Source organism: Cellulomonas sp. NTE-D12 (genome assembly GCF_027923705.1).
Lineage (GTDB): Bacteria > Actinomycetota > Actinomycetes > Actinomycetales > Cellulomonadaceae > Cellulomonas.
On sequence record NZ_AP026442.1, the window covers coordinates 1250877 to 1361154 of the forward strand.

The 110278-nt window shown below is 73.9% G+C and carries 116 protein-coding genes, 4 tRNA genes and 1 pseudogene (2 of these 121 only partly in view); 70 read left to right on the forward strand and 51 right to left on the reverse strand.

Features of this window, described 5'->3' with window-relative positions; all coding sequences use genetic code 11:
- On the forward strand, positions 1–800 hold the 3' portion of the coding sequence (locus QMF98_RS05740) for a DMT family transporter (protein WP_337975068.1). It extends 169 nt beyond the left edge of the window; the window shows 800 of its 969 coding nt (coding positions 170–969); its start codon lies beyond the left edge, outside the window; the stop codon is at positions 798–800.
- Between the two features lie 7 nt (positions 801–807).
- Here QMF98_RS05740 and QMF98_RS05745 read toward each other — a convergent pair whose 3' ends face one another.
- Both QMF98_RS05745 and QMF98_RS05750 read right to left on the reverse strand, forming a co-directional pair.
- Entirely contained in the window at positions 808–2703 is a 1896-nt protein-coding gene (locus tag QMF98_RS05745; RefSeq protein ID WP_337975069.1) for an acyl-CoA dehydrogenase family protein, read from the reverse strand.
- Positions 2704–2821: 118 nt separating this feature from the next.
- Positions 2822–3706, reverse strand: coding sequence for an alpha/beta fold hydrolase (locus tag QMF98_RS05750; RefSeq protein ID WP_337975070.1), 885 nt, complete (start codon positions 3704–3706; stop codon positions 2822–2824).
- 193 nt (positions 3707–3899) lie between these two features.
- Between QMF98_RS05750 and QMF98_RS05755 the strand changes: the two genes are divergently transcribed.
- Genes QMF98_RS05755 through QMF98_RS05775 form a run of 5 tightly spaced genes read left to right on the forward strand, consistent with a single transcriptional unit; the run spans position 3900 to position 7285 of the window.
- Positions 3900–4247, forward strand: coding sequence for a PadR family transcriptional regulator (locus QMF98_RS05755; protein ID WP_337975071.1), 348 nt, complete (start codon positions 3900–3902; stop codon positions 4245–4247).
- Entirely contained in the window at positions 4244–5179 is a 936-nt protein-coding gene (locus QMF98_RS05760) for a DUF1648 domain-containing protein (protein ID WP_337975072.1), read from the forward strand. The genes QMF98_RS05755 and QMF98_RS05760 overlap by 4 nt, the downstream gene beginning before the upstream one ends.
- On the forward strand, positions 5176–5583 hold the full coding sequence (locus QMF98_RS05765; RefSeq protein WP_337975073.1) for a PLD nuclease N-terminal domain-containing protein: 408 nt from the start codon (positions 5176–5178) through the stop codon (positions 5581–5583). The genes QMF98_RS05760 and QMF98_RS05765 overlap by 4 nt, the downstream gene beginning before the upstream one ends.
- Positions 5580–6527 carry an ABC transporter ATP-binding protein gene (locus tag QMF98_RS05770; protein WP_337975074.1) on the forward strand — a complete coding sequence of 316 codons (948 nt, stop codon included), beginning with the start codon at positions 5580–5582 and terminating at the stop codon, positions 6525–6527. The genes QMF98_RS05765 and QMF98_RS05770 overlap by 4 nt, the downstream gene beginning before the upstream one ends.
- On the forward strand, positions 6524–7285 hold the full coding sequence (locus QMF98_RS05775; protein ID WP_337975075.1) for an ABC transporter permease: 762 nt from the start codon (positions 6524–6526) through the stop codon (positions 7283–7285). Before QMF98_RS05770 ends, QMF98_RS05775 begins: the two co-directional genes overlap by 4 nt.
- A gap of 31 nt (positions 7286–7316) precedes the next feature.
- Here QMF98_RS05775 and QMF98_RS05780 read toward each other — a convergent pair whose 3' ends face one another.
- Positions 7317–8231: a hypothetical protein gene (locus QMF98_RS05780; RefSeq protein ID WP_337975076.1), complete on the reverse strand. Its 915-nt coding sequence runs from the start codon at positions 8229–8231 to the stop codon at positions 7317–7319.
- Positions 8232–8374: 143 nt separating this feature from the next.
- On the opposite strand from QMF98_RS05780, the gene QMF98_RS05785 reads away from it, so the two are divergent.
- The 3 genes from QMF98_RS05785 (at position 8375) to QMF98_RS05795 (ending at position 12219) form a co-directional block, all read left to right on the forward strand.
- Positions 8375–8851: an SRPBCC family protein gene (locus QMF98_RS05785; protein ID WP_337975077.1), complete on the forward strand. Its 477-nt coding sequence runs from the start codon at positions 8375–8377 to the stop codon at positions 8849–8851.
- Positions 8848–9165 carry an ArsR/SmtB family transcription factor gene (locus QMF98_RS05790; RefSeq protein WP_337975078.1) on the forward strand — a complete coding sequence of 106 codons (318 nt, stop codon included), beginning with the start codon at positions 8848–8850 and terminating at the stop codon, positions 9163–9165. The genes QMF98_RS05785 and QMF98_RS05790 overlap by 4 nt, the downstream gene beginning before the upstream one ends.
- Positions 9166–9435: 270 nt before the next feature.
- Positions 9436–12219, forward strand: coding sequence for an alkaline phosphatase family protein (locus QMF98_RS05795; RefSeq protein ID WP_337975079.1), 2784 nt, complete (start codon positions 9436–9438; stop codon positions 12217–12219).
- Positions 12220–12289: 70 nt separating this feature from the next.
- Here QMF98_RS05795 and QMF98_RS05800 read toward each other — a convergent pair whose 3' ends face one another.
- The gene (locus QMF98_RS05800) at positions 12290–13165 is read right to left on the reverse strand and encodes a hypothetical protein (protein ID WP_337975080.1); all 876 of its coding nucleotides are present in this window, start codon (positions 13163–13165) and stop codon (positions 12290–12292) included.
- 156 nt (positions 13166–13321) lie between these two features.
- On the opposite strand from QMF98_RS05800, the gene QMF98_RS05805 reads away from it, so the two are divergent.
- Positions 13322–13753 carry a DoxX family protein gene (locus tag QMF98_RS05805; protein ID WP_337975081.1) on the forward strand — a complete coding sequence of 144 codons (432 nt, stop codon included), beginning with the start codon at positions 13322–13324 and terminating at the stop codon, positions 13751–13753.
- Between the two features lie 27 nt (positions 13754–13780).
- Here QMF98_RS05805 and yczE read toward each other — a convergent pair whose 3' ends face one another.
- Positions 13781–14422: a membrane protein YczE gene (gene yczE / locus QMF98_RS05810; protein WP_348773398.1), complete on the reverse strand. Its 642-nt coding sequence runs from the start codon at positions 14420–14422 to the stop codon at positions 13781–13783.
- Positions 14423–14484: 62 nt separating this feature from the next.
- On the opposite strand from yczE, the gene yczR reads away from it, so the two are divergent.
- The 3 genes from yczR to QMF98_RS05825 all read left to right on the forward strand — a co-directional run bounded on the left by yczR (position 14485) and on the right by QMF98_RS05825 (position 17610).
- The gene (gene yczR / locus QMF98_RS05815; RefSeq protein WP_337975082.1) at positions 14485–15912 is read left to right on the forward strand and encodes a MocR-like transcription factor YczR; all 1428 of its coding nucleotides are present in this window, start codon (positions 14485–14487) and stop codon (positions 15910–15912) included.
- A gap of 83 nt (positions 15913–15995) precedes the next feature.
- Positions 15996–16553 (forward strand): hypothetical protein, encoded by a 558-nt coding sequence (locus tag QMF98_RS05820; RefSeq protein WP_337975083.1) that lies wholly within the window; start codon positions 15996–15998, stop codon positions 16551–16553.
- 97 nt (positions 16554–16650) lie between these two features.
- A complete protein-coding gene (locus QMF98_RS05825; protein ID WP_337975084.1) occupies positions 16651–17610 on the forward strand; it encodes a sensor domain-containing diguanylate cyclase in 960 nt (319 codons plus the stop codon).
- Positions 17611–17631: 21 nt separating this feature from the next.
- Here the strand turns inward: QMF98_RS05825 and QMF98_RS05830 are convergent.
- Positions 17632–18655 (reverse strand): annotated as a pseudogene (locus tag QMF98_RS05830) (LLM class flavin-dependent oxidoreductase).
- A gap of 17 nt (positions 18656–18672) precedes the next feature.
- Entirely contained in the window at positions 18673–18972 is a 300-nt protein-coding gene (locus tag QMF98_RS05835; RefSeq protein ID WP_291761766.1) for a DUF5808 domain-containing protein, read from the reverse strand.
- A 182-nt stretch (positions 18973–19154) separates the two neighbouring features.
- On the opposite strand from QMF98_RS05835, the gene QMF98_RS05840 reads away from it, so the two are divergent.
- Genes QMF98_RS05840 through QMF98_RS05855 form a run of 4 tightly spaced genes read left to right on the forward strand, consistent with a single transcriptional unit; the run spans position 19155 to position 21020 of the window.
- On the forward strand, positions 19155–19436 hold the full coding sequence (locus tag QMF98_RS05840; RefSeq protein ID WP_337975085.1) for an isoamylase early set domain-containing protein: 282 nt from the start codon (positions 19155–19157) through the stop codon (positions 19434–19436).
- 53 nt (positions 19437–19489) lie between these two features.
- The gene (fdxA, locus tag QMF98_RS05845; RefSeq protein WP_337975086.1) at positions 19490–19840 is read left to right on the forward strand and encodes a ferredoxin; all 351 of its coding nucleotides are present in this window, start codon (positions 19490–19492) and stop codon (positions 19838–19840) included.
- A 4-nt stretch (positions 19841–19844) separates the two neighbouring features.
- Positions 19845–20633 (forward strand): helix-turn-helix transcriptional regulator, encoded by a 789-nt coding sequence (locus QMF98_RS05850; RefSeq protein WP_337975087.1) that lies wholly within the window; start codon positions 19845–19847, stop codon positions 20631–20633.
- Between the two features lie 54 nt (positions 20634–20687).
- Positions 20688–21020 (forward strand): cupin domain-containing protein, encoded by a 333-nt coding sequence (locus QMF98_RS05855; protein ID WP_291761773.1) that lies wholly within the window; start codon positions 20688–20690, stop codon positions 21018–21020.
- An 8-nt stretch (positions 21021–21028) separates the two neighbouring features.
- Here QMF98_RS05855 and QMF98_RS05860 read toward each other — a convergent pair whose 3' ends face one another.
- The gene (locus QMF98_RS05860) at positions 21029–21517 is read right to left on the reverse strand and encodes an SRPBCC family protein (protein ID WP_337975088.1); all 489 of its coding nucleotides are present in this window, start codon (positions 21515–21517) and stop codon (positions 21029–21031) included.
- Complete coding sequence (locus QMF98_RS05865) at positions 21514–21843, reverse strand: ArsR/SmtB family transcription factor (RefSeq protein WP_337975089.1); 330 nt, start codon at positions 21841–21843, stop codon at positions 21514–21516. The genes QMF98_RS05860 and QMF98_RS05865 overlap by 4 nt, the downstream gene beginning before the upstream one ends.
- A 134-nt stretch (positions 21844–21977) precedes the next feature.
- On the opposite strand from QMF98_RS05865, the gene QMF98_RS05870 reads away from it, so the two are divergent.
- From QMF98_RS05870 to QMF98_RS05880, 3 genes are read left to right on the forward strand one after another with little or no spacing between them, the layout of a single operon-like run.
- Positions 21978–22775: an ArsR/SmtB family transcription factor gene (locus QMF98_RS05870; RefSeq protein WP_337975090.1), complete on the forward strand. Its 798-nt coding sequence runs from the start codon at positions 21978–21980 to the stop codon at positions 22773–22775.
- Complete coding sequence (locus tag QMF98_RS05875; RefSeq protein WP_337975091.1) at positions 22772–23152, forward strand: VOC family protein; 381 nt, start codon at positions 22772–22774, stop codon at positions 23150–23152. The genes QMF98_RS05870 and QMF98_RS05875 overlap by 4 nt, the downstream gene beginning before the upstream one ends.
- Entirely contained in the window at positions 23149–23424 is a 276-nt protein-coding gene (locus QMF98_RS05880) for a DUF1905 domain-containing protein (protein ID WP_337975092.1), read from the forward strand. The genes QMF98_RS05875 and QMF98_RS05880 overlap by 4 nt, the downstream gene beginning before the upstream one ends.
- Here QMF98_RS05880 and QMF98_RS05885 read toward each other — a convergent pair.
- Positions 23408–25507, reverse strand: coding sequence for a beta-galactosidase (locus tag QMF98_RS05885; protein ID WP_337975093.1), 2100 nt, complete (start codon positions 25505–25507; stop codon positions 23408–23410). The genes QMF98_RS05880 and QMF98_RS05885 overlap by 17 nt on opposite strands.
- 197 nt (positions 25508–25704) lie before the next feature.
- On the opposite strand from QMF98_RS05885, the gene QMF98_RS05890 reads away from it, so the two are divergent.
- From QMF98_RS05890 to QMF98_RS05905, 4 genes are all read left to right on the forward strand, one after another.
- Entirely contained in the window at positions 25705–27048 is a 1344-nt protein-coding gene (locus QMF98_RS05890; protein ID WP_337975094.1) for an ABC transporter substrate-binding protein, read from the forward strand.
- A gap of 72 nt (positions 27049–27120) precedes the next feature.
- Positions 27121–28074, forward strand: a complete 954-nt coding sequence (locus tag QMF98_RS05895; RefSeq protein WP_490715650.1) for a carbohydrate ABC transporter permease — start codon at positions 27121–27123, stop codon at positions 28072–28074.
- A gap of 1 nt (position 28075) precedes the next feature.
- Complete coding sequence (locus QMF98_RS05900) at positions 28076–28981, forward strand: carbohydrate ABC transporter permease (RefSeq protein ID WP_337975095.1); 906 nt, start codon at positions 28076–28078, stop codon at positions 28979–28981.
- Between the two features lie 35 nt (positions 28982–29016).
- On the forward strand, positions 29017–30033 hold the full coding sequence (locus QMF98_RS05905; RefSeq protein WP_337975096.1) for a LacI family DNA-binding transcriptional regulator: 1017 nt from the start codon (positions 29017–29019) through the stop codon (positions 30031–30033).
- A gap of 22 nt (positions 30034–30055) precedes the next feature.
- Here the strand turns inward: QMF98_RS05905 and QMF98_RS05910 are convergent, their stop codons facing one another.
- Positions 30056–30688, reverse strand: a complete 633-nt coding sequence (locus QMF98_RS05910; protein ID WP_337975097.1) for a DUF1684 domain-containing protein — start codon at positions 30686–30688, stop codon at positions 30056–30058.
- A 186-nt stretch (positions 30689–30874) separates the two neighbouring features.
- On the opposite strand from QMF98_RS05910, the gene QMF98_RS05915 reads away from it, so the two are divergent.
- Positions 30875–31642 carry an HAD-IIB family hydrolase gene (locus tag QMF98_RS05915; RefSeq protein WP_337975098.1) on the forward strand — a complete coding sequence of 256 codons (768 nt, stop codon included), beginning with the start codon at positions 30875–30877 and terminating at the stop codon, positions 31640–31642.
- A gap of 11 nt (positions 31643–31653) precedes the next feature.
- Positions 31654–32781 (forward strand): 23S rRNA (uracil(747)-C(5))-methyltransferase RlmC, encoded by a 1128-nt coding sequence (gene rlmC / locus QMF98_RS05920; RefSeq protein ID WP_337975099.1) that lies wholly within the window; start codon positions 31654–31656, stop codon positions 32779–32781.
- Between the two features lie 45 nt (positions 32782–32826).
- Here rlmC and QMF98_RS05925 read toward each other — a convergent pair whose 3' ends face one another.
- Complete coding sequence (locus tag QMF98_RS05925) at positions 32827–33279, reverse strand: MmcQ/YjbR family DNA-binding protein (protein WP_337975100.1); 453 nt, start codon at positions 33277–33279, stop codon at positions 32827–32829.
- A gap of 135 nt (positions 33280–33414) precedes the next feature.
- On the opposite strand from QMF98_RS05925, the gene QMF98_RS05930 reads away from it, so the two are divergent.
- Positions 33415–34134: an alpha/beta fold hydrolase gene (locus QMF98_RS05930; RefSeq protein ID WP_337975101.1), complete on the forward strand. Its 720-nt coding sequence runs from the start codon at positions 33415–33417 to the stop codon at positions 34132–34134.
- A gap of 75 nt (positions 34135–34209) precedes the next feature.
- On the forward strand, positions 34210–34722 hold the full coding sequence (locus QMF98_RS05935) for a mycothiol transferase (protein WP_337975102.1): 513 nt from the start codon (positions 34210–34212) through the stop codon (positions 34720–34722).
- 98 nt (positions 34723–34820) lie between these two features.
- On the opposite strand, the gene QMF98_RS05940 is transcribed toward QMF98_RS05935, so the two are convergent.
- Both QMF98_RS05940 and QMF98_RS05945 read right to left on the reverse strand, forming a co-directional pair.
- Positions 34821–35216 (reverse strand): VOC family protein, encoded by a 396-nt coding sequence (locus tag QMF98_RS05940; protein WP_337975103.1) that lies wholly within the window; start codon positions 35214–35216, stop codon positions 34821–34823.
- Positions 35217–35331: 115 nt separating this feature from the next.
- The gene (locus QMF98_RS05945) at positions 35332–36720 is read right to left on the reverse strand and encodes an NYN domain-containing protein (protein ID WP_337975104.1); all 1389 of its coding nucleotides are present in this window, start codon (positions 36718–36720) and stop codon (positions 35332–35334) included.
- A 156-nt stretch (positions 36721–36876) separates the two neighbouring features.
- On the opposite strand from QMF98_RS05945, the gene QMF98_RS05950 reads away from it, so the two are divergent.
- Together QMF98_RS05950 and QMF98_RS05955 are read left to right on the forward strand one after the other, a co-directional pair.
- Positions 36877–37146, forward strand: coding sequence for an acylphosphatase (locus QMF98_RS05950; protein ID WP_337975105.1), 270 nt, complete (start codon positions 36877–36879; stop codon positions 37144–37146).
- Between the two features lie 62 nt (positions 37147–37208).
- A complete protein-coding gene (locus QMF98_RS05955; RefSeq protein ID WP_337975106.1) occupies positions 37209–37676 on the forward strand; it encodes an NUDIX hydrolase in 468 nt (155 codons plus the stop codon).
- A gap of 45 nt (positions 37677–37721) precedes the next feature.
- Here the strand turns inward: QMF98_RS05955 and QMF98_RS05960 are convergent, their stop codons facing one another.
- Genes QMF98_RS05960 through QMF98_RS05970 form a run of 3 tightly spaced genes read right to left on the reverse strand, consistent with a single transcriptional unit; the run spans position 37722 to position 41000 of the window.
- Positions 37722–38621 carry a DUF2705 family protein gene (locus QMF98_RS05960; RefSeq protein WP_337975107.1) on the reverse strand — a complete coding sequence of 300 codons (900 nt, stop codon included), beginning with the start codon at positions 38619–38621 and terminating at the stop codon, positions 37722–37724.
- Entirely contained in the window at positions 38608–39702 is a 1095-nt protein-coding gene (locus QMF98_RS05965) for an ABC transporter ATP-binding protein (protein WP_337975108.1), read from the reverse strand. The genes QMF98_RS05960 and QMF98_RS05965 overlap by 14 nt, the downstream gene beginning before the upstream one ends.
- Complete coding sequence (locus tag QMF98_RS05970) at positions 39699–41000, reverse strand: LolA family protein (RefSeq protein WP_337975109.1); 1302 nt, start codon at positions 40998–41000, stop codon at positions 39699–39701. Before QMF98_RS05970 ends, QMF98_RS05965 begins: the two co-directional genes overlap by 4 nt.
- Before the next feature lie 104 nt (positions 41001–41104).
- Here QMF98_RS05970 and QMF98_RS05975 point away from each other — a divergent pair, with 104 nt between their 5' ends.
- Genes QMF98_RS05975 through QMF98_RS05985 form a run of 3 tightly spaced genes read left to right on the forward strand, consistent with a single transcriptional unit; the run spans position 41105 to position 44485 of the window.
- Complete coding sequence (locus QMF98_RS05975) at positions 41105–41758, forward strand: response regulator transcription factor (protein ID WP_337975110.1); 654 nt, start codon at positions 41105–41107, stop codon at positions 41756–41758.
- Positions 41755–43158, forward strand: a complete 1404-nt coding sequence (locus tag QMF98_RS05980) for a sensor histidine kinase (protein ID WP_337975111.1) — start codon at positions 41755–41757, stop codon at positions 43156–43158. The genes QMF98_RS05975 and QMF98_RS05980 overlap by 4 nt, the downstream gene beginning before the upstream one ends.
- 55 nt (positions 43159–43213) lie before the next feature.
- Positions 43214–44485, forward strand: a complete 1272-nt coding sequence (locus tag QMF98_RS05985; RefSeq protein ID WP_337975112.1) for an MFS transporter — start codon at positions 43214–43216, stop codon at positions 44483–44485.
- Between the two features lie 21 nt (positions 44486–44506).
- On the opposite strand, the gene QMF98_RS05990 is transcribed toward QMF98_RS05985, so the two are convergent.
- The 8 genes from QMF98_RS05990 to QMF98_RS06020 all read right to left on the reverse strand — a co-directional run bounded on the left by QMF98_RS05990 (position 44507) and on the right by QMF98_RS06020 (position 52654).
- Complete coding sequence (locus QMF98_RS05990) at positions 44507–45958, reverse strand: DHA2 family efflux MFS transporter permease subunit (RefSeq protein ID WP_337975557.1); 1452 nt, start codon at positions 45956–45958, stop codon at positions 44507–44509.
- 284 nt (positions 45959–46242) lie between these two features.
- Complete coding sequence (locus QMF98_RS05995) at positions 46243–46866, reverse strand: hypothetical protein (RefSeq protein ID WP_337975113.1); 624 nt, start codon at positions 46864–46866, stop codon at positions 46243–46245.
- 88 nt (positions 46867–46954) lie between these two features.
- Positions 46955–49483: an FAD-dependent oxidoreductase gene (locus QMF98_RS06000; RefSeq protein ID WP_337975114.1), complete on the reverse strand. Its 2529-nt coding sequence runs from the start codon at positions 49481–49483 to the stop codon at positions 46955–46957.
- 123 nt (positions 49484–49606) lie between these two features.
- Complete coding sequence (locus QMF98_RS06005; protein WP_348773399.1) at positions 49607–49981, reverse strand: metal-sensitive transcriptional regulator; 375 nt, start codon at positions 49979–49981, stop codon at positions 49607–49609.
- Positions 49968–50345, reverse strand: a complete 378-nt coding sequence (trxA, locus tag QMF98_RS06010; protein WP_337975115.1) for a thioredoxin — start codon at positions 50343–50345, stop codon at positions 49968–49970. The genes QMF98_RS06005 and trxA (QMF98_RS06010) overlap by 14 nt, the downstream gene beginning before the upstream one ends.
- A gap of 45 nt (positions 50346–50390) precedes the next feature.
- A complete protein-coding gene (locus tag QMF98_RS17010) occupies positions 50391–50507 on the reverse strand; it encodes a DUF8730 family Cys-rich protein (protein WP_490715651.1) in 117 nt (38 codons plus the stop codon).
- Between the two features lie 30 nt (positions 50508–50537).
- Positions 50538–50897: a rhodanese-like domain-containing protein gene (locus tag QMF98_RS06015; protein ID WP_337975116.1), complete on the reverse strand. Its 360-nt coding sequence runs from the start codon at positions 50895–50897 to the stop codon at positions 50538–50540.
- Positions 50894–52654 carry an FAD-dependent oxidoreductase gene (locus tag QMF98_RS06020; RefSeq protein ID WP_337975117.1) on the reverse strand — a complete coding sequence of 587 codons (1761 nt, stop codon included), beginning with the start codon at positions 52652–52654 and terminating at the stop codon, positions 50894–50896. Before QMF98_RS06020 ends, QMF98_RS06015 begins: the two co-directional genes overlap by 4 nt.
- A gap of 124 nt (positions 52655–52778) precedes the next feature.
- Here QMF98_RS06020 and QMF98_RS06025 point away from each other — a divergent pair, with 124 nt between their 5' ends.
- Positions 52779–53222 carry a DnaJ family domain-containing protein gene (locus QMF98_RS06025; protein WP_337975118.1) on the forward strand — a complete coding sequence of 148 codons (444 nt, stop codon included), beginning with the start codon at positions 52779–52781 and terminating at the stop codon, positions 53220–53222.
- On the opposite strand, the gene mtnN is transcribed toward QMF98_RS06025, so the two are convergent.
- Positions 53219–53920, reverse strand: a complete 702-nt coding sequence (gene mtnN / locus QMF98_RS06030; protein ID WP_337975119.1) for a 5'-methylthioadenosine/S-adenosylhomocysteine nucleosidase — start codon at positions 53918–53920, stop codon at positions 53219–53221. The two genes, QMF98_RS06025 and mtnN, sit on opposite strands and share 4 nt — an antisense overlap.
- A complete protein-coding gene (locus tag QMF98_RS06035; RefSeq protein WP_337975558.1) occupies positions 53917–54369 on the reverse strand; it encodes an S-ribosylhomocysteine lyase in 453 nt (150 codons plus the stop codon). The genes mtnN and QMF98_RS06035 overlap by 4 nt, the downstream gene beginning before the upstream one ends.
- A 210-nt stretch (positions 54370–54579) precedes the next feature.
- Here QMF98_RS06035 and QMF98_RS06040 point away from each other — a divergent pair, with 210 nt between their 5' ends.
- Positions 54580–56202 carry a phospholipase C gene (locus tag QMF98_RS06040; protein WP_337975559.1) on the forward strand — a complete coding sequence of 541 codons (1623 nt, stop codon included), beginning with the start codon at positions 54580–54582 and terminating at the stop codon, positions 56200–56202.
- Positions 56203–56336: 134 nt separating this feature from the next.
- On the opposite strand, the gene QMF98_RS06045 is transcribed toward QMF98_RS06040, so the two are convergent.
- The 4 genes from QMF98_RS06045 to QMF98_RS06060 all read right to left on the reverse strand — a co-directional run bounded on the left by QMF98_RS06045 (position 56337) and on the right by QMF98_RS06060 (position 59337).
- Positions 56337–57221, reverse strand: a complete 885-nt coding sequence (locus QMF98_RS06045; protein ID WP_337975120.1) for an NAD(P)H-hydrate dehydratase — start codon at positions 57219–57221, stop codon at positions 56337–56339.
- On the reverse strand, positions 57211–57951 hold the full coding sequence (locus QMF98_RS06050) for a histidine phosphatase family protein (protein WP_337975121.1): 741 nt from the start codon (positions 57949–57951) through the stop codon (positions 57211–57213). The genes QMF98_RS06045 and QMF98_RS06050 overlap by 11 nt, the downstream gene beginning before the upstream one ends.
- Positions 57948–58208, reverse strand: coding sequence for a hypothetical protein (locus QMF98_RS06055; RefSeq protein WP_337975122.1), 261 nt, complete (start codon positions 58206–58208; stop codon positions 57948–57950). The genes QMF98_RS06050 and QMF98_RS06055 overlap by 4 nt, the downstream gene beginning before the upstream one ends.
- A gap of 187 nt (positions 58209–58395) precedes the next feature.
- On the reverse strand, positions 58396–59337 hold the full coding sequence (locus tag QMF98_RS06060) for a DNA-3-methyladenine glycosylase family protein (RefSeq protein WP_337975123.1): 942 nt from the start codon (positions 59335–59337) through the stop codon (positions 58396–58398).
- A 9-nt stretch (positions 59338–59346) separates the two neighbouring features.
- On the opposite strand from QMF98_RS06060, the gene QMF98_RS06065 reads away from it, so the two are divergent.
- On the forward strand, positions 59347–60186 hold the full coding sequence (locus QMF98_RS06065; protein WP_337975124.1) for a DUF72 domain-containing protein: 840 nt from the start codon (positions 59347–59349) through the stop codon (positions 60184–60186).
- A 21-nt stretch (positions 60187–60207) separates the two neighbouring features.
- Here the strand turns inward: QMF98_RS06065 and QMF98_RS06070 are convergent, their stop codons facing one another.
- On the reverse strand, positions 60208–60582 hold the full coding sequence (locus QMF98_RS06070; protein ID WP_337975125.1) for an RNA-binding S4 domain-containing protein: 375 nt from the start codon (positions 60580–60582) through the stop codon (positions 60208–60210).
- Positions 60583–60654: 72 nt separating this feature from the next.
- Positions 60655–62337, reverse strand: coding sequence for a glucose-6-phosphate isomerase (gene pgi / locus QMF98_RS06075; protein WP_337975126.1), 1683 nt, complete (start codon positions 62335–62337; stop codon positions 60655–60657).
- A gap of 114 nt (positions 62338–62451) precedes the next feature.
- Between pgi and QMF98_RS06080 the strand changes: the two genes are divergently transcribed.
- The 10 genes from QMF98_RS06080 (at position 62452) to QMF98_RS06125 (ending at position 74075) form a co-directional block, all read left to right on the forward strand.
- Entirely contained in the window at positions 62452–63369 is a 918-nt protein-coding gene (locus QMF98_RS06080; RefSeq protein WP_337975127.1) for a PfkB family carbohydrate kinase, read from the forward strand.
- 155 nt (positions 63370–63524) lie between these two features.
- Positions 63525–64709, forward strand: a complete 1185-nt coding sequence (locus QMF98_RS06085) for an ROK family transcriptional regulator (RefSeq protein WP_337975560.1) — start codon at positions 63525–63527, stop codon at positions 64707–64709.
- Positions 64710–64794: 85 nt separating this feature from the next.
- Positions 64795–66156 carry an extracellular solute-binding protein gene (locus QMF98_RS06090; RefSeq protein WP_337975128.1) on the forward strand — a complete coding sequence of 454 codons (1362 nt, stop codon included), beginning with the start codon at positions 64795–64797 and terminating at the stop codon, positions 66154–66156.
- 82 nt (positions 66157–66238) lie between these two features.
- Positions 66239–67303, forward strand: coding sequence for a carbohydrate ABC transporter permease (locus QMF98_RS06095; protein WP_337975129.1), 1065 nt, complete (start codon positions 66239–66241; stop codon positions 67301–67303).
- Positions 67300–68151 carry a carbohydrate ABC transporter permease gene (locus QMF98_RS06100; protein WP_337975130.1) on the forward strand — a complete coding sequence of 284 codons (852 nt, stop codon included), beginning with the start codon at positions 67300–67302 and terminating at the stop codon, positions 68149–68151. Before QMF98_RS06095 ends, QMF98_RS06100 begins: the two co-directional genes overlap by 4 nt.
- A gap of 8 nt (positions 68152–68159) precedes the next feature.
- The gene (locus QMF98_RS06105; RefSeq protein WP_337975561.1) at positions 68160–69161 is read left to right on the forward strand and encodes an ROK family protein; all 1002 of its coding nucleotides are present in this window, start codon (positions 68160–68162) and stop codon (positions 69159–69161) included.
- Positions 69161–69943 (forward strand): glucosamine-6-phosphate deaminase, encoded by a 783-nt coding sequence (gene nagB / locus QMF98_RS06110; protein ID WP_337975131.1) that lies wholly within the window; start codon positions 69161–69163, stop codon positions 69941–69943. Before QMF98_RS06105 ends, nagB begins: the two co-directional genes overlap by 1 nt.
- 131 nt (positions 69944–70074) lie before the next feature.
- Positions 70075–70464, forward strand: a complete 390-nt coding sequence (locus QMF98_RS06115; protein ID WP_337975132.1) for a DUF3039 domain-containing protein — start codon at positions 70075–70077, stop codon at positions 70462–70464.
- Positions 70461–72254: a DEAD/DEAH box helicase gene (locus QMF98_RS06120; protein ID WP_337975133.1), complete on the forward strand. Its 1794-nt coding sequence runs from the start codon at positions 70461–70463 to the stop codon at positions 72252–72254. Before QMF98_RS06115 ends, QMF98_RS06120 begins: the two co-directional genes overlap by 4 nt.
- Before the next feature lie 429 nt (positions 72255–72683).
- Positions 72684–74075, forward strand: coding sequence for an HNH endonuclease signature motif containing protein (locus tag QMF98_RS06125; protein WP_337975134.1), 1392 nt, complete (start codon positions 72684–72686; stop codon positions 74073–74075).
- A gap of 45 nt (positions 74076–74120) precedes the next feature.
- Here the strand turns inward: QMF98_RS06125 and QMF98_RS06130 are convergent, their stop codons facing one another.
- Complete coding sequence (locus tag QMF98_RS06130; protein WP_337975135.1) at positions 74121–75467, reverse strand: nicotinate phosphoribosyltransferase; 1347 nt, start codon at positions 75465–75467, stop codon at positions 74121–74123.
- A 30-nt stretch (positions 75468–75497) separates the two neighbouring features.
- Here QMF98_RS06130 and clpS point away from each other — a divergent pair, with 30 nt between their 5' ends.
- From clpS to QMF98_RS06165, 7 genes are all read left to right on the forward strand, one after another.
- Positions 75498–75791 (forward strand): ATP-dependent Clp protease adapter ClpS, encoded by a 294-nt coding sequence (gene clpS, locus QMF98_RS06135; RefSeq protein WP_337975136.1) that lies wholly within the window; start codon positions 75498–75500, stop codon positions 75789–75791.
- A complete protein-coding gene (locus QMF98_RS06140; protein ID WP_337975137.1) occupies positions 75791–76435 on the forward strand; it encodes a DUF2017 family protein in 645 nt (214 codons plus the stop codon). Before clpS ends, QMF98_RS06140 begins: the two co-directional genes overlap by 1 nt.
- A gap of 9 nt (positions 76436–76444) precedes the next feature.
- Complete coding sequence (murI, locus tag QMF98_RS06145; protein WP_291761872.1) at positions 76445–77260, forward strand: glutamate racemase; 816 nt, start codon at positions 76445–76447, stop codon at positions 77258–77260.
- The gene (locus QMF98_RS06150) at positions 77257–78048 is read left to right on the forward strand and encodes an MBL fold metallo-hydrolase (RefSeq protein WP_337975138.1); all 792 of its coding nucleotides are present in this window, start codon (positions 77257–77259) and stop codon (positions 78046–78048) included. The genes murI and QMF98_RS06150 overlap by 4 nt, the downstream gene beginning before the upstream one ends.
- 78 nt (positions 78049–78126) lie before the next feature.
- Entirely contained in the window at positions 78127–78930 is an 804-nt protein-coding gene (rph, locus tag QMF98_RS06155; RefSeq protein ID WP_337975139.1) for a ribonuclease PH, read from the forward strand.
- Positions 78927–79565, forward strand: coding sequence for an RdgB/HAM1 family non-canonical purine NTP pyrophosphatase (gene rdgB, locus QMF98_RS06160; RefSeq protein WP_337975140.1), 639 nt, complete (start codon positions 78927–78929; stop codon positions 79563–79565). Before rph ends, rdgB begins: the two co-directional genes overlap by 4 nt.
- A gap of 20 nt (positions 79566–79585) precedes the next feature.
- Positions 79586–81247 carry an ABC-F family ATP-binding cassette domain-containing protein gene (locus QMF98_RS06165; RefSeq protein ID WP_348773404.1) on the forward strand — a complete coding sequence of 554 codons (1662 nt, stop codon included), beginning with the start codon at positions 79586–79588 and terminating at the stop codon, positions 81245–81247.
- A gap of 13 nt (positions 81248–81260) precedes the next feature.
- Here the strand turns inward: QMF98_RS06165 and QMF98_RS06170 are convergent, their stop codons facing one another.
- Positions 81261–81815, reverse strand: a complete 555-nt coding sequence (locus QMF98_RS06170; RefSeq protein ID WP_263730123.1) for an NUDIX hydrolase family protein — start codon at positions 81813–81815, stop codon at positions 81261–81263.
- Between the two features lie 152 nt (positions 81816–81967).
- Between QMF98_RS06170 and trxA (QMF98_RS06175) the strand changes: the two genes are divergently transcribed.
- Entirely contained in the window at positions 81968–82339 is a 372-nt protein-coding gene (gene trxA, locus QMF98_RS06175; protein ID WP_337975142.1) for a thioredoxin, read from the forward strand.
- Positions 82340–82491: 152 nt separating this feature from the next.
- On the opposite strand, the gene QMF98_RS06180 is transcribed toward trxA (QMF98_RS06175), so the two are convergent.
- Both QMF98_RS06180 and bcp read right to left on the reverse strand, forming a co-directional pair.
- Positions 82492–82574: transfer RNA gene (locus tag QMF98_RS06180), tRNA-Leu, on the reverse strand.
- Positions 82575–82676: 102 nt separating this feature from the next.
- Positions 82677–83144, reverse strand: coding sequence for a thioredoxin-dependent thiol peroxidase (gene bcp / locus QMF98_RS06185; protein ID WP_337975143.1), 468 nt, complete (start codon positions 83142–83144; stop codon positions 82677–82679).
- A 32-nt stretch (positions 83145–83176) separates the two neighbouring features.
- Between bcp and QMF98_RS06190 the strand changes: the two genes are divergently transcribed.
- A complete protein-coding gene (locus QMF98_RS06190) occupies positions 83177–83542 on the forward strand; it encodes a GroES family chaperonin (RefSeq protein ID WP_263730126.1) in 366 nt (121 codons plus the stop codon).
- Here the strand turns inward: QMF98_RS06190 and QMF98_RS06195 are convergent.
- The gene (locus tag QMF98_RS06195; RefSeq protein ID WP_337975562.1) at positions 83539–84531 is read right to left on the reverse strand and encodes an IS481 family transposase; all 993 of its coding nucleotides are present in this window, start codon (positions 84529–84531) and stop codon (positions 83539–83541) included. The genes QMF98_RS06190 and QMF98_RS06195 overlap by 4 nt on opposite strands.
- Positions 84532–84825: 294 nt before the next feature.
- On the opposite strand from QMF98_RS06195, the gene QMF98_RS06200 reads away from it, so the two are divergent.
- Together QMF98_RS06200 and QMF98_RS06205 are read left to right on the forward strand one after the other, a co-directional pair.
- Complete coding sequence (locus tag QMF98_RS06200; protein ID WP_337975144.1) at positions 84826–85062, forward strand: hypothetical protein; 237 nt, start codon at positions 84826–84828, stop codon at positions 85060–85062.
- A gap of 86 nt (positions 85063–85148) precedes the next feature.
- Positions 85149–85221, forward strand: a tRNA-Lys gene (locus QMF98_RS06205).
- A gap of 86 nt (positions 85222–85307) precedes the next feature.
- On the opposite strand, the gene QMF98_RS06210 is transcribed toward QMF98_RS06205, so the two are convergent.
- Positions 85308–86087: an SDR family oxidoreductase gene (locus QMF98_RS06210; protein ID WP_337975145.1), complete on the reverse strand. Its 780-nt coding sequence runs from the start codon at positions 86085–86087 to the stop codon at positions 85308–85310.
- Between the two features lie 141 nt (positions 86088–86228).
- Between QMF98_RS06210 and QMF98_RS06215 the strand changes: the two genes are divergently transcribed.
- Both QMF98_RS06215 and QMF98_RS06220 read left to right on the forward strand, forming a co-directional pair.
- A complete protein-coding gene (locus tag QMF98_RS06215; protein WP_337975146.1) occupies positions 86229–87407 on the forward strand; it encodes a pyridoxal phosphate-dependent aminotransferase in 1179 nt (392 codons plus the stop codon).
- Between the two features lie 120 nt (positions 87408–87527).
- The gene (locus QMF98_RS06220) at positions 87528–89057 is read left to right on the forward strand and encodes a dihydrolipoyl dehydrogenase family protein (protein ID WP_337975147.1); all 1530 of its coding nucleotides are present in this window, start codon (positions 87528–87530) and stop codon (positions 89055–89057) included.
- Between the two features lie 31 nt (positions 89058–89088).
- On the opposite strand, the gene QMF98_RS06225 is transcribed toward QMF98_RS06220, so the two are convergent.
- Genes QMF98_RS06225 through QMF98_RS06235 form a run of 3 tightly spaced genes read right to left on the reverse strand, consistent with a single transcriptional unit; the run spans position 89089 to position 91604 of the window.
- The gene (locus QMF98_RS06225) at positions 89089–90087 is read right to left on the reverse strand and encodes a glycine betaine ABC transporter substrate-binding protein (RefSeq protein WP_337975148.1); all 999 of its coding nucleotides are present in this window, start codon (positions 90085–90087) and stop codon (positions 89089–89091) included.
- Between the two features lie 33 nt (positions 90088–90120).
- Positions 90121–90888: an ABC transporter permease gene (locus QMF98_RS06230; protein ID WP_337975149.1), complete on the reverse strand. Its 768-nt coding sequence runs from the start codon at positions 90886–90888 to the stop codon at positions 90121–90123.
- Positions 90885–91604 (reverse strand): ABC transporter permease, encoded by a 720-nt coding sequence (locus QMF98_RS06235; RefSeq protein WP_337975150.1) that lies wholly within the window; start codon positions 91602–91604, stop codon positions 90885–90887. The genes QMF98_RS06230 and QMF98_RS06235 overlap by 4 nt, the downstream gene beginning before the upstream one ends.
- A 75-nt stretch (positions 91605–91679) precedes the next feature.
- Between QMF98_RS06235 and QMF98_RS06240 the strand changes: the two genes are divergently transcribed.
- From QMF98_RS06240 to QMF98_RS06250, 3 genes are all read left to right on the forward strand, one after another.
- Positions 91680–92762 carry an ABC transporter ATP-binding protein gene (locus QMF98_RS06240; RefSeq protein WP_337975151.1) on the forward strand — a complete coding sequence of 361 codons (1083 nt, stop codon included), beginning with the start codon at positions 91680–91682 and terminating at the stop codon, positions 92760–92762.
- Positions 92759–93700: an ATP-grasp domain-containing protein gene (locus QMF98_RS06245; protein WP_337975152.1), complete on the forward strand. Its 942-nt coding sequence runs from the start codon at positions 92759–92761 to the stop codon at positions 93698–93700. Before QMF98_RS06240 ends, QMF98_RS06245 begins: the two co-directional genes overlap by 4 nt.
- A 139-nt stretch (positions 93701–93839) precedes the next feature.
- Positions 93840–93915: transfer RNA gene (locus tag QMF98_RS06250), tRNA-His, on the forward strand.
- A gap of 79 nt (positions 93916–93994) precedes the next feature.
- Here the strand turns inward: QMF98_RS06250 and orn are convergent.
- The 4 genes from orn to QMF98_RS06270 all read right to left on the reverse strand — a co-directional run bounded on the left by orn (position 93995) and on the right by QMF98_RS06270 (position 95597).
- A complete protein-coding gene (gene orn, locus QMF98_RS06255) occupies positions 93995–94642 on the reverse strand; it encodes an oligoribonuclease (RefSeq protein ID WP_337975153.1) in 648 nt (215 codons plus the stop codon).
- Positions 94643–94728: 86 nt separating this feature from the next.
- A complete protein-coding gene (locus QMF98_RS06260) occupies positions 94729–95007 on the reverse strand; it encodes a hypothetical protein (protein ID WP_337975154.1) in 279 nt (92 codons plus the stop codon).
- Between the two features lie 202 nt (positions 95008–95209).
- Complete coding sequence (locus QMF98_RS06265) at positions 95210–95371, reverse strand: hypothetical protein (protein ID WP_337975155.1); 162 nt, start codon at positions 95369–95371, stop codon at positions 95210–95212.
- A 153-nt stretch (positions 95372–95524) separates the two neighbouring features.
- A tRNA-Arg gene (locus QMF98_RS06270) sits at positions 95525–95597 on the reverse strand.
- A gap of 128 nt (positions 95598–95725) precedes the next feature.
- On the opposite strand from QMF98_RS06270, the gene QMF98_RS06275 reads away from it, so the two are divergent.
- From QMF98_RS06275 to QMF98_RS06305, 7 genes are all read left to right on the forward strand, one after another.
- Positions 95726–97441: a GTPase domain-containing protein gene (locus QMF98_RS06275; RefSeq protein ID WP_337975156.1), complete on the forward strand. Its 1716-nt coding sequence runs from the start codon at positions 95726–95728 to the stop codon at positions 97439–97441.
- Complete coding sequence (locus tag QMF98_RS06280) at positions 97438–98991, forward strand: GTPase (protein WP_337975157.1); 1554 nt, start codon at positions 97438–97440, stop codon at positions 98989–98991. The genes QMF98_RS06275 and QMF98_RS06280 overlap by 4 nt, the downstream gene beginning before the upstream one ends.
- 131 nt (positions 98992–99122) lie before the next feature.
- Positions 99123–99707 carry a single-stranded DNA-binding protein gene (locus tag QMF98_RS06285; RefSeq protein WP_337975158.1) on the forward strand — a complete coding sequence of 195 codons (585 nt, stop codon included), beginning with the start codon at positions 99123–99125 and terminating at the stop codon, positions 99705–99707.
- Between the two features lie 175 nt (positions 99708–99882).
- Positions 99883–101565, forward strand: coding sequence for an energy-dependent translational throttle protein EttA (gene ettA, locus QMF98_RS06290; RefSeq protein WP_337975159.1), 1683 nt, complete (start codon positions 99883–99885; stop codon positions 101563–101565).
- A 110-nt stretch (positions 101566–101675) separates the two neighbouring features.
- Complete coding sequence (locus tag QMF98_RS06295; RefSeq protein ID WP_337975160.1) at positions 101676–103562, forward strand: dynamin family protein; 1887 nt, start codon at positions 101676–101678, stop codon at positions 103560–103562.
- Entirely contained in the window at positions 103559–105130 is a 1572-nt protein-coding gene (locus QMF98_RS06300; RefSeq protein ID WP_337975161.1) for a GTPase family protein, read from the forward strand. The genes QMF98_RS06295 and QMF98_RS06300 overlap by 4 nt, the downstream gene beginning before the upstream one ends.
- Before the next feature lie 126 nt (positions 105131–105256).
- Positions 105257–105748 (forward strand): acyl-CoA thioesterase, encoded by a 492-nt coding sequence (locus QMF98_RS06305; protein ID WP_337975162.1) that lies wholly within the window; start codon positions 105257–105259, stop codon positions 105746–105748.
- Between the two features lie 87 nt (positions 105749–105835).
- Here the strand turns inward: QMF98_RS06305 and QMF98_RS06310 are convergent, their stop codons facing one another.
- The 3 genes from QMF98_RS06310 to QMF98_RS06320 form a co-directional block, all read right to left on the reverse strand.
- Positions 105836–106822 (reverse strand): DNA topoisomerase IB, encoded by a 987-nt coding sequence (locus QMF98_RS06310; protein WP_337975163.1) that lies wholly within the window; start codon positions 106820–106822, stop codon positions 105836–105838.
- A 103-nt stretch (positions 106823–106925) separates the two neighbouring features.
- A complete protein-coding gene (locus QMF98_RS06315; protein ID WP_337975164.1) occupies positions 106926–107906 on the reverse strand; it encodes an acyl-CoA thioesterase in 981 nt (326 codons plus the stop codon).
- The gene (locus QMF98_RS06320; RefSeq protein WP_337975165.1) at positions 107903–108292 is read right to left on the reverse strand and encodes a globin; all 390 of its coding nucleotides are present in this window, start codon (positions 108290–108292) and stop codon (positions 107903–107905) included. The genes QMF98_RS06315 and QMF98_RS06320 overlap by 4 nt, the downstream gene beginning before the upstream one ends.
- A gap of 124 nt (positions 108293–108416) precedes the next feature.
- Here QMF98_RS06320 and QMF98_RS06325 point away from each other — a divergent pair, with 124 nt between their 5' ends.
- A complete protein-coding gene (locus QMF98_RS06325) occupies positions 108417–108647 on the forward strand; it encodes a PTS sugar transporter subunit IIB (RefSeq protein ID WP_263730150.1) in 231 nt (76 codons plus the stop codon).
- Between the two features lie 14 nt (positions 108648–108661).
- Here the strand turns inward: QMF98_RS06325 and QMF98_RS06330 are convergent, their stop codons facing one another.
- Together QMF98_RS06330 and QMF98_RS06335 are read right to left on the reverse strand one after the other, a co-directional pair.
- Positions 108662–109879 (reverse strand): mechanosensitive ion channel family protein, encoded by a 1218-nt coding sequence (locus QMF98_RS06330; protein ID WP_337975166.1) that lies wholly within the window; start codon positions 109877–109879, stop codon positions 108662–108664.
- Positions 109876–110278, reverse strand: the end of a protein-coding gene (locus QMF98_RS06335) for a prolyl oligopeptidase family serine peptidase (RefSeq protein ID WP_337975167.1). It continues 1763 nt past the right edge of the window; 403 of the gene's 2166 nt are visible here — the last part of the coding sequence; its start codon lies off the right edge, out of view; the stop codon is at positions 109876–109878. The genes QMF98_RS06330 and QMF98_RS06335 overlap by 4 nt, the downstream gene beginning before the upstream one ends.

Consider the following 110278-nt stretch of genomic DNA (forward strand, 5'->3'; position numbering starts at 1 on the left):
TCACCGTGGTCCTGGTGATCGTGGTCCAGGGACGGGCCGGGCCGACGGTGCGGATCCTGCGTCACCAGGCGCGCTGGTGGTGGTACGCCGTCGGGTTGTGCGGGGTGCCGATCGTCGTGATGTTCGCGGTGGGCATCCCGGTGGTCGGCGTGGCGATCGCGTCCGTGTGCTCGGTGGCCGGCCAGACCGTCGCCGGGCTGGTGCTGGACGCCCGCGGCGTCGGCATCCCCGCAGCCCTGCGCCTCACCGGACGGCGGCTGGTCGCCGCGGTGGTCGCGGTGGCGGGCCTCGTCGTCGCCGTCGGCTCGGCGCCGTCGTCGGACCTCGGCCGCGTGATGGTGCTCGGCGCGCTGATGTTCGTCTCCGGTGCGGTGCTCGCCGGTCAGCAGGCGGGCAACGGACGGGTGAACCTGCTGACGCGCGACGCCGTGCTGCCGGCGCTCACCTCGTCGGCGGGCGGCACGGTGGGTGTCAGCGTGCTGGTCGCCGTGGTCGCGGCAGCCGGTGGGCTGCACGGGGTCGCGGTGCCGAGCCGTCCGGGCCAGTGGTACCTGTACCTCGGTGGTCCGCTGGGCGCCGCCATCACGGTGCTGGCCGCATGGTCCATCCGGCACCTGGGCACGTTCGCCCTCACGCTGGGCGTGCTCGCCGGTCAGATGGTCGCGGCGGTGGGCGTCGACCTGATCTGGGGCGTGGGCGCTCGCGGGTGGACGTACCTGGCCGTTGCCATGATCACGGCGGCGACGGTGCTGGTGGTGCTCCCGCAGCGCGCCCTGCACCGCCGTCCGGCTGCCGGTTAGCCGCCCGTCAGCCGCGCGGGGCGATCCAGGGGCCGGTGCCCTCGGACGGGTCGAGGATGCCGTCCTCCGCCCAGGTCATCCGCCCGGCCATGACGGCGCGTGCGAGCCGGTTGTCCGTCGGGCCCGTCGAGCCGCCCAGACCTCGGAACAGCGCGTCGACCCGAGCTCGGGACTGCTCGCAGAACGCGTCGGCCAGGCGGACGGCGTCCGCCCCAGCCACCGGGTCCGAGCGGCGCATCGCGACGGCGCGGGTGCAGACCGCGGACATCGCGAACAGCTCGGCCCCGATGTCGACGATGTGGCCGAGCAGCACCTGCCGGCGGTCCAGCCGGGCCTGGTAGCGGGCCATCGCGTAGAACGTGCGCCGGGCCAGCGCGCGCGACGACCGCTCGACGAACCTCACGTGCCGGGCCAGCCGGCCGAACTCCGCGTACGTGCCGGGACGCGAGCCCTCACCGGCCAGCAACGAGGGGAACCAGCGCACGTAGAACTTGCTCGCGCCGACCGCCGAGCGCGCCTTGGCGCCCCACGAGGCGTCCCGCGACGCCAGCTCACCGGCCGCCGCCAGGTGCGCGTCCACCGCCTCGCGGGCGATCAGCAGCCGCATGATCTCCGACGACCCCTCGAAGATCCGGTTGATGCGCATGTCCCGCAGCAGCTGCTCGGCACCGACGGCCCGTTCACCACGGGCCGCGAGGGAGTCAGCGCTCTCGTACCCACGCCCCCCGCGGATCTGCACCAGCTCGTCGGCCACCCGGTACCCCATCTCGCTGGCCCACAGCTTGGCCAGCGCCGCCTCGATGCGGACGTCCTTCTGGCCGGCGTCGGCCAGCCGGGCGGACAGGTCGAACACCGACTCGAGCGCGAACGTCGTCGCGGCGATGAAGGCCAGCTTCGAGGCGATCGCCTCGTGCTCACCGACGGGCCGGCCCCACTGCACCCGCTCGGTGGACCACTGCCGCGCGATGGACAGGGCCCACTTGCTGCCGCCCGCGCAGATCGCCGGGATCGACAGCCGACCGGTGTTCAGCGTGGTCAGCGCGATCTTCAGGCCCTGTCCCTCGCGGCCCAGCCGGTTCTCCGCGGGGACGCGCACCTGCCGGAACCTGGTGACCCCGTTCTCCATGCCGCGCAGCCCCATGAACCGGTTGCGGTGCTCGACGGTGATGCCCGGGGTGTCCGCCTCGACGACGAAGGCGCTGATGCCGCCGCGCTCGCCGTCGTGCGGGGGCACGACGGCCATGACGACCAGCAGCTCGGCGATCGGGCCGTTGGTGGTCCACAGCTTGGTGCCGTCCAGCAGGTACGCGGCACCGTCCTCCGTCGGGGTGGCGGTGGTGCCGAGCCGCGCAGGGTCCGAGCCGACGTCGGGCTCGGTGAGCAGGAAGGCCGAGATGGCGCCCGCGGCGCAGCGAGGGAGGTACTCCTGCTTCTGCGCGGGGCTGCCGAACTGGTGGACGGGCTCCGGCACACCGATCGACTGGTGCGCGGACAGCAGCGCGCCCAGGCTCGGGTGCACGGTGCTGACCAGCATCAGCGCCCTGCCGTAGTCCACCAGCGAGAGGCCGAGGCCGCCGTACCGCTGCGGGATCTTCATGCCGAAGGCGCCGATCCGTCGCAGGGCCTCGACGACGTGCTCGGGGATGTGGTCCTCGCGCTCGATCGCCCGGCCGTCGATGGTGCGGCACACCTCGAGCAGCTCCGCGCGGAACGTGGCCCCGCGTGCCTCGGCGTCCGGGTCGGACGTGGGGTACGGGTGGATCAGGCCGACGTCGAAGGAGCCGAGGTACAGCCCCTTGGCGAAGCTCGGCCGGGTCCACTGCGTCTCACGGGCCGCCTCTGCGACCTCACGAGCCTTGCGCTCACCCGGGGTGGGAGCCTGGTTCACGGCGACGTTGCTCACGGCGAGCCTCCCGCAGCGGGACCCGCACCGAACGGGCCGGCCGCTCGTCCCGATGTTACCGAGCGGTCACCCTGTCGGGCTCGTCCGTCAGGGTGACGTCTCCCAGTCGGTCGCCCCCTCAGTGGCCGGCCGCGTCGCCGAGCACCTCGCGGAGACGGGCGGCGAAGGCCTCCGGCTGGCCGGGCTGGCCGAAGCCGGGACCGACGAAGCCGGCGTGGTGGCTGGGGAACACGGTCAGCTCGGTGCCGAGCGCCGCGGCGAGGGCCGCGGAGGCACGCCAGGTGACCAGGTCCTGGCTCTCGATGCCGGCGGCGACGACCACCCGGGTCGGTGCCGCCCGCAGCGCGGCGACGTCCGGGCGGTAGGCCGTCACGTCGTCGGACACGCCGGACAGCAAGGGGTCCTCGCGCGACCCGTCGTCCTGCGTCGGCAGCCCGAACACGGCGGGGTCCGGCGGCTGCGCGCCGAAGTCGTCACCGAGCTCGCCGCGCACCGAGGTGAACGCGATGAACATGGCCATGCCGGCGCCCCAGCCGTGCGCGGCGTACTGCTGCTGCACCCGGCGCTCGGCGGCGAACGCCCGCTCGGCGTCCGGCAGCACCGACAGCAGCGGCGGCTCGTGCGCGACGAGCGTGCGGACGTCCTCGGGGTGCTCGCTGACCAGGGCGAGCGCCGTGACGGCCCCGCCGCTGCTCGCGAACAGGTCCACCGGCCCGGCACCGAGCCGCGCCACCAGGTGGTGCAGGTCGTCCGCCTGCTGGGTGGGGCTGTTGCGGGTGGAGCCGTCCCGGCGGGTGCTGCGGGCGAGGCCTCGCGGGTCGTACGTCACCACGGTCCGCTCGGGGAACAGGGAGGCGAGCGTCGCGAACCCGCGGGCGTCCATCGGCTGACCGATCATCAGCAGGGGCGGCCGGCCGTCGGTGGTCGGGAGGGGACCGTGCACGTCGTAGGCGAGCGTGGCGGTCGGCAGCTCCAGGTGCTGCGTCGAGATCGTGTCCGTCATGGCGGCGCTCCTTCGTCGGGCCGTGATCGTCGGGCGGTGACCAGCGTCGGCTGCCGCCCCGTCGTCGTGCAGACCGCTGTGGCGGCACGGACTCATCGTGGACCTCGGTCCCTTGCCCGAGCCGCTGGCTGGCACTACCGTCTACCTTGCATTGCATAGAACTAGGCGCGACACGGTAGACGGGAGGTCCCGCGTGGCAGACGGACGCGAGGGCATCCCGTCGCAGTTCCGCAAGGGCGTGGTCGAGCTGGCCATCCTGGCGCTGCTGCACCAGGAGGAGGCCTACGGCGGCGAGATCGTCGAACGGCTGGCGGCGTTCCCGGGGCTGGCGATCAGCGCGGGCACGGCGTACCCGCTGCTGTCGCGGCTCAAGCGGTCGGGGCTGATCGCGTCGGTGTGGCGGGAGTCGCCGGTGGGCCCGCCGCGCAAGTACTACCGGCTGACGGCCGCCGGCGAGGAGTCGTTCGCCGACCTGGCGAGGGCATGGAACGGGATGAAGAACGACATGGACCAGCTGCTCGGCACGGACGTGGCGCCATGAACGGGCGGCCGCCCGCCGCGCAGGCCGTGGTGGACGAGTACTTCGCGGCGCTCGTGACGGCAGCGGCGAGGAGCGGCGCGCCGATCGGCCCGGACGAGGTCGCGGAGCTGCGGGCGCACGTCGCGGAGCGGCTGGCCTCGACGGCCGGCACGGCGCAGGACGCCGAGCGGGTGCTCGCCGAGCTGGGCGACCCGGCACGGCTGGCCAGCGAGTTCGCCGCCACTCGTGAGGACGACGGCGAGGGGCCGGCCGGGGGCGGTTCCCTCGTCGGACGAGTGCTCGGCATGCCCTACGACCTGCGGAACCCGAGCTCGGACCGGTACGCCACGCGGATGTGGGACCCGTCGAACCCGCACGTCCTGGTGCCCAAGGCGCTCGGCGTGGGCTGGACGGTCAACTTCGGCGCGCTCGCGGTGGCGCTGCACCTGGTGCGCCCCGACGACGAGGACGCACCGTTCGCCTCCGCACCGCCCGGCGTGGTCACCGGCACGCTCGCCGCGCCGATCGCCGTGGTCGTCGTCCTCGGCGCGCTCGTCGCGACCCGCTGGCGCACGCTGCCGGCCACCGTCCCCACGCACTGGGACGCGGCGGGCCACGCCAACGGCTACTCGAGCCGCGGCGCCGCGCTCGTCCTGGTCGGGCTGATCGCCGTCGTGCCGCTGCTCTTCGCGGTCGGGGTGCACCTGCGCCGCCGGAGCGCGGTCAACCGGGTGGTCGCCTCGGCGCTGAGCCTCGGCCTCGGCACCGTGGCGCTGGCCATCGCCGTGCAGACCCTCGTCAGCGCCGGTGGCGGCACGCGGCCCTGGATCACCTGGCTCGGGATCGTCGGCTTCGTGGTGCTGCCGTTGGCCCTGCTCGTCGGCGTCTCGCGTCTCGGCCGTGCCGCGGAGCAGCGGCGCGACCTCTCCTCCTCGAAAGGACAGTCGTGGTGAACACGCAGCTGACCAGCCTTCCCGGCCCCCTGCTGGTCGTGGTGATCGTGCTCGGGGTGGTCCAGCTGACCCTGGACGTCATCGCCCTCGTCGACCTGGTCCGCCGGCCGGTGGACCGCGTCGCGCTGGGCAACAAGTGGGTGTGGGTGGCGATCATCCTGCTGGTCAACATGCTCGGGGCGATCCTCTACCTCCTCGTGGGCCGCCGGCCGGCTCCCGCGGCCGAGGTGGCCGCGCCCGCGCAGCTCGGCCCTCGTGCCGGCAGTGTCGCGGACTCGCTCTACGGACCGCGACCGCCGGTGCCGGGCGGCTCGGGTGCCGGTGCCGCTCCGGGCCCGGTCGGCCCGCCTCCCGTCGACGAGCAGGCCACGGACCCCGGCCGCGACGAGGCCGACCCGCGATGACCGCGACCACCCCCGACACCGCGGCGATCCGCACGACCGCGCTCACCAAGGCCTACGGCGCCAAGTGCGCGCTGGACGCCGTGGACCTCACGGTCGAGGAGGGCTCGATCTTCGGCTTCCTCGGCCCCAACGGCGCGGGCAAGACGACGATGCTTCGCCTGATCACCGGTCTGGCGCGACCCACCAGCGGTCGCGTGGAGGTGCTCGGCCACGACGTCGCGACGGCGGGCAACGCCGTCCGTGCGCAGATCGGCTTCCTGCCGGACGTGCCGGGGTTCTACGACTGGATGACGGCCGAGGACTTCCTCCGCTTCGCCGGGCGGCTGTTCGGCCTGCACGGCGACGCGCTGGACGAGCGCGTCGTCATGCTGCTGGACCTCGCCGGCCTCACCGGCGTCGGCACGCGGATCGGCGGCTACTCGCGCGGCATGAAGCAGCGGCTGGGCGTCGCGCAGGCGCTGGTGAACGCGCCCCGTCTGCTGCTGCTCGACGAGCCGACCAGCGCCCTGGACCCGATGGGCCGCAAGGACCTGCTGGAGATGATCGCGTCGTTGCGCGGGCGCACCACGGTGTTCTTCTCGACGCACATCCTCGGTGACGTCGAACGGGTCTGCGACGCCGTGGCGATCCTCGACCTCGGGCGCGTCGTCGCGCAGGCGCCCATCGCCGAGCTCACGGCGACGTACGGCGCACGCAAGGTGGTGCTCGACGTCACGGACGACGCCGACGGGCTGGCCGCCGAGCTGGCCGGGCGCCCATGGGCGTCGGCCGTCCAGCGGGGCACCAACGGGTCGATCGAGGTGACGGTGGTCGACCTGGCCGCGGCGCAGCACGAGATCCCGGCGATGGTGGCGGCGCGCGGCAGCGGGCTGTCCCGGTTGGACGCGGGGGAGCTGGGGCTGGAGGACGTGTTCGTGGAGCTGGTCGGAGGGGAGCGGCGGTGACCGGGTTCTCGGTGTTCGCACGCAAGGAGGCGTCCGAGATCCTGCGCACGTGGCGGCTGTGGGTGCTGCCGGGGATCCTCGCGTTCTTCGCGCTGACCGGTCCACCGCTGGCCCGCTACACGCCGCAGATCGTCCAGGCGGTCGCCGGCAACCAGCTGGCCGGGTTCACCGTGCCGGAGCCGACCTACCTCGACTCGTACGCGCAGTGGGCGAAGAACCTCACGCAGATCGCCCTGCTCGCCCTGGTGATCATCTACGGCGGCCTGGTCTCGGCGGAGAGCCGCAGCGGCACGGCGGTGCTGGTGCTGACCAAGCCGGTGTCCCGCAGCGCGTTCGTGCTGGGCAAGGCGCTGGTGAACGCCGGGTTCGTCGCCGTGCTGCTGGTGGGCGGGACGCTGATGACGTGGGGCCTGACGGCGGCGTTCTTCGGCACGGCCCCGGGGTCGGGGCTGTGGGGGTCGGCGCTGGTGTGGCTGGTGCTCGCCGTGCAGTTCATCGCCCTGATGACGCTGCTGTCGGTGCTGATCGGCTCGGCAGCCGGTGCCGCGGGCGCGGGCCTCGGCGTCTACGTGCTGCTGTCGATCGCCTCGATCTGGAAGCCGCTCGCCCGGTACTCACCCGCCGGCCTGCCGACCCAGGCGACCGCCCTGGCCGCGGGGACGGAGGCGTCGGCGCTGTGGCCCGTGGTGACGTCGCTGGTGCTGTCGGTGCTGCTCGTCGCAGCGGCCGCGCTGGTGTTCCGGCGCAAGGAGCTCTGAGCTCCGGCCGGCGGGGGCGGCGGCGCGTCGCTCAGGCGTGCGGCAGCGGCGCCCGGCGCAGCACGGACGCCGCGTCGGACGTCTCGGGCACGGGCAGCTCCAGCACCGTCCGGCCCAGCCGGAGCGCCGCGACGACGACGCCTGCGTAGGTCTGGTGCGGACGCACCGTGAGCTGGTCGACGCGGTCCAGGGGGATCGTCGTCCGGCACACGGAGTGCACCGGGACGTGCCCGCGCACCCACCACGCGCGTCGGTGGATCACCGTCAGCTCGCGCGGCTCGGCGCACAGGATCGCCGCCTGCAGCGTCATCGGCCACGCGAAGTGGACCAGCCGGGAGACGGCCCCCACGAGCCCGCGGGAGTCTCGGGGCGTGACCACGCGTCGCTGGTGGGCGGCGAGGAACGTCACGGCCGGCTCGCTGCGGAGCACGGCGCCGTACTCGCTGACCAGGGCGAGGTCGGCGGCGAAGTGCTCGAACTCGACGTCGCCGTCCCGGGCCTCGCCGGGCAGCCGCACGTCCGCCGTCGAGCCGGCGAGGTACCGCGTGCGCACGACGCCGACCAGGCGGTCGACCATCGCCTGCGACGACCCGTTGTACCGGACCGTCAGTGCCGGCTCGCCCGTGGTGAGGTGGAAGGTGAGCTGCCCGTCCAGCAGGTCGGTGCCGGACTCGATCGCCGCGATGCCCGCGTAGGGGACGGTGGCGGTGGTGTAGCCGCCCGGCTGCCGGCTCAGCACGGTCAGCTGGTCGGGACCGGCGGCGAGCAGGTGGTCGTACAGGTCCATCTGCGGGGTCGCGTCCCGGCGGGCGATGTTGCGCGGCACCTTGAGGACCAGCTCGCTGCTGTCGAGGTCGAGCGGCCCGTCCCGGAACAGCCGCGGGACCTCCTCGGGCGTGCGGACCTGGTAGACCCACGGCCCGAACGCGTCGTACTCGGCGGTCATGGGCAGACGGTACGCCGGATGGCGGCCGTCGCCGCCGGGGACCGGAGCCTGATTCACAACTGCAATCTTTCTATTGCACTTCAGCCGGACGAGTGCAACTCTGTGGTTGCACCAAATCGACCTGAGAGGACAGACTCATGACCATGACCACCAACCCGCCCGCCGTCAGCGACCTGGAGGGCTTGACCGTCACGCGCGCGGTGACCATCGACGCCCCCGTGGAGAAGGTCTGGGCCGCGATCACCGAGCCGGAGCACATCTCTCGGTGGTTCGGGCAGCGCACGGTGCTCGACGAGCTGGCGCTCGGCGCCCGCGGCGTCTTCTCCTTCGACGGCTACGGCGACTTCCCGGTGCTGATCGAGGAGCTCGAGCCGCTGCGGGTGATCGCCTACCGGTGGAGCAACGACAACGCCCGGGCGCTGAGCGGCACCGACGTGGACCCGGAGCACTCGACCGTGTTCCGGTTCACCCTCGAGCCCGCCGGGGCCGGCACCGTCCTGACGGTGGTCGAGCGGGGCTTCGGCACGCTGACGGATCCGCACGCGGCCCTGGAGAGCAACCGCGGCGGGTGGACGGCCGAGCTCGACGAGCTGGTCGCCTACGTCGAGAGCATCGCGTGAGCACCAGCACCCTGGTCCCGGTGCTGGCCGCGCTCGGCGACGACACGCGGTGGAGCATCCTGGCCGCGCTCGGCGAGGGCGACGCGTCGGCGTCCGCCCTCGCCGGGCGTCTGCCGGTCAGCCGCCAGGCGATCGCCAAGCACCTCCAGCTGCTCGAGCAGGTCGGGCTGGTGGAGCCGGTGCGGGTGGGCCGGGAGGTCCGCTACCGGGTGCTCGGTGCCCGGCTCGGCGAGACCGCCCGGACGCTCGAGCAGGTCGGGGTGCAGTGGGAGCGGCGGCTGGCGACGATCAAGGAGATCGCCGAGGGCCTGTAGGGGGCGTGGCTCGGGACCGGGGACGCGGCCGGGGCGCAGCTCTGGGGCCGGTCACCGGGAGTTCACCCGTAGTTTCACCCGCTCACAGGGTTGTGCCAGGGCCTGACCAGCGAGTTGACGGCTCGCAGTGCACATCGGTGCAGGTCAGGCGGGTTCACCAGGTGGCCACGTGCCGTCAGTGGTGGGGACCTTGGTCCCATTCCTAGCGTCGCCGTGTCGCCGGCCTCGATGCCGCGGCGAGCACCCACAGCCCTGACGACGGGAGCACCCATGTTCGAGCGCAAGCTCATCCGACCGGCGACGGTGGTGACCGCGGCACTCCTGGCCGCCGCGGTCGGCACCGGCGCCGCCTATGCGGACGGAGCGTTCGGCAACTCGCCGCTCACGCACCGCACGGTCGGCAAGCAGGCCGACGGGTCGTACCTGACCCAGACCAAACAGTTCGTCACCCCGGTGGGCGACGTGATCAAGGAGAACGGCCGGCCCTTCGGCCTCGCACTGCGCCCGGACGGCAAGACGGCGGCCGCCCTCAACACGGGTGGTGCCACCACCGGCATCGTCACGGTGTTCGACCTGGTCAGCGGCAAGGTGCTGCAGCAGACGGGCGGCGGGAAGATCTCCGACGGCGGGATCGTGTACTCGCCCGACGGCAAGTACCTCTGGGCGGCTCGCCCTGCTGATCTGCAGCGGTTCCCGGTCAACGCCGACGGCACGCTCGGTACGCCCGTCACGGTCGCGCTGCCCGGCACCGGCGGCCGCAAGGCGGTGCCGGCCGGCCTCGCCTGGGCGCCCGACGGCACGCTGCTCGTGACGTTGAGCGCCAACGGCACCCTCGGTGTGGTCGACCCGGTCAGCAGCACGCTCGTGAAGCAGATCCCGGTCGGCAACGTGCCGAACGGTGTGGTCGTCGTCGGCGGCAAGGCCTACGTGAGCAACCAGGGCGGCCGGCCCGCCCAGCCGGGCGACCAGACCGACACGTCGTACGGCACGGCGATCGTCACCGACCACAACGCGGCGCCGACCACCGGCACGGTCTCGGAGGTCGACCTCGGCTCGGGCGCCCAGGTCAAGACCTTCGCCGTGGGGCTGGAGCCGAGCGCCCTGCTCGCCGTCGGTCCCACCGTGCTCGTCGCGAACACCGACGACGACTCGGTGACCAGCATCGACACCGTGAAGCAGCAGGTCGCCCGGACCTTCAGCGCCAACCCGGCACCCGGGGCGCCGTTCGGTGCGCAGCCGAACGGCCTGACCATGCTCGACGCGACGCACCTCGCGGTCAGCCTGGGCCGGGACAACGCGGTGGCCGTGTACGGCTACCAGGACGCGTACTCGCAGCCCACCTTCGAGGGCCTGATCCCCACCGGGTCGTTCCCCACCGGCATCGCGCAGGACGCCGCGCTCGGCAAGCTCGTGGTGGCGAGCGAGCAGGGCGTCGGCTCGGTCGGGCCGGACGGGACGGTCGCCGAGGGGGTCGGCACCACGCCGGCCACGTCGCACCTGGGCTACAACTTCGTCGGCACGGTGCAGACGATCGCGACGCCGACCCCCGCGCAGATGGCCACCGACACCGAGCAGGTGTTCCGCAACAACCAGTGGAACGACCTCGACAAGCGCAACCAGACGGCGGACAAGAAGAAGGCGTCACCCGTCGCGGTGCCCGTGCGGATCGGCGATCCGTCGACCATCCAGCACGTGTTCCTCATCGTGAAGGAGAACCGCACCTACGACCAGGTGCTTGGCGACGTGGCCAAGGGCAACGGCGACGCGAGCCTGGCCCAGTTCGGGCAGCGGATCACCCCGAACATCCACTCGCTGGCGACCACGTTCCCGCTGATCGACAACCTCTACTCGGACGGCACCAACTCGGCCGAGGGGCACCACTGGCTCGACCAGGCGTTCGTCAACAGCTACATGCAGCAGATGTACGGCAACTACACCCGCTCCTACCAGACCGGTGACCCGCTCTCCGACGTGAAGACGGGCTGGATCTGGGACGACGCCGTCTCGCACGGGAAGTCGGTGACCAACTGGGGCGAGCAGATCGACAGCTACACCGACGCGAGCGGGAAGGGCACCACCTCCGACAGCTGGACCAGGTGGCTGGCCGACTCCCACGTGCTCGACGGTTCGGCGACCGGCTCGCTCAACTACCCGCTCGGCACCTACACCGCCAAGACCGACATCCCGTCGCTGGCCGCGGTCACCAAGCCGGACTTCCCCAACTTCGACCTGAACATCCCCGACCAGTACCGCGCCGCGATGTTCGGCAACGACTTCGCCGGGTACGTGAAGAACGGCAACCTGCCGGCGCTGAACATGCTGTGGGTGATGAACGACCACACGGCCGGCACCACCCCGGGCGGCATCACGCCCGAGGCCCACGTGGCCGACAACGACCTGGCGGTCGGCCGCATCGTCGACACCATCTCGCACAGCCCGTACTGGAAGAACAGTGCGATCTTCGTCGTCGAGGACGACTCCCAGAACGGGGTCGACCACGTCGACGGCCACCGCAACCCGACGCTGGTGGTGAGCCCGTACGCCAAGCGGGGCGCCGTGGTGCACACGTACTACAGCCAGCTGAACGTGATGCGCACCATCGAGCAGATCCTCGGCCTGCCGCCGATGAACCAGGAGGACCTGACGGCGGAGCCGATGTTCGACGCCTTCACCGACAAGCCGGACCTGACGCCGTACACCGCGCTGTCGAGCAACGTCCCCCTGACCGAGACGAACCCGCAGCCCGGGGCGGCGCCGACGGCGACCACCACCGCGGCGAAGGGGTCCACCACGTCTGCGCTGCAGACGGCCTGGGCCCAGTGGTCCGCCAAGCAGGACTGGAAGTCGGAGGACATGGTCAACATGGCCCAGGGCAACCGCGACGTCTGGTACTCCGGCAACGGCTTCACCACGCCGTACCCGGGTGACGCCAAGGTGCTGATGCCGGACGAGGTGCCCGGCGCCGACGCAGGCCCGGACACCGACGCCGGCGCAGGCACGGGTGCGGCGCCGGCGTCTCCGGCAGCCGCGCCCGCGGCGGGGGGCGACGGCTGATCTCGTTCGCTCGGCCCTGACGCGACCGGCCCGGTGGGAGCACCTCACCGGGCCGGTCGACGCCCCACGATCACGGAGCCGTCGGCGGGCAGTGCTCGACGGCCTCGTCGTCCCAGTTCTCGGCGGTCTGCAGCACCCAGAACACGACGAAGAGCACCAGCAGGACCGACTCGACCACGAACACCGTGCCGAACCAGGGCCGGAGGCCGATCAGCCGGGCGCCGCCCACCACGCCGGCGCCGACGACGAGCGTCGCGAGGATCAGGGTGGCGATGGTGCGGTAGGCCCGGCCGTACCGGTCCGGCGACATCAGCCGCAGGTCCGTCCGCTCGCCGGCTCGTCGACCGGCGAGCCACGCGACGGCAGCCGTGAGCAGGAAGAACACGAGCGCGGCGCCGTAGTGGCCCATCCGCAGGAACAGGTCCGGTGAGACGACGAACCAGACCGTGACCACCAGCCAGGCGGCGCTCGCGGCGATCAGGCCGACGCTCGCCGGACGGCCGCGTCGTCGGGCGCCCCACCACGTGACTGCGAGCACCAGGGCCCCCACCACCAGCAGGGCCGTCACGTTGTTGCGCACGGCCGGCACGTACTCCGGCGGCACGCAGCTCGCCGTGCCGGGGCCGCAGACCTCGGGGCCCAGCTCGCGCGGCGTCGGGACGAACGCGACCAGCGGCACCGCCATGCCGGCGAGGTCGAGCAGCGTGTCCTCCCAGCCGGGGCGGCCCTTGATCGCGATCAGTGCCGGGCCGATCGCCATCAGGGTGCCCACCAGCACGCTGCGGACGGGGGAGTAGTAGTACCCGCTGATCGAGCCGAACCGCTCCCCACCGCGGGCGACCTCGAGGGTCAGCGAGACGGCCAGCAGCAGGGTGAGCGCCACCACGGAGACGCGGAGGTACCGGTAGGTGGTGCGCGCCGCGTCGTCGAGCGCGGCGTCGTCCATCTCGCCAGTGTGCCCCGCAGGTCCCACGTCGACCCGTCGGGTCGCCTCCGCGTCGGGCACGGCCCGGAAGCGTCCGCCCATCGCGCGCGGACGCCGACGGCGGGGAGACGATGGTCTCGGGCCGCCGAGCGGCGTGCCGGAGCGGAGGTCGGCCAGATGTCGAGTGCTCGCGGAGATCGGTCGGTGCTGGGGACGGCGGGACGCGCGGTGCTGCGGACCGCCGCCCGCGGACTGACCGGCTGGCTGTTCGTCGAGGCCGGGTACGCGGTGGTGAAGGAGCCGGGCGGCCGCGTGGACGTGGCGGCCGGCACCCTGGGCACCCTGCGCAAGGTGGTCCCGCTGCCCGCGGACGACGAAGCCCTGGTGAAGGCCAACGGTGCGGCCCAGCTGGTGGCGGGCGCGACGCTCGCCCTCGGCATCCTGCCCCGCACCTCGGCCGCCGTGCTCGCGGCCTCGTTGCTGCCGACGTCCGTCGCCGGCCACCCCTACTGGCGGATCGACGACCCGGACAAGCGTGCCGCCCAGAAGCTCCAGTTCCAGAAGAACATGGCGATGCTGGGCGGGCTGCTGTTCGCCGTCATCGAGTAGCGCGCGGCCGTCAGCCGCGGCGGGCGGTCAACCGCGCTGACGCACCGTCAGCCGCGCCAGCAATGGGTGCACCAGGGGCCCGACGCCGACCGCGTACACCAGCGTGCCGACGCCCAGGGCACCTCCCAGCAGCCAGCCGACCAGCACCACGCCGACCTCGATCGACGTCCGGACCACTCGCACGGACCAGCCCGTGCGGGCCACCAGCCCGGTCATCAGGCCGTCGCGCGGCCCCGGACCCAGGCGCGCCCCGATGTACAGCGCCGTCGCCAGGGCGTTCAGGGCCACCCCGGCCACGAGCATCGCTGCGCGCCACGCCAGGGACAGGTGGGGCAGCAGGTCCAGGAGCCTCAGCACCGGGTCGACGAGCACGCCGATCACCACGACGTTCGCGACGGTGCCGATGCCGGGCCGCTGCCGCAGCGGCCACCACGCGGCGAGCACGAGCACGGAGACCACGAGGGTGATCTGCCCGAACGAGAGCGGCGTGTGGCGGCGGATGCCGAGCGTCAGCACGTCCCACGGCATCGCGCCGAGGCGGGCATGCACCAGCAGGGCCATCGACACGGGGTAGAGCGCGAGGCCGACGGCGAGCTGGGCGCCACGGCGCAGGTGGAGCCGGCCGGTCTCGGTGCGGCGGCCGTCGGCGGGGCTGGTCGCGGTGGTCACGACGGCGATCCTGCGACACAAGTGGCCTTGTGCTCCAGGGCCACTTGCCCGACAGTGGCCTGGTGCGCGTGAGCAGCGACCGTCGCGTCGGTCCGGAGCGGGTGGCGGCGCTGATGGACGGCTGTGCCGGCTCGGGCTCGGCGTACGCGGCGCTCGCCGACGGGCTGCGCTCCGCCGTGCTCGCCGGAGCGTTGCCGCCGCGCACCCGCCTGCCGGGAGAGCGCGAGCTCGCGGCCGCGCTCGGGATCTCCCGGACCACGGTGTCCACCGCCTACGACGTGCTGCGGGGCGAGGGCTACCTGGTCAGCCGGCAGGGCTCCGGCACCGTCACCGCGCTGCCCGGCGGGGTGCGACCCTCGCCCCGGTTCTCCGACCTGCCGGATGCAAACCTGCTGGACCTGACCAAGGCGGCACCCGGTCAGCCGCCCGAGCTCGCCGCCGCGTGCGAGGCCGCCGTCGACGACCTGCGCCACGTGGCCGGTCGCGGGTACAGCTCGTTCGGCCTGCCGAGCCTGCGCGCGGCGCTCGCGGACTGGTACGACGAGCGGGGCGTGCCGACGACCAGCGAGCAGATCCTGGTCACCACCGGCGCCCAGCACGCGATCCACCTGATCGTGGGCCTGCTCGCCGGCCGTGGGGACCGCGTGGTGGTGGAGCACCCGACCTACCCGCTGGCCATCGAGGCGGTCCGCTCCGCCGGTGCCCGGCCCGTGCCGGTGCCCGTCGGCGGAGCCGGGGTCGACGTCGAGCTGCTGCGGGCCACCGTCGCCCGGACCGACCCCCGCCTGGCCTACCTGATCCCCGACTTCCAGAACCCCACCGGGACCGTGCTGGACCCGGGCAGCCGGTCCGCGGTCCGGAGCGTGCTGGCCCGGGCCGGCGTGCCGCTCGTGGTCGACGAGGCGTTCAGCGAGCTCGCGTTCGGCGAGCCGGCGCCGTCGCTGGTGGCCGGCGACGGTCGCGCCGTGGTCGGCATCGGCTCCAGCTCCAAGGCGTACTGGGGCGGCCTCCGCGTCGGCTGGGTGCGTGCCCACCCCGAGCTCGTCGCCCGGCTCGCCGCCCGCCGGGCGAGCATGGACGTCGGCACGTCGGTGCTCGACCAGCTGGTGCTGGTTCGCCTGCTCGCCGAGCGGCACACGATCCTCGCCCGTCGTCGTGCGGACCTGCGGCGCCAGCGCGACGTGCTGCTGGGGCTGCTCGGCACCCATCTGCCGGGCTGGAGCGCCCGGCCCCCGGCGGGCGGTCTGAGCCTGTGGGTGGACCTCGGTGCACCGGCGTCCACGGCGCTCGCGCTGCGGGGCCCGGCGTGCGGCGTCCATCTCGTGCCGGGCACGGCCTTCGGGACCGACGGCACCTTCGACGACCGGCTGCGGCTGACCTTCGGTGAGCCGGAACCCGTGCTGGTCACCGCGGTCCAGCGGATCGCGGAGGCGTGGGCGACGCTCGACCGACCGGCGCCGGCGCGGCGGCCCTGGGCGCCGGCCGTCTGACGGGGCTGCCGCGCCGGACGGAGGTGCCGCACCCGAGGGCGGAGGGCGGCACGATGGGCGGGACGACGATCGGAGGTGGTCTCGTGGCTGCGCACCGGCGGGGTTCGCACGGATCCGTCTGGGTCCGGTGGACGGCGCTGCTGCTGTTCGGCACCGGCTTCGGGTACGTCGAGGCGGCCGTGGTGCACTACCTCCGCCGGGTGATCGGCTACCACGCCGGCTACGAGGTGGCCGCGCAGCACGTCTACCTCGACCTGCGGGTGATCGCCTTCGTGCAGCCGGAGCGCACCGTGCTGGTCGACCCGGTGCTCACCCAGGTAGAGGTCGCACGGGAGGCGGCCACGCTGCTGATGCTGCTCGCAGTCGCGGTGCTCGCCGCGGACACGCTGCGGCGGCGCGTTGCCGCCTTCTTCATCGCCTTCGCGGTGTGGGACCTGACGTACTACCTGTTCCTGCGCGTGCTCGACGGCTGGCCGGCCGCGCTCACCGACCTCGACGTCTTCTTCCTCATCCCCGTGACGTGGGTCGGTCCGGTGCTGACCGCCGTGGTCGCGTCGACCGTGGTGCTGGTCGTGGCGTCGTGGGCCTACGTCGCCCACGGGGCGGGTGAGAAATCGTCAGAGCCCCTGTCCGGGACCTAGGTCCGGCGCAGCGGGCGCGCAGATGCCGATGTAGTGACGCTAAAGCCGGCACGGTTCCTCCGTCCTGGTCCGCTGCGGGCGTCAGAGGTGGTGCGGGTTGCCGGAGGGTACGGGCGGTGCGTCGCCGAGGGCGTCCGGCGTCCCCGCCGGGCTCCCCACCGGGTTGCACACCCAGGTGCTCCGGCAGCTGTCCGAGGCGGTCTACGTCGTGGACCGCGAGCGGCGCATCCAGTACTGGAACGATGCGGCGGAGGTACTGACCGGCCGCACGGCCGCCGAGGCCGTCGGCCGCTGGTGCGGCGACGGCCTGCTCAACCACGTCGACGACGCGGGTGTCTCGATGTGCGGGCCCGGGCGGTGCCCGCTCGCGCTCACCATGCTGGACGGCGAGCCGCGCGCGTGCCGGGTGCAGCTGCACCACCGCGACGGTCATCTGGTGCCGGTGCGGGTGCGCGCGACCGCGCTGCGCGACCTCGACGGCGAGGTGATCGGCGCCGTGGAGGTGTTCAGCGACGACTCCGAGCACCGCGCCGACCGGCAGCGCATCGACGAGCTGGACCAGACGGCGAGCCACGATGCGCTCACCGGTCTCGGCAACCGCCGGTACCTGGACCGTCAGTTGGAGCTCCGCCTGTCGGCGTGGCGCCAGGACCCGACGGCCGCCTTCGGCGTGCTGCTGCTGGACCTGGACCGGTTCAAGCAGGTGAACGACGCGCTCGGGCACCTGGCCGGCGACGAGGTGCTGCGCGCCGTCGCCGACAGCCTGCGGCTGGCCGCACCCGACGGGTGCGACCTGGCGCGCTTCGGCGGCGAGGAGTTCGTCGCCGTGGTGCCGTGCGGCGACGTCACCGGCCTCGAGGCGGTCGGGGAGCAGATGCGCGCCATGGTCGCCAGCATCCGGATGGAGCGGTTCGGCCGTGACGAGCCCGTGACGGTCTCGGGCGGTGGCGCGCTGGTGCGCTCCGACGACGTGCCGCTGTCCCTGCTGGCACGCGCCGACAGCATGTTGCTGCAGGCCAAGTGGCGGGGACGGGACCGCGTCGTCGTCCAGGCCTGACGAGCGCCCGGCGGCGCGCTGTCAGCGCCAGCCGAGCGCCGGTGCGACGTGCGTGAGGATCGACTCGATGACGTGGGCGTTGTAGTCGACACCGAGCTGGTTGGGCACCGTCAGCAGCAGGGTGTCGGCGTCGGCGATCGCCTCGTCGCCCCGCAGCTGCTCGATCAGCACGTCCGGCTCGGCGGCGTAGCTGCGGCCGAAGATCGCGCGCGTGGTGGCGTCGATGTTGCCGATCTGGTCCTCGTCCTCCGACCCGTGCCCGAAGTACATCCGGTCCCGGTCGTCCACCAGGGCGAAGATGCTGCGGCTGACCGACACCCGAGGTTCCCGCTCGTGGCCCGCCGCCGTCCACGCCTCGCGGAACAGCCGGATCTGGTCGGGCCTGCTGCACGTGGAACGGCTGGCCGCTCTCGTCGTTCTTCAGCGTCGAGCTCATCAGGTTCATCCCGGCCTGCGCCGCCCACTGCGCGGTGGCGTTGGACCCGGCGCCCCACCAGATCCGGTCCCGCAGGCCGGGGGAGTACGGCTCGACGCGCAGCAGGCCCGGCGGGTTGGGGAACATCGGGCTCGGGTTGGGCTGCGCGAACGCCGCGCCCTCGACGACGCGCAGGAACGTCTCGGAACGGGCGCGCGCCATGTCGGCGTCCGTGCTGCCTTCCGGGGGCTCGTAGCCGAAGTACCGGAACCCGTCGAGCACCTGCTCGGGCGACCCCCGGCTGATGCCGAGCTGCAGCCGGCCGCCGGCGATCAGGTCGGCAGCCCCCGCGTCCTCGGCCATGTACATCGGGTTCTCGTACCGCATGTCGATCACGGCGGTGCCGATCTCGATGCGGCTGGTGCGGGCGCCGACCGCGGCGAGCAGCGGGAACGGCGAGCCGAGCTGCCGGGCGAAGTGGTGCACCCGGAAGTAGGCGCCGTCGGCGCCCAGCTCCTCGGCGGCGACGGCCAGATCGATCGACTGCAGGAGCGCGTCGGAGGCGGACCGGGTCTGGGAGGCGGGCGACGGGGTCCAGTGCCCGAAGGACAGGAAGCCGATGGTCTTCATGTCCGCCTCAACGCGTCTCAGGCCTCGATCTTCCGCCGGACCAGCTCGACGACGCGTCCGACGTTGACCGTCCACCCGACACCGAACACCTGCGGGCTGAGCAGGTGGTCGCCCTTCGGGTCCCAGACCCGCTCCTTGAACCGAGCGACGGTCGGCGGCCGGAAGTCGTAGGGCACGAACCCGACGACCTCGCCGTGCCAGGTGCGCTGGTCCTCCGGGGTGCGCAGCTCCTTGACGACGGCTGCGGCGGCCAGGCCGAGGACGACGAGCCGTCCGATCGAGGGGCCGCGGCGGCCGTGCTCCCGGTTGCTTCCCATGGTTGCTCCCTTGCGACGTCGGTGCTCCGATCCTCCACCCGTCCGCACCGGCACGGGTGTGATCCGTGTCGCATCCTCACCGGCGGCGGCGTGTCCGGTTCCCCGACCAGCCGCCGGCACGCCACCCTCGGGCCGCGACCGTCGCCCCGCGGTCGCACGGCCTGACGAGGGATCGATCACCCATGCTGAAGAAGTCACGCTCCGCCAAGTCCGCCACCTGCACGCTCACCTTCGCGCTGCCCGTCGCGCAGCTCGACGGGTCGGTCAGCGTCGTCGGGACCTTCAACGACTGGACGCCGGGTGTGCACGTGCTGCGCCGGCGCTCCAACGGCACCGCCAGCGCCTCGATCACCGTGCCGGCCGGGACCGACGTGCGGTTCCGCTACCTCGGAGAGCACGGCCGCTGGTTCGACGACGCGGACGCCGACGTGGTGACCACCGACGGCGGTCTGGTTCGCGTCTGAGGAGGCGCGTCGACAGGGGTTTATACAAGATCAACTTGTGTAAACTCCGTCGCATGACCTACGTGATCGGATCGCCTTGCGTGGACGTCAAGGACCGCGCCTGCGTGGACGAGTGCCCCGTCGACTGCATCTACGAGGGCGCTCGCACGCTGTACATCCACCCGGACGAGTGCGTGGACTGCGGCGCCTGCGAACCGGTGTGCCCCACCGAGGCGATCTACTACGAGGACGACCTGCCGGACGCGGAGCGGGCGTACCTGGCGGACAACGCGGCGTTCTTCGCCGACACGCTGCCGGGGCGGCCCGCACCGCTCGGTTCGCCGGGCGGGGCGGGAAAGCTCGGCGCCCTCGGCGTGGACACGCCGCTCGTCGCCGGGCTGCCGACCACCGAGCTCGGCGCCTGAGGCCGTGCGGGGGGACCAGCCCGGGACCGGTGCCGACCCGGTGCGTCCGGGTGCCGGTGCACGGACGGGTGTCTCCGGCCGCCGCCTGGAGGTGCTGGCCCGGTTGCGCGCGGCGGCGCGACCGCTGGGGATCGCCGAGCTGGCTACCGCCCTGGACGTGCACCCCAACACGGTGCGGTTCCACCTCGAGGCTCTGCTGGGGGCCGGGCTGGTGCGGCGTGCGGACAGCGTTCGGCGCGCACCTGGTCGCCCGGCGCAGCTGTTCGCCCCGGTCGCGGCCATGGACGGCACCGGTCCGCGGCGGTACGGGCAGCTGGCCCGGGTGCTGGCCGCCGCGTTGGACGGCGTGCCGGACGGCCCCGCGCGGGCGCTCGAGCAGGGCCGGGTCTGGGGTCGGGAGGTGGCTGCGGGCGTCGACACCCCCGCGGTGTCGTCAAGCAGCCGCGGTGGGCGAGCGGAGGTCCCCGGGCGAGCCGCCGAGGTGGACCGGCTGATCGCACTGCTGGACGACCTGGACTTCGACCCCGTGGTGGTCCGCGCCTCGGACCCTGCCGGCGACCGCGTGCGGCAGCCGGGCGACGCGCCTGCCGGCGACGCGGTCCGCATCGGACTGCGGCGGTGCCCCTTCCTCGAGGTGGCCGGCGCGAGCTCCGCGGTGGTGTGCCCGGTGCACCTCGGGCTGATGCAGGGCGCCATGGAGGTCTGGTCCGCACCGGTGACGGTGGACCGGCTGGACCCGTTCGCTCAGCCCGACCTGTGCGTGGCGCACCTGGCGGCGGTGCGGTCCGGCTGATGCCGGGCCGGACGGGCGCACGATGGGTCGCACCCGGACGACGAAGGAGACCTGATGGACTCGACGAACCTCGAGACGCTGGCGGACGAGCTGATCGCCGCGGCGCACGCCGCCGACTCCGGCCGCGCGTCCCGCACCGTGCACGGCGGCACGGGTCACCCCCTGCGGCAGACGGTCCTCGCGCTGGTCGCCGGCCGTGCGCTGGCCGAGCACGACAGTCCCGGTGACGCGACGTTGCAGGTGGTGCGCGGCCGGATGCGGCTCACGGCGGGGGAGCTGTCCTGGGAGGGCCGTGCCGGGGAGCTCGTCACCATCCCGCCGTCCCGGCACGGGCTGACGGCGCTGGAGGACGCCGTCGCGGTGCTGACGGTGGTCGCCGCGCTCTAGCGGACGCGTCAGCTCGCGGCGAGCAGGTCGTCGATCTGCCCGAGCGCCTGCTTCATGCCCGGCTCCATGCCCATGCCGAGCACCTTCTGCAGGTCCTCCGCGGAGTCGAACCGCGACACGATCGTCAGCAGCGTCCCCGCGTCCACCGGCTCGAGCGCCACGTTCGCGTGCGCGGTCGGCATCTCGAGGTTCGGCGTGCCTGAGTCGTCGGCGAACCCGTCGTCGAACGTCAGCGTCCGCGGCTCCTCCAGGCCGACGAACCGCCACCAGCCCCACGCCTTCTCGCCGTCGGGTCCGGTCATGTAGTAGGTGGCCCGACCACCGGGGCGGAAGTCGTGGTCGACGAAGGTGGCCGGCCACGTCGGCGGTCCCCACCACCGCTCGAGCCGGCGCGGGTCGGAGAAGACGGTCCACACCCGGGCCGGCGGCGCGGCGTACTGCGCGGTGACGGTGAGGGTGAGGGCCGTCGGGTCGGTGACGGACGTGAGCACGGTCATGTGGGTCCTCCTTGGGCTGGTGGCCGGTCGGGGGTCGGCTCGGCCAGCAGGGCGTCGATGCGGTCGAGGCGCCCGTGCCAGATCTCCTGGTACTGCTCGAGGAGCCGGGCCGCGGCGCGGACCGTCTCGACGTTGCCGCGCACCAGTCGCTCGCGCCCGTGCACCTGCTTGGTGACCAGGCCCGCGCGTTCCAGCACCGCGACGTGCTTCTGGACCGCGGCGAAGCTCATCTCGTAGCGCTGCGCCAGGTTGGAGACGGACTCCTCGTGGTGCAGCACGCGCGTGACGATGTCCCGCCGGGTCCGGTCCGCCAGTGCGGCGAACATGCGGTCGACGGTGTCCGGGTCCAGAAGTTCTACAACCATCGGGTTGTACGTTAGCGGGCTCGCTTCCGGAAGGGAAGAGCGCGGGGCGTGCGGAGGGATTGACGGGAAACCATTTGGTTTCCTAACCTGGCCACGTGGAGCTGGTGTTCAAGGCGTTGGCGGACTCCACCCGGCGCGCGCTGCTGGACGCCCTGATGCAGGACGACGGGCAGACGCTGGGGTCGCTGGCCGAGCGGTGCCCGATGACGCGCCCCGGCGTGGCCAAGCACCTGCGGATCCTGGAGGAGGCCGGGCTCGTCGTCGCTCGCCGGAGCGGCCGGGAGAAGCGGCACTACCTGAACGTCGTCCCGATCAGGGAGATCCACGACCGGTGGATCACCCGGTACACCGAGAGCTGGGCAGCTGGGGTCTCGCAGCTCAAGAGGGATCTGGAGCACGGCATGGAGAAGGTCTTCGAGATCTACGTCGCGACCACGCCCGAGCGGCTGTGGCAGGCCATCACCGACCCGGAGATCCGGGCGCGGTACCACTTCGGCGCGGCGGTGCACTCGGACTGGTCGACGGGCTCGACGTTCACCCTCGACCACCCCGGCGCCGCAGGTCCGCTCGCGGAGGGCGAGAACCTGGTGGTGGACCCCCCGCACCGACTGGTGCAGTCCATGCGGACGCTGTGGTCGCCGGACGCCGCTCAGCAGGGCACCACGCGGGTCACCTGGGAGATCGAGCAGGTCGGTGACTCCTGCCGGCTGACGATCACCCACGACCAGCTCGCGGGCGATGCCCCGCCCGAGCTGTACGGCGGCTGGCCGATGATCCTCTCCGGCCTCAAGACCTGGCTCGAGACGGGACGGGTCCTCACCACCCCGGGGTCGCTGAGGTACCGGGAGCCCGCGCCGACCGAGGGCTCGGTCACGACGGAGGACCTCTCATGAGCACCATCACGGGCATCCGGACCGTTGCCGTGCCCGTCGCCGACCAGGACCGGGCCCTCGCGTTCTACCGCGACGTCCTCGGCTTCGAGGTCCGGCTCGACGGCCTCGCCGCGGGCGGGCGCTGGGTCGAGGTGGGCCCGGCCGGGGGGAGCGTGACGCTGGCGCTCACCCGCGCGGACGGCAGCCCGTCCGCCCGGGGCACGGGGATCAGGTTCACGGCGCCCGACGCCGCCGCGGAGCGCGCCTCCCTCGCGCGCGCCGGGCTCCGCGTCGGCGACCTGCTGCGCTGGCCGGGGGTGCCGCCCATGTTCACCTTCGACGACCCCGACGGGAACCAGTTCGTCGTCGTCGAGCAGACCGCGGGCGACCCCCGGTGACCGCCCCGCTGGACCGCGAGTTCACCGCGGTCCTCGAGCGCAGCGCCGCCACGGGGGGCTGGACCTTCGTGCGGACGGACTGGACCGCCGCCTACTTCGGCACCCGAGGCCTCGTCCGGGTGTCCGGGACCATCGACGGTCACCCCTTCGACGGCTCCTTCATGGCCCTGGGCGACGGCACCCACAAGCTCGCGATCACCGCCCGGGTCCGCGGCCTGATCGGCAAGGACGCGGGCGACGAGGTGACGATCCGGCTCACCCGACGTCGATGACCCGCGCGTCCGCCGCCCCGGTGCGCACCACGACCACGCCGCCGGCCGGGACCTTGACCGTGCCCGCCACGCGCTCCCCGGACAGCAGGTCCGTGCCGTCGGCGGGCACGGCCACGGCCGCCTCCGTGTGGTTGACGGCCACCACGTAGTCGCGCTCGGCACCGCGGCGGCGGACCACCTCGACGTCGTCCGGCAGCTCGGACCGCGTGAGGCCGGCGTCGGCGTAGGCGCGGTGCAGCACGGCAGCGAGCGCGTCGCCCGTCAGCCTGGTGGACACGTACCAGCCGGCGCCGTCGCCCCGGGAGTTGCGGGTGACGGCGGGCCCGCCGGCGGCCGGCCCGTCCACGTAGCGCGCCACGACGTCGGCGCCGTGGAGCACCACGGCGTCCGCCCACACGTCGGACGCCGGCTCGTCGTCCTCCCCGTCCGTCCACGCCAGCCGGACGTGCTCGCCCGCCCGCAAGGGGAGGAACTCCTCGACCGTCACGCCCAGCGCGTCGGCCAGCGGCGCCAGGTAGCCGCCGGGGTGCACGGCGTCGTGCTCGTCGACGACCCCGGAGAAGCAGAGCACGACGAGCGTCCCGCCGGCCTCGACGTAGGCGGTGAGGTTGCGCGCCGCCGCGGCGCTGATCAGGTACGACGCGGGCGCGACGACCAGCGGGTACGCGGACAGGTCGGCCTCGGGGTGGGCGAAGTCGACGGTCAGGCCGTCGCGCCAGAGCCGGTCGTAGACGGCCGCGACGCGCTCCCGGTGGTCCAGGTCCACGCTGGGCCGCCACTCGAGGTCCTGCGCCCAGAACGACTCCCAGTCCCACAGGACCGCCGCGTCGGCCACCACCCGCGAGCCGCGCACCTCGCCGAGCTGGGACACGGCAGCACCGAGCTCGCACACCTCCCGCCACACCCGTGACGAGGTCCCGGCGTGCGGCAGCATCGCGGAGTGGAACTTCTCGGCGCCGGAGCGGGAGGCGCGCCACTGGAAGAACAGGACGGCGTCGGCGCCGCGCCCGAGGTGCGTGAGGGCGTTGCGGGCCATCTCGCCGGGGCGCTTGGCCACGTTGCGCGGCTGCCAGTTCACCGCGGAGGTGGAGTGCTCCATGAGGATCCACGGCCGGCCGCCCGCCACCGACCGGGTGAGGTCCGCGGCCATCGCCAGCCCCACGTACCCGCGGGGGTCGGCGGCGTCGAGGTAGTGGTCGTCGGACACCACGTCCACCTCGCGCGCCCACGCCCACAGGTCGGTGGAGGGGCAGGCGGTGGCCATGAAGTTGGTGGTCACCGGCCGGTCGGAGTGGGCGCGGATCGCGTCCCGCTCGGCGCGGAAGCACTCGCGCAGGGCGTGGTCGCTGAACCGGGCGAAGTCCAGCCGCTGCGCCGGGTTGACGACGCTCGGTGCGACGGAGGGGACGCCCACGTGGTCCCACTCGCCGTAGTGCTGCCCCCAGAAGGCGGTGCCCCACGCGGCGTTCAGGGCGTCGAGAGTGCCGTAGCGGACCCGGAGCCACTCCCGGAACGCCGCCGCGGAGGACGGTGAGTAGTCCTCCGACACCGGTGCGCCGTACTCGTTGTGCACGTGCCAGAGCACCACCGCCGGGTGCGTGCCGTAGCGCTCGGCGAGCGCCGTGGTGATCCGCACCGCGGCCCTCCGGTACTCGGGGGAGCTGGGGCCGGCCATGCCGCGGGAGCCGAAGCCGAGCACCGTCCCGTCCCGGCCGACCACGTGCGCCTGCGGGTAGGTGGCGAAGAACCACGCCGGCGGCGAGGCCGTCGGCGTCCCGAGGTCCACCGCGATCCCGTGGGCGTGCAGCAGCTCGAGCAGCCGGTCCAGCCAACCGAGGTCGAGCTCGCCCTCCCGTGGCTCCAGCAGCGCCCACGAGAAGATCCCGACGCTGACGAGGTTCACGCCCGCCTGCACCATCAGCTCGACGTCCTCGAGCCACACCTCTTCCGGCCACTGCTCGGGGTTGTAGTCCCCGCCGTAGGCGATCCCGTGCGGCCCCAGCGGCCAGCGCGGCGTCGTCGGGCCGACGGGCAGGAAGCCGTCGGGACGCGGGGCGAGGCGCCCCGTGAGGTGGGAAGACATGACTCTCCGTCGAGTTCGTGGGATCAATCTGTGTGCACGCTCACAGCCGCCAGCGGCGGGTCGTGCCCCAGGAAACACCACGCGAGGAGCGGTTGACAAGCACCGTGGGCGTGCCCTTACTGTGAGCGTGCACAGGCACCAGCGCCGCACCGGCGCATCCCGTCGCGATGCCGCGACGGCCTTGACGAGGAGGTCACATGCGCCTGCACTCAGGCATCCGGATCGGCGCGGTCCTGGCCGCGTCCGCCCTGCTGGTCACCGCCTGCTCCGGCGGCGGCGGCTCGACGGGCAGCGCCACCGGGGGCGCGACGGGCGGTTCCACGGCGGCCGGGGGGAAGGTCGACCTGACGTTCTGGACGTGGGCGCCCGGGATGGACGCCATCGTCGCCAAGTGGAACGCCGAGAACCCGGACATCCAGGTCACCGTCAACAAGCAGGACGGCGGCGACCCCGCCGTCACCAAGCTGCTCACCGCGATCAAGGCCGGCTCCGGCGCGCCGGACATCATGCAGACCGAGTACCAGAAGATCCCCACGCTGGTCTCGTCGGACGCGCTCGCGGACATCTCGGGCGACCTGCCCAAGGACATCAAGAGCCACTACTCGGACGGCACGTGGCAGGCGGTGACGCTCGGCGGCGACCAGATCTACGGCGTGCCGCAGGACTCGGGCCCGATGGAGTTCTACTACCGGACCGACATCTTCCAGAAGTACGGCCTCACCGTGCCGAAGACGTGGGACGAGTACGCCCAGGTCGCGGCGAAGCTGCACGCGGCGGACCCGACCACGTACCTGGGCACGTTCTCCGCGACGGACGCCGGCTGGTTCACCGGGCTCGCCCAGCAGGCCGGTGCGTCCTGGTGGGGCGTGGACGGCACCGCGTGGTCGGTGAACATCGACTCCGCGGCCACGGAAAAGGTCGCCACGTACTGGGGTGACCTGGTGCAGAAGGGCGTCATCGACAACAAGCCGATGTACACCCCCGAGTGGAACGCCGCGCTGAACGACGGCACGCAGGCCGGCTGGGTCTCGGCGATCTGGGCACCGGGCGTGCTCCAGGGGAACGCGGCCGACACCAAGGGCAAGTGGGCCATGGCTCCGCTGCCGCAGTGGAACGCCGGTGACAACGCCACGGGCAACTGGGGCGGCTCGGCCTCCTCCGTCACCTCGCAGTCCAAGCACAAGGCGGAGGCCGCGAAGTTCATCGCGTGGATGAACTCGAGCCAGGAGGGCGTCGACATCCTCGCCAAGTCCGGCGGCCTGTACCCGGCCGACCTGCCCGGCCAGGCTGAGGCGCTGTCCGCCCCGCCGGCCTTCTTCCCGCAGCAGACGGACTTCTACACGACCGCGGCGGACATCGCGAAGTCCGTCAAGCCCTTCACGTACGGCCCGAACGTGAACGTCGCGTTCTCCTCGTACAACGACGCCTTCGGCAAGGCCACGCAGGCCAAGTCGTCGGCCGCCTTCCTCGACGCCGTCAAGACGATGCAGCAGGCGACGGTCGCCGACCTGAAGAACGGTGGCTTCACCGTCAAGCAGTGACGTCCCGCGTGGCCGCCCGGCATCCTTCGCCGGGCGGCCACGCGCCGTCAGGTCCGTCGTCGTCCCCCTGGAGTGACCTTCGTGAACCCTGCACCCGTCGCCGCGCCCAACCGGGGCGTGCGCCGCTACACCGGGCTGAGGGCCTACGGGTACCTCGCACCCGCGGCGGTGCTCTTCACCCTCTTCCTCGCGCTGCCGATCGTGTACGCGCTCTACCTGAGCTTCCGCACCGTCAAGGTCAAGGGTCTGGGCCTCGGTCGCGGCGCCCGCACGGAGGTGTGGGCGGGGCTGAGCAACTACCAGCACGCCCTCGTCGGGGACCCGGACTTCATGGCGTCGGTGGTCCGGGTGACGCTGTACGGCCTGGTGCTGGTGCCGACGATGCTCGGGCTCGCCCTGCTGTTCGCGCTGCTGCTCGACGCGCGCGGCACGCGCGCCCGCGGCTTCTCCCGCGTGTCGATCTTCCTGCCGTACGCGGTCCCGGCCGTCATCGCCTCGCTCCTGTGGGGCTTCCTCTACCTGCCGCGCGTCAGCCCGTTCCTGTACGTGGCCGCGCGGCTCGGTTGGCCGCAGCCCGACGTGCTCTCGCAGCAGTGGGTGACGTTCGCGATCGCCAACATCGGCCTGTGGGGCGGCGTCGGCTTCAACATGATCGTCATCTACACGGCGCTGAAGGCGATCCCCAGCGAGCTGTACGAGGCGGCGCGGCTCGACGGCGCGTCGGAGGCGGCGATCGCCTGGCGGATCAAGGTCCCGGTGGTGCTGCCGTCCCTGATCCTCACCTTCCTGTTCTCGATGATCGCGACGCTCCAGGTGTTCGCCGAGCCCATGACGCTGCGGCCGCTGACCAACACGATCTCCTCCACGTGGAGCCCGCTGATGAAGGTGTACCGGGACGCCTTCACCCGCAACGACATCTACTCCGCCGCCGCCACCTCCGTGGTGATCGCGCTGGCCACCTTCGTCCTCTCGTTCGGCTTCCTGCGCCTGGTGCAGCGCCGTGCCTTCAGCCAGGAGAACAGCTGACATGGCCACCGTCCTGAGCGACCCGACGGTCGCGCCCCCCCGGACCGGCACGGTCCGTCGCCGCCCGCGCGTGGCCACCGCGCGTCCCAACCGGCTCGGCACGGTGGTGCTGCTGATCGGCGCGCTGTACTGCCTGCTGCCCGTGGCGTGGGTGCTGACGGCGTCGACCAAGAGCGCGAACGAGCTGTTCTCCACCCTCACGTTCGCGCCGTCCACGCACCTGTGGGACAACATCCGGCAGCTGTCCGCCTACCGCGGAGGCCTGTACTGGCGGTGGATGGCCAACACGGCGCTGTACGCCGGCGTCGGCGCGCTGGCCTCGACGCTCGTGTCCGCGATGGCGGGGTACGGGCTGGCGAAGTTCGTCTTCCCCGGCAAGAAGGCCGTGTTCAACGTGATCCTGGCCGGTGTGCTGGTCCCGGGCGTGGTGCTGGCCATCCCGCAGTACCTGCTGCTGGCCAAGGTTGGCCTGACCAACACGTACTGGTCGGTCCTGCTGCCGAGCACGATCAGCCCTTACGGCATCTACCTGGCACGCATCTACGCCGCCGCGTCGGTGCCGGACGACGTGATCGAGGCGGCCCGCACCGACGGCGCACGCGAGTGGCGGGTGTTCAGCTCGATCTCGGTGCCGATGATGATGCCCGGGCTGGTGACGGTGTTCCTGTTCCAGTTCGTCGCCATCTGGAACAACTTCATGCTGCCCTACATCATGCTGGGCAACGACCGGCTGTTCCCGATCACCGTCGGGCTGTCCGGACTGCTCAACCAGGGCGCCTCGCAGCCCGCGATGTACACGTCCGTGATCACCGGCGCCCTGCTGTCGGTCGTCCCGCTCGGCGCCCTGTTTCTCACGCTGCAGCGGTACTGGCAGGTGGACCTGGCGGCCGGTGCGGTGAAGGCGTGAGCCCCCGCGCGCGGCGACCCCTAGAGTTCGGACCGATGGAGTCGACGGGGGGCGCGCGCAAGCGGCCGACGATCGTGGACGTCGCGGCCGCGGCCGGGGTGTCGCGCGGCACCGTGTCCCGCGTGCTCAACGGCGGTCACTGGGTGTCGCCGGAGGCGGCGGCCGCGGTGGAGCGGGCCATCAAGGAGACCGGCTTCCAGGCCAACCAGTACGCGCGCAGCCTGGTCACCGGCCGGGCGAACTCGGTGGCGTTCCTGCTCACGGAGCCGCAGCACCTGCTGTTCGAGGACCCGAACTTCTCGATCCTGCTGCGCGGGGCCGCGCAGGCGCTCGCGGCCCGTGGCATGCCGCTGCTGCTCATGGTGGCGGGCACGCGTGACGAGCAGCAGCAGGTGCTGCGCTACGTGGGCGCCGGTCACGTGGACGGCGTGCTGCTGATCTCGTCGCACGCCGGCAGCCTGGTGGTCGACGCCCTGGTCGCCCAGAAGGTGCCGACCATCGCCTGCGGCGTGCCGCTGGGCCACGAGGGCGCCGTGGGGTACGTCGCGGCCGACGACCTGGGCGGTGGGCGGCTGATGACGCGGCACCTGCGCGAGCGGGGTCGTCGGACCATCGCCATGATCACCGGCCCGCTCGACACCCCGGGCGGCCGGATGCGGCTGGACGGGTACCGAGCCGAGCTCGGGCACGACTACGACGAGAGGCTCGTCGAGAACGGCGACTACACGCGGGAGAGCGGCGTCGCCGCCATGCGGGCGCTGCTCGAGCGGCGGCCGGACCTCGACGCCGTCTTCGTCGGCTCCGACCTCATGGCGGCCGGCGCCCTGCAGGTGCTGCGCGAGGCGGGCCGCTCGGTGCCCGAGGACGTGGCGGTGGGCGGCTTCGACGACTCCGGCCTGGCCGAGACCCTCGACCCGCCGCTGACCACGATGCGCCAGCCGTTCTCCCGGATCAGCCAGGAGATGGTCCGCCTGCTGCTCGAGGTGGTGGACGGCGAGACGCCCGCGGCGATCACCCTGCCGACGTCCCTGGTGGTGCGCGCGAGCACCTGACGGGTGCGGGGGACCGTCGGACTCAGGCGCTGGGCGCAGGGGTCGGACCGGTGGCGGCGGACAGCTCGCCGACGGGCACCGCGCCGGTGAGGGTGTTGCCCGGTCCGGGCAGCGGGCACGCCCAGGCCTCGTCGTACGCGCACGACGGCGGGTACGCGAAGTTGAGGTCGACGACGAGCGCGTCCGGCGCGCCGCCGAGGTCCGCCCCCTTCACGGTGTCGAGGAGGTAGCGGCCGCCGCCGTACGTCTGCCGGCCGCTGGTCGCGTCCTTCAGGGGCAGGAAGACGCCACCGCCGTACATCGCCACCCACCAGACGTCCAGGCCGCCGAGACCGGGCAGCTCGACGCGCCCGACGCGCTCCAGCGGGACGACGCCGTCGGTGGCGGTCCGCACCTCCCGACGCTGGGCGGGCACGGACCGGTCGACCGGCACGACGAACCGGAAGGCCTCGTCGTACGGGGCCGTCGTCGGTCCGGCGTATGCCGAGCGCTCCGCGACCGGTACGGGCGACGCGGGATGGGTCCGCAGCAGACGTCCGCGCGCGGACACCCACTCCTCGTGGGCGGCGCGCGGGTCCGGCTCGGCCCGCACCGCCCGGTAGAGGTCGGCCACCTGCCGGCGCCAGTCGAGGACGTCCCACCACGAGCCGCTCACCGCGCGAGCGTATGTCGGTCGCGGTGCGGTGGCCTGCGTCCGGACGTGTGCCCGGCGCGGCACGGTACCGTGGGGGGTCGTTCCCGGCGCCGGTCCCCTCGTGCGGGCCCGCCGGTGACAGCTTCCCGGCGGCCCTGCGCGGCTCGTCGGCCGCCCGTCTTGCTCGCCGCACCGAAGGACGTCCCCGTGACCGCAGCACTGGCCCTGTTCGACCTGGACGACACGCTCGCGCCCTCCAAGAGCAAGGTCGGCGACGAGGTGATCGACATGATCGTCGCCCTCACCAAGGTCGTGCAGGTCGGTGTGATCTCCGGCGGCCGGTTCGAGCAGTTCGACGCCCAGCTGCTCTCGTCCATCCACGACGACGCGGCGCTCGGCCAGATCCACGTGCTGCCGACCTGCGGCACCCGCTACCTGGTGCACCAGGGCGGCGACTGGACCGAGGTGTACTCCGAGCCGCTGACCGCGGACGAGGCGGACCGCGCGACGGCCGCCCTCGAGGAGGGCGCCAAGGCGCTCGGCCTGTGGGAGGAGAGCACCTGGGGCGACCGCATCGAGCTGCGCGGCAGCCAGGTGACGTTCTCGGCGCTCGGCCAGGCGGCCCCGGTGGACGCCAAGGCGGCGTGGGACCCGGACGGGCGGAAGAAGGAGTCCCTGCGGGCCTACGTGGCGGAGAAGCTGCCGGACCTCGAGGTGCGCTCCGGTGGGTCCACCTCCGTGGACATCACCCGCAAGGGCATCGACAAGGCGTACGGCGTCAACCGGCTGCTCGACCGCCTCGGGCTGCGCCCCGACCAGGCGGTGTTCTTCGGTGACCGGCTCGACGAGGGCGGCAACGACTACCCGGTGATCGCCACGGGGGTGCCCTGCATCGCGGTGACCGGCTGGGAGGACACCCCGGCCAAGGTCCGCGTGGCCATCCCCGAGGCGTTCGCAGCCGATCTGGCTCGCTGACCGGTCCGCTCGTGCGGTGCGGCTACTTCGAGGCGGGGGTCTGCAGGTCCTGCACCCTGCTGGAGCAGCGGTACGACGAGCAGGTGCGGGCCAAGCAGGACGCGTGCGTCCGGGCGCTCGGCGACCCTGACGGGCTGGTGTGGCTGCCGCCGGTGACGGGGCCGCAGGAGCGGTTCCGCAACAAGGCGAAGCTCGTGGTGGGCGGCACCGTCGACGCCCCGACCCTCGGGATCCTCGACGGTGCGGGTCGCGGCGTCGACCTGCGTGAGTGCGGGCTGTACGAGCCGGCGATCAGCGACGTGCTGGAGCCGTTGGCCCGCTGGATCGCGGCCGCCCGCCTGGTGCCGTACGACGTGCCGTCGCGCGTCGGCGAGCTCAAGCACGTGCTGCTGACGGCGTCGCCGGACGGCGAGCTGATGCTGCGGCTGGTGCTGCGGTCCACGGAGGCCCTGGCCCGGATCCGCAAGCACCTGCCGGCGCTCCAGGAGGCGCTGCCGGCGCTCGCGGTCGCCTCGGTGAACGTGCAGCCGGCCCACGCGGCCGTGCTCGAGGGTGAGCGGGAGATCCCGCTCACCGAGCGGCAGACCCTGCGCATGCGGGTGAACGACGTAGACCTGCACCTGCGGCCGCGCAGCTTCTTCCAGACGAACACCGCCGTGGCGGCCATGCTCTACCGGCAGGCAGCCGCGTGGATCGACGAGGTGGCGCCGGCCACGGTGTGGGACCTGTACTGCGGGGTGGGCGGGTTCGCCCTGCACGCCGCGGCACCGGGACGCGAGGTGACCGGCGTGGAGGTGAGCGCGGAGGCGGTGGCCAGCGCCGAGGCGAGTGCTGCGGAGCTGGGTCTCGACGGCATGCGCTTCCTCGCCGGCGACGCCACGTCGTTCGCCCGGACCGCGGCACGGGCGCCCGACCTGGTGGTGGTGAACCCGCCTCGACGAGGGCTGGGTGCGGAGCTGGCCGGCTGGCTCGAGGCGTCGTCCGTCCGGTCGGTGCTGTACTCCAGCTGCAACTCGGACTCCCTGGCGCGGGACCTGGCCGCGATGGCGTCGTGGCGGCCCCGCCGTGCGCGGCTGCTGGACATGTTCCCCCAGACCACGCACGCCGAGGTGCTGGTGCTGCTCGGGCGCGAGGGCTGACCGGACCTCTGACCGGACCCCTGGCCGGACCCCGCGGCGGGCACCTCAGCGCCGCGTGGTGCCGCCGGGCTGCCGGGGCTCGCGCGGCCGTCGGACCGTCGCCGGCTCCGGCCGCCAGAGACCCGCCGCGAGCAGGCCCCGGGTCCGGCGGGACAGGTTGGCGTGCACCGTCCGGTACGAGTCCACCAGGAGCTCCTCGAGCAGCTGGTCCGGCACCTGGTCGTCGTCCAGCCGTGCCGTCAGCCAGTGCCGGTGGTCCATGTGCCAGCCGGGCAGCAGCGTCGGGAACTCACGGCGCAGCGCGGCGCCGTCCTCCGGGTCCACCTTGACGTTGAGCCGGTAGGGCGCCGACGCCCCGACCAGGGCGAACATCCGGCCTGCGACCTTGTACACCGCGGTGGTCGCGTCGAACGGGTGCGTGAGCTCGGCCCACTCCAGCCCCATGGCCACGGCGTGCAGGTGCGCACGACGAGCTGCGGGATCGACGTCCTCGGTCACGCCCACGACGCTATCGGGCACCCCCGACAGCGTCGTGGCGGCGCCGGCCACGCTGCCACAGGAGCCCGTTCGTCTCCCCGGGTGCTCGGCTCGGCTTCGACGCGCGTCGCGACCCGTCGGTGGTAGGACGGGGCCATGCGCAGACGGTCGGCAGGGTCCCTGGTCGGCGACCTGTGGGTGGTCCGGCGGGGAACGGGCCGCCCGTTGGTGCTCCTGCACGGCAACGGTGCGAGCCACCTCGAGTTCGACCGGCTGGTCCGGCGGCTCGCGCCGGACCGCAGCCTCATCGGCATCGACTCCCGGGCGCAGGGGCGTTCCCTGCGCGGCGACGGGCCGCTGACGATCGCACGCCTGGCGGACGACGTCGACGAGGTGCTCGGTTCGCTCGGGGTGCCGACGGCGGACGTGCTCGGCCACTCCGACGGCGGCAACATCGCGCTAGAGCTGGCCCTGCGCCACCCGAAGCGGGTCCGCCGCATCGTGATCAGCGGTGCCAACCTCGACCCGAGCGGTCTGCGGCCCAGCCTCCTGCGGACCTTCGCGGTGGTCCGTGCCGCCTGTGCGCCCGTCGCCGCGTGGTCAGGCTGGGCGAGGCGGCGGGTCGAGCTGATGGACCTCATGCTCCTGGACCCGCAGATCGCCCCGTCGGACCTCGGGGCCGTGACTGCGCCCGTGCTCGTCGTGGTGGGCGAGCGTGACGTCATCCTGCCCGCCCACACACGCCTGATCGTGTCGAGCCTGCCCGACTCGCGGCTGGTCGTGATGCCCGGCGTCGGCCACATGGTGCCTGTGCGCCGCCCCGCCGAGCTGGCGGCCCTCGTCGAGGACTTCCTGGGCGCTCCCGACTCGGACTGACCTGTCGACGACCGCTCTCCTCCTCGCGGGCGGGTGTCGGACGTCCGGCGTAACGTCCCTGGCAGGAGGTGGGTCATGGACGTGTCGACACTGCTCACGGAGCTGTTCAGCAGGATCCCCGAGGTGCTGCACCGCGCGGCCGGAGGACTGGACGCCGAGGGCCTCGCGTTCCGTCCGGACGCCGACGCGAACTCGATCGCCTGGTTGGTGTGGCATGCGGCGCGCGTGCAGGACGCCCAGCTCGCGGACGTCGCCGGCCTCGAGCAGGTGTGGACGTCCGAGGGGTGGGTCCAGACGTTCGGCCTGCCGCTCGACGCGGGCGACACCGGCTACGGGCACACCTCGGCACAGGTCGCCCAGGTGGTGGTCCCGGCCGAGGACCTGCTCGGCTACGTCGACGCCGTCGCGGCGTTCGCGGCCGAGTACGTCGGCGGCCTGAACCACACCGAGCTGGACCGGGTGGTGGACCGGCGCTGGCAGCCGCCCGTCACGCTCGGGGTGCGGCTGGTCAGCATCGTGGTGGACGCCACCGAGCACGCCGGGCAGGCCGCCTACCTGCGTGGGCTGGTGGACCGCTCCCGCGGCTGACCGTGCCGGCGCGCGCCGGCTCCGGCCGGGCCGGCGGCGAGGCAGGGAGCTGAGACAGGGAGAGGCAGGGAGCTGAGACAGGGAGCTGAGACAGGGGCTCAGGCAGGGACCGACGGGTCCTCGAGGACGGACAGCACGTTGCCCGCGGGGTCGGTGAACCACGCGATCGGCGGCCCGCCCGCGCCCCGGACCACCCCGGCCTCGTCGGTCGCCTCCGCCATCGACGGGTAGCGCTCGAACACCACGCCGCGCTCCGTCAGGGTCGCGACGGTGCTGTCGATGTCCCGCACCGGGAAGTTCAGCACCGTGAACGACGCCGGGGTGTGGTCGGCGCCCTTCGGGTAGACCAGCACGCTGGCGCCCGTCCCGAGCCGGAGCGTCAGCATGCCGTTGTCCACGCCGACCGTCAGGCCGAGCACGTCGCGGTAGAACGCGGCCGCCTTGTCGACGTCGTCGACGGAGAAGCCGCTGAACGCGGGTGACTGACCGAGCATGGTGACCTCCGGAGCTGGGACGGCGGGGCGGTGCCGCACCACGACCGGCGCGGACGTCCCCTCATCAACAGACCGGCCGGCGGTGTCGGGCTCATCGCACCGGCCGCCTCGATCTTCAGCCCTCGAGCAGCCCGCCGCCCACCCACGCGCGGATCGCGGCGACGTCGCCCTTGCTCAGGTCCATCCGGGCGCCCCGGCACAGGCCGATGACGTTGTCCGCCCACGCCTGCGCCAGCTTCTCGGCCGGGTGGGCGGTGGTCAGCTCGAGGCCGGTGTAGAGGATGCCCGAGATGACGGTGTTCACCGTCGCGCGACCCACCTGGGCCCCCGCCTTCTGGCAGGCGTCCCGGACGCGTCGGGACGTCTCGGCGCGCTCGAACGGGTGGGCCGCGATGTCCGTCGCGAGGCCCTCCAGCAGCTTCCGGTAGCCCGAGGCGGGCAGGCCCGGTGTGTCCGTCACGGCGATCACCTGGCGGGTCAGGGCGCTGGGGTCGGTGTCGGCGACCACGCCCGGCAGGTCCGCCTCGTCGAACCGCTGCGGGTCCCAGACGTACCCCGGCGGCCGGCTGGTCATGCCGAGCTCCGGCAGCACGCGGCCCAGCCACGCCGCGAAGCTGCCGGCGCCGCCCCAGCCGGAGCCTGGCAGCCCCGGGTCGGCCTGCTGCGCGGCCTGCGCCACGGCGCCCAGCGGCACCGGACGGTCGGCGCTGCGGACCCGGTGCAGCACGGCACGGCGGGCGGCCGGCGACGGGTGCGCCTGCGTGGCCGGCGCCGGGGCAGCCGACGCAGAGGCGGCGGCCGGCGTGCTGGTGCTGGGGGAGCCGGTCGTCGTGCGACCGGATGCCGCGCCCCGCCCCGTGGCCTTCTCCTCGGCACCCGGGCGCTGCTCGGCTGCGGCGGGCTCCGGCGCGACGGGCTCCGGCGTGGTGGCCGTGAGGGGCTCGTCCGAGAGGGACGTGGTGGTGGTGACGAGCTCGGCCAGGGCGTCGGCCGTGATCACGTTGTCGGCGACGGCTCGGTAGGCGCTCGCCGCGGGGCTCGCGGTGATGATGGTGACCATGCGGTCGGCGGCGCGGCACCGCAGGGCCAGCGGTGTGAAGTCCGCATCGGCCGAGACGATGACGAACTCCTCGTACCGGGTGGGCGCCGCGAGGGCGTCCACCGCGTCCAGCACCAGGTTGATGTCCGCGCTGGACTTGCCCTGCTGGGTCAGCGACGGGCAGTCGACCACCTGGAAGCCGGCGCGCGTGAAGTTGGGCCGGTACACGGAGAACACCGACGGGTTCAGGTAGCAGGCGCGGATCAGGAACCGCCGGCTGAACTCGCCCTGCGAGTCGCTGCCGGTCTCCAGCTCGGCCAGCCAGTGCCCGGGGTCGGTGGCGAAGGCCTCGGCCGCGGCGGGGTCGAGGCGGCGCAGCCCGATGTAGACGTTGTCGAAGTCCACGAACAGGGCGCACCGCACGCGGCGGCCACCGTCCGTGCGGGCCAGGGTGTCGGTGCTCACCGGGCCATCTTCCCCGGTGCCGGGCGCAGGACGCGCCGTTGCGGCCCGCGTCGCGGCCGTCCTGTCCTGAACGGCGGCTGCCCGCCATGCAAGACGGGACGGCGCCGACGCGTCGTCCGGGCGGCCGACCGGCGCCGTCTGGACCACTATGGAGACGTGATCGCACAGCACGTCGTGGTGCACGGACAGGTCCAGGGCGTGGGTTTCCGCTGGTGGGCGGCACGCGAGGCGGACCGGCTCGGGGTGACGGGCTGGGTGCGCAACCGCCCCGACGGGGCCGTGGAGGCGCTGGTGGAGGGGGAGCCCGAGCCGGTGCAGACGATGGTCGACGAGCTGGCCAGCGGCCCGCGGCACGCCGCGGTCAGCGGGGTGGAGGTCGAGGAGGCCACACCGACGGGGTCGACGCGCTTCGTCGTCGAGCCGTAGCGACCGCTTCGTCGTCGAGCCCCAGCCGCTGCGCCGTGGCGTCCGACGTAGCATGCCGACCCGTGGCCACCCCCGACTTCGTCCTCGCCCTGCGAGCCAAGGTGGACCACGACCTGCTGTGGCTCTCGGGGGTGACCGCCGTGGTGCTCGACGCCTCCGGGGACCGCGTGCTGCTGGTGCGGCGCTCCGACGACGGCCGCTGGACGCCCGTGACCGGCATCATCGACCCCGGGGAGCAGCCGGCCGCCGCTGCCGCCCGGGAGGTGCTCGAGGAGGCCGGCGTGGTGGCCGTGCCGGAGCGGCTCGCCCGGGTGCGGGCGCTGCCGCCCATGACCTACTCCAACGGCGACCGGTCCCAGTACCTCGACCTGACCTTCCGGTTCCGGCACGTCAGCGGCGACCCCTACCCGGCCGACGGCGAGAACACCGAGGCGGCCTGGTTCGAGCTCGGCGCGCTGCCGGCGCTGGACCCGGAGATGCACGGCCGGCTGGCCGTCGCGCTCGGGGACGGTCCGACGCTGTTCGACTGACGCGGTCGTCGGGCCGGCCGCCTCGACCGACGCGGGCCGCCGACGTCAGGACGAGACGTCGGCCGTGGTGAAGCGGCTCCACGCGAGCGCGCCGAACACCGCCACCCAGGCGGCCTGCACGCCGACGCCGGTCCAGAGCACGTGGGAGTCGGGCGCGATCCGCAGGAACTCGGCGAAGTCGAGCCAGTGGTGGGTCAGCAGGTACGGGTGGATGCGCGACAGGGCCGGCAGCGTGTCCAGCACGGCGCTGACCACCGCGGTCACCACGGTGGCCGCCATCGCGCCGATCGGCACCTCGGTCAGCGTGGAGAAGAACAGCCCGACGGCGACCAGCCCCGTCATGGACACCCCGACGTAGAGCACGATGCCCGTCACGCGGAGCACCGAGTTGCCGATGGGCACGGACCCGCCGGAGATCAGCGCGATGTCGTGCACGCCGAACAGTGCGGCGCCGACGATCAGTCCCACGACGGCGATCGCCAGCACCGCCGCGGCCACGAACGCCAGGGCGCCGAGCGCCTTGACGGCCAGCAGCCGGGCTCGTGCGACCGGCACCACGAGCAGGTAGCGCAGCGTGCCGGCGTTGGCCTCACCGGCGAGCGAGTCGCCCGAGGCGATGCCGACGGTCAGCGGCAGCAGGAAGGGCAGGCAGAGGAACAGAGCGGCGACGACGAGGAACAGGCCGTTCTGGGCCACCCGGCCGATGAACCCGGGGCCCTCGCCGGCCGTCGACGTGTCCTGCGTGAACCAGATCATCAGGCCGATCAGGAGCGGCACCATCGCCAGCCCGGCCAGGAGCACCTGGTTGCGGCGACGGCCGAACACGAGCCGCAGCTCGCTGCGGACCAGCCGGCCCGTGGCGCCCCGCTGCGGCGACGGTCGGTCGAAGGGTTCGCCGGTGGGTGCGGGCTCGGGCGCGACCACCACGGGCTCAGCGGGCGACATCGAAACCCTCCCCGGTCAGCTCGACGAACACCTGCTCCAGGCTCGGTCTGCGCACGTCCAGCCCCAGCAGGGGGACGTCGGCACCGACCAGCGCGGCGGAGACCCGGTCGGCCGGGACCTCGCCCAGCAGACCGTCCACGCGGTCGCCGGTCACCGACACGTCCGAGAGGCCGAGGCCGGTGAGCACCCGTGCGGCGGCGGGTGCGTCCGCCGCGGTGGTCGTGACTGTCGCCCGGGTGGTCCGCGAGTCCGTCAGCTCCGAGCGGGCGCCGGACAGCACCAGCCGGCCGCGGCTCATGATGCCGACGTGGGTGCACACCTGCTCGATCTCGGCGAGCAGGTGCGAGCTCACCAGCACCGTGGTGCCGGCCGCGGACAGCTCCCGGATCAGGTGCCGCACCTCGCGGGTCCCCTGCGGGTCGAGGCCGTTGGTCGGCTCGTCGAGCAGCAGCAGCTCGCGCGGCCGCAGCATCGCCGCGGCGAGGCCGAGCCGCTGCTTCATGCCGAGGGAGTACTGGCGGTACTTCTTGGAACCGGCCGCGGTCAGACCGACCCGGTCGAGCGCCGCGTCGATCCGGTCGGCGGCGGTGCGGGGGTCCGCCGTCGCGTCGACCGCGTCGAGCCGCTGCAGGTTCGCCCGCCCGGACAGGTACGGCTGGAAGGCAGGACCCTCGACGAGTGCGCCGACGCGGGGCAGCACCGCGGCAGCCGCGTCCGGCATCGGCTCGCCGAGCAGCCAGGCCTGGCCGCTCGTCGGGCGCACCAGGCCCAGCAGCATGCGGATCGTCGTCGTCTTGCCGGAGCCGTTGGGGCCGAGGAAGCCGAACACCGCACCGCGGGGCACCTCCAGGTCCAGGTGGTCGACGGCCACCTGACCGGACCGGAAGCGCTTGGTCAGCCCGCTGGTGCGGATGGCGGACGTCCCGCCGACCGCGGGTTGCGTGGTGGGACGGATCGCGGTGGCGGTGGTGGCGGTCGCCGCGGACGTGCCGGTACCCGGCGCCGCAGCGCCGGGTACCGAGGAACCCTCAGGTGGGGTGCCGGGAGCGGAGCCCCTGACCCCTGTCGGCAGCCCGGTCATCCGGCGAGCTGCTGCAGCGTGGCACCGGGCACGGCACCGGCCAGCACCCGGCCGTCGTCCAGGATCAGCACCGACACCAGGGCGGAGGAGAGCAGCCGGCCGCCGGGGACCGCCTTGGTCAGACCGGCGTACAGCGTGCTGGCGCTCAGGCCCGACCCGGACTTCGACGGGTCGGTGCCGTCGCCGCCCATGAACTGGCTGACGACGTCCTGACCTTGGGCGGTCGGCGGTTGCGGCAGATCGCGGGCGGCTGCCGCAGCCGCCGCGGCGTTCCCGGCAAGCAGCGCCGAGACGTTCACGCCGCGCACCTCGACCACGCTGGCCCAGCCGGTCCCGGTGAGGGTCACGTTCTGCGGCAGGGCTCCCGCGGTGGGCGACGGCGTCGGCTTGGTGGCGTCCGTGTGCTGCGGCAGCGCGATGGTCTTCTCGGTCACCTTGGCGCCGGGCGGGGCCGAGAACGACAGCACCGCGTCGGACGGCTTCGCGAACGACACGTCGGTGAAGCCGACCTCGAGCGCGGGCGCCTTCACGTTGTCGGTGCTCCACACCTGCACGCGCAGCGGCGTGTAGGTGGCCGCGTCGACCGTCACGACGATGTGCGCGACCAGCGTGCCGCTCGTCTTCGGCGTCACCACCAGCTGGTAGGCGCCGCGGCCGGCCACGGTCGTCTGGCTGTCCAGCGTGACCGTCGAGTACTGCTGCGCCTGGCTCAGTGCCTGGTCGGCGGCCTGGGACGGCGTCGGCAGCTCGGAGGCGCCGGGGACCGGTGTCTGCGCGTGGTTCTGCTGCTCAGCCTTGAGTTTCGCGGCGTCGGCGGCGGAGAGCGTGTAGTGGGTGACGGCGTCCTTCTTGGAGGAGTAGGTCCACGCCTGCGTCGTGTCGTGCACCACCGAGTACTCCGAGGTCGCACCCAGCAGCGACACGCGCGAGCGGCCGGCGCCGTCCGTCCACATCCGCAGCGTCGAGCTGCCGGAGAGGAGGTTGATCGGGTCGGCCGGGCTGACCGTGCCGCTGACGGCACCGAGCGAGGAGATGTCCGGCAGGCCGAGCCGCGCCGTGTAGACCACCGTGCCGGACATCGGCACCGGCTTGGCCTCGAGCACCTTGGTCACCAGCTGCTGGGCCGTGATGTCGGGGAGCCCCGCCGAACCGGCGTCCGCCAGCAGCGGTGCGGCGGCGAACCCTGCCACCACCACAGCACCGACCGCGACGGGCACCGCCCACCGCGCTCGTGCGGACAGGCCGCGGCGTGGGGGACGCGGAGCGTCCGAGGGGACGGTCGTCACATCGCTCGTCATGGCACCAGGGTGCACCCCCGCCTCTGAGGGGCTGCTGAGAGCCGGCGCGGCGCCGGTCCGCGCCGTCGCGGGGCACGGTCCGACGGCGATGGGATGCTGACCGCGTGCGCGTGCTGGTGGTGGACGACGAGCGCGGCCTGGTCCGTGCGCTGCAGCGAGGGCTGACCGCGGAGGGGTTCGCGGTGGACGTCGCCTACGACGGTGAGCACGGCCTGGAGCTGGCGACCGACCGCGACTACGACGCCATCGTGCTGGACATCATGCTGCCGCGCCGGCACGGCTACGACGTGGTGCGCGAGCTGCGGGCGCGGGACGTGTGGACGCCGGTGCTGCTGCTGTCGGCCAAGGACGGGGAGCACGACGTGGCCGACGGCCTCGACGTCGGCGCGGACGACTACCTGACCAAGCCGTTCTCGTTCGTCGTGCTCGTCGCCCGGATCCGCGCGCTGCTGCGCCGGCCCGTCGCCGAGCGTCCGGCGGTGCTGCGGGTCGGGGACCTCGAGCTCGACCCGGCTACCCGCTCGCTGACGCTTGGCGGTGCGCCCGTCGCCCTCACCGTCCGCGAGCTCGCGCTGCTCGAGTACCTGATGCGGCACGCCGACCGGGTGGTCGGCAAGGTCGAGCTGCGCGACCACGTGTGGGACGCCCCCGGCGAGGACCTGAACGTGGTGGAGGTGTACGTCGGCTACCTGCGCCGCAAGCTCGGCCGCGACGCGGTGCTCACGGTCCGCGGTGCCGGGTACCGGATGGCGGGATGACCACGGAGCGGCGCGGCGGCGGACGGCGCTGGCGCGGCCTGTCGCTGCGGCTGCGGCTGACCGTGCTCACGGCGGCGGCCGTCGCGGTGGCGCTGGTCGCCGGCGCCTTCGCGCTGACGGCGGTGCTGTCGCGCAGCCGGCTGGCGGCGCTGGACGGGCTGCTCCGGGACCGGGTCGGCGTGGTGACCGGGCTCGTGGAGAGTGACACGGTGCCCGCCACGCTGCCGACCGTCGAGGCGGGCGAGGTCGCCCAGCTGCTGGACGAGCAGGGCGGCGTGCTCGCGTCCTCCCCGAACGCCAGCCGGACGCTGCCGGTGCTGCCCGCCGGGCCGTTGTCGGCCCTCCGCTCGAGTGCCGGCACCGGTGTGCTGGTGCTCAGCACCGCCGACGACGCGTACAGCAGACCGGGCCGCGTGGCGCTGCACGCCGTCACCTACCGGGGGTCGCCGGCGACGGTGGTGGTCAGCCTGCCGCTCGGCGAGGTGCAGGGGCTGCTCGGCGCCCTGCGCGTGGCGCTGCTGATCGTCGTCCCGCTGCTGACCGTGCTGGTGGCGCTGGCGCTGTGGCTCGCCGTCGGTCGGGCGCTGCACCCGGTCGAGCAGCTGCGTCGGGGAGCGGCGCAGGTCGCCGCGGCGGGCGGCGGGGGCGGGCTGCCCGTCCCCGCGGCGGACGACGAGCTCGCCGCGCTGGCGCGCACCCTCAACGAGATGCTCGAGCGGCTGGACCGGGCGGCGTCGCGGCAGCGGACGTTCGTCGCCGACGCCGCGCACGAGCTGCGGTCGCCCCTCGCGGCGCTGCGGGCGACCGTCGACGTCGCGCGGTCGCACCCCGGCACGTGGACGGTGGCGGAGCTCGCCGCCGAGCTGGAGCCGGAGGCGCTGCGGATGCAGTCCCTGGTGGACGACCTGCTGCTGCTCGCGCGGGTCGGCGCGCGCCCCGCTCGTCCGGACCGGGTGGACCTGCGGGCGGTGGTGGACGGCCTCGCCGCGACCCCGGCTCGGGTACCGGTCGAGGTGATCGGCAGCGGGCACGCCGTCGCGGACGGGGAACGGGTCACCCGCGTGCTCCGCAACCTGGTGGACAACGCCACCCGTCACGCGGCCAGCCGGGTGCGGGTGGTGGTCGACCAGCGGGCCGACACCTGCCGGGTGGTGGTGGAGGACGACGGCCGGGGCGTGCCGGTGGCGGACCGGGAGCGGGTGTTCGAGCGGTTCGTCCGGCTCGACGAGGCGCGCCAGCGGGAGGCGGGCGGTGCGGGGCTCGGCCTGGCGATCGCGCGTGAGCTCGCCCGGGAGCAGGGCGGCGACGTGACGCTCGCCGGCAGCCAGCTGGGAGGCCTGGCGGCGGTGGTGCTGCTCCCGTCGGCCCCGTCGGAAGGTCCGGGCCGCGCTGACGCGTGAGCGGTGCCGCCGGCCGTGCGAGCCGTGACGTCGGGCCGGGAGGAGAATGGGACCGATGTCCAGCCCCGCCCGCGCTCAGCAGAACGCGATGGGTGGCTTCCTCTCCCGGTCGGCCGTCGCCGGGGTGTTCGGCCCGGCGCTCGCGTTCGAGGTGGGCATCGGCGCGGTGACGCCCATGGTGGCGGTGTCGGCCTCGCAGCTGGGCGCCTCGCTCGCGGTCGCCGGCCTGCTGGCGGCGTTCCTGGGCATCGGTCAGATCCTCGCGGACGTGCCGGCCGGTGCCCTGGCGGCCCGATGGGGTGACCGGCGGGCCATGCTGACCGCCGCCGTGCTCGCCATCGCGGCGCTGGTGGGCTGCGCCACCGCGCACAGCCTGCTGGTGCTCGGCGTGGCGGTGCTGGTCACCGGCGCTGCCAATGCCGTGTTCCTCCTGGCCAGGCAGGCCTACCTGACGGAGATCACGCCGCCGCTGTACCGAGCGCGGGCGCTGTCCACGCTGGGTGGGGTCGGCCGGATGGGGGTGTTCCTCGGGCCGTTCCTCGGTGCCGGTGTGGTGCACCTGGCCGGGACGCCCGGTGCCTACTGGCTCGCGGTGGGCGTCACTGTGGTCACCTTCGTCATCGTCGCCGCCGTCCCGGACGTGGCCGCCGAGGCGACCGCCGCCCGGCGCGAGGCGCCCCGCGTGCCGCTGGTGCGCGTGCTGCGGGAGCACGGCAGCGTGTTCGCCACCCTGGGCGTCGCCGTGCTGCTCGTCGGCGCGACCCGGGGAGCGCGGCAGGTGGTGCTGCCGCTGTGGGGCGAGCACCTCGGGCTGGCGCCGGCCACGACCAGCCTGGTCTACGGCGTCTCGGGCGCGCTCGACATGCTGGTGTTCTACCCGGCCGGGAAGGTGATGGACCGGCGGGGGCGGCTGTGGGTGGCCGTGCCGTCGATGGTGCTGCTGGGCCTGTCGATCGCGGCGCTGCCCCTGTCGCGGTCCGTCGGCACCCTGTCGGTCGTCGCGATGGTGATGGGGCTGGCCAACGGCGTCGGGTCCGGCCTGCTGATGACGTTGGGCGCCGACGTGGCCCCCGCGGCCGTCCGCTCCCAGTTCCTCGGCGTGTGGCGGCTGTTCCAGGACGCCGGGCTCGCGGCCGGGCCCCTGGTCGTGTCCGCCGGGGCCGCGCTCGGCAGCCTGGCGGCCGGCGTGCTGGCCGTGGCCGGAGTCGGCGGAGTGGCCGCCGCCGTGCTGGCGGTCACCGTGCCGCGGTGGTCGGTGCACGCCAACGCGCGGACGCGACGGGCCGCCGGCCTCCGGGCGGACGGGACAGCGCCGGGGCCCGGCTGATCGGCGTCCGAGGCGGACCGGTCAGCTCTCCTCGGCGGCGACCGCGGGGCTCGGCACGCCCTCCGGCAGGGCCGGGGAGGGGCCGTCGGACGGTCGGCGCACCAGCCAGGCTGCGGGGATGGCGAGGAGCGACACCAGGGCCCCGACCAGGAAGGCGGCCTGCACGGCGCCCGCCGTCGCCGCCGCACCGTCGGCGCCGTGCTCGGCCAGCCGGGCCGCCTGTGCGGTGAGCACCGTGACGAACAGCGCGGTACCGGCGGCGCCGGCCACCTGCTGCACGGTGCCGACCATCGCGCTGCCGTGCGAGTACCGGTGTCCTGGGAGCGAGCCGAGGGCGGACGTGAACAGCGGCGTGAACATCGCGGCCAGGCCGGCCGACAGCGTCACGTGAGCCGCGAGCAGCAGCCCGGGGGAGCTGTGCTGGTCGAGCGTCGTCATGCCCCACAGCGCCGCGCTCAGCAGCACCGCGCCGGGCACCAGCAGCGGCCTGGGCCCGAACCGGTCGTAGGCGCGGCCGACCGCGGGTGCGAGCAGGCCCATCAGCAGCCCGCCGGGAAGCAGCAGCAGGCCGGTGGACAGGGTGGTGAGGTGCAGCACCTGCTGCGCGTAGATCGGCACCATGATGATGGTCCCGAACATGGCCATCATCACCACGGCCATCAGGGCGACGCTCACGGTGAACGTGCGGGAGCCGAACACCCGCAGGTCCAGCAGGGCGTCGTCGGCCCGCTGCAGCCACAGCTGCCGGGCGACGAACAGCGACAGCGCCGTGAGCCCCACCACCAGGCTCACCCAGGCCGTCACCGGCACCTCGCCGCTCGCGCTGCCGAGCGTCGACAGCCCGTACACGATCCCGCCGAACGCGAACGCCGAGAGCACCACCGAGCCGACGTCGACCCGTGCCGAGCGGGTCACGCCGATGTTGGGCACCCGTGCCGCGCCGAGGGTCAGGGCACCGAGCGCGATCGGCAGCACCAGCCCGAACATCCAGCGCCACTGCAGCACGGACAGGATCAGACCCGAGATGGTCGGCCCGATCGCCGGGGCGACGGAGATCACCACCGAGATGTTGCCCATCGTCCGGCCACGCGATGCGGGCGGCGTCACCGTCATCACCGTGGTCATCAGCAGCGGCAGCATCACGGCGGTCCCGGTCGCCTGGACCGCACGGCCGGCCAGCAGCACGGGGAAGCCGGGGGCGAGCGTGCACACCGCCGTACCCAGGCTGAACAGGCCCATCGCGGTGAGGAAGGCAGCGCGCGTCGTGATCCGCTGCAGGACGAAGCCCGTCACGGGGATCACCACGGCCATGGTGAGCATGAACGCGGTGCTCAACCACTGTGCGGTCGCGGGCGTGACCGACAGGTCGGTCATCAGACGGGGCAGCGCGACGCCCATGATCGTCTCGTTGAGGATCACCACGAACGTGGAGACGAGGAGCAGCACGACGGCGAGACGGTCGCGCGGCGCCATCCGTTCCGGTGCGGCTGCCGGGAGCGGCCTCTCGGAAAGGGGCGAGCCGGGTTCGAGCAGCTCGGGGCTGGGCCGGTCGGTCACGGAACTCTCCAGGCGAGGTCGGGCCCAGCGCGGGGCAGGTCAGGGCAGGGCGCAAGGCGGTCGGGACTGCGACGTACGGCTCAGCCGCGCGGGACCCCGCGCAGCGGCCGCCGTCGAGTCTGTGTGAGCAACCTCTCACCCGTCACTGACATTCCTCGCGGCGTCCCGTCCGCGACGGCTGCTCGGACGCCGGCCGGCACTCAGTGCGCCCAGCGCGCCCTGCGTCCGAACAGCCCCCGTTGTGCCGCGGACTCGGCCGCCGTCCCGGCCGCGACGCCGGCCGGGACGGCACCGGCGACCGGCCCCTCGTCGTCGGCCGCCGCCTCGTGGCCGACCGGAAGCGGCTCCGCGACCGCGACGCCGGCGAGCGCGTTCCGCACCGCGTCCAGGGCGCGTTCGGCCTGCTGGGCGCGGTGCACCGCCCGCTGCTCACCGGAGCGCGCCTCGGCGAGCTCGGACTCGTACTCGGCGGTCGTGGCGGCCAGCTCGGCGGCGTGGGCTGCACGCGCGTCGGCCAGCTCGTCCTCCAGCTCGGAGATCCGGCCGGTCAGCCGCACCAGGTCCGCGTCGTGCTCCGCCTGTCGCGCGCGCAGCTCGGCGTCTCGGGCCGCGACCTGCTCCGCCAGCCCGTCCGCCTGAGCGCCCCGTGCCACCACGGCCGCGACGGCCGCGACCACCCCGGACTCCTCGAGGGCGGCCCGCATCACCTCCACGCGGGTGTCGCGCTCGGTGTCGCGCAGGTCCTCCCACGGCTCCTTGCGCAGACCCGAGTAGCGGGCGCGCTCGATCGCCGATGCCATGCCGTCGGGGCTGAGGGTGTCCATGGCCCGAGCATCGGCCTGCCCGGGCATCCGTGGCGACGGGCGACCGGATGAATGTGCGGGTGATCCCGTGCCGGACCGACCGACCCGCTCAGATGAACAGCGTCGTGCCGGAGTCGTGCGCCTCGCCGAGGAAGGTGGCGACCCCGCCGAGCTCGACGCCGTCGATCAGGTCCTCGTGCGCGATGCCGAGCAGGTCCATGGTCATCGTGCAGGCGATCAGCCGGGCCCCGCCCTGCTGGGCGGAGGCGATGAGCTCCGGGAGCGACGGCACCGCCTTGTCCTTCATCACCTTCTTGATCATCGCCGTGCCGGCGCCCGCCAGGTGCATCTGGGACAGCGCGAGCTTGTCCGCACCCTGCGGCATCATCGCCCCGAACATCCGGTCCATCGCGCTGCGGTCGCGGGCGGGAGCGTCGGTGCGGCGCAGCGAGCTCAGTCCCCAGAAGGTGAAGAACATCGACACCTCCTCGCCCATCGCGAGCGCGCCGTTGGCGATGATGAACGCGGCGAGCACCTTGTCCAGGTCGCCGGAGAACACCACGAAGGAGTTCTTCGCCGCCGGGGCCGCGACGTCGGCCAGGGCGCTCAGCGCGGCCGTCGGGGCGGGGGCAGACGTCCCGCCCTTGCGGAAGCGTGCGACGTAGCCCGGGCCCGACGGGGCCAGCTCGACCAGCTGGTGGCCGTTGCGGCGAGCCCAGGCGGGCCCGTCGTTGCCGAAGCCGGGGTCGGAGACGGTGACCACCACCTCGTCGCCGGTGCCCAGCCCGCGCATCGTCTCGGCGAGCTTCATGATCGGGCCGGGGCAGGCCAGGCCCGAGCAGTCGAGGTCGACGCTGACACCGCTGACCACCGGCTGCGCCGCCTGCCGACGCACCTGTGCGGCCAGCTCCGGCGGCTCGGCGTACGCGATGACCGGTGCCGGCGGCTCGTCGGACTCCGGCATGAGCTCGCGCCACGCGCGGAACGTGGCGGTGCCGCCGGACAGGACGGACACGTCCGCGAACCCGCGCTGCACCAGGGCGCGGTGCGCCAGGTAGCTGCGGAAGCCGACGGCGCAGTACAGCCGCACCGGCACCGAACGGTCCCAGTCGACGCACCGCTCGCGCAGCACGGCCAGCGGGACGTTCTCCGCGCCGGGCAGGTGCCAGATCTCGTACTCCTCGGGCGTGCGCACGTCGACCAGCCGGGCGCCCGGCGTCGCCGTGTCCCAGTCCTGGGCGTACCAGAGCGCGATGTCGCCGCGCAGCACGTTCGACGCGACGAAACCTGCCATGTTCACGGGGTCCTTGGCGGACCCGAACGGCGGGGCGTACGCGAGCTCGAGCTCCTCGAGGTCGTAGACCGTCTGCTCGGCGCGCAGCGCGGCGGCCAGCACGTCCAGCCGCTTGTCCACACCGTCGAACCCGGCGGCCTGGGCGCCGAGGATCCGTCCCGTGCCGGGGGAGAACAGCAGCTTCAGGCTCATCATCGCGGTGCCCGGGTAGTAACCCGCGTGGCCCGACGGGTGCACGTGCACCGCGCGGTACGGCACCTGGGCGGCGACGAGCTGCCGCTCGGTGGCGCCGGTCCCGCCGGCCACCATGTCGAAGACCTTGACCACCGAGGTGCCCTGCGTCGACCGGTAGACGGTGTCCCGTCCGCAGATGTTCTCGGCTGCCACCCGCGCCTGCCGGTTGGCCGGACCGGCCAGCGGGGCCAGCGCGGTGCCGGGAAGCACGGTGTGCGGCGTCTCGACGGCGTCGCCCGCGGCCCAGATGGCCGGATCCGACGTCCGCATGTGCTCGTCGACGGCGATCCCGCCGTGCGGGCCGAGCGCCAGCCCCGCCTCGACGGCCAGACCCGTGGCGGGCCGTACGCCCGCCGCCAGGATCACCAGGTCCGCCGGCAGCAGCTCGCCGCTCGTCAGCTCCACGTTGACCGCACCGTCGGGCCGGGGCGTGAACGCGGCGGCCCCGGTGGACAGGTGCAGCTGGACTCCGCGCGAGCGCAGGTGCTGCTCGACGGGCACCGACATCTCGTGGTCCAGCGGCGGCAGGATCTGGTCCGCCAGCTCGACGACGTGCACCTGGGCGCCGCGGTGCTGGAAGTTCTCGGCCATCTCCAGGCCGATGTAGCCGGCGCCGATCACCACGGTGCGAGCCGGACCGCGCTCACCCTTCGCAGCAGCGGTGACCAGGGCGTCGAGGCGCGCCTTGATCTGGTCCATGTCGCCGAGCCGGCGCAGCACGTGCACGGCCTCGTGGTCGATGCCGGGCAGCGGCGGACGCACCGGGTTCGCACCGGGGCACAGCGCGAGGGCGTCGTAGCTCTCGGTGTACTCGCGGCCGGAGTCGAGCTCGCGGACGGTGACGGTGCGGGCGGAGCGGTCGATCGAGACGACCTCCGAGCCGACCCGCACGTCGATGTCCAGCGACTCGCGCAGGCTGGCGGGGGTCTGCAGCAGCAGCCGGCTGCGGTCGGCGATCACCTGGCCGATGTGGTACGGCAGCCCGCAGTTGGCGAACGAGACGTGGTGGCCACGCTCGAGCACCACGATCTCGGCGAACTCGTCGAGCCGTCGCGCACGTGCCGCGACCGACGCTCCCGCTGCCACTCCACCGACGACGACGATCTTCACGAGCTGTCTCCTCACATACCCCGGGCGGTATGCAGAGACGCTAGGCGACCGATCATGGGATGAACTGGGACCTGGGTCCGGGTCTGGCAGCCGGGCCGGTCCGGGGTCGAGCGAGCGGCGCGGTCAGGCGAGGGAGAGGAAGAGCTGCTCGAGCCGGTCCGCGGCGACGTCGTCGGGACCCTGCGGGTCGCGCAGGCAGCTGCGCAGGTTGGCGGCGACCAGGGCGAAGCCCGCCCGTTCGATCGCACGGGAGACGGCGGCGAGCTGGGTGACGACGTCCTGGCAGTCGCGGCCGTCGTCGAGCATCCGGATCACCCCGGCCAGCTGCCCGTGCGCCCGCCGCAGGCGCGCGGAGACCTTCGCCACCGCCACCGGGTCCGGTGCCGCGGGGGCGGGGTCGACGGCCACCGCGGAGGCAGAGGCGTCCGCGGTGGCCGTCGGGGCTGCGTCGGAGGGTGCCGTCGCAGCCGGACGTCGGGGCCTGTCAGGCCCGGTCATGGCTCGCCTCGTGCTCGGCGATCCGCCGGCGCACGTCGTCCATGTCGAGGTCCTTGACGCCCGCGATCACCCGCTCGAGGTCCGGGGCGCGCAGCGCACCGGGCTGGGCGAACACCAGCACCCCTTCGCGGAACGCCATCAGGGTGGGGATCGAGGTGATGCCGGCCTGGGCGGCCAGGCCCTGCTCCGCCTCGGTGTCCACCTTGGCGAACACGACGTCGGGGTGGGTGGTCGACGCCTGCTCGAACACGGGCGCGAACATCCGGCAGGGCGCGCACCAGTCGGCCCAGAAGTCGACCAGCACGATGTCGTTGTCGCGGACGGTGTCGGCGAACGTCTCCTCGCCGACGGCGATGGTGCTCATGTCAGTCCTTCCGGACGGTCGTGGCGGTGGGTGGGTGCGAGGTGATCAGCGGCAGGTGCACTGCTGCTCGGCCGGCACGTTCGCCATCACGGCGTCGACGTGCTGACCGCAGCCGGTCCAGGTGACCTTGCCGCAACGGGAACAACGGATGGGGCTGCACATAGGGGTGTCTCCTCGGGGGTTGGGGTGGGGTCAGCGCCGGACGGCGCCGCCGGCGGCCTGCCAGGCGCCGATGCCACCGGACACGCTGGTGGCGTCGAAGCCGAGCTTGCGCAGCTGGGCGGCGGCGGTGCGCGAGCGCATCCCGCTGTGGCACATCACCACCACCTGCTGGTCGGCCTTCAACCGGCGCGGGGCGCCGGAGATCTGGGCGAGCGGGATGTGCAGGGCCTGGGGCGCGTGCCCGGTCTTCCACTCGTGGTTCTCGCGCACGTCCACCAGGGTGGCGCCGTCGCGGACCAGCTCGACGGCGCGGTCGGCGCGCACGCTGGACGGCAGCCTGCCGTCGTCCTTGCCGAGGCCGAGCAGGCGCAGGAACGGGTTGGTGCTCATACGGTCGCAGGCTCCTTGGGCTGGGTGGGCACTGCGCTGGTGCGCAGCTCAGGGTGGGCGGCGACCAGGCTGAGCCAGCCGCCGGAGAGGTTCCGCGCGTCCATGCCGGCACCGATCAGCATGCGGGTGGCCAGGTACGAGCGCACCCCGCTCTGGCAGTGCACGCTGATCGGCCGGCCGGCGGCCGCCGTGCGGATCTTCTCGAGGTGGTCGCGCACCTGGATGTGCGGCACGTGCATCGCGCCCGGCAGGTGGCCGCGGCTGAACTCGCCGTGGGTCCGCACGTCGAGCACCAGCGTGTCCCGCCGCGCCTCGTCCAGCTCGTCCGGGTGCCACTGCGGCGCGGTGCCGTCCAGCGCGTTCTGCGCGACGAAGCCGACCATGTTGACCGGGTCCTTCGCCGAGCCGAACGGCGGCGCGTAGGACAGCTCGAGCTCGGCGAGGTCGTCGGCCGTCATGCCGGCGCGCAGCGCCGTGGCCAGCACGTCCATCCTCTTGTCGACCCCGGCGCGGCCGACGGCCTGGGCGCCGAGCAGGCGCCCGTCCGGAGCGAAGCTCGCGACGATGTGCACCTGCTGGGCACCGGGGTAGTAGCCGGCGTGGTGCCCGGGGTGCACCCGCACCACCTCGTGCTCGATGCCCGCACGGTCCAGCACGCGCTGGCTGGCACCGGTCATCGCGGCGGTCAGGCGGAACACGCGCACGATCGCGGTCCCCAGCACGTCGGCCTGCGGCGTGGTGCGGTGGCCGAGCATCGAGTCGGCGGCGCGGCGGCCCTGCCGGTTGGCCGGGCCGGCCAGCGGCACGGGTCCGACGGCGCCGGTGACGGCCTGGCGGACCTCGATCGCGTCGCCGACGGCCCACACGTGCGGGTCCGACGTGCGGTGGTCGGCGTCGACGCGGATCGCACCGGTCGGGCCCAGGTCGAGGCCGGCGTCGCGCGCCAGCGAGCTCTCGGGGCGGACCCCGACGTTGACCAGCACCAGGTCGGCCGGCAGCTGCGACCCGTCCGAGAGGGTGACGACGACGGACGCGCCGGGCGCGTCGGACACCTGCGTCGCGGACACGCCGACGTGCAGCCGCACGCCGTGGTGCACCAGCTCGTCGGACACCAGCGTGGCCAGCTCGGCGTCCAGCGGGGGCAGCACGTGGTCCGCGAGCTCGACGACGTCGACGCTCAGCCCGCGCGTGACCAGGGCCTCGACGGCCTCCAGCCCGATGAAGCCCGCGCCGACGACGACCGCCCGAGCCTCACCCTCCGGGCGGCTGGCCAGCACGTGGTCCACGGTGCCGCGCAGCCGCTGCACGTCGTCGATGGTGCGCAGCGCGTGCACCGCCGGGTCGTCCAGGCCGTCGATCGGCGGCCGGACGGCCACGGCACCGGGCGCCAGCAGCAGCGAGTCGTAGGGCAGGTCGTACTCCGACGTGGCGGTGCGGACGTGCACCGTGCGGGCGTCGCGGTCGATCGCCGTCACGGTGCTGCCGGTGCGTACGTCGAGCGCCAGCGCCTCGGCCAGCGACTGGGGCGTCTGCACCAGCAGGCTCTCCTCGCGGCCGATCTCACCGGCGAGGTGGTACGGCAGGCCGCAGTTGGCGAAGGAGACGTAGGCGCCGCGCTCGAGGACGACGATGCTGGCGTGCTCGTCGAGACGGCGGGCGCGCGCGGCGGCGCTCATGCCGCCTGCGACGCCGCCGACGACGACGATGCGCGTGCTGGCCGACGGCGTGGACGATGAAGGACTCGCGCTGGGGGTCACGGGAGGGAAGATACCCCGGGGGGTATCGGGATCGCAACTTCCGGACCCGTCGTGGCGTGGTCGTCGACGGGGCTGCCCGGGCCGCCGTAGCCGCTGACGAGGGGGAACGCCATGCAGCGACGCCGTGGACGACGACCCGGTCCGTCGCGCGAGCCGCTACCGGACCGAGCGCGTCGAGGCCGACGACGCAGCGACGGCGGAGGTGGACGGTGGACGTCCCGACGCCGCGGCGGCTGCGGAGGAGACCGACGGCTCCGCACGCCCCGACCCCGCCGGTCCGCCGCGCGCCGTCGGACGGATGGACCGGCGCGCCGGCTGGGTCGACCTGCTGGTGGACCAGGCGATCGCCCGCGGGGAGTTCGACCACCTGCCGCTCGCCGGCAAGCCGCTGCCGAACCTGACCCGGCACGACCCGGACTGGTGGCTCAAGGCCTACGTCGAGCGCGAGCACGTGTCCGGCGTGCTTCCGGAGGCCCTCCAGCTGCGCGCCGACGCCGAGCGGCTGCGCGCCCCGCTGCGCGACGTCGAGGCCGAGGTCGCCGCCTGGCGCGAGCGGCGCAGGCGCTAGACGAGCGCGGCGATCCGCTGCAGCGCGCCGACGACCACCGCGGCCGAGCGGTCCGCCGCGTCGTCCACGTGCTGGTTGAACTCGTCGGCAGGTCCGCACAGGTCGGAGATGCCGCGCACCGAGACGAACGGCACGTCGTACAGGTGCGCGACGTGCGCGAGCGCTGCCGACTCCATGTCGGTCGACAGCGCGTGGGGGAAGGCGGTCCGCACGCGGTCGACGCCGGACGGGTCGATGAACGCGTCGCCGGAGAGCATGGTCCCCGCGAGCACGCGCTGGCCCTCGGCCTTCACGGCGAGCATCGCCTCGACCAGCTGCGGGTCCGCGTCGAACACGGCCGGCATGCCCGGCACCTGGCCCAGGTCGTAGCCGAAGGCGCGCGCGTCGGCGCCCGAGTAGACGTACGAGGTGCCGACGACGACGTCCCGCACGCGCACCTCGGCGCCCAGGCCACCGGCGCTGCCGGCGCTGATCAGCGTCCGCGGCGCGGTGCTGGTGACCGCGACGGCGGCGGCAGCGGCCGCGTTCACCAGGCCGATGCCGCACACCACGAGCAGCGCGCCGTGCCCGCCGAGGGTGACCACCCGGTGCACGGCCCGGCCGACCTGCGTGGGTGCGCCGACGAAGTCGGCACGGGCCAGGAACGGCTCGGCCTCCTCCGCCATGGCGGTCACGACGACCGCGTCGACGGCGATCACGCGGTCACCTGGCTCCACACCGCGCGCTGCGCGAGGAAGTCGCGGGCGGCCTGCTGGGCACCCTCCAGGGTGTGGTGGGCACCCCAGCCGCACTGCACCTCGTTGGCGGCCGGGACCTCGGTGGCCGTGAGCACGTCCTCCAGCGTGGCCTGCACCAGGGCCAGCACGTCGTCGTACTCCCAGTCGCCCGCCAGGATCAGGTAGAAGCCCGTCTGGCAGCCCATGGGGGAGAAGTCGACCACCGTGTCGGCGTGGTTCCGGGACTTCTCTGCGAACAGGTGCTCGATCGAGTGGACGGCGTCCATCTCCAGGTGGGCGCGGTTCGGCTGGGTGAACCGCACGTCGTACTTGACCAGCACGTCGCCGTGCGGGAGCACCTTCCGGTCGGCCAGGCGCACGTAGGGGGCGCTGACGGTGCGGTGGTCGAGGTTGAAGGACTCGACGTTCATCCGGGGCTGGCTCGTCTCCACGCGTCCAGTGTGCGGCAGCGAGCGCGACCACCGCCGTAGCGGCCGCCATCCGGGCGTCCGACGCGCACGGTTCCCGCCGTGTTCATCGGCCGTTCACCACGTCGGAAGGCGGTCTCCGCCCGAGCGGGTGAGAGTTCGGTACGGGACGTTCGTCCCAATCCGACATCCAAGGAGCAGCACGTGCACCGCATGCATCGGTTCACCGCCGTCGGGGCCGCGAGCCTCGCCGTCGCGGGCCTCGTGGTCGCCTCGGCCACGGCGTCGTCCGCGCACGACCAGCGGGACGACGCCCGTCGGGGCGCCACCGCCACGCCGATCAAGCACCTCGTGGTGATCTTCAACGAGAACGTCTCGTTCGACCACTACTTCGCCACGTACCCGAACGCCGCCAACACCGACGGCACCCGGTTCACCGCCGCGCACGGCACCCCCCGCGCCAACACCCTGCAGACGGCCGGTCTGCTCACCAGCAACCCGAACTCGGCGCTGCCGCAGCGCCTGTCGTCCTCGCAGGCGCTGACCTGCGACCAGAACCACGGGTACAGCGCGGAGCAGAAGGCGGCCGACGGCGGTCGCAACGACCTGTACGTGCAGAACACCGACGTGGAGACCTGCACCCCCGGCCTGTTCACCGAGCCCGGGCTGGTCATGGACTACTACGACGGCAACACCGTGACGGGGCTGTGGAACTACGCGCAGCACTACGCGATGAGCGACAACTCGTACTCGACGACGTTCGGGCCGTCCACGCCGGGCGCGATCAACCTGATCAGCGGCCAGACGCACGGCATCCACGCCGTCACGCCCACCGGCACGCCGACCACCGACTCGTACGTCGTCGCCTCGCCGGACGCCAACGGCGTCGGCACGGTGATCAACGACCCGGACCCGTACTACGACGACTGCTCGAACACCAACGGCGCCAAGAGCAACAACCTCGCGGTGGCCAGCGGCAAGAACGTCGGTGACCTGCTGAACGCCAAGGGCGTGACGTGGGGCTGGTTCCAGGGCGGCTTCAGGCCGACCACGCCCTACGCCGGTCCCGGCACCAAGGCCGTGTGCGGCGCGAAGAGCACCAACATCGGTGGCGGCACGTCGCTCGACTACAGCCCGCACCACTCGCCGTTCGAGTACTACGCCTCGACGTCCAACCCGCACCACCTGGCCCCGAGCTCGGTGGCCGCGATCGGGCACACGGACCAGGCGAACCACAACTACGACGTGAGCGACTTCGACGCCGCGCTCGCCGCGGGCAACCTGCCGGCGGTCAGCTTCGTCAAGGCGCCCGAGTACCAGGACGGCCACGCCGCCTACTCCGACCCGATCGACGAGCAGCACTTCCTGGTCAAGGAGATCAACGCGCTGCAGAAGTCGCCGGAGTGGTCCAGCACCGCGGTGGTCGTCGCGTACGACGACTCCGACGGCTGGTACGACCACCAGTCCGCGGTGATCACCAACGGCTCGAACGACCCGGCCAGGGACGCGGCGATCTGCACCTCGGCTGCAGCCACCGTGGGCGTCGCGGGCGGCTACGCCGACCGCTGCGGCCCGGGCACGCGCCAGCCGCTGCTGGTGATCTCTCCCTTCTCGAAGACGAACTACGTCGACCACACGCAGACCGACCAGGCGTCGATCCTGTCGTTCGTCGAGACCAACTGGGGCACCGGCCGCATCGGCGACTTCTCCGCCGACGCCAAGGCGGGGTCGCTGGACGGGATGTTCAACTTCCACCGTCCGGTCGGCCGGCAGGTGCTGCTGAACACGGACGGGTCCGTCGCGTCGGTCAAGGTCACCACGCCGCAGCACGACTGACCGGCAGGTACCACGCGGTCCCGGCCCGGCCCGCGCACCTCACGGTGGCGGTGCCGGGCCGGAGCCGTGCCCGGGCCCGGATCAGGCCCCGGGATCGGGCCCTGGCCGTGCGGTCCGGTGAACGCCGTCGAGCGTCAGCTGGTGGACAGCTCGACGAGCACCGCCGGCAGGCCGTCGAGCAGCTCGCGCGCCAGGTACCCGGTCAGCCCGACGCGCGCGGCCAGCCGGTCACCGGCGGACCCGTGCAGCCAGACACCCCAGCACGCGGCCTGCGCCGGGTCGGCGCCACCGGCCAGCAGACCGGCGATCGCCCCTGCCAGCACGTCGCCGCTGCCGGAGGTGCCCAGCCCGGACGCACCGGTGCCGGACCGCCAGGCACGGCCGTCGGGTGCCGCCAGCTGACCGCCGCACGCGACGACGGCCCCGTACCGGCGCGCGGCCGCGGCGGCCGCCTCCGCCGGGTCCGGCTCATCGCCCTTCCCTGCCGCGCCGCCGTCGGGCAGCAGGAACTGCGCCTCGCGCAGGTTGGGGGTCAGCACGCTGCGGCCGCCGAGGAGCTCCCGGACGTCGTCGGGCAGGTCCCGAAGCACGCCGAGGGCGAACGCGTCCAGCACCAGCGGGACGTCCCGCGGCAGCCCGCGCAGCAGGTGCTCCACCAGCCGCCGGGTGCCCGCCGGCTCGTCGAGCCCGGGACCCACCACAACGGCGTCGGCTCGCTCCAGCTGGCCGTCCAGCGCGTCGTTCGGCCCGCTCACCGAGCCGTGGCCGTCCTCGGGAAGCCCGACGACCCCCGACTCGGGCACCGCGACGGCCAGCGGACCGGCCACGGACTCCCCGACCGCCAGCGTCAGCCGCCCGGCACCGACCCGGAGTGCCGCGAGCCCGGCCAGCAGGGCCGCGCCCGGGGTGGCTCGCGCGCCGCCGACCACCAGCACGCTGCCGCGAACGTCCTTGGTGCCGCTGCGGTCGGGCAGCGGCCAGCTGCGCAGCAGCTCCGGGGTGATCGGCTCACTCGCCACGGGGATCCGTCCCGGGGTGGCTGGTGACCGGCGCCTCGAGCACCTCGAGGTGGTCCACCACGTCGAAGGCGTCGAGCCGCCACAGGTCGTCGTGCCTGGTCAGCTGGGTGACCGAGGCGTTCCGCACACCGCGCCGGCGGACCTCGGCCATCAGCTGCGCCTCTGTCATGCCCTCGAGCACGTACCGCAGCAGCATCACGGTGGCGTCGTGGGTGACCACCAGGACGCGGTGGCCGTCCTCGAGCCGCATCAGGTCGCCCAGCACCGAGCGCAGCCGCTGCGCCACGTCCGCCCAGGACTCTCCGCCCGGCGGTCGGTAGTACATCTTCCCGAGCAGGTGCCGGCGGGCGTCCTCCTCGGGGAAGCGCCGCTGCACCCCCGCGCGGGTGAGCCGGTCGATGATGCCCAGCTCGCGGTCGCGCAGCCGCTCGTCGTACCGCACCGGCACCGTGAGGCCGGACGCGTCGAGCGCCGAAGCCGCCGTCTGCGCGGCGCGCACGTACGGAGAGCACCACACCGACTGCGGTGCCCGGTCGGGCGGCAGCGCGCCGAGCCAGGCGCCGAGAGCCCGCGCCTGGTCCTCGCCCCGCACGGAGAGCGGGGTGTCGGCGTCGCGCGTCTGGACGGCGATGGTGTCCGCCCCCGTCCGTTCCGCCTCGGCGGCGGCGACGTTGCCCACCGACTCGCCGTGCCGCACCAGCACCAGCTCGGCGGGACCGGTACCGCTCAACGGTCCTCGAGGGCCGGCACGATCGCCGTGGGGATCGCGTACGCGAGCGCGAACGAGGCGATCGCACCGCAGAACAGCCAGGGCTGCGCGCCGCCGGACACGCTGCCGGACAGCCCGAACAGCACGAAGGCCAGGGCCAGCATCACGAAGGCCAGCACGGTGCTCGCCGCACGGCCCGCGAGGCGCGCCTCGTGCGGGGGCTCGTCGTCGACGTAGAGCGGGTCCTCGTCGGACCGGTCCGCGTATCCGTAGCTCATCGGGTGCTCCCTCCAGTGGTGATCCCTCGCAGTATCGCCACAGAAGCCGTCCGGCTGCCCGGCGAGGGCGCCGGTCGGACAGCCCGCTCGGGTGGTCGGCGGGGGCAGGGTCAGCCGGGGGCAGGGTCGGACGAGGCAGGGTCGGACGAGGCAGGGTCAGCCGAAGCAGGGTCAGCCGAGCGCGGGGTCAGACGAGCGCGCGCGCCCGCGGCGCTCGCGGCCCGCGTGCAGGCGGCCGGCTGCCGGCCACCTCGAGCAACCGCACGGCCCGCAGCCGCTGCGGCCGGAACGGCTCGAGCAGCTCCAGCATCCCGGCGTCGTCCGTCCGGCGGCCGGCCAGCGACCACCCGACCAGGTTCGGCAGGTGCAGGTCGCCGACGCTGACGGCGTCGACGTCCCCGAGCGCACGGGACGTCACCTCTGCCGCGGTCCAGGGCCCGATGCCGGGGACCGTGCGCAACCGCCGTGTCAGCTCGGCGGCGCCGAGGTCCGCGACCAGCGCGTGGGCGACGGCTGCCGCCCGTGCCACGGTGCCGTGGCGCTGGGCGTCCACCCCGGCGCGCCGCCACTCCCAGACCGGAAGGTCGCGCCACACCGATGCCGGCGGTGCGACGGTCAGGCCCTCCGGTGCCGGGCCGGGTGCGGGCGTCCCGTGCCGCCGGACCAGCACCCGCCACGACGCCTGCGCGTCCAGGCCCACCACCCGCTGCTCGAGCACGGCGGGGACCAGCTGCTCCCAGACCTGCCCGGTGCGACCGATGCGCAGCCCGGGCAGCGCGCGGTGCGCGCGGTGCACCAGCGGGTGCAGGTGGGCGGGGAAGGTCGAGTCGTCGTCGTCCGCGCCGAGCAGCGCCGGCACCCCGGCGACCAACCGCTCCGCGCCGGGACCCCACGCCGCGGCGTGCACGGCGCCGGAGCGTGGTTCCAGGCGCAGCGTCGCCGGGCCGTCCGCCGTCCGCGTCGCCCACCAGACCGCGCCGTCGTGCGTCCACCGCCACACGGGATCGGCGCCGCCGTGCCGCAGCGGGACCAGGGTGTGCACCAGGTCGAGCGGCCGGGCCGGCCGGTAGACGTCCACGGCGACCGGCGCCGCGGCGCCCGCGACGTCGGTGGGCGAGGTCTGCGGCACGGGACCAGCATGACGGACGTGGACGTGCGCATCGGCATCTCGGGCTGGCGGTACCGGCCGTGGCGTGGGGTGTTCTACCCGCCCGGGCTGCCGCAGCGCCGGGAGCTGGAGTACGTCTCGCGGCGCCTGCGCACGGTTGAGCTGAACGGCTCCTTCTACTCGTTGCAGAGGCCCGAGAGCTACCTCGCCTGGGCGGCCGCCGTGCCGGCCGACTTCCTGTTCGCCGTCAAGGGCGGACGGTTCATCACCCACATGAAGCGGCTGCGGGACGTCGGCGCGCCGCTCGCCAACTTCTTCGCCAGCGGACCGCTCGCGCTCGGCCCTCTGCTCGGGCCCGTGCTGTGGCAGCTGCCGGAGCGGCTCGCCTTCGAGCCGGACCTGGTCGAGGCCTTCTTCGCGCAGCTGCCGCGCAGCACCGCGGAGGCGGCGGCGCTGGCCGAGCAGCACGACGAGCGGCTCGACGGCCGGGCGTGGACCACGACGGATGCGGACCGGCCGCTGCGGCACGCCCTCGAGGTGCGTCACCGGGGGTTCGTCGACCCCCGGTTCACCGCCCTGGCCACGGCGTACGGCGTCGCGGTCGTGGTCGCGGACACGGCAGGGAAGTGGCCCCTGCTCCTCGAGCCGACCGCGCCGCTCGTGTACGTCCGGCTGCACGGCGACACCGAGCTGTACGTCAGCGGCTACGACCCACCGGCGCTGACCCTGTGGGCGGACCGCATCCGGCGGTGGGCCGAGGAGGGGCACGACGTGGTCGTCTACTTCGACAACGACGTGAAGGTCCGGGCGCCGTTCGACGCGATGGCGCTCGCCGACCTGCTGGGCGTCGGCCCGCCGGCCATCGACTGACCCCGCGGTCCGCGCGGCCGGTCAGCGCCCGCGCAGCCGGTCGATCTCGCGCCGCTCCCGCTTGGTCGGGCGGCCGGCACCACGGTCCCGCACGCCCAGCGCCGCGACGTGGTCCTTCGGCACCGGTGCGGGGGAGCGGTCGAGGTAGCACGTCACCGCGACCGCCGCGGACACGCGCTTGACGATGGTCCGCTCGACGATCACCACGCGGTCCCGCTCGGCACCGCGGACGTGCACCTCGTCGCCCGGCACCACGATCGTCGCCGGCTTGGCGCGCTCACCGTTGACCCGCACGTGCCCACCCCGGCATGCGGCGCCGGCCGCCGACCTCGTCGGGAACAGCCGCACGGCCCACGTCCACGCGTCGACCCGCGCGCGCACCTGCTCAGCCGGCATCGCCCCAGCGTGCCACGGGCCGGGCGGGAGTCAGCCCCGCCCGGCCCGTGCCGGTCACCCTGCGCGCGACGGTCAGTGCCGCAGCTCCAGGTACTTCTCGATCAGGCCCTTGGTCGACGGGTCCTGCGCGTCGAGCGCCGCCCGGTCGCCCTCGACGGCCGGGGCGATCTCCATCGCGAGCTTCTTGCCCAGCTCGACGCCCCACTGGTCGAACGAGTCGATGCCCCACACGACGCCCTCCACGAAGGTGATGTGCTCGTAGAGCGCGATCAGCTGGCCGAGCACCGACGGGGTCAGGGCCGGCGCCAGGATCGACGTCGTCGGCCGGTTCCCCGAGAACACCCGGGCCGGCACGATCGCCTCGTCCGTCCCCTCGGCACGGACCTCGTCGGCCGTCTTGCCGAAGGCCAGCGCCTTGGTCTGGGCGAAGTAGTTCGCGAGGAACAGCGCGTGCACGTCGGTGTCGCCGTCCTTCAGCGGGTGCGCCGGGTTGGCCACCGCGATGAAGTCCGCCGGGATCAGGCGGGTGCCCTGGTGGATCAGCTGGTAGAAGGCGTGCTGACCGTTGGTGCCGGGCTCGCCCCAGAACACCTCGCCGGTCTGCGTGCTGACCGGGGAGCCGTCCCAGCGCACCGACTTGCCGTTGGACTCCATCGTCAGCTGCTGCAGGTACGCCGGGAACCGGGACAGGTACTGCGCGTACGGCAGCACCGCGTGGGTGTGCGCGCCGAGGAAGTTGACGTACCAGACGTTGAGCAGGCCCATCAGCACGGGCACGTTCTGCGCGAACGGCGTCCGCGCCACGTGCTCGTCCACCACGTGGAAGCCGTGCAGCAGGTCGGTGAAGCCGTCCTCGCCGATCGCGATCGCCAGCGAGAGGCCGATCGCGGAGTCCATCGAGTAGCGGCCGCCCACCCAGTCCCAGAACCCGAACGCGTTGGCCGGGTCGATGCCGAACGCCGCGACCTTGTCCAGGGCGGTCGACACGGCGACGAAGTGCTGGGCCACGGCACCGGTGCGGGCCTCGTCGGTGTCCTCGATCCGACCCTCGGCCACCAGCCGCTCCCAGAGCCAGGCCCGCGCCAGCCGCGCGTTGGTCAGGGTCTCCAGCGTGCCGAACGTCTTGGACGCGACGATGAACAGCGTCGTCGCCGGGTCGAGGTCCTTGACCTTCTCGGCCAGGTCCGTCGGGTCGATGTTGGAGACGAACCGCACGCTCAGCCCGTCCAGCACGTACGGCTTGAGCGCCTCGTACGCCATCGCCGGGCCCAGGTCGGAGCCGCCGATGCCGATGTTGACGACCGTGCGCACCCGCTCGCCGGTCACGCCGGTCCAGGCGCCGGTGCGCACCTTGTCGGCGAACGCGTAGACCTTGGTCAGCACGTCCTGCACGTCCGCGTCGACGTCCTGCCCGTCGACGACGAGCCGCGGCGACGACCCCGCCGGGCGCCGCAGCGCCGTGTGCAGCACCGCCCGGTTCTCGGTCACGTTGATGTGCTCGCCGCGCAGCATCGCGCCGAACCGGTCCGCGACGCCCACCTCGTCCGCGAGCCGCGTCAGCAGCGTCAGCGTCTGGTCCGTGACCAGGTTCTTGGACAGGTCGACGGTGAGGTCACCGAGCTCGAACGTCAGCCGACGGGCGCGCTGCGGGTCCTGCGCGAACCACGCCCGCAGGTCAGGGCGCAGCGTGCTCTCGTGGTCCGACAGCGCCTGCCAGGCGTCGGTGGTGGTGGGGTCGATGGGCGACGAGGACACGGCTGCTCCCGGCAAGGACGTGGTGTGGACCGTCCCACCGTATTGCCTCCCGGTGACCGGGCGACCGGGACCGCCGGGGGACCGGGAGGCGGCCGCCGACCGTAGAGTGCCGACGTGCCCGACCGGCCCGACGTCCCCGCTGCGCGGCTGGTGTGCTGCGGCCTGAGCACGCTCGACGTGGTGCAGGTGGTCGACGCGGTGCCCGGTCCCGACGAGAAGGTGGTGGCCCGGGACCTGCACGTGGCCTTCGGTGGTCCGGCGGCGAACGCCGCGGCGACGGCGGTCGCGCTCGGCGTGCCGACCACCCTGGTCACGGCGCTGGGGGAGGGGCCGGTCGCGGACCTCGTCCGCACCGGGCTGCGCGATGCCGGCGTCGAGGTGGTGGACCTGCTCGCCGGCCGGGCTGCCGACCCGCCGGTGTCGACCGTGCTGGTGACGGCCTCGACCGGCCAGCGTGCGGTGGCCTCCACCAACGCGACGGGTCGTCCGGACGACCTGGGACCGGCGGCGCGGGCGGTCCTGGACGTGCTCTCCGGCGCTACGGCACTGCTGGTCGACGGCCACCACCTCGCTGCCGCTGTGGTCCTCGCCGCCGAGGCCGGCCGCCAGGGTGTCCCGGTGCTCCTGGACGGCGGCAGCTGGAAGCCCGGCCTGGAGTCCGTGCTCGCCCACGTGGACGTCGCGGTGCTGTCGGGCGACTTCCGGCCGCCGGGCGCAGCCGACGACGGGCCGGACCGGCTGCTCGAGGCCGTCGCCGCTCTCGGCCCGTCCGTGGTCGCCCGGTCGGCCGGCGGGGGACCGGTCAGGGTGCGTCTGGGCGCCCGGTACGACGAGGTGGTCCCGCTGCCGCTCGCACCCGGCGAGCTCGTCGACACGCTCGGCGCCGGTGACGTGCTGCACGGGGCGATGGGCGCCGCGCTGGCCCGTGGCCGCGACCCGCTGACGGCCCTGCGCGAGGCGGTTCCGGTCGCCACCGAGTCGTGCCGCCACGCCGGCGCGCTCGGCTGGGTCCCGTCCCCGGCTCGCCACTGAGCGGCCGCACCTCGTCGCGCTGACCGCGGGCCGGGTCGACCACGCCGGGCCCGTTTCGGCCGTGTGACGCCCTGACCTGCGCAGACATCCCATGAGTCATGCAGGTGAACGGCTCGTCACGATGTGATCACGGTCACGGGAACCGCTTGACGTCGATTAGTAAGGAAGGTCTACTAACAAACGTGACGACGCAGGTGGGCGCCCGCCGGATCAGCCGAGCGCTGCGACCGACGGGCAAGGTGCTCCCCGAGCACGCCCGCGCGCACAACCGGTCCCTGGTGCTCGGCCACCTGTTCCACTCCGGCCCGTCGTCCCGGGCCGACATCGCCCGCAGCACCGGTCTGACCCGCGTGACGGTGTCCGACCTGGTGGGGGACCTGATCGACGAGGGCCTGGTGGCCGACCTCGGCGTCCGGTCGGCGGGGAGGGTCGGCAAGCCGGCCACGCTCGTCGGGATGCGGACGGAGGACTTCGTCGTCGTCGCGGTCGACCTGACCGACGACGCGCGGATGCTGGGCGCCGTCATGACGCTGACCGGCGATGTCGTCGCCCGCCGCGAGGTGCCGCTCGACGGCCGCCGGGGTGAGGAGGCGGCCGACCTGCTCACCGACCTGTGCCGCGACCTGCTCGCCGCGGCACCGGCGCCGGTGCTCGGCATCGGCATCGCGTCCCCGGGTGTGGTCGACGCCGACGGGGTCGTCGTCGAGGCACCCAACCGCGGCTGGTACGGGCTGCCCCTGGCGGCTCGGCTGGCACAGACGCTCGGCGTGCCGGTGCACGTCGCCAACGACGCCAACACCCGCGCGCTGGGCGAGTTCACCTACGGCGGTGCGCAGGACGCCGCGATGGTGCTCACCGTCGGCCAGGGCGTCGGCGCCGGCCTGCTGGTGGACGGCGCGCTGGTGCGCGGCCGGCGCTGGGCGGCCGGCGAGATCGGCCACGTGACCGTGGTGGACGACTCCTCGTCCGAGGAGCCCCTGCCGTGCGCCTGCGGACGCCGCGGGTGCCTGGAGACCGTGCTGAGCGCGCCGGCCCTGCGCCGCCGCGTCGCCGGTCTCGACCGTGAAGCTGCCGACGCCGCGCTGGCGTCGGTCGGACGGCTGCTGGGAGTGACCCTGGCACCCGTCGCGAGTGCGCTGAACCTCGCGGAGGTCCTGCTCTCCGGCCCGCCGGAGCTGCTGGACGGTCCTCTGCGGGAGGCGGCGCTCGCCACCGTGCGCGAGCGGACCATGCCCGTCATCGGGCAGGAGCTCGACATCCGGATGGCAACGCTGGACGAGGACGCCTCGCTGACGGGCGCGGCGGTCCTGGTCCTGTCGGGTCAGCTCGGGGTCACGTGACGACCCCGAGCCGACCGTCCAGCAGGTCGCAGCACCACCCGGCGTCGTCGTCGACGAACGCCTTGCTCACAGGAGGAGCTCCAACGTGAAGATCCTACGTTTCGCGGCCGTCGGCCTCGCGGCGACGCTCGCGCTCGCGGCCTGCAGCTCCGGCGGCGGCTCGAGCAGCACGACGACGGCGGCCGGTGGCGGCACGCCCGCGCCGGCGACGATCAAGCTGTGGCTGGCCGGCGCCGACACGCCCGACGAGCTGCGCACCTACCTCAAGACGGAGTTCGCCAAGCAGAACCCCGGCTCGACGCTGGTGATCGAGCAGCAGGACTGGGGCGACCTGGTCACCAAGCTGACCACCGCGCTGCCGGACGCCGCGAACACCCCGGACGTCGCCGAGCTGGGCAACACGCAGTCCTCGACGTTCACCAACGTCGGCGCCTTCATGGACATCTCGAGCATGTACAACGAGCTCGGCGGCTCGAAGCTGCTGCCCGGGTTCGTCGAGGCCGGCAAGGTCGACGGCAAGAACTACACGTTGCCCTACTACTTCGGCTCGCGGTACGTGTTCTACCGGGCCGACCTGTGGCAGGCGGCCGGCGTGACCGCCCCACCGAAGACGCTGTCGGAGTTCAACGACGACGTGAAGAAGATCGCCGCGGCGGACCCGAAGGGCATCGCCAACCTGTCCGGCCTGTGGATCGGCGGCCAGGACTGGCGCAACGCGGTCTCGTGGATCTTCGCCAACGGCGGCGAGCTGGCGGTCAAGGACGGCGGCACGTGGAAGTCCACGATGTCCGACCCGAAGACGGTCGTCGGCCTGCAGCAGCTGCAGGACCTGTGGAAGAACGCCTCGAAGGCGCCGCGTGACGCCACCGACGCCAACACCTACAACCACCTGAACGACTCGGACGCGGTCAAGGCGGCGGACGGCACGACGACGAGCTACTCGCTCGACGCGGCGACGATCATGGCGCCCGGCTGGGCGCACTGGTCCATCGGCGACCTGGCCAAGAAGGACGGCAAGGACGTCCGCAACTGGAACGACCAGACGTTCGGTGTGTTCCCGCTGCCGGGTGTCAACGGCGGTGCCGCACCGGTGTTCGCCGGCGGCTCCAACATCGGCATCTCGGCCAAGACGCAGCACCCCGAGCTGGCGAAGTCGCTGATGAAGATCATCTTCTCGCCGGAGTACCAGCAGATGCTGGGCAAGAACGGCCTGGGCCCGGCGAACACCGACTACGTCAGCTCGCTCGGCACCGACCAGTTCGCCAAGGCGCTGACCGAGTCGGCGCTGAACGCCAAGCTCACCCCGGCCGCACCGGGCTGGGCCGCGCTGGAGAACAGCAAGAAGCTCGAGGAGTTCTTCCAGAAGATCTCCCAGGGCGCGGACATCGCGTCGACCGCCAAGGCGTTCGACGACGCCGCCACGCCGATCCTCAACGGCAAGGGCTGACGTCCTGCTCCCCGCGGTGCCGGCACGTCGTCCGGCCGGCACCGCGGGGAGCCGTCCCTCCCGTCCGACCGCAGGAGCCCCGATGTCACGCCCCGACGCCTCGGCGTCCCCCGCGCCGGCAGGTCCGGTCCCGGTGCCGGAGCAACCGGTCGCCCGGCCCCCGCACGGCACCGTGCCGCGGCCGACCCGATCCGCGCGCACCCGGCGGACCGCCGTCGTGACCGTCGACCCGGACGCGCAGCGTCCCGCACCTCGCCGCCGCCGCGGCCCCCGCGTCCCCTACGCGCTGCTGGTCCCCTCGATCGGGATCCTTGTGCTCGCCCTCGGCTACCCGCTCGGCTGGCAGGTGGTCACGTCGCTGCAGAAGTTCGGCCTGGCCCAGCAGTTCGGCAAGCCGCCGCAGTTCGTCGGCCTGCGCAACTACCTCGACCTGGCCGCCGACTCCTATCTGTGGACCGTGGTCGCGCGGTCGATCGCGTTCTGCCTGGTCAACGCGGGCGTGACGGTGCTGGTCGGCGTGCTGGTGGCGCTGCTGATGAAGGCCGTCGGGACCGTGCCGCGGCTCGCGGTGCAGATCGCGATGCTGCTCGCGTGGGCGATGCCGGTGGTCGCGTCGATGACCGTGTGGCGGTGGCTGTTCGACTACCGCCGCGGCGTCGTGAACTACGTGCTGACCGCGATGGGCTTCCACTTCACCGGGCACAGCTGGCTGGCCAACCCGCTGTCCTTCTTCCTCGTCGCGACCGTGATCATCGTCTGGATGTCCGTGCCGTTCGTCGCGTTCTCGGTCTACGCGGGCCTGAGCCAGGTGCCGGACGAGGTGATGGAGGCCGCCGCGATCGACGGTGCCGACGGCGCGCGGCGGTTCCGCTGGATCGTGCTGCCGATGATCCGGCCGGTGCTGTCGATCGTGCTGCTGCTGCAGATCATCTGGGACCTGCGGGTGTTCGCCCAGATCCGGCTGCTGCAGGACGCCGGCGGCACCCCGAGCGAGACCAACCTGCTCGGCACGTACATCTACCAGCTGGGTGTGGGCTCCGGTGACTTCGGGGCGGCCTCGGCGGTGTCGATCTTCGTCCTGCTGCTCACCGTCGCCCTCAGCTGGGCGTACGTGCGCACGTTGCTGCGAGAGGAGGACGAGCGGTGACCACCCGTCGTCGTCGCATCCGCCCCGGCCGGCTGCTGCTCGGCCTCGTCGCCCTGCTGGTCGCGGCGCTCTGGGCGTTCCCCGTCTACTGGATGACCATCTCCTCGCTGATGTCGAACATCCGGCTGCAGTCCGGAGCCCCGACGTTCTGGCCGGTGAACGCGTCGATGGACAACTACGCCGCGGTGTGGGACTCCGGCTCGTTCCTGCCGGCGCTGCGCATGTCGCTGCTGGTGACCGGCCTGACGATCGTCTGCACGCTGGTGTTCGCGTTCCTCGCGGCGCTCGCCGTCAGCCGGTACCGCTTCCGCGGTCGACGCAGCTTCGTCCTCGCCGTGCTGCTGATCCAGATGCTGCCTGCCGAGGGCCTGTTCATCGCCCAGTACCGGCTGATCGGCTCGCTGCACCTGCTCAACACGGTGCTGGGCATCTCGATCATCTACGTCGCGGCCGTGGTGCCGTTCACCATCTGGATGCTGCGCGGGTTCGTCGCCGGCGTGCCCGTGGAGCTGGAGGAGGCCGCGATGGTCGACGGCCTGTCCCGCACCAAGGCGTTCCTGCGGATCACGTTCCCGCTGCTCGCCCCGGGCCTGGTCGCGTCCGGCGTGTACGCCTTCCTGCAGGCGTGGAACGAGTTCACCGTGGCCCTCGTGGTGCTCCAGTCCGACACGGCCAAGACGCTGCCGATCTGGCTGCGCAGCTTCGTGCAGGCCAGCGCCAGCCGGGACACCGACTGGGGGCAGGTGATGGCGGCGTCGTCGCTGATCGCCGTGCCGGTGATCATCTTCTTCCTCTTCGTGCAGGGCCGGATGACGTCCGGTCTGGTGTCCGGGGCGGTGAAGGGCTGATGTCCGCGATGGCACCGCCGGCCGTTCGCAGGGGGCCGACGGTCGGTGTCGACGTGGGCGGCACCAAGGTGCAGGGCGTCCTGGTGGACGACGCCGGCACGGTGCTGGCCGAGCGGCACGCCCGCACGGTGCCGGGGCCGTCGGGGGTGGTCGCCGGGATCGTCGCGCTGGTGCGCGGCCTGCTGGCGGACCGTGACCTGACGGTCGCGGACGTGGCGGGCATCGGCATCGGGCTGCCCGGCGTCGTGGACCCGCAGGGCGGCACGGTGGCGCACGCCGTCAACCTCGGCCTCGAGGCGCCGCTGCCGCTGGGCACGCTGGTCGCGACGGCGCTCGGCGGCGACGTCCCGGTCCGCGTGGAGAACGACCTGAACGCCGCCGTGGTCGGTGCCGCGCACGCGCTGGGCCGCACGTCGGCCGGCTCGGACGTCCAGGACGTCGCCTACGTCGCCCTGGGCACGGGGGTGGCCGCCGGCCTGCTGCTGGACGGCACGCTGCGCCGTGGCTCCCACCGGGTGGCCGGTGAGATCGGGCACCTGACGCTGGTGCCGGGCGGCCGGCCGTGCAAGTGCGGTCAGCTCGGCTGCCTGGAGCAGTACGCGTCCGGCAGCGCGATCGAGGCGGCGTGGCCGTCGCGGCACGGTCGACCGGCTCCCGCCGAGCTGTTCGAGGCCGCCGCGGCGGGGGACCCAGCCGCCGTCGAGGTGCGGGACGAGGTCGCGGCGGGGGTGGCGGCGGCGGTGCGGGTGCTGGTGCTGACCTGCGACGTCGACGTCGTGGTGCTGGGCGGCGGGGTCAGCCGGGTGGGCGCGCCGCTGCTGGAGGCGGTCACCCGGACGCTGGACCGACAGGCGGCGGCGTCGCCGTTCCTCGCCTCGGTCGGCCTCGCCCAACGGGTGCGCCTGGCGCCGGCGGACGTCCCGGCCGGGGCGCTCGGCGCGGCGCTGGTGGCGCGGGCGCACGACGGCGCAGCCGCGGCACCGGCCGCTGACGGGCGGAGGGCGCTCTGATGGAGGTGGTGATCGGCGCGCCGAGCGCGCTGGCACGGCTGGCGGCGGATGCGGTGCAGCGCCTGCTCGACGGCACGCCTCGTCCCGTGCTCGGCCTCGCGACCGGCTCGAGCCCGCTCGCCGTGTACGACGAGCTGGCCCGGCGGCACGCCGAGGAGGGCCTGTCGTTCGCGCACGCCCGCGGCTTCCTGCTCGACGAGTACGTCGGGCTGCCGGCGGGGCACCCGGAGGGCTACCGGGCGGTGATCGAGCGGGAGCTCGTGTCCCGGGTGGACCTCGACCCGGCCGCGGTGCGCGGTCCGGACGGCTCCGCGGACGACGTGCCGGCCGCCTGTGCGGCGTACGAGCGGGCGATCGTGGAGGCCGGCGGCGTGGACCTGCAGCTGCTCGGCATCGGCACCGACGGCCACGTCGGCTTCAACGAGCCCGGCTCGTCGCTCGCCTCGCGCACCCGGATCAAGACGCTGACCCGGCAGACCCGTCTCGACAACGCGCGCTTCTTCGGCGGCGACGTCGACGCCGTGCCGACGCACTGCCTGACCCAGGGGTTGGCCACGATCATGTCCGCCCGGCACCTGGTGCTGCTGGCCACCGGCAGGGGCAAGGCGGAGGCCGTGCACCAGCTGGTCGAGGGCGCCGTCAGCGCCCTGTGGCCGGGAACCGTCCTGCAGCTGCACCACCGGGTGACCGTGCTGGTCGACGACGCGGCGGCCAGCCGCCTGCAGCTCGCTGACTACTACCGCCAGACCTATGCCGGCAAGCCTGCGTGGCAGGGGATCTGACACCGGCGTCCGACGCCTGGATGTCACGCTCGGGGACCGGCGCAGTCGGGCGCGCCGGCGCGCCCGCGGGAGGGCCGGTGCGGCCGGCCCGAGCCCGGGCGGTGTCGGACCCGGAACGTACGATGGGGCCCATGAGCGAGCCGCTGCCTCCCACCGGTCCCGACGACCCGTTCGGGCCCCGGCCGGTCGGTGAGCCGGCGGCCGGTACCTCGGTGCTGGAGCGCACCGAGCACGCCGAGGAGCTCGAGCCGGGGGACCACGAGCGGTTCGCGCACTACGTGCGCAAGGAGAAGATCCTCGAGTCGGCGGTGTCCGGCAGCCCGGTCATCGCGCTCTGCGGCAAGGTGTGGGTGCCCGGGCGCGACCCGAACAAGTTCCCGGTCTGCCCGGTCTGCAAGGAGATCTACGACGGGCTGCGTGCGCCACAGGACGGTCCCGGCGGCGGGTCCTCCGGCGGGGAGGCCGGGGGGTCCGGCGGCTCCGGGCGCCGGTGGGGCTTCGGTCGGGGCTCCGGCAAGTGACGGCGGGGACGGAGCCGTCCCCGCACAGCCCGCACGTCTCGCCGTCGGCGGCGTCCAACCTGCCGCCGGCGTTCCCCGGCCGCGCGCCGTGGGGCACGGCGGGACGGTTGCGTGCGTGGCAGGCGGAGGCGCTCGAGGCGTACCGGGAGCGGTCGCCCCGGGACTTCCTCGCCGTGGCGACGCCCGGGGCCGGCAAGACGACGTTCGCGCTGCGGGTGGCCACCGAGCTGCTCCATGCCCGGGTGGTGCGGCGCGTCACCGTCGTGACGCCGACGGAGCACCTCAAGCGGCAGTGGGCCGACGCCGCGGCACGGGTCGGCATCGCGATCGACCCGACGTTCTCCAACGCGCAGGGACGGCACGGCGCCTCGTTCGACGGGGTGGCCGTCACCTATGCCCAGGTGGCGAGCCGCCCGGCCCTGCACGCCGCTCGTACCCACGCTGCGCCGACGCTGGTGATCCTCGACGAGGTGCACCACGGCGGGGACGCCCTGTCCTGGGGCGACGCGGTCCGGGAGGCGTTCGAGCCGGCGGCCCGGCGGCTGGCGCTGACCGGCACGCCCTTCCGCTCGGACACGGCGGCCATCCCGTTCGTCAGCTACCAGCGTGACCCCGACGGCATCCGGCGCAGCCGTGCCGACTACACCTACGGCTACGCCGAGGCGTTGCGCGACCACGTGGTGCGGCCGGTCCTCTTCCTGTCGTACAGCGGGTCGATGCGGTGGCGGACGCGGACTGGCGACGAGGTCAGCGCCCGGCTCGGCGAGCCGCTGACCAAGGACATCACCGCACAGGCGTGGCGCACTGCCCTCGACCCGAACGGCGAGTGGATCGGGAGCGTGCTGGCCGCGGCGGACACGCGGCTGACGGAGGTCCGGCGGACGGTGCCGGACGCGGGGGCGATGGTGATCGCCACCGACCAGGACGACGCCCGCGCGTACGCCGGCCACCTGGCGCGGCTGACCGGTGAGTCGCCGACCGTCGTGCTGTCCGACGACGCCGGCTCGGGCGACCGGATCGACGAGTTCTCCGCCGGCACGTCCCGGTGGCTGGTCGCCGTGCGGATGGTGTCGGAGGGCGTCGACGTGCCGCGGCTCGCCGTCGGCGTCTACGCGACCAGCACCGCGACGCCGCTCTTCTTCGCCCAGGCCGTCGGCCGGTTCGTGCGGGCCCGTCGGCGCGGGGAGACCGCCTCGGTGTTCCTCCCGAGCGTGCCGCAGCTGCTGGCGCTCGCCGCGCAGCTGGAGGTGGAGCGGGACCACGCCCTGGACCGGCCGACCTCGGCGGTGGACGACCCGGAGGCCGCACTCCTGCTCGCGGCCGAGACGGAGCGCAGCACGCCCGACGCCGTCGGTCCGGACGGTCTGGCGGGCACGTTCCAGGCGCTGGAGGCCCAGGCGTCGTTCGACCGCGTGCTGTTCGACGGCGGCGAGTTCGGCACCGGCGCCGAGGTCGGGTCCGACGAGGAGCTGGACTTCCTCGGTCTGCCCGGTCTGCTCGACCCCGACCAGGTGTCTGCGCTGCTGGCCCAGCGGCAGGCCGACCAGCTCAGCGCCCGTCGGGCCGCCGGCGCTGCGGCACCGCCGCTCGGCGACCACCGGCAGCGGTCGGAGCTGCGGCGGGAGCTGTCCCGGCTCGTGTCCGCGTGGGCCCGCCGCAGCGGGCAGACCCATGCGCAGGTGCACGCCGAGCTGCGCCGACGGTCGGGTGGTCCCGAGGTGGCGCTGGCGGACGTCGACCAGCTGACCGCGCGGGTGGAGCTGGTGCGGCGCTGGTTCGTCGGCCGCTGAGGGCACGGTCCGCTCGGCGCCCACCGAGGGTCGGATGCTCGGCGCCCGGCCACCTGGGGACTGCAGAATCCCAGGCCGTCCCTCGATCCGCCTGATGAGCGGGCCGCGTGGGGGCGCGACGCCGCCCCTTCCCTCATGAAGCATCTGAGCACCCGTTCGCACCGCATGAATGAGAGCACCCCATCCGTGGTGTGCCATTTCTCGTTAGTGCCGCCGAGCCGCCCACAGCCCGCCGCGGATCAGCGATATTCCCAGCCCGCCCGCATGACACGCGCACTGCCGGCCGTCATGTGCTTCGCCGGAAAGGGTCGGCCAGACCACGGTGCCGCGTTCGTACCGCCGCTTTGTCAGTGGTTGCCGATAGCGTTTCTGAGGTAGGCAAGGTCCGTCGTCAAGAATGCACGACAAGGACGTAGGGAGGGTGTGGCGATGGACTCGACGGTGCGAACCTCCAGCACGCCTCCCGTTGTCCGGGAGCTCGTGTCCGTCGTGGACCGACTGGTGGCGGCTGTCGAGACGTCCGGCGCGTCGGCGTCGAGGCTCGACGGACAGGCGGCTGCCGACGCCCTTCTGGCACTTCGGACCCAGCTCGACCGTCTTGCCGTCGCGTCCGCACGGCTCGCCACGACGGTGGAAGCGGACGGCGTCTGGGCGCTCGAGGGCGCTCGGTCCTTCCCGCACTGGCTCGCCGGCATGACCGGGATGCCGTTCCACCGCGCCAGGGAGCTGACGAGCACGGGGCGGGCACTGCGGGACCACCTACCAGCGACTGCGTGTGCTGCCCTCGCGGGAGCCATCGGCGCGGACCAGGCGCACCTCCTGGCCAAGCTGGCACCAACGTCCGACGCCCGCCGCCTCGCGCTCACCGCAGCTGCGGAGGAGTGCGGCGAGGAGTTCCTCGTGGCCCATGCGCGAGCCCTGCCGGCGGCCTCCTTCCGCCGGCTCGTGCAGCGTTGGGCCGCCGCGGCCGACCCGGAGGCCGACGAGCGGGGCTACCGGGACGCGTGCGAGCGTGAGCACGTGACGCTGTCCGCGACCACCGCGGGCATACACCTCACCGGATTCCTGACGACCGATCACGGCGCCGTGCTCAGCTCGGCGCTCACCTCCGTGATGACGCCACCAGCGCCAGACGACCATCGGTCAACGCCACAGCGCCACGCTCAGGCATTGGCCGATGTGGCACGGATCTGTCTGGACCATGGCCTCGTGGGTACCGGCGCCGCCGTCCGACCACACCTGTCCTGCGTAGTCGACTACGACACTCTGCGGCGTGCGGTCGGGGCTCCGGCCGGACTGCAGGGCGCGACCGGCACGGGGCGCGACGGCCTCGGGCGAGGCTTGTGTGATGGCGTCGGGCGGGGTCCACACGAAGGGGGATCGCTCCGGCTGTCGCCCGTGGCCGATGTCGAGCGCTTCGCTGTGGGTGAGCTGCTCGGATCGGGTCCCGTCCCGGCGTCGGTGCTCGCGAGGCTCGCGTGCGACTCGGAGATCAGCCGGATCGTCTTCGGTCCGGACTCGCAGGTCATCAACGCCGGCCGGGCCGAGCGGACGTTCGCCGGACCCCGACGCAAGGCGGTGATCGCCCGCGACGGCACATGCCGCTACCCCGGCTGCAGCGCGCCTCCTGCGCTGTGCGAGGTGCACCACGTGGACGGTTGGGCGGCCCGGCAAGGCGAGACCGACGTGAACCGCGGCGTGCTGCTGTGCTGGCACCACCACGACGTCGTGCATCGACGACAGGTGCAGATCGGACCGTCGCCGGGCGGTGGTTTCGAGTTCCGCACCCGTCACGGCACCCCGGTTGCCCGGTCTGCCTGATCGGCCCGCACCGTGGCACCGGCGCCGCGCGTGCGCCAGCTGCAGCTAGGCCTCGAGGCGCACGGTGACCGTCGGCACCGCCGCCTCGTCGGCCGAGAGCCGACGCGCACCGCGGGGCAGCTCGTCCCGGGAGGCCTCGTGGCGCGCCTGCGCCAGCCGTACGCCGGCCGGACCGGTCCAGCGCTCGTCGGCAGCACCGCCCATGATCAGCGGCACGTGCAACGGCCGGAGCGCAGGGTCCGGCGACCGCCACTGCTGGTCCTGCCAGGCGAGCACCCGCGCCGGCGGTCCGCTGACCAGCACCTCCTCGACCGCTCGACCGTCCGGGCCGAGCCGCCGCGCCGCCGCCTTGCGCCCACCGACGCTGGCCTTGGACCGCGACACCTTCGCGACGGCCTCCATGGAGCCGTCGGCCCGTTCGCGGCTGACCATCTTGTAGACCATCCCGCAGGTCGGCGCCCCGGAGCCGGTCACCACCGACGTGCCGACGCCGTAGGAGTCGACGGGTGCGACCGCCAGCGCCGCGATGGCGTACTCGTCCAGGTCGGACGTCACGACGATCTTCGTCCGGCGGGCGCCGGCCGCGTCCAGCTGGGCCCGTACCTCCTGCGCGAGCGCCGCGAGGTCACCGGAGTCGAGCCGGACCGCTCCGAGCTCCGTGCCGGCCGCCGCGAGCGCCCGCTCCACGCCGCGGTGCACGTCGTAGGTGTCCACCAGCAGCGTCGTCCCGCGTCCCTGCGACGCGACCTGCGCCGCGAACGCCGACTCCTCGTCGTCGTGCAGCAGCGTGAAGGCGTGGGCTGCCGTGCCGATCGTCGGCAGCCCGTACCGTCGCCCCGCCTCGAGGTTCGACGTGCCGGCGAAACCGGCGATGACGGCGGCACGTGCGGCCGCGACGGCCGCCTCCTCCTGCGCGCGCCGCGCGCCCATCTCCAGGCACGGCCGGTCCACGGCCGCGCTGGTCATCCGCGACGCGGCCGAGGCGATCGCAGAGTCGTAGTTGAGGATCGACAGGACCACGGTCTCCAGCAGCACCGCCTCGGCGAACGTGCCCTCGACGACCATCAGCGGCGACAGGGGAAAGAAGACCTCGCCCTCGGCGTACCCGACGACGTCGCCGGTGAACCGGTAGTCGCGCAGGTACTCCAGCGTCCGGTCGTCCACCACCCGCTCGGCGGCGAGCCACTCGAGCTGCTCCTCCTCGAACCGGAAGTCGCGCACCGCGTCCAGCACCCGACCCGTACCGGCCACCACGCCGTACCGGCGCCCCGGTGGCAGTCGCCGGGTGAACACCTCGAAGACGCAGCGGCGGTCGGCCGTGCCGTCGGCCAGCGCGGCCTGCAGCATGGTCAGCTCGTAGCGGTCGGTCAGCAGGGCCGTGCTGGCGGTCATCCGGCCAACCTAGTTCTCTACAGTGGGGCGATGCCCACCGAGACCGTGCCTGAGCAGGACGTACGGTCCGAGGAGCAGACCGTGGTCGCCCGGCCCTGGGTCACCATCGTGTGGAACGACCCGGTCAACCTGATGAGCTACGTCGCCTACGTCTTCCGGTCGTACTTCGGCTACTCCGAGCAGAAGGCGGAGCGGCTGATGCTGCAGGTGCACCAGGAGGGCCGCGCGGTCGTCTCGACCGGCAGCCGCGAGGCGATGGAGGTCGACGTGCAGGCGATGCACGGGTTTGGCCTGTGGGCCACGCTGCAACGCGAGGACGCCTGATGCGCGGCTTCCGCTACGAGTCCGGCGGCTACCGGGCCGAGCTCGACGCCGGTGAGCGGGAGGTGGTGGCGTCCGTCGTCGCCAACGTCGTCGAGCTGCTCGGCGGCGAGCTGCCGGACCTGGCCGACGGGTCACCGGACAGGGCTGCGGAGGCGACCGGGCGCTCGGTCCCGTCCGTCGCACCCGTCTGGCGGCTGCGCACGGAGCCTGTGCCGCCCCCCGACGACCCCGCCGTGCACCGTCTGCTGCCCGACGCGTCGCAGGACGACCCGGCCGTCGCGGCCGAGTTCCGCCGGCTGACCGAGGACGACCTGCGGACGGCCAAGCTGGCACGGCTGCGCTGGCTGTGGACCGCGCTGCAGGACGACGGACCGGTGGTCCCCGCGCCGCAGGCGCCGGCCGTCGCGGCGACGCTGACCGACCTGCGCCTGGTGCTGGCCGAGCGGCTCGGCATCCGCACGGACGAGGACGCCGACCGCCTGCTGCGCGCGGCGGGTCGCCGACGTCGCCACGGCGCCGACGACGTCCGCGCCTACCTCGTCACCGTGTACGACGCGCTGACCTGGCTGCAGGAGTCCCTGGTCCAGGCGATGCTGGCGCGCGGGGACCTGGGTCCGCCGGGCCGGGTCGGGCCGGGCGACTAGGCTCGCAGCGTGGACGACGCGCCGATCGGGATCTTCGACTCCGGCGTCGGGGGACTGACGGTGTCGCGCGCGATCCTCGACCAGCTGCCCCACGAGTCGACGCTCTACATCGGCGACACGCTCAACACGCCGTACGGGCCCAAGCCGCTCGCCGTGGTCCGTGCCTTCGCCCTCGCGGCGCTCGACGACCTGGTCGACGCGGGCGTGAAGATGCTGGTCATCGCGTGCAACACCGCCTCGGCGGCGATGCTGCGCGACGCGCGGGAGCGGTACACGCTGCGGCGGGGCATCCCGGTGGTCGAGGTGATCTTGCCGGCCGCGCGTCGGGCGGTGGCGGCGACCCGGAACGGGCACATCGGCGTGATCGGCACGCGGGCGACCATCGAGTCGCGCGCGTACGACGACGCGCTGGCGGTGGCGCCGGGCGTCCGCCTGACGACGGCCGCGTGCCCCGAGTTCGTCCCGCTGGTCGAGGCCGGCGTCACGTCCGGACCGCGGGTGCTCGAGGTGGCCCACGAGTACCTCGACCCGATCCGTGAGGCCGGGGTGGACACGCTGGTGCTGGGGTGCACGCACTACCCCCTGCTCACCGGCGCGATCAGCTACGTGATGGGCGAGGACGTCACGCTGGTCTCGAGCGCCGAGGAGACCGCCAAGGACGTGTACCGGACGCTCGTCGCGCACGACCTGCTGCGCTCGACGGACGGGCCGCCGCCCGAGCACCGCTTCGTCGCGACCGGTGACCCCGAGCAGTTCGCGCGGCTCGCTCGGCGCTTCCTGGGACCCGAGGTGACCGCCGTCGAGTCGCCGCTGGCCCTGCGATGAGGCTCGTCGTCGTCGGCTGCGCCGGCTCGTACCCCGGCCCCGACGCGGCCTGCGCGGCGTACCTGGTGCAGGCGGAGGACACCGACGGCCGGACCTGGACGGTGCTGCTCGACCTCGGCAACGGCGCTCTCGGCCCGCTGCAGCGGTACGCCGACCCGACGACGCTGGACGCGATCGGCATCTCCCACCTGCACGCGGACCACGTCGCCGACATGGTGGTGCTCAACGTGCTGCGCCGCTACCGACCGGGCGGCGCGCCCCTGCCGCCGGTGCCGGTGCACGGCCCGGAGGGCACGGCGGAGCGGCTGGCCCAGCTGGCGGGCAAGGACCCGGCGGCCGACTGCAGCGACCAGTTCGACGTGAAGGTGTGGGACCCGGCGGCGCCCGTGACCGTCGGTCCGCTCACGCTCTCGCCGGTGGCGATGAACCACTCGCTGCCGACCTTCGGGGTGCGCGTCACCGGACCCGCGGAGGGCGACGCGTCCCGTTCCGTCGCGCTCGCGTACACGGGCGACACGGACTCCGGTCCCGGCCTGGACGCGCTGGCGGCCGGGGTCGACCTGCTGCTCGCCGAGGCGAGCTACCTCGAGGGCCGCGACGACAGGTTCCGCGGCGTGCACCTGACGGGCCGACGGGCCGGCGAGGCGGCAGCCCGCGGTGGCGCCGGCAGGCTGGTGCTGACGCACGTGCCCGCGTGGAACGACGCCGAGGTGTCCCTCGCCGAGGCCCGGGCGGTGTTCGACGGTCCCGTGCACCTGGCCGCACCGGGTGCGGTGCACGCGCTCTGAGCGCCGCCCGGCTAGGCTCGCGGGCCGTGTCCCGGTCAGCCCGGGAGCGTGTCGGGGTGCCCGGATAGGCTCGCGCCCATGACCGTCCCCCCTTCGACGCCGTCCACCGGCGTGCCCGCCCGCGCCGACGGGCGCGCTCTCGACGAGCTGCGTCCCGTCGCCCTGACCCGCCGCTTCCTGCAGACCGGCGAGGGCAGCGTCCTCGTCGAGTTCGGGCAGACGACGGTGCTGTGCGTCGCCTCGTTCACCGAGGGCGTGCCGCGCTGGCGCAAGGGTTCGGGCCAGGGCTGGGTCACCGCGGAGTACGCGATGCTGCCGCGCGCGACGAGCACGCGGTCGGACCGCGAGTCGGTCAAGGGTCGCGTCGGCGGCCGCACGCACGAGATCTCGCGGCTCGTCGGTCGCTCCCTGCGGGCCATCATCGACGTCGCCGCCCTCGGCGAGAACACGATCGTGCTGGACTGCGACGTGCTGCAGGCGGACGGCGGCACCCGCACCGCGGCGATCACCGGCGCGTACGTCGCGCTGGCGGACGCGGTGGCGTGGGCCCGTGACCAGGGACTGGTCCCCGCCGGTCGCACCGTGCTCACCGACTCGGTCAGCGCCGTCAGCGTCGGCATCGTCGACGGTGCGCCCATGCTCGACCTGCCGTACGTCGAGGACGTCCGCGCCGAGACGGACATGAACGTCGTGGTGACCGGCAGCGGGAAGTTCGTCGAGGTGCAGGGCACTGCCGAGCACGCGACGTTCGACCGCGCGGAGCTCGACACGCTGCTGGACCTGGCGCTGGTGGGCACCGGCCGGCTGACGGCGCTGCAGCAGCAGGCGCTCGCCGCCGCGCCCGGCGCGCGGGTCACGGCCGGCGTCGAGGTGGCCTCGTGACGGCTGCGTCCGGCGCGACCGCACCTCTCCGGCTCGTCCTCGCCACCCACAACGCCCACAAGGTCCGCGAGCTGCGCGAGATCCTCGTGCCGGCGCTGCCGGGGCTGGACGCGGCGAGCATCGTGGGCGCGGGCGACGTGGGCGCCACGGAGCCGGTGGAGGACGGGCTGACGTTCGCCGAGAACGCCCTGATCAAGGCGCGCGCGATCGCGGCGTTCACCGGGCTGCCCGCCGTGGCCGACGACTCCGGCCTCGCGGTGGACGTGCTCGGCGGTGCGCCCGGCATCTTCTCGGCGCGGTGGAGCGGCCGGCACGGTGACGATGCGGCCAACCTCGAGCTCCTGCTCGCGCAGCTGGCGGACATCGCCCCGGCGCACCGCACCGCCCGGTTCATGTGCGCCGCGGCGCTGGTCACACCGGACGGGCGCGAGGAGGTGCGGACCGGGGCGCTGGACGGCGTGCTCGCCACCGAGCCGCGGGGCGCGCACGGCTTCGGCTACGACCCCGTGCTGGTGCCGCTCGGCGAGACGCGGACGTGCGCGGAGCTGACGCCGGCGGAGAAGAACGCCATCAGCCACCGCGGCAAGGCGTTCCGCGCGCTCGCCCCGCTCGTGGTCCACGCCCTGGGCGGCTGAGCGTGACGGACGCCGCCCGGGTGCAGCTGGTGGCGGACGAGGTGACGTTCGGCTATCCCGCACACCCGGTGCTCGACCGGGTGTCGCTCGTGGTGTCCGCGGGCGACCGGCTCGGCCTGGTGGGGGAGAACGGCACCGGCAAGACGACCCTGCTGCGGTTGCTGGCCGGTGAGCTCCCTCCGCTGGGCGGCTCGGTGCGCCGTTCGGGAACCCTCGCGGTGGTGGAGCAGGAGCTGCGGGCCCCGACCGATACGACCGTCGGCGACGTCGTCCGGACGTCGCTGCAGGCTGCTCGCGGCGCTGCGGCGGCGCTCGAGCGAGCCATCGCGGCGTTCGACCACACCAGCGGTGACCTCGCCACGCTGACCGAGGCGGTCGAGGCGATGGAACACCTGGCGGCCTGGGACGCCGACCGCCGGGTGGACGAGGCGCTGAGCCGGTTCGGTGCACCGCGCGACCCCCGGCGTCCGCTGGCGGAGCTGTCGGTGGGGGAGCGGTACCGCGTGCGGCTGGCCGCGCGGCTCGCGGAGCGGTCCGACCTGCTGCTGCTGGACGAGCCGACCAACCACCTCGACGCCGCCGGTGTGGAGTACCTGACGGCTCAGCTGCGGCAGTGGCGCGGTGCGCTCGTCGTCGTGACCCACGACCGGCGGCTGCTGGACGACGTGATGACCGGGATCCTCGACCTCGACCCGTCCATGGACGGCCGGCCCGCGCTGTACGGGGCCGCGCGGTACGCCGACTACCGGTACGCCCGCGACCAGATGCTGCGCCGGTGGCGCGCGCGGTACCGCGCCGAGCGCAAGCGCGCCGCGGCGCTGGCCGACAGGCTCGACCAGTCGTACGAGCAGCTGTCGGACGAGTGGCGCCCGCCCAAGGGCAGCCAGGCGCACCGTCGTGCCACCCGCGCGCGCAGCAAGGTGACCACCGTCGACCGGTTGATGCAGCGCCTCGCCGAGCAGTCCGTCGAGGTCCCCGTACCGCCGCCGGCGCTCGCGTTCCCCGACCTGCCGTCCACGCCCGCCGGCTACGGCGGCGGCCCCCTGCTCGACGTACGTGCCCCGCTCGTGGAGGGCCGGCTGGACCTGCCCGGCCGGCGCATCGAGGTGGCCCCGTGCAGCCGCTTGCTGGTCACCGGGCCCAACGGGTCCGGCAAGTCGACGCTGCTCGCCGTGCTGGCCGGCACCATCGGGACGGACCGCGGCGTCCGCGTGCTCGCACCGGGCACACGGCTCGGGGTGCTGGCGCAGGAGTCGGACGACGTGACGGCCGACCCAGTCGGGACGGCCCGAGCGGCTGTCCGGCCGGGTCGGCCGGACGGCAGCGCCCCGACGGCGTTCGAGGCCTACGCCGAGCACGCGCTCGGCCTGCTCGCCTCAGGCAGCCTCGACCCCGCGCAGCTGGTGCCGGTCGCCGCGCTCGGCCTGCTGACCGAGCAGGACCTGGACCGGCCCCTGGCGGAGCTGTCCGTCGGTCAGCGCCGCCGGTTCGAGCTGGCGAAGGCCCTGCTGGCGGCGCCGCACGTGCTGGTGCTCGACGAGCCGACCAACCACCTGTCCGTCGGGCTGGTCGACGAGCTGACCGCGGCCCTGCGCGCCACGTCGGCCGCCGTGGTCGTCGCGACCCACGACCGGCAGATGCTCGCCGACCTCGCCGACTGGCCCCGTCTGGACCTGTCCTGACGGAGCCGCCCGGTCAGGGCATGCGCCCCACGTGCGCCATCGCCTGGCGCAGCAGCAGCCCCTGGCCGCCGTTCATCTCCAGCTGCACGTCCTGCTCGCAGGCCTGCTCGGGCGTGATCCAGGCGAGGTCCAGGGCGTCCTGCTGCGGACGGCAGTCGCCCGCGACGGGGACCACGTAGGCCAGGGACACCGCGTGCTGGCGCGGGTCGTGGTACGGCGTCACACCGGGCGTCGGCAGGTACTCGGCCACGGTGAACGGCTGCGGGCTCGCCGGGATCTGCGGCAGGGCCATCGGGCCGAGGTCCTTCTCGATGTGCCGGACGAGGGCGTCCCGCACCCGCTCGTGGAACATCACGCGTCCCGAGACGAGCGCCCGGGACATCACACCCTCCGGTGTGACGCGCAGCAGCAGGCCCACGGCCACCACGTCGCCGGAGTCGTCCACCCGCACCGGCACGGCGTCCACGTACAGGATCGGCAGCCACTGCCGGGCGGACGCGATCTGGTCGGCACGCAGCCAGCCGGCGGGGCGCTCGGACTCGGGCGGGAACTCGGCGGTGTCGGTCACCGCCCTGTTCTACCCCGTACGGGTGCGCTCACGTGGCCGCACGCTCCGGCGGGCGGTACTCCGGCTGCGCTGCGGCCGCACCCCGGGTGCGGAATACCTGCGGGGCGCCGCACGCTGAAGGGGCAGGACCGACGACGAGAGGATCACCACTCATGGCCACCACCACCCTCACCGGTGCCACCATCGGCGACACCGTTCGCGACAACGGCATCGTGCTGGTCGACTTCTGGGCGTCCTGGTGCGGCCCGTGCCGCATGTTCGCCCCGATCTTCGACGCCGCCTCGCAGGAGCACCCGGACATCGTGTTCGGCAAGGTCGACACCGAGGCCGAGCAGGACCTGGCCGCCGAGCTGCAGATCACCTCGATCCCGACGCTGATGGCCTTCCGCGACGGCATCCTCGTGTTCAACCAGGCTGGTGCGCTCCCCGCGCCGACCCTGGAGCAGGTCATCACCGCGGTGAAGGACCTGGACATGGACGAGGTGCGCGAGAAGATCAGCCAGCGCGAGACCGCGAACGCCTGACGGCTCGCCGACCGCGCCGGGCCACGGCTGCCGCCGTCGCCCGCGCCGCCGGTCGGCGCCCTGGACGAACCGAAGGCCCGCTCACCTCGACGGTGAGCGGGCCTTCGTCAGGTCGGGCGCGTCGTCGGCCTGCCGAGACCGACGAGCGGACGTGCGGGAGGCGGGACTTGAACCCGCACGCCCGTGAGGGCACCAGGACCTAAACCTGGCGTGGCTGCCGTTTCACCACTCCCGCGCGAGCGGCACCGCCGCGCGCCGCCGATCCTCGCACAGGGCGGCACGGGCGACGCGACCGGCGCGGGAGCCCCATCGGGGTGACCGGCGGAGCCAGCGCCGGTCAGGCGAGCTGCAGGTCCCGCCGCAGCTTGGCGACGTGGCCGGTCGCCTTGACGTTGTACTGCGCCAGCTCGACGACGCCGTCGGGGTCGACCACCACGGTCGAGCGGATGACGCCGACCACCGTCTTGCCGTACAGCGTCTTCTCGCCCCAGGCGCCCCACGCCTCGAGCACCTGGTGCTGCGGGTCGGACGCCAGCGGGTAGGTCAGGTGCTCCGCCTCGGCGAACTGCGCCAGCCGCTCGGGGGTGTCGGGCGAGACGCCGACCACCCGGTAGCCGGCGCCCTGGAGCGAGCCGAGCGAGTCGCGGAAGTCGCACGCCTGGGTCGTGCAGCCCGGCGTCATGGCCGCCGGGTAGAAGTACACGATCACGTGCGAACCGCGCAGGTCGGAGAGCGACACGGTGCCACCGTCGGCGGTGGGCAGCGTGAAGTCGGGAGCCGGGTCGCCGGCGGACAGTCGAGGCACGGGGTCCTCCCGGGGTCGTTTCTGCCCACCCTATGTCGGCGGGTACCGTGCCCGTCGTGACCGCCCGGGACGAGACGAGCTCCGCCGACCTGCCGATCCGGATGCTCAACGACCGGGTGCTGGTCGCCCTGGACCAGGACAGCTCGGAGCGCCGCTCGGCGGCCGGCATCGTCATCCCTGCCACGGCGACGGTGGCGAAGCGGCTGGCATGGGCACGCGTGGTCGCGGTCGGCCAGCACGTGCGGCAGGTGGCCGTCGGCGACCGGGTGCTGTTCGACCCGGAGGACCGTGCCGAGGTGGAGCTCGCCGGTGCCACCTACGTGCTGCTGCGGGAGAAGGACGTGCACGCCGTCGCGGAGCCCCGCGGCGAGGGTCAGGGGACGGGTCTCTACCTCTAGCTGTACTGCCCAGCCAGGTTGGTCAATCGGGTGATGGGCGGGACCTTGCCGATGGCTGAGTGGGGCCGGTGGTGGTTGTACTGGTGGAGCCATCCTGGCAGGGCGGCCCGGCGGGCGGTCTCGGAGGGGTAGTGCCGGGCGAAGGCCCAGTCGGCGGCCATGGTGCGGTGGAAGCGTTCGATCTTGCCGTTGGTCTGCGGCCGGTAGGGGCGGGTCTTCTTGGCGGTGATGCCGAGGTCGGTGCAGGCGTCGCGCCAGGCGTGGGACTTGTAGGCCGATCCGTTGTCTGACAGGACCCGTTGGACGATGACACCGCGGGCGGCGAACCAGGACACCGCCCGACGCAGGACCCCGATCGCGGTGGCGGCGGTCTCGTCGTCGTGGATCTCGGCGTAGGCGACCCGGGAGTGGTCGTCGATCACGGTATGCACGAACGCCGTGCCCATCTTCGGGCTGTAGTGGGCGTTCTTCGTCTTGCCGGGCGTCGCGGCCCGGTGCCGATCGCCTTGGGCTCGTCCGACGAACCGCCACCCGCCGCCGTCGGGGATGTTGCCCAGCTTCTTGACGTCGACGTGGATCATCGCGCCGGGGTGGTCGTGCTCGTAGCGGCGGATCGGCTCACCGGTGCGCACGTCCACGTGCGAGAGCCGGTTCAGGCGACAGCGGGTCAAGACGGCGTGGACCGTGGAGGCCGGCATCCCCAACCGCGCACCGATCGCGATCGGTGATAGCCGCTTCTTCCAGCGCAGGTGCACCACCTGACGCACCAGGTACTGCGGGGTGCGGTTGGCGACGCGGTGCGGACGGCTCGAGCGGTCGCCCATCCCGGCCTCGCCCATCGCGGCGTACCGCTGCGCCCAGCGCTTGGCAGTCGGCCACGACACGTCGTAACGACGCGCAGCCAGGGCGATCGGCCAACCCTCCTCGACGATCAGGCGCGCCAGCCGCAGCCGGGCACGGGGCGTCAAGGCAGCGTTAGCGTGGGACACGAAGACCTCCAGGTCGTGGGAGCGGAACCTCAGCAGCTCCACTCCACGACCGGAGGTCTTCGTCCGTCCATGACCCGCTACCGCGTGTCGTCACACTCCAACAACCAACGTCCCTGGGCAGTACATCTAGCCGGTCGGGTCTGCGACCCACGTCCGGCCGGGACGGCCGGCCCCGGCAGCACGCGACGGTGCCCACCGGCGGGGCAGGGTCGCCTCGCGGGTTCGCACGGATGGCGGCTGGGCGAATCCGGATCCGTGGGTCACCATGGAGGACCCACGATCGGACGGAGCCCCATGGCGCAGGACGACGAGACCACGGCCGACCAGCCCCAGGCGAGGGCGGTGCCCCCCGTGCAGCCGACCGGCGAGGAGCAGTCCCGCGTCGCGCAGGAGCTGCTCGCCGAGCACGTGCCGCTCGCCCTGCTGGTCGACCTCGTCGCACCGGTCGTCTCGTCCGAGGAGATCCTCGAGACGGAGGGTCTGCCGGAGGAGACGTGGTGGGAGGCGGAGCCCGAGACGCCCGGTGCCTGACCCGGTCACCGTGTCCCGGCGCGACGGTGCCGCGCTGACCTCCGGTTTCGCATCCGCGGCCCACCCCTGCTAACGTTTCGCCCCGCGCGCCATTAGCTCAACTGGCAGAGCAGCTGACTCTTAATCAGCGGGTTCGGGGTTCGAGTCCCTGATGGCGCACAGACGAGGGCCCCTGACGGCGGAGACGCTGTCAGGGGCCCTCTGGCATGTCGGCGCCGGCGACGCCCGCACGCCCCTTCAGCGGGTCACCAGGTGGTGTCGCCGCGGATCACCGCGTCGCTGCCACCGTCCACGAACACCACCTGACCGCACAGGTGCGTGTTCTCCTCACTGGTGAGCCAGGCGAGGAGCCGGGCCACGACGATCGGCTGGGCGATGCCGTTCAGGGGCATCGGGACCAGCTTCAGCAGGTCGGACCGCGCCTGCTCGGTCGCCATCATGCCGCTGGTCATCGGCGTCTCGATCACGCCCGGCGCCACGGCGTTGAGCGGGATCGACGCGCCCGCCCACTCCGGGGTCGGCGCGCTACGGCGGACCCACTGGGCGAAGGCCTTCTTGGTGGAGCTGTAGATGAGGTTGCGCAGCTCCGGGTCCTGCGCCAGCACCTCGGCACGAGCCAGCGCGGCGGTCTCGTCGCCGGCCGTCATGTGCGTCACCAGCTCGTCGTCCAGCGGGTGCAAGCTGGCCATCGACGAGACGCCGACGGCGCGGGGCGCCCCGGAGCCGAGCAGCAGCGGACGCAGGCCCTCGAGCGTGGCCACCATGCCGAAGAAGTTCACCGAGACGGTCTTCGGGGCCGGGATCGCCAGCCCGGCGATGGCGAGGACCGCATCGACCGCGCCCCCGCTGAGCCTGGCGACCTCGTCGACCAGGGCGCTCCGTCCCTCAGCCGTCGTGAGGTCCACCGTCACGTCGGCGTCGTGCAGGTCGACGCCGATCACCTTGTTGTCGCGGGACTCGAGCAGCTCCTTCGTGGCCTTCCCGATGCCGGAGGCCGCTCCCGTGATCACGTACGTGCGAGCCATGGCTGTCTCCTTCGACCCAGGTGGCTCCGTTGCCACCGGACTCGATGCTAGGAGCGTCGAGGCTCGACGTCGCCGGCCGGTGACCGAGCTCTCGGGCCGCCGCGGGCCGGACGCCCGACGTCCCCGGACTACCATCCCGGCGTGCACCTGGCGGAGCGTTCGGCGCCCGACGAGCAACCCAACGAGATGGCCCGCCTGCGGGCTCGTCTGGCGGCCGACGGGGTGCCGGTGCTGGACCTGTCCGACTCGAACCCCACCCGTCACCGCCTGACCGACCCCGGCGTGCTCGAGGCGGTGTCCCGGGCCGTCCCCGCGGCGGCGTCGTACGAGCCGGATCCTCACGGCCCCCGCGCGGCTCGCCTCGCGCTCGCGGGCCGGTACGGCGGCGCGCCGGAGGACTACTACCTCACGGCGAGCACCTCGGAGGCGTACGCCTGGTTGCTCCAGCTGCTCTGCGACCCCGGCGACGCGGTGGCCGTCCCGGCCCCGGGCTATCCGCTGGTCGAACCGCTCGCGCGACTGGCCGGGGTGCGAACCGTGCCGTACGCCGTGCACCACCTGCACCCGTACGGCTGGTCGGTGGACACGGGGCAGGTCGCTGACCTCGCGGCCCGGCCGGACGTGCGGGCGGTGGTGGCGGTGAGCCCCGGGAACCCGACGGGCGCCTACCTGCGCGCCGAGGAGCGCGCCTTGATGGAAGCGGCGTGCCGTGCCGGCGGCGCCGCCCTGGTGCTGGACGAGGTGTTCGCACCCTTCCGGCTGGACGCCGCACCCGGCGACACGGTCGCGGCGCCGGCCTCCGCCTCGGAACGCCTCTGCACCACCTTCACGCTGGACGGCCTGTCCAAGCTCGTCTGCGCCCCTCAGCTCAAGCTGAGCTGGTTGCGCGTCGAGGGCCCTGCTGGCGAGCTGCCCGCCGTGCATCGCGCCCTCGAGACCGTGGCCGACACCTACCTGTCGGTCTCGTCCCCGGTCGCGCTGGCCCTGTCGGAGATCCTCGACCGGGCGGATGCGTCGGTCACGGCCACGCGGGCGCGGCTCGCCGCGAACCTCGCCCTGGCGCACGCGCTGCTCGACGAGGACGGTTTCCGGGTCCGCCGGTGCGGAGGCGGCTGGACCGTCCTGGTGGACGTGCCGCGGTACCTGCCCGACGAGCAGCTGGTGCTCGCCCTCCTGGCAGAGGCGCACCTGGCGGTCCACCCGGGGTACTTCTACGACCTGCCGACCCCAGGGACGCTGGCCCTGAGCCTGCTTCCGGAGCCCGCCACGTTCGAGGCGGGCTGCCGACGGCTGCGGGCGGCGGTGCAGGCGCTGGCCTGACGCGTCGTCGGCATTGAACCGGCGGCTGTGGCTCGTGGCGGGAGGCCGGAGATGGCGGTGCAGGCGTGTGCTGCGGGGCGTCGCGCTGCGCACGGGCGGGCTGCAGGACACCATGGCGCCATGACCGAGCGCGAGTTCGACGTCGTGGTGCTGGGTGGCGGGGCGGTAGGGGAGAACGCGGCCGACAGGGCGTCCCGCACCGGCCTGTCCGTGGCTCTCGTGGAGGAGGCCCTGGTCGGCGGGGAGTGCTCGTACTGGGCCTGCATGCCGTCCAAGGCCCTGCTGCGGCCGGGCGACGTGGTGCAGCAGGCCCGTGAGGCCCGGGGCGTCGGCGACCCGGGCCCGCTGGACGTCCACGAGGTGCTGGCCCGGCGCGACGAGGTCACCCATCACTGGGACGACACCGGCCAGGTCGAGTGGGCCGAGGGTGCGGGCCTGACCGTGCTGCGGGGCCACGCCCGGTTCACCGGCCCCCGGACGCTGCGCCTCGAGCAGGTCGACGGAGACGTCGACCTCCGAGCGCGCTGCGCCGTCGTGGTGGCAACCGGCTCCACCGCCGTCGTGCCGCCGGTGCCGGGGCTCGCGGACGTGCGTCCGTGGACCAGTCGGGAGGCCACGTCGGCCCACGAGGTGCCGGAGCGGCTGGCCGTCATCGGCGGTGGGGTGGTCGCCGTCGAGATGGCGACGGCCTACGCCGACCTGGGGTCCGCCGTCACCGTCCTGGTCCGCGGCGACCGGCTGCTCGAGCGGGCCGAGCCGTTCGCCGGCAAGGCCGTCGCCAGGGCGCTCACGCAGCGCGGCGTCCGCGTGGTGCTCGGTGCCGAGGTGGTGTCCGCCCGGCGCGAGCCCGGGGGCGTCCAGCTCGTGGTGCAGCACCACCAGCACGAGGGTGCCCGGACACGCGACGGCTCGGCTGCCACGCGTCCGGAGGACCTGGTGGTGGACGAGGTGCTCGCGGCGACGGGCCGCCGACCGAGCACGGGCGACCTGGGCCTGGAGACGATCGGGCTCGAGCCGGGCCGTGCCGTCACGGTGGACGACGCGCTGCAGGCCGTCGGCGTGGCGGGCGGCTGGCTGTTCGCCGTCGGCGACGTCACGGGCCGGACGGGCACCACCCACCAGGGCAAGTACGACGCGCGGGTGTGCGGGGACGTCATCGCCGCGCGGTTCGACCCTCGACAGGACGCGGACGTCTCGGCGGACCAGGGCGCGGGATCGGTGCCGCGGGGCCTGAGCCGGGCCGGCGAGCGGGAGGGGCGGCCGTGGAGCCGCTACCGGGCGTCCGCCGATCTGGCTGCCGTGCCGCAGGTCGTCTTCTCCCGACCCCAGGTCGCGTGGGTCGGCATGACGGAGGGCGAGGCGAGACGTGCCGGCCTCGACGTGGTGGTCCACGGGTACGACCTGCAGAACCTGGCCGGTGCGACGGTCACGTCGCCGGACTACTCCGGACGGGCGCAGATCGTGGTGGACACGTCACGCGACGTGATCGTCGGCGCGACCTTCGTCGGCCCCGACGTCGGCGAGATGCTGCATGCCGCCACGATCGCCGTCGTGGGCGAGGTGCCGCTCGATCGGCTGTGGCACGCGGTGCCGTCCTACCCGACGGTCAGCGAGGTGTGGCTGCGGCTGCTCGAGACGGCCGGCCTGTAGGTCTGCCGGCCGTCCCGAGCACCCACCCGGATCAGCCCAGGCTGCCGTCCGACGTCAGCACCAGGCCGATCGTCGCGTCGCCCTTGCGGATCGCCTGGCCGATCGCGCCGAAGTCGTACGACTTGAACTCGGAGACCTTCAGGCCGTAGGTCTGCTCGAGCCCGATCTGGCAGAACGGCCGCTGCGGGCACTCGGCCGGGCCGGCGAGCACCACGCCGCCGCACGCCGACGCGAGATCGCTCAGCGTGCTGACCTTGTGCTTGTCGGCGAAGGCCTGGGTGACGGCGAAGCCGTTCTGGTCCTGCGCCTTGGACGCCGTGCCGATCGTCAGACCCGCCTTGGCGGCCAGCGGCGTCAGAGCCGCCACCGTCTTGTCCACGTCGGAGGAGGCGACCGGCGCCGCGCTCGCGCCGTTGGCCTGGGAGTTCAGGTAGGTCGCCAGCGAGGCGGCGTACTCGGGGACGGCCGTGAGCTGGCCGGACTCGAGGGCCGGGAGGTAGGTCTCCCGGGAGCCGATGGTCCGGGTGCTCGCCTGGTAGCCGGCGGTCCGGAGCACCTCGGCGTAGATCTCCGCGAGGGTGGCGCTCTCCGAGAAGCCTGCGGCTCCGACCACCACGGCGGCGCCCCCGCCGGACTGGTCGGTCGCGGCGAGCCCCTGCTTCTGCACGAACTCCTTGGCCACGTCGGACGAGGTCCGCCGGTCGACGTCGACGGACTTGTTCAGCGACACGAGCGTCGGCGTGTCCAGCTTCGCGGAGACGGAGTTGAGCAGGCTCACCAGGCTCGGGTGGTCCGTCGCCGCCTTGGTGTTGACGGCGGGCAGCACGTTGTCGGCGTTCTGCAGGCCCTTGTCGTCCTTCAGCAGGACGAGCTTGTCGCCGGCGACGGGTGCACAGGCGGCTGCCGTGCCGGAGGCCGCGGCGGCCGGAGCCTGCGTCGTGCCGCCGCCGGAGCCCGGGGCGCCGCAGGCGCTCAGGGCGAGCACGGCGACAGCCACGCTCGTGAGCAGGGTGGTGCGTCTGGCGGGCATTGATGTGCTCCTCGCAGATCGGGGTTCGGACGATCAGACATCGCGGACGGGGTCGTTCGACCCGGTCCGGACGACATGGGCAACTTGCGTGCTGGGCGGCGTATGCCCGGACTCGCTCTCGACCGGCGCCGAGCGGGCCAGCGCCCGGATGCCGGCGGGTGTCACCGCGCGCTGCAGCAGCGCCAGCAGCCCCTCGGCGACGAGGGACAGCGCGGCGACCAGCACGGCGCCGGCGACCACCTGCCCGTATCGCTGCACGCCGAAGCCGGTGACGACGATCGTGCCCAGGCTGCGGCCGCCGACGAGGGCCGCGAGCGGCACGGTGGCCACCACCTGGACCACCGCGGTGCGGAGCCCGGCTGCGAGCTGCGGGACGGCGAGCGGCACCTCGACGGTCCACAGCCGGCGTGCGCCCGACATCCCCATCCCGCGCGCGGCGTCCCGGACGTCGGCATCGACGCCGCCGAGCCCGGTGACTGCGCCGGACAGCAGCGGCGGGACGGCGAACACCGCGCACGCCAGGGCGGTCGCGGTGTTGCCGAACAGACCGGTGGCGCCGAACAGCGTCAGCATCGCCAGCGTCGGCAGGGCTCGGGACGTGTTCGACACGACCACCCCGACGGTCGCCCCGCGCCCGCGGTGGCCGAGGTAGAGGCCCGTCGGCACGGCGACGAGCGCTCCGAGCAGCACGGCCAGGCCGGTGACCACCAGGTGCTGCCGGGTCAGCGCCAGCACGCCGGACGGCCCGGTCCAGTTCAAGGGGTCGTTGAGCCACCGCAGCGCCTCGAGCAGGACGCTCATGCCGGCTGCACCCCCCGGACCGCCCACGGCGTCAGCAGCCGCCCGATGCCGGCGAGCAGCAGGTCGACCACGAGCGCCAGCAGCAGGCACAGCAGGGTGGCCGTCATGATCTCGGCGTGGTAGTTGCTGCGGAAGCCACGGAACATCAGCTGACCGAGGCCGCCGAAGCCGACCACCACCCCGACGGTGGTCAGCGCGACGGTGGTGACGGTCGCCAGCCGGACGCCCGCCACGATGCTGGGCAGCGCCTGCGGCAGCTCGACCTGCGTCAGCATCCGGAGCCGCCCGTACCCCATGCCGCGCGCCGCGTCGACGATCGCCGGGTCGACGCCGCGGAGGCCGACCAGCACGTTCCGCACGATCACCAGCAGCGCGTAGGACACCAGGCCGATCAGCACCGTGACGCGGCCGATCCCGGTCCACGGCGCCAGCACGGCGAACAGCGCGAGGGACGGGATCGTGTACAGCACCCCGGTGACGCCGAGGACCGGACCGGCGAGCCGAGGTCGCAGGTGGGCGAGCGCGCCGAGCGGGAGGGCGATCACCAGCGCGATGGCCACCGCCTGCAGGGTCAGCGTCACGTGCTGCCCGGTCGCTGCCAGGACGTCGCCGCCGTTGCGCTGCAGGTACGTCCAGGACAGCCACGGGTTCGGCGCGGCGTCCGACGCGAGGGCGGGCACGAGCGAGGGGACCAGCTCGGGGACGAGCAGGAGCATGCGCCGAACCTAGCCAGGGCCACCGACACGCGCAGCCGCTGCGGCTGTCGGACGCCTCCGCTACCGTCCGAGCCCATGACCAGCACACCGGCGATCCGGTTCGAGCACGTGCGCAAGGAGTACGGCGGCGAGGTCGCGGTCGACGACCTCACGCTCGAGGTGCGTGAGCACGAGCTGCTGGTGCTGGTCGGCCCGTCCGGCTGCGGCAAGTCGACCACGCTGCGGATGGCGAACCGTCTGGTGGAGCCCACGTCCGGCCGCATCGAGCTGGCGGGGGAGGACGTGACGCACGTGGACCCGGTGCAGCTGCGCCGGCGCATCGGGTACGTGATCCAGGGCGTCGGGCTGTTCCCGCACCGGACCGTCGCGCAGAACGTCGCGACCGTGCCCGCGCTGCTGGGCTGGGACCGTCGTCGCACGCAGGACCGGGCCGAGCAGCTGCTGGCCCTGGTGGGGCTGGACCCCGCCCGGTACGCGCGCCGCTACCCGCACGAGCTGTCCGGCGGGGAACGGCAGCGCGTCGGCGTCGCCCGCGCTCTCGCCGCCGACCCGCCCGTGCTGCTGATGGACGAACCGTTCGGTGCGGTCGACCCGGTGGGCCGGGCGCGCCTGCAGAGCGAGTTCCTGCGGCTGCACGCCGACCTCGGCACCACCGTGGTGATGGTCACGCACGACGTCGACGAGGCGGTGCGGATGGCGGACCGGATGGTGGTGCTCAGCACCGGTGCGCACGTGGAGCAGCTCGCCCCGCCGCTGGAGGTGGTGGCACGCCCCGCCACGGCGGCGGTCGCCGACCTGGTCGGCCGCGGACGCACGGCGAGCCTCCTGTCGCTCGGCACCCTGGAGCGGGCGGACCTCGACGAGCCGGCCTCCGCCGGGGCGACGGACGGCGCTGCCGGGCGAGGCGGTGACGAGCGGTCCGTCGGCGGCGCCGTGCCGGCCGGGGGCGGTACCGCCGCGGGTGTCGTCTCCCTCGGCGCGGGCCTCGACGAGGTGCTCGGTGCGCTGGTCGCGCTCCCGCCGGGCGCTGACGGGCAGGCGCCGTCCCTCGTCGTCGTCGACGGAGATGCCGTGGTCGGCCGGGCCGGCCCGGCCTCGGTCCAGCGCGCCCTGCACCGGCTCACCGCCCTCTCACCCGTCGGTACGCTGCCGGAGTGACCACCGTGCCCCCCAGCTCCGCCCCGGCTCGCCTCGCGATCGCCACGTGCGCCGAGCTCCCCGAGCTGGACCAGGACGATCGCCTGCTGCGCGACGCCCTCGAGGCGCGAGGCGTGGCGACGGCGGCCGTCGTCTGGGACGACCCGACGGTCGACTGGTCGGCGTACCCCACCGTGCTCATCCGGTCGACGTGGGACTACACCGACCGCGCGCGTCAGTTCGCCGACTGGACCCGCCGGGTGGAGCACTCGTCGGCGCTGCTGAACCCCGCCGAGGTGGTGGCGTGGAACATCGACAAGACCTACCTGCGCGACCTCGAGCAGCGTGGCCTGCCCATCGTCCCGACCATCTGGCTCGACCCCGAACGCAACATGGACGCCCGCGCCATCCACACCCGGTTCCCGGCGTTCGGTGACTTCGTCATCAAGCCGACCGTCAGCGCCGGCTCGCGCGACACCGGTCGCTACGAGGCCGGCGACACGCCGTCGCGGATGCTGGCGATCACCCATGCGAAGAACCTGCTCGGGGTCGGTCGGCACGTGATGCTGCAGCGCTACCTGCGCCAGGTCGACACCGTCGGGGAGACCGCCCTGGTGTACGTCGACGGGCAGTTCAGCCACGCCGTGCGCAAGAGCGCGCTGCTCGCGGGGCCGTACCGCCGCGAGGAGACGGAGGGGGTGCTGTACCGACGCGAGCGGATGGCGCCGCGCGACGCCTCCGAGGCGGAGCGTGCCGTGGCCGACCGGGTGATGGCGACCATCGCGGAGGTCTTCCCCGGCCTCGACCGTCCGCTGCTCTACGCCCGGGTGGACCTGATCCCGGACGACGAGGGCAAGCCGGTGATCCTCGAGGTCGAGCTGATCGAGCCGTCGCTCTTCCTCGAGCACGCGCCCGGGTCCGCGGAGCTGCTGGCTGCGGCGGTGGAGGCACGCCTCTGAGGCCGTCCGCCCTCGGCTGCTGAGGGTGGGCCGGGTCGGCCGACGGGGGACCGCCGAGTGGTCCGCCGGGGCGGACCGCCGTCCGGCACCCGCTACACTTTCCGTCGGTCCTCGCCGCTGCGGCGGCGCGGAGACCGTGGTGGCTATAGCTCAGTTGGTAGAGCACCTGGTTGTGGTCCAGGGGGTCGCGGGTTCAAGTCCCGTTAGCCACCCCAGCGCGAAGGGCGCCGACCTGCGAGGTCGGCGCCCTTCGTCGTCCCGTGCGGCGCGGGTCGGGGCGCGGTGCCCGGGAGGTCAGGCGCTGGTCCCACCCGCCACGGACGGGCTGGCCAGCACCTCGGCGGCGATGCGTCGCGCCGTGGCCGAGTCCGGTCCCGGTGCGGCGGGCAGGAGCGCCGCACGGTAGTAGCGCAGCTCGTCGATGCTCTCGAGGATGTCGGCCAGCGCACGGTGGCCGCCCTGCTTGGCGGGCGAGGCGAAGTACACCCGCGGGTACCAGCGGCGGGCGAGCTCCTTGATCGACGACACGTCGATCACCCGGTAGTGCAGGTGCCCGACGAGCTCCGGCATGTCCCGGTCGAGGAACGTCTTGTCGGTCCCGACGGAGTTGCCCGCCAGCGGAGCCTTGCCCGGCTCGGGCACCCACGTGCGCACGTAGTCCATGACCGTCTCCTGCGCCTGCTGGAGGGTCACCCCGGTGCTCAGCGCCTCGAGCAGCCCGGACGTCGTGTGCATCGTGCGCACGAAGTCGCCCATGGCCTCGACCGACTCCGGCGGCGGTGCGATCACCACGTCCACGCCCTCGCCGAGCACGCGCAGCTCGGAGTCCGTCACCACTGCCGCCACCTCGACCAAGGCGTCCCGTCGCAGGTCGAGGCCGGTCATCTCGCAGTCGATCCAGACGATCCGGTCGGAGCTGCCGTTGGCGGGGGTGCTGGTCACGGGGGTCAGCCTAGATCGGGCCGCCCACCTGGACCGTCGCGCGACGGTGCGGGGCGGCGACGCTGCGCCCACTCGCGCCGGCCCGGCTAGCGGTGCCGGTGGGGCTCCTCGGCGGCGCGGGCCTCCGCGTCGTGACCCGGGAGCGTGGACGCGGCCCACGCGGCGCACGGCACGACCAGGGCGACGCCGGCGGCCGCCCACGCGGCAGCGCCGGAGGTCGTGCCCGCCCACTGCAGCACGCCCCAGGTGCCGCCGCCGGCGGCGAGCCCCAGCCCGGCGCGTTCCGCCCAGGTGGTCAGCACGCTGCGCAGGTGCCGTCCGGTCGGGAGGGACGCATGGGGCGGAGGCGCGCCGTGCCGACCCATCCGTGCCGTCCTTCCCGGGACTCGTGGGCCGCGGTGCCACCTCTGCGAGGTGTGTCGACGGCGCGGCCAGGCGCCATGGTGGCACGCCGCGGACGGTCGCACGTCCCGGGCCGTCGCGGGCCGTGCACGACGAAGGGCGCGGTCCCTGCCCTCGTCGGGAAGGGACCGCGCCCCTCGTGCGCTGCCTCGTCGTGCGGTGCCGTCAGCGAGACGCCGCGGCCGGCGGGTGGCCGGTGCGACGACCGGGCCTCGCGCCGCCTTGTGCACGTCTGGGCACCGTGCGGGCACGGCGCGCCGCGGAGGCACGCGCGATGCGCTCGGCGTGGTCGAAGCAGATCAGCTGGTAGGTGGTCTCGGGCAGCATGGACGCCTCCTGGGCGCGACGAGGCAGCCCCGTGCGAGGGGGCGACCGGTGAGGTGGACGTGATCTACGACACCACAGCGCCGTCGGGCGGTCACGGCATTTACGGCGCCCGGTGACCGCACCCGACGGGTGGGCGACCTGCTCGTCCTGCGGTGCCCCCGCCCGGATTCGAACCGGGAACCGACGGATTAGAAGGCCGTTGCTCTGTCCGTTGAGCTACGGGGGCGGGCCGGTCGTCCGGCGCAGCCATCGTACGAGGCCCGGAGGCGGCTCCGGAGCGGCCGGCCCGGCTGGTGGTCGTTCACCCGCGCGCCGCGTTTGTGCAGGTCATCAGTGGGACACGAGAATGGGGGCGTGAGCGCGCAGCCCGGCACCGCGCCGGCGCACCCCTCGTCGCACGGGGGAGGCCGGCATGCCGGCGACGATCCGCGCTCGATGCTGGCCCGTCCGCTGGCGGCGACGTCGCTGCTGGACGCCGTCCGGGACCTGCACCGCGACGTCGAGGCGACGTCGTTCCCGCTCGACCTGCCGGGTGCGGAGCCCGCGCGGACGTCACGCACGAGGCTGGTGGACCAGCTGGGCGAGCACCTGGTCCCTCGGCTGACGGAGCTCTCGGCACCCGCGGTGGTCGTGGTGTCCGGCTCGACCGGCGCCGGCAAGTCCACGCTGGTGAACTCGCTGGTCGGCACCGAGGTCAGCGCGGCCGGCGTGCTGCGGCCGACCACCAGACGCCCCGTGCTGGTGCACAACCCGGACGACGCCGACCTGCTGTCCCACCACCCGGTGCTGGAGTCGGTCGAGGTCGTCGCGCACGAGTCGGTGCCTCGCGGCATCGCGGTGCTGGACGCCCCGGACCTCGACTCGGTGCTCGAGTCGAACCGGGAGTCCGCCCACCGCCTGCTCGAGGCCGCGGACCTGTGGCTGTTCGTCACCACCGCCGCCCGTTACGGCGACGCGCTGCCCTGGCGGGTGCTGCAGGACGCGGTCGAACGGCAGACCACCATCGCGATGGTCCTCAACCGGGTCGCCCCCGAGTCCTTGCCGGAGGTGCGCGGGGACCTGCTGGAGCGCCTGCGGGCCCACGGACTGCAGGGGGCACCGCTCTTCGTCGTGCCGGACGTCGGTCCGCACGAGGGCGTCCTGCCACCGGCCGTCGTGGCGCCGATCCGCCGGTGGCTGACGATGCTCGCGGGCCCCGACCGGGCGCGCACGGTGGTCGCGCGAACCCTGCGCGGGGCGCTGGAGGCCCTCCGGCCGTGGGTCGACGAGCTGGCTGACGCCGTGCAGGAGCAGGCGGACGCCGCGGCGGCCATCGGTGCACGGCTCGACGACGCCGTCGTCGCACCCGGCCGCCGGGCCCGCGAGCACGTGGCCGGCGGTGCGGTGGCCGACGGAGCCGTCCGGGCGCGCTGGGCCGAGCTGACCGCCTCCGGGGCGCCCCTCGCGGGCGTCGTCAGGCGCTCCGGCCGGGTGCGCGGCTCGTCGCGGACGGCGCGCGCTCGGGAGGCGGCCGTTGCGCCGCTGCTGCGTGACCTCGTCACGACGGTCACGTCCGTCCTGGTCGCCGCGGGTGAACGAGGTCAGGACGCCGTCCACGCCGCGCTGGTGGACGAGCACGCGCCGGCCGGCTCGGCCTCGGTGGCGGCGGTCCTGGGCGGTGACGACGGCGTCGACGAGCGGATCGCCGCGGCGCAGCAGGCCGCGCGCGGCTGGGTGGCCCAGGGCGAGCGCGCCCTGCACGCAGCCCTGGCTGCCGAGGCTCATGAGGGCGCCGGCGCGTCGCGGCGTCGTCGGCGCGTCCGCCGCGTCGTCGGAGATCCGGTGCTGGCCGCCGTGGCGCTGACGGGAGCGGCCGGCGTCGGCGGGGCCGAGGAGCTCCTGAGCGCTCTGCTGGGCGGAACCGGCGCGGCCGTCGTGGAGAACCTGCGCGGGCAGCTGTCGGTGCTCGCCGCCAACCAGGTGGACCTCGAGCGCGCCGCGGTGGACGCGGTGCTGCGGCAGCGTGACCTCGCGGCCGACGCCGCCAGCACGTTGCGGCTGCGCCTCGCCGTGCTCAAGGCGTTGACGTGAACGGCACCCCCGCCCTTCCGGACCAGCCGCCTCCCGCCACGGCCGGACCTGCGGCGAACCCGGACACCGCGTCGACGCTGCAGGGTGAGCAGACCGCAGCCCTGCGTCGGCGGGCGGACGCGCTGGAGGAGGCCGTCCGGCGGGCCGGTGAGCGGGTGGACCCGGAGGTCGCGGAGCAGGTGCTGGCGGTGCTCGGACGGGTGCGGGAGCGGCTGCTGCTCGGCGTGGACCACACGGTGGTGGCGCTCGCGGGCGGTACCGGTTCGGGCAAGTCGAGCCTGTTCAACGCGGTCGCCGGCCTCCAGTTCGCCGAGGTCGGCGTACGTCGCCCCACCACGTCCCGGGTGACCGCCTGCGTCTGGGGGATGGGCAGCGGTCCGCTGCTGCAGTGGCTGGGGGTGGACCCGGACGACCGCATCGAGCGCGAGAGCCTGCTCGACGGCGAGCACGAGGCGGCGCTGCGCGGCCTGGTGCTGCTGGACCTGCCGGACCACGACTCGGTCTCCCCGGAGCACCGCGCCGTCGTCGACCGGGTGCTGCCCCAGGCCGACATGCTGGTGTGGGTGGTGGACCCGCAGAAGTACGCGGACGACGCCCTGCACGCCGGTTACCTGCGGCGGCTCGTCGGTCACGAGGCCGCGATGGCGGTGCTGCTCAACCAGGTGGACACCGTCCAGCCCGCGCTCCGCGACGGCCTCGCCGCCGACGTCGAACGCCTGCTGGTCGAGGACGGGCTGCGCGGCGTGCCGGTGACCCAGGTGTCGGCCCGTACCGGCGAGGGCGTGCAGGAGGTCCGCACGGAGCTCGCCCGCATGGTCGCGCAGCGCTCCTTGGCGGCGCGGCGCGCGGACGCCGAGCTCGACGGTGCCGCGAGGCTGCTGTCCGGACAGCTCGCGCCCGCCGAGCCCGAACCTGCTCGGCTCGCCGTCGCCCCGGTGGTCGAGACGCTGGCGGCCGCGGTGGGGCTCGACGCGGTCGCCGATGCCGTCGCGGCCCTCGTCCGCGGCGCGTCTTGGTCAGCACCGACGTTCGGTCCCGTGCCCCTGGACTCGGTCGCCCAGGCGCGCTCCGGGTGGATCGAGCACGCCACGGCGGGACTGCCGGCGCGGTGGGCCCGCGACGTGCACGAGCGGGTGGCGACGGACGCCGAGCTCGGCCTCGCGCTGACGGACGCCCTGGCGGGGGTCACCGTGACCGCTCGACGTTCCCGCTGGGCGGCCGCTCTCACCGCGCTGGCCGTGCTGCTCGGCCTCGCCGCCGTGATCGCGGCGGCCGTGGGCCTCGGCGAATGGCTCGGCGGCAGGTCCGTCGACGGCTGGGCGCTTCCCTCGGCCGCGGCGACGGCCCTGGCAGCCGTGCTGGCCAGGTTGGGAGCGACGGCCGTGCGCCGCGCCGCGGCCGGCCGACGCGCGGCCGCCGTCGTGGCCGACGGACGGGCGTCCATCGAGGGCACCGCGCGCGCCCGGCTGGTGGTCCCGGCGCAGCAGGTGATTGCCGAGCACCGGCGCACCCGTGAGCTGGTCGCCTCGGCGCGGTCGCTCGACGACTGAACCGCCCACAGTCCCGGTCTGCCGCCCGTCGTCGTCGGCCTGCGTTCCCGCGGGCTACGGGTGCCGCGCGCCGAGGGCAGCCTGCCGCCACGCGCCCCGCCACCGTCGGGGCCTCGGCGATGGAGGTACCGATGAGCACGCAGTCGACCCTGACGATCACCGGCTGGCTGGGATCGGACGTGAAGTACTCGCCCGGCGGCGACGGGGCGGTCCCGTACGCCTGGTTCCGGCTCGGCGCCACCCGCCGGTTCTACGACCGCGCCTCGGGGGAGTGGCGGGACGCCGCGACCCAGTGGTTCACGGTCAAGGTGTGGCGGCACGTCGCGGCGAACGTCGCGCAGTCGCTGCGCAAGGGTGACCCGGTGCTGGTGCACGGCAGGTTCGCCACGGACGAGTGGACCGGTCCGGACGGACCGCGGACGACGCTGGTCATCGAGGCCGATGCGCTGGGTCCGGACCTGACGTTCGGCAGCTCTCACTTCGCACGGACCGTCAGCCCCGGCCGTGACCAGACGCCGGAGGGAGCGCCCGCCGACCTGAGCGGGTTGGCCGAGCTCGACGACGAGGCGCAGCCGGACGCCGCACCGGCGGAGCCGGACGGCGTGGCGGGGGCGCTGGGGCGCGCGTCCTCCGTCGAGGTGGAACCGGCGGACGCGGCCGACGAGCCCGACGAGGACCTGTCGATGGCCGCCCTCACGCTGGCCGGGAGCAGGTGATCGCCTAGGCTGGTGCACCGGCACCCGGCGACGACGCAGCGGCGCCGGCCCGCTCACAGCGTGGCCGGCCTGCTGCGACCCGCGCGGAGCACTGCGCGGGCGACGGCCCGGGGAGCCACCGCCGGCGGCGAGATCCCGCGCCGGCCACCCGAGCAGCGGAGCGGACAGCAGGCCAGTGGCTGAGTTCATCTACACCATGTACAAGGCGCGCAAGGCGCACGGCGACAAGGTCATCCTCGACGACGTCTCGCTCAACTTCCTCCCCGGCGCCAAGATCGGCGTCGTGGGCCCGAACGGGGCCGGGAAGTCGACGATCCTGCGGATCATGGCCGGCCTGGACCACCCGTCCAACGGCGAGGCCCGGCTGTCTCCCGGGTACACCGTCGGGATCCTGCAGCAGGAGCCGCCGCTCAACGAGGACAAGACGGTGCTCGGCAACGTCGAGGAGGGCGTCGCCGACATCAAGGGCAAGCTCGACCGCTACAACGAGATCTCGACGCTGATGGCGGACCCCGACGCCGACTTCGACGCCCTGCTGGCCGAGATGGGTCACCTGCAGGAGGCGATCGACGCCGCCGACGCGTGGGACCTGGACGCCCAGCTCGAGCAGGCGATGGACGCGCTGCGCTGCCCGCCGCCGGACGCGGACGTCAAGGTGTTGTCGGGCGGTGAGCGCCGCCGCGTCGCGCTGTGCAAGCTCCTGCTCGAGAAGCCGGACCTGCTGCTGCTGGACGAGCCGACCAACCACCTGGACGCCGAGTCCGTGCTGTGGCTCGAGCAGCACCTGGCGGCGTACCACGGCGCAGTCCTGGCCGTGACCCACGACCGGTACTTCCTCGACCACGTGGCCGAGTGGATCTGCGAGGTCGACCGCGGGCGGCTCTACCCGTACGAGGGCAACTACTCCACCTACCTGGAGAAGAAGCAGGAGCGCCTGCAGGTCCAGGGCAAGCGGGACGCGAAGCTCGCCAAGCGGCTGAAGGACGAGCTCGAGTGGGTCCGCATGAACGCCAAGGGCCGGCAGACGAAGAGCAAGGCGCGTCTGGCCCGTTACGAGGAGATGGCGGCGGAGGCGGACCGCACCCGCAAGCTGGACTTCGAGGAGATCCAGATCCCGCCGGGCCCGCGGCTGGGCTCGGTGGTCATCGAGGCGACCGACCTGCGCAAGGGCTTCGGCGACCGGGTGCTGATCGACGACCTGAGCTTCACGCTGCCGCGCAACGGCATCGTCGGCGTGATCGGCCCGAACGGTGTGGGGAAGACGACGCTGTTCAAGACGATCGTCGGGCTCGAGCCGCTGGACGCCGGGACGCTGAAGGTCGGCGAGACGGTGTCCGTCAGCTACGTCGACCAGGGCCGTGGTGGCATCGACCCCGCCAAGACGCTGTGGGAGGTCGTCTCCGACGGGCTCGACTTCATCAAGGTCGGCCAGGTCGAGATGCCGTCCCGGGCCTACGTCGCCGCGTTCGGGTTCAAGGGTCCCGACCAGCAGAAGCCGGCCGGCGTGCTGTCCGGTGGTGAGCGCAACCGCCTGAACCTGGCGCTGACGCTCAAGCAGGGCGGCAACCTGCTGCTGCTCGACGAGCCGACCAACGACCTGGACGTCGAGACGCTCGGTTCGCTGGAGAACGCCCTGCTGGAGTTCCCGGGCTGCGCGGTCGTCGTCTCGCACGACCGGTGGTTCCTCGACCGGGTGGCGACGCACATCCTGGCGTACGAGGGGACCGAGGAGGACCCGTCCCGCTGGTACTGGTTCGAGGGCAACTTCGCGTCGTACGAGGAGAACAAGGTCGGTCGCCTCGGGGCGGACGCGGCCCGTCCGCACCGCGTCACGTACCGCAAGCTGCGCCGCGACTGACCGGTGGCCTGCGTGCGCGGCGGGCGCACCTCGATCGAGGGCGTGCCGGTCGCCGCAAGCGGGATCGCGACTGACGGGCCCGCACGGGGCGGTTCCGGCACACTGACCGGATGAGTGTGCCGGAGCCGGACCCGCGCCCGGCCGCGAGCGGCCGGCTCGAGGCGGCGGTGCACGTGCCGCTGCTCGACGCGCTGGAACGGCTGCGCAGCCGGCTGGTCGCACTCCCGCTCCCGCTGCGCACCTCAGGGGTCGACGCGGTCCGCGCCGAGCGCGATGCCGCCATCGCTCAGCTGGACGACTACCTGCTGCCGCGGCTGCGGGCGCACAGCGCCCCGCTGCTGGTGGTGGTCGGCGGATCGACCGGTGCAGGCAAGTCCACCCTGGTCAACTCGCTGCTCGGCGAGGTCGTCTCCGCTCCCGGCGTGCTCCGACCGACCACGCGCTCGCCTGTGCTGGTGCACCATCCGCTGGACGCCCGGTGGTTCACCACGGACCGCGTGCTGCCCGCGCTGGCCCGGACGTCGTCTGCCGCGCCAGCCGGTGTCGGCCGGGAGCTCCGTCTGGTCCCCAGCGCCACGCTGCCCCAGGGTCTCGCCCTGCTCGACGCCCCGGACATCGACTCTGTCGACGTGGCGAACCGCGCGCTCGCCGGCGAGCTGCTCGCGGCGGCGGACCTCTGGCTGTTCGTCACCACCGCTGCCCGTTACGCCGACGCGGTGCCGTGGGAGCTGCTGCGCGGTGCGGCCCGTCGGCGCGCCCGAGCGGCCCTCGTCGTCGACCGGGTGGACCGCGGCGCCGAGGCGGTGGTGGACGACCTGCGCCGGATGATGGGGCGCGAGGGGCTGGGCGACTCCCCGCTGTTCGTGGTGCCGGAGACGGTGCTGGTCGACGGGTTGCTGCCCGAGCCGGCGGTCGCTGCGGTCTCCCGCTGGCTGACGGACCTCGGTGCGGACGCGGCGGCGCGGGCCGACGTCGCGCTCGCGACGCGCGACGGGGTGGTGGACGACCTGGTGAGCCGCGCACGGGAGCTCGCGGCGGCTGCGGACGCCCAGCGTGAGGCGGACGCCCGGCTGCGCGAGCGGGTGCGCAGCGCCTATGCCGATGCGGCGGCGCACGTGCGGGCCGTGACGTCCGATGGTGCGCTGCTGCGCGGGGAGGTGCTGGCGCGGTGGCAGGACTTCGTCGGGACGGGTGACCTGTTCCGGTCGGTCGAGCAGGGCGTCGGGCGGCTGCGTGACTCGCTGACCGGGTTCTTCCGTGGCCGTCCGGCGGCGGTGCCCGGGGTGGAGACGGCCCTCGCGCACGGTCTGCAGGCCGTGCTGCTCGATGCCGCCGACGAGGCGGCGGGCCGCGCCCACGCCGCCTGGCGTGCCGATCCCGCAGGGGCGGCGCTGCTGGGAGGGCTCGAGCTGTCGCGCGCCTCCCGCGGGCTGCGCGACGAGGTGGACCGCCAGGTGCGCGGCTGGCAGGCGGACGTGCTGGGGCTGGTGCGCGAGCAGGGGGCCGGTCGGCGCGGCACCGCGCGGTACCTGTCCTTCGGCGTCAACGCGCTCGGGGTGAGCCTGATGGTGCTCGCGTTCGCCTCGACCGGTGGTCTGACGGGGGTGGAGGTCGGCATCGCCGGCGGCACGGCGGTGCTGGCGCAGAAGCTGCTCGAGGCGGTGTTCGGCGACGACGCGGTGCGCCGGCTCACGGTCGAGGCGCGCGAGCGGCTGGACGTGCGGGTCGCCTCGCTGCTGGACGGGGAGGCGGCCCGGTTCACCGGACAGCTCGACGCGCTCGGAGCGATGCAGGCGGACGGCGACCCCCTGCGCGAGGTGGTGGACGACGTGGTCGCCGCCGCCCGCGCGGAGCGCGCGCACAGGTCGCCCGTGCCGCCCGGCCACGCCGGTGACGCCCGTCCGCTGCGCGGTGCCGGGACGGTGGTGGACGAGGTGGCCCCGCGGCCACGACGAGGCTTCTGGCGTCGCCTGCTCGGCCGGGACGCGCCCGCATGAGCCTGACCGTGCAGGATCGCCTCCAGTCGCTGGACGCCGCGCTGGACGCCGGCGCCGGTCGGCTGCCGGACGCACTGGTGAGCCGGTGCCGCGAGGTGGTGGCGAGGGCGCGCGAGCGCGGGGGACTGTCCGCCGAGCACACCGTCGTGGCGTTGGCGGGGGCGACGGGCTCCGGCAAGTCGTCCCTGTTCAACGCTCTGGCCGGCGCGGACCTCGCCGCGGTCGGGGTGCAGCGACCGACGACCGCGGAGGCGATGGCGGCCGTCCGGGGAGACGGCGCGCAGGCGCTGCTCGACTGGCTCGGGGTGCAGCGGCGGTACCGGCTGGCGGCGGACCCGGGGTCCCAGGGCGGGCTGGTGCTGCTCGACCTGCCCGACCACGACAGCGTGGTCACCGAGCACCGCTTGCGTGCCGACCGGTTGGTGCAGCGTGCCGACCTGCTGGTGTGGGTGGTCGACCCGCAGAAGTACGCCGACGCCGCGCTGCACGAGGGCTACCTGCGACCGCTCGCCGGGCATGCCGCCGTCGTGCTGCTGGTGCTGAACCAGGCCGACCGGCTGCCCGCCGACCAGGTACGCGCTGTGCAGGCCGACCTGCACCGGCTCGCCGTGGAGGACGGGCTCGACAAGGCCCGGATCGTGGCCGTCTCGGCGCGGACGGGTGCCGGCATCGAGCAGCTGCGCCGGCTGCTGGACGAGGCGGCGGCACGTCGCCGTGCGGCGAACGACCGCTCGACCGCGGACCTGCGCTCGGCCGCGGCCCACGTCCTGGCCGCGTGCGGACCGCCGGCCGGGCCGTCGCGTCCGGCGGCGACCGACCGGCTGGTCGACGCGCTGGCGACCGCGGCCGGGGTGCCGGTGGTGACCGAGGCGGTGCGTCGGTCGGCCGTCCGGCGGACGGGCGCCCGCACCGGCTGGCCGCCCGTGCGCTGGGTCGCACGCCTGCGGCCCGATCCGCTGCGCCGGCTGCGCCTGGCCACGGCCTCCCCGCCGGACGAGGTGAGCACGACGTCCCTGCCCCCGGCGAGCCCCGCGGCCCGCTCGGCTGCTGCCACCGCCGTCCGCGACTACACCGACGCCGCGCTGGCGGGCCTCCCGGACGCCTGGGTGCTCGCCGGCCGGGACCAGCTGCGCACCGCCGACCTCCCCGACGAGCTGGACCGCGCGGTCGCGGCCACGCCGCTGCTGGCCGAGCGCGTACCGGTCTGGACCCGCGCCTTCGGTGCGGTCCAGTGGCTGCTGCTGGCCGCGGCGCTGGCCGGTCTGCTCTGGCTCGGCGCGCTCGCCGGCATGGGGTACCTCCGGCTCCCGGAGCCGCGGACGCCGCAGTGGGGACCGTTCCCGGTGCCCACCGCGCTGCTGATCGGCGGCGTCCTCTGCGGGCTGCTGGTCGCCGGCCTCGGTTCGGTGCTCGCGCGGATCTCCGCCCGTCGGCGGGCCCGAGCGGCGGGGCGTCGGCTGCGGGAGGCCGTCGGGGGCGTCGCAGCCCGGTTGGTGGTGGCGCCGGTCGCAGCAGCCCTCGACGACCTGCGCACGTGCCGTCAGCTGGCGGCGAAGGCGGCGGGCTGACGGCGGTCGTCGCTGCTGGAGCCGCCGCCCGGCGCCGGGCCGGGCGGCGCGCGACCGGAGCCCGCGGACGTGGCGGCGCGCCGACGCAGTGGCAGGGCAGGATGCGTCCGACGAAGGAGGTGCCGCATGGCCAGGCTCGAGGTGCCCGTGCAGCTGCGCTGGGCCGACATGGACGCGTACGCGCACGTCAACAACGTGGCGATGCTGCGGCTCCTCGAGGAGGCGCGGATCCAGGCGTTCTGGCGGCACCCCGTGTCCGACCAGACGGCCGACGCCGCACCGGCCGTGCAGTGGTCGACGGCGGTGCTCGACGCGGGACCGGGCGCGGACGTGTCGACGCTCGTGGCGAGGCAGGAGATCGAGTACCTGCACCCGCTGCCGTACCGCCGTCGTCCGGTGATCGTCGAGATGTGGCTCGGCTACCTGGGCGGGGCCAGCATCGACGTCTGCTACGAGGTGCGCGACGATGCCGCGGAGCCGACGGTGTACGCGCGTGCGGTGGCGACGCTCGTGCTGGTGGACACCTCGACGGGCAGCCCGCGGCGCATCAGCGAGGCCGAGCGGGTCGCGTGGCAGCCCTACGTGGAGGGCCCGATCAGCTTCCGCCGGCGCCGCTGACGCCTGCGCCGACCCCTGCGGTGACCCCAGGCAGCCCGCCGCTCGAGGGTCTCGGCCGTCGTCCCCGGTCGGTGGCGTGCAGCAGCGTCACGGCGACGTCTCGAGCAGCGCCAGGGTGGCCCTCTCGGCACCCGCCTGCGTCCGGACGGGCCCGATGTGCTCGCCGCGCTCCCACAGGTCGATCACCCGCGGGTCGACGTAGGACGCCCGGCAGACGGCGGGGGTGTTGCCCAGCTCCGCGGCGACGTCGCGCACGGCCTGGGTGACGGCACGTCGACGGGCGCGGTCCGACGCGGGTGCCGGGCCTGCAATCGCCAGTGCGCGCGCCGCGAGCACCGTCGCGTGCCAGGTCCGGAAGTCCTTCGGCGTCGCCTCGCCGCCGAGCCGCTCCCGCACGTAGGCCGCCACGTCGGAGCTCGTCACGTCGTGCCAGCCGGCCTCGTCGCGCCAGGCGAGCAGCTCGGGGTTGTCGTCGTGCCGCCGCACCAGCATGCGCACGCCCGCCGCCACCTCGGCGTCGTCCACCAGCGTGTCCCGCACCTGGCCGGACTTGGCGGGGAAGGTGAGGTGCACCGTGTCGTCCGCATGCACCCGCACGTGCTCGCGCCGCAGCGTCGCGAGCCCGAACGAGCCGTTGGTGGCCGCGTAGCCCTCGCCGCCGACGCGCAGGTACGCCAGGTCGAGCAGCAGGAACGCCAGCGCGAGGGCCTTCTGCCTCGGCATCCCGTCGAGCCGCACGTCGGCACGGACGGCCCGGCGCGCGGCAGGCAGGCGGCGGGCCACCTCGAGCACGTGGTCGTGCTTGAGCCGGTCGCGCCGGCGGCGCCACTGCGGGTGGTACAGGTACTGGCGGCGCCCCGCGGCGTCCACCCCCGTCGCCTGCACGTGACCGTTGGGCCACGGGCAGATCCACACGTCGTGCCACGCGGGCGGGATGGCGAGGGCGGCGATCGCGGCCCGTACCTCGGGGTCGTCGATGCGGCGCCCGGCCTCGTCGAGGTAGACGAAGCCGCGGCCGGCCCGGCGCCGCGTCCAGCCCGGGGCGTCCAGACGGGCGCGGCGCAGACGAACCATGGCAGGCAGTGTCACCTGGCGGCTGCCACCTCGCCCGCCGAGGCCACCCCGCCCACCGAGGCAGCCCCGTTCGTCGAGGCCGCCCCGTTCGTGGAGCGCGGGCTCAGCCCAGCGGCACCCGCACCATGCCCTCCTGGGCGATGGACGCCACCAGCGCCCCGTCCTGGTCGAACACCCGCGCTGCGCCGAGCCCTCGCCCGCCCTGACCGCTGGGGGAGGACTGCACGTACAGCAGCCACTCGTCGACGTGCACGTCGCGGTGCCACCACATCGCGTGGTCGAGCGAGGCGATGGACAGCTGCGGCGTGGCCCAGGACAGCCCTGCGTGGCGGAGCACCGGCTCGAGCATCACCTGGTCGCACGCGTACGCCAGCAGCGCCCGGTGCAGCAGCTGGTCGTCCGGCACCGCGGCCCGGGCCTTGACCCACGCCAGCTGCCGACCGGTGCGCTCCCGGTCCGGGCGCAGGTAGATCGAGCCGTTGACGTGCCGCACGTCGAACGCACCGTCGGCCCAGAACCGCGCGAACGGGTGGTCGATCCGCGCCAGGTGGTCCAGCGCCGTCGGCACCTCCTCCGGACCGGGCACCCCGTGCGGCATCCGCTCGGCGTAGTCGATGCCGGGCTGCTCCTGCTGGAAGGACGCCGTCATGGACAGGATCGGCGCGCCGTGCTGGGCCGCGTGCGTGCGGCGGGCGCTGAAGGACCGGCCGTCACGCAGGCGCTCGACCCCGAACTGGATCGGGACGTCGATCTCGCCCGCCCGCAGGAAGTACCCGTGGAGCGAGTGCGGCAGCCGCGGGCCCGCGTCGGGGTCGTCGACGAGGGTCCGGCCGGCGGCGAGGAGGGCCTGGGCCAGCACCTGGCCGCCGAAGACGCGTCCGTTGGGGTGCGCCAGGCTCGTTCCGACGAACGTGTCCGGGGCGTCGCCGGCGTCGAGGTCGAGCGTGCGGAGCACCGTGCCGAGGGCTGCGGCGCCGGCCTCGTCGCTCGCCTCCACCTGGGCGGCGTCGACCGACGATCCCGTAGGCGAAGGCGCGGTCGGTCCGACCGGCTCGGGATCCACCGTGCGCGACCGGTCCGTCATCGTGCCTCCTCGAAGGTGTTGAGCAGCGAGTGGGCGGCCCGCTCCAGGTAGTCCCACAGCTCGCCCTTGTGCAGCGGTGCCAGGTCCAGGGTGTCGAGCGCTGCCCGCATGTGCCCCAGCCACCGGTCACGAGCCTCCGGGTCCACCCGGAACTCGGCGTGCCGCAGCCGCAGCCGCGGGTGGCCCCGCGTCTCGGAGTACGTCGTCGGGCCGCCCCAGTACTGCTCCAGGAACATCGTCAGGCGCTGTGCGGCGGGCCCCAGGTCGTCCTCGGGGTACATCGGCCGGAGCACCGGGTCGTCGGCCACCCCGGCGTAGAAGGCGTCGACCAGCCGCACGAACGTCTGGTGCCCGCCGACGGCGGTGTAGAAGGAGTCGGACCGCACCGCGCCATCCTCACACGACCCGTCACGACCCATGACGACAGGGACCGCTCGCACGTGCGGCGATACGCTGGTCCGACGCCGGCCCTCGCCGTGACGGATGCGGCGGAGCGACTGAGGGAGACCGATGAGCAAGGCGGAGCAGATCCTGGCGGCACTCGGTGGCAGCGCCAACGTGGTGGACCTGGAGCCGTGCATCACCCGGCTGCGCGTCGAGGTCACGGACACCCAGCAGGTGGACGAGGCCGGTCTGCGGGCCAGCGGGGCGTTCGGCGTGGTGCGGTCCGGCAAGGTGGTCCAGGTGATCGTCGGCCCCGAGGCGGACTCGCTCGCCGCGGAGCTGGACAGCCTGCGCTGACGGGGCACGCCCGCTCAGCGCGTCGGGCCCTCCGGCGGCTGCTGGCCGGCGTCTGACGCCGGACCGGTCGGGTGCGGTTCGACGGCCTCCTCCACCGGGGTGCGGTGCGGGTCCCGGGCCATGGCGTCGGCGTCCGCCTCGGCGGGTGACGGCTGCCGGTCGGCCGCGGTGGAGGGGCTGCCCGCGTCGCCTGCCGGGTCGGTGGCTCCGGGTCCGGTGGCCGCGCTCCGCGCCGCGAGCCGTGCGGCCATCGCGTCGCGCTGACCACCGAGCGGCACGTCGTTGCGCTGCAGCACGTCGCGTGCCGCCCGTCGCAGCCGCCGGGCGACCTCCCACTGGCGGGCGGGCGCGGTGCGCACCGTCAGCTGCAGGGTGACCGCGTCGGCGCTGAGCCGCTCGATCCCGCGCACGGAGGGCTCGCCCTCCACCCAGTCCCGAACGTGGGGATCGGCGACCACGTGTGCGGCGGCCTGCTGCAGCAGCGACCGGACCTGGTCCAGGTCCTGGAAGTAGTCGACGTCGATCTCCACCGTGGCGGTGGCCCAGCCCTGGGTCTTGTTGCCCACGCGGACCATCGAGCCGTTCGGGACGTACCAGAGCGTGCCCTCGGCATCGCGCAGCCGCGTCACGCGCAGCCCGACCGCCTCGACGGTCCCGGTCGCCGGGCCGACGTCGACCACGTCGCCGACCCCGTACTGGTCCTCGACGAGCATGAACAGCCCCGTCAGTGTGTCCTTGACCAGGCTCTGGGCACCGAAGCCGACCGCCACGCCGACGATCCCCGCCGAGGCGATGAAGGGTGCGAGGTTCACGCCGAGCGCGTCCAGCACCAGGAACACCGCCATGGCGCCGACGACGAGCCCGGCCGTTGAGCGCAGCACCGAGCCGATGGTGCGGGCGCGCTGCGCGCGCCGTGCTCCCGCGACCGGGTTGGTGCCGAGCAGCGCGGCGGCCCGTTCCGACTCGCCGAGCGACCGCAGCGTGGGGATGCCCTTGGCGATGTGGTCGGTCAGCGTGTTGATCAGCACGCGCAGCACCACGAGCACCACGCCGGAGATCACCAGGATCAGCAGGATCCGCAGCGGGACGCCGGTGAACCAGTGCCACCAGCTGCGGGCCGAGGTCGGGTTGGTCGGCAGCAGCGCGGGCTCGGTGCTCTGGCTCGGGTGCGGTGCCGGCGTGGCGGCCGCGAGCCAGGGGCCGGTCGCCAGGCGCTCGAGGAGCGGCCTCATGCGAGCAGCCCCGTCCGGTCGGCGACGAACTGCAGCTCCTCGGTGGTCAGTCCGATGCTGCGCGACAGCGACCTGCCGCCGTGCCCCACGCCCGTCTCGCGGCGGACCAGCACCGGCGCCTCGTCGGGCGCGGCGCTGGTCGCAGCCTGCAGGGCGGCGGCGAACTTGCGGGCGTGCAACGGGTCCACGCGGCTGTCTCCTTCGAAGACGGTGAAGAGGGTGGCCGGGTAACGGGTACCGGGAACCACCCGGTGGTAGGGGGAGTACCCGAGCAGCCAGTCGAGCTCGTCCGGCACCTCCGCGTCCCCGTACTCCTCGGTCCACGTGCGGCCGAGCCCGAACAGCTGGTACCGCACCATGTCGAGCAGCGGCGCCGAGCAGACGGCCGCGGCGAACAGG

Excerpts from the sequence above, each read along its gene's own strand:
- QMF98_RS05750 (WP_337975070.1), bottom strand. The coding sequence starts at position 3,706 with ATGACGGACACGATCTCGACGCAGCACCTGGAGCTGCCGACCGCCACG.
- QMF98_RS05760 (WP_337975072.1), top strand. The coding sequence starts at position 4,244 with ATGAACGGGCGGCCGCCCGCCGCGCAGGCCGTGGTGGACGAGTACTTC.
- QMF98_RS05770 (WP_337975074.1), top strand. The coding sequence starts at position 5,580 with ATGACCGCGACCACCCCCGACACCGCGGCGATCCGCACGACCGCGCTC.
- QMF98_RS05780 (WP_337975076.1), bottom strand. The coding sequence starts at position 8,231 with ATGACCGCCGAGTACGACGCGTTCGGGCCGTGGGTCTACCAGGTCCGC.
- QMF98_RS05785 (WP_337975077.1), top strand. The coding sequence starts at position 8,375 with ATGACCACCAACCCGCCCGCCGTCAGCGACCTGGAGGGCTTGACCGTC.
- QMF98_RS05795 (WP_337975079.1), top strand. The coding sequence starts at position 9,436 with ATGTTCGAGCGCAAGCTCATCCGACCGGCGACGGTGGTGACCGCGGCA.
- QMF98_RS05800 (WP_337975080.1), bottom strand. The coding sequence starts at position 13,165 with ATGGACGACGCCGCGCTCGACGACGCGGCGCGCACCACCTACCGGTAC.
- QMF98_RS05805 (WP_337975081.1), top strand. The coding sequence starts at position 13,322 with ATGTCGAGTGCTCGCGGAGATCGGTCGGTGCTGGGGACGGCGGGACGC.
- QMF98_RS05835 (WP_291761766.1), bottom strand. The coding sequence starts at position 18,972 with ATGGGAAGCAACCGGGAGCACGGCCGCCGCGGCCCCTCGATCGGACGG.
- QMF98_RS05840 (WP_337975085.1), top strand. The coding sequence starts at position 19,155 with ATGCTGAAGAAGTCACGCTCCGCCAAGTCCGCCACCTGCACGCTCACC.
- fdxA (WP_337975086.1), top strand. The coding sequence starts at position 19,490 with ATGACCTACGTGATCGGATCGCCTTGCGTGGACGTCAAGGACCGCGCC.
- QMF98_RS05855 (WP_291761773.1), top strand. The coding sequence starts at position 20,688 with ATGGACTCGACGAACCTCGAGACGCTGGCGGACGAGCTGATCGCCGCG.
- QMF98_RS05860 (WP_337975088.1), bottom strand. The coding sequence starts at position 21,517 with ATGACCGTGCTCACGTCCGTCACCGACCCGACGGCCCTCACCCTCACC.
- QMF98_RS05865 (WP_337975089.1), bottom strand. The coding sequence starts at position 21,843 with ATGTTCGCCGCACTGGCGGACCGGACCCGGCGGGACATCGTCACGCGC.
- QMF98_RS05875 (WP_337975091.1), top strand. The coding sequence starts at position 22,772 with ATGAGCACCATCACGGGCATCCGGACCGTTGCCGTGCCCGTCGCCGAC.
- QMF98_RS05885 (WP_337975093.1), bottom strand. The coding sequence starts at position 25,507 with ATGTCTTCCCACCTCACGGGGCGCCTCGCCCCGCGTCCCGACGGCTTC.
- QMF98_RS05890 (WP_337975094.1), top strand. The coding sequence starts at position 25,705 with ATGCGCCTGCACTCAGGCATCCGGATCGGCGCGGTCCTGGCCGCGTCC.
- QMF98_RS05900 (WP_337975095.1), top strand. The coding sequence starts at position 28,076 with ATGGCCACCGTCCTGAGCGACCCGACGGTCGCGCCCCCCCGGACCGGC.
- QMF98_RS05905 (WP_337975096.1), top strand. The coding sequence starts at position 29,017 with ATGGAGTCGACGGGGGGCGCGCGCAAGCGGCCGACGATCGTGGACGTC.
- QMF98_RS05930 (WP_337975101.1), top strand. The coding sequence starts at position 33,415 with ATGCGCAGACGGTCGGCAGGGTCCCTGGTCGGCGACCTGTGGGTGGTC.
- QMF98_RS05935 (WP_337975102.1), top strand. The coding sequence starts at position 34,210 with ATGGACGTGTCGACACTGCTCACGGAGCTGTTCAGCAGGATCCCCGAG.
- QMF98_RS05940 (WP_337975103.1), bottom strand. The coding sequence starts at position 35,216 with ATGCTCGGTCAGTCACCCGCGTTCAGCGGCTTCTCCGTCGACGACGTC.
- QMF98_RS05960 (WP_337975107.1), bottom strand. The coding sequence starts at position 38,621 with ATGTCGCCCGCTGAGCCCGTGGTGGTCGCGCCCGAGCCCGCACCCACC.
- QMF98_RS05965 (WP_337975108.1), bottom strand. The coding sequence starts at position 39,702 with ATGACCGGGCTGCCGACAGGGGTCAGGGGCTCCGCTCCCGGCACCCCA.
- QMF98_RS05970 (WP_337975109.1), bottom strand. The coding sequence starts at position 41,000 with ATGACGAGCGATGTGACGACCGTCCCCTCGGACGCTCCGCGTCCCCCA.
- QMF98_RS05980 (WP_337975111.1), top strand. The coding sequence starts at position 41,755 with ATGACCACGGAGCGGCGCGGCGGCGGACGGCGCTGGCGCGGCCTGTCG.
- QMF98_RS05985 (WP_337975112.1), top strand. The coding sequence starts at position 43,214 with ATGTCCAGCCCCGCCCGCGCTCAGCAGAACGCGATGGGTGGCTTCCTC.
- QMF98_RS05990 (WP_337975557.1), bottom strand. The coding sequence starts at position 45,958 with ATGGCGCCGCGCGACCGTCTCGCCGTCGTGCTGCTCCTCGTCTCCACG.
- QMF98_RS05995 (WP_337975113.1), bottom strand. The coding sequence starts at position 46,866 with ATGGACACCCTCAGCCCCGACGGCATGGCATCGGCGATCGAGCGCGCC.
- QMF98_RS06005 (WP_348773399.1), bottom strand. The coding sequence starts at position 49,981 with ATGACCGGGCCTGACAGGCCCCGACGTCCGGCTGCGACGGCACCCTCC.
- trxA (WP_337975115.1), bottom strand. The coding sequence starts at position 50,345 with ATGAGCACCATCGCCGTCGGCGAGGAGACGTTCGCCGACACCGTCCGC.
- QMF98_RS17010 (WP_490715651.1), bottom strand. The coding sequence starts at position 50,507 with ATGTGCAGCCCCATCCGTTGTTCCCGTTGCGGCAAGGTCACCTGGACC.
- QMF98_RS06015 (WP_337975116.1), bottom strand. The coding sequence starts at position 50,897 with ATGAGCACCAACCCGTTCCTGCGCCTGCTCGGCCTCGGCAAGGACGAC.
- QMF98_RS06035 (WP_337975558.1), bottom strand. The coding sequence starts at position 54,369 with ATGAACGTCGAGTCCTTCAACCTCGACCACCGCACCGTCAGCGCCCCC.
- QMF98_RS06040 (WP_337975559.1), top strand. The coding sequence starts at position 54,580 with ATGCATCGGTTCACCGCCGTCGGGGCCGCGAGCCTCGCCGTCGCGGGC.
- QMF98_RS06055 (WP_337975122.1), bottom strand. The coding sequence starts at position 58,208 with ATGAGCTACGGATACGCGGACCGGTCCGACGAGGACCCGCTCTACGTC.
- QMF98_RS06065 (WP_337975124.1), top strand. The coding sequence starts at position 59,347 with ATGACGGACGTGGACGTGCGCATCGGCATCTCGGGCTGGCGGTACCGG.
- QMF98_RS06070 (WP_337975125.1), bottom strand. The coding sequence starts at position 60,582 with ATGCCGGCTGAGCAGGTGCGCGCGCGGGTCGACGCGTGGACGTGGGCC.
- QMF98_RS06095 (WP_337975129.1), top strand. The coding sequence starts at position 66,239 with ATGTCACGCCCCGACGCCTCGGCGTCCCCCGCGCCGGCAGGTCCGGTC.
- QMF98_RS06105 (WP_337975561.1), top strand. The coding sequence starts at position 68,160 with ATGGCACCGCCGGCCGTTCGCAGGGGGCCGACGGTCGGTGTCGACGTG.
- nagB (WP_337975131.1), top strand. The coding sequence starts at position 69,161 with ATGGAGGTGGTGATCGGCGCGCCGAGCGCGCTGGCACGGCTGGCGGCG.
- QMF98_RS06115 (WP_337975132.1), top strand. The coding sequence starts at position 70,075 with ATGAGCGAGCCGCTGCCTCCCACCGGTCCCGACGACCCGTTCGGGCCC.
- QMF98_RS06125 (WP_337975134.1), top strand. The coding sequence starts at position 72,684 with ATGGACTCGACGGTGCGAACCTCCAGCACGCCTCCCGTTGTCCGGGAG.
- QMF98_RS06130 (WP_337975135.1), bottom strand. The coding sequence starts at position 75,467 with ATGACCGCCAGCACGGCCCTGCTGACCGACCGCTACGAGCTGACCATG.
- clpS (WP_337975136.1), top strand. The coding sequence starts at position 75,498 with ATGCCCACCGAGACCGTGCCTGAGCAGGACGTACGGTCCGAGGAGCAG.
- QMF98_RS06140 (WP_337975137.1), top strand. The coding sequence starts at position 75,791 with ATGCGCGGCTTCCGCTACGAGTCCGGCGGCTACCGGGCCGAGCTCGAC.
- QMF98_RS06150 (WP_337975138.1), top strand. The coding sequence starts at position 77,257 with ATGAGGCTCGTCGTCGTCGGCTGCGCCGGCTCGTACCCCGGCCCCGAC.
- rph (WP_337975139.1), top strand. The coding sequence starts at position 78,127 with ATGACCGTCCCCCCTTCGACGCCGTCCACCGGCGTGCCCGCCCGCGCC.
- trxA (WP_337975142.1), top strand. The coding sequence starts at position 81,968 with ATGGCCACCACCACCCTCACCGGTGCCACCATCGGCGACACCGTTCGC.
- QMF98_RS06190 (WP_263730126.1), top strand. The coding sequence starts at position 83,177 with ATGTCGGCGGGTACCGTGCCCGTCGTGACCGCCCGGGACGAGACGAGC.
- QMF98_RS06200 (WP_337975144.1), top strand. The coding sequence starts at position 84,826 with ATGGCGCAGGACGACGAGACCACGGCCGACCAGCCCCAGGCGAGGGCG.
- QMF98_RS06210 (WP_337975145.1), bottom strand. The coding sequence starts at position 86,087 with ATGGCTCGCACGTACGTGATCACGGGAGCGGCCTCCGGCATCGGGAAG.
- QMF98_RS06220 (WP_337975147.1), top strand. The coding sequence starts at position 87,528 with ATGACCGAGCGCGAGTTCGACGTCGTGGTGCTGGGTGGCGGGGCGGTA.
- QMF98_RS06225 (WP_337975148.1), bottom strand. The coding sequence starts at position 90,087 with ATGCCCGCCAGACGCACCACCCTGCTCACGAGCGTGGCTGTCGCCGTG.
- QMF98_RS06230 (WP_337975149.1), bottom strand. The coding sequence starts at position 90,888 with ATGAGCGTCCTGCTCGAGGCGCTGCGGTGGCTCAACGACCCCTTGAAC.
- QMF98_RS06235 (WP_337975150.1), bottom strand. The coding sequence starts at position 91,604 with ATGCTCCTGCTCGTCCCCGAGCTGGTCCCCTCGCTCGTGCCCGCCCTC.
- QMF98_RS06240 (WP_337975151.1), top strand. The coding sequence starts at position 91,680 with ATGACCAGCACACCGGCGATCCGGTTCGAGCACGTGCGCAAGGAGTAC.
- QMF98_RS06260 (WP_337975154.1), bottom strand. The coding sequence starts at position 95,007 with ATGGGTCGGCACGGCGCGCCTCCGCCCCATGCGTCCCTCCCGACCGGA.
- QMF98_RS06265 (WP_337975155.1), bottom strand. The coding sequence starts at position 95,371 with ATGCTGCCCGAGACCACCTACCAGCTGATCTGCTTCGACCACGCCGAG.
- QMF98_RS06285 (WP_337975158.1), top strand. The coding sequence starts at position 99,123 with ATGAGCACGCAGTCGACCCTGACGATCACCGGCTGGCTGGGATCGGAC.
- QMF98_RS06295 (WP_337975160.1), top strand. The coding sequence starts at position 101,676 with ATGAGTGTGCCGGAGCCGGACCCGCGCCCGGCCGCGAGCGGCCGGCTC.
- QMF98_RS06300 (WP_337975161.1), top strand. The coding sequence starts at position 103,559 with ATGAGCCTGACCGTGCAGGATCGCCTCCAGTCGCTGGACGCCGCGCTG.
- QMF98_RS06305 (WP_337975162.1), top strand. The coding sequence starts at position 105,257 with ATGGCCAGGCTCGAGGTGCCCGTGCAGCTGCGCTGGGCCGACATGGAC.
- QMF98_RS06310 (WP_337975163.1), bottom strand. The coding sequence starts at position 106,822 with ATGGTTCGTCTGCGCCGCGCCCGTCTGGACGCCCCGGGCTGGACGCGG.
- QMF98_RS06315 (WP_337975164.1), bottom strand. The coding sequence starts at position 107,906 with ATGACGGACCGGTCGCGCACGGTGGATCCCGAGCCGGTCGGACCGACC.
- QMF98_RS06325 (WP_263730150.1), top strand. The coding sequence starts at position 108,417 with ATGAGCAAGGCGGAGCAGATCCTGGCGGCACTCGGTGGCAGCGCCAAC.
- QMF98_RS06330 (WP_337975166.1), bottom strand. The coding sequence starts at position 109,879 with ATGAGGCCGCTCCTCGAGCGCCTGGCGACCGGCCCCTGGCTCGCGGCC.